Source organism: Streptomyces sp. NPDC039462, assembly GCF_055639375.1.
The window spans coordinates 227,871-341,853 of sequence record NZ_JBVKAO010000008.1 but is presented as its reverse complement, the minus strand read 5'-3'; the positions used below and the strand labels follow the sequence as shown (position 1 = coordinate 341,853).

The 113,983-nt window shown below is 71.8% G+C and carries 93 protein-coding genes and 1 tRNA gene (2 of these 94 only partly in view); 44 read left to right on the top strand and 50 right to left on the bottom strand.

All coding sequences use genetic code 11. The features are described from left to right. Positions 1-634: the 3' portion of a FadD3 family acyl-CoA ligase gene (locus ACZ7LU_RS34710; protein ID WP_471919008.1), read on the top strand. It extends 995 nt beyond the left edge of the window; 634 of the gene's 1,629 nt are visible here — the last part of the coding sequence; its start codon lies beyond the left edge, outside the window; the stop codon is at positions 632-634. Here the strand turns inward: ACZ7LU_RS34710 and ACZ7LU_RS34705 are convergent. Further along, positions 612-1,007, bottom strand: coding sequence for a VOC family protein (locus ACZ7LU_RS34705; protein ID WP_398303190.1), 396 nt, complete (start codon positions 1,005-1,007; stop codon positions 612-614). The genes ACZ7LU_RS34710 and ACZ7LU_RS34705 overlap by 23 nt on opposite strands. 62 nt (positions 1,008-1,069) lie before the next feature. Continuing rightward, positions 1,070-1,705, bottom strand: coding sequence for a hypothetical protein (locus ACZ7LU_RS34700; RefSeq protein ID WP_471919007.1), 636 nt, complete (start codon positions 1,703-1,705; stop codon positions 1,070-1,072). Positions 1,706-1,785: 80 nt separating this feature from the next. On the opposite strand from ACZ7LU_RS34700, the gene ACZ7LU_RS34695 reads away from it, so the two are divergent. Further along, the gene (locus ACZ7LU_RS34695; RefSeq protein WP_471919006.1) at positions 1,786-2,622 is read left to right on the top strand and encodes a hypothetical protein; all 837 of its coding nucleotides are present in this window, start codon (positions 1,786-1,788) and stop codon (positions 2,620-2,622) included. A gap of 297 nt (positions 2,623-2,919) precedes the next feature. Here ACZ7LU_RS34695 and ACZ7LU_RS34690 read toward each other — a convergent pair whose 3' ends face one another. From ACZ7LU_RS34690 to afsR, 3 genes are all read right to left on the bottom strand, one after another. After that, positions 2,920-3,120: a hypothetical protein gene (locus ACZ7LU_RS34690; RefSeq protein WP_398303196.1), complete on the bottom strand. Its 201-nt coding sequence runs from the start codon at positions 3,118-3,120 to the stop codon at positions 2,920-2,922. Positions 3,121-3,306: 186 nt separating this feature from the next. Next, on the bottom strand, positions 3,307-3,486 hold the full coding sequence (locus ACZ7LU_RS34685; RefSeq protein WP_468610462.1) for a sigma-like protein: 180 nt from the start codon (positions 3,484-3,486) through the stop codon (positions 3,307-3,309). Between the two features lie 202 nt (positions 3,487-3,688). Continuing rightward, positions 3,689-6,667, bottom strand: a complete 2,979-nt coding sequence (gene afsR / locus ACZ7LU_RS34680) for an SARP-family global regulator AfsR (RefSeq protein WP_471919005.1) — start codon at positions 6,665-6,667, stop codon at positions 3,689-3,691. A gap of 309 nt (positions 6,668-6,976) precedes the next feature. On the opposite strand from afsR, the gene ACZ7LU_RS34675 reads away from it, so the two are divergent. The 6 genes from ACZ7LU_RS34675 (at position 6,977) to ACZ7LU_RS34650 (ending at position 15,204) form a co-directional block, all read left to right on the top strand. Then, complete coding sequence (locus tag ACZ7LU_RS34675) at positions 6,977-8,227, top strand: amidohydrolase family protein (protein ID WP_468304975.1); 1,251 nt, start codon at positions 6,977-6,979, stop codon at positions 8,225-8,227. Positions 8,228-8,788: 561 nt separating this feature from the next. Further along, positions 8,789-9,751, top strand: a complete 963-nt coding sequence (locus ACZ7LU_RS34670; RefSeq protein WP_471919004.1) for an LLM class F420-dependent oxidoreductase — start codon at positions 8,789-8,791, stop codon at positions 9,749-9,751. A gap of 59 nt (positions 9,752-9,810) precedes the next feature. Next, entirely contained in the window at positions 9,811-10,596 is a 786-nt protein-coding gene (locus ACZ7LU_RS34665) for an SDR family NAD(P)-dependent oxidoreductase (RefSeq protein WP_471919003.1), read from the top strand. A 133-nt stretch (positions 10,597-10,729) separates the two neighbouring features. Then, positions 10,730-11,857, top strand: a complete 1,128-nt coding sequence (locus ACZ7LU_RS34660) for an LLM class flavin-dependent oxidoreductase (RefSeq protein WP_398303206.1) — start codon at positions 10,730-10,732, stop codon at positions 11,855-11,857. Between the two features lie 135 nt (positions 11,858-11,992). Then, complete coding sequence (locus tag ACZ7LU_RS34655) at positions 11,993-13,732, top strand: N-acyl-D-amino-acid deacylase family protein (RefSeq protein ID WP_471919002.1); 1,740 nt, start codon at positions 11,993-11,995, stop codon at positions 13,730-13,732. After that, positions 13,729-15,204 carry an aldehyde dehydrogenase family protein gene (locus ACZ7LU_RS34650; protein ID WP_471919001.1) on the top strand — a complete coding sequence of 492 codons (1,476 nt, stop codon included), beginning with the start codon at positions 13,729-13,731 and terminating at the stop codon, positions 15,202-15,204. Before ACZ7LU_RS34655 ends, ACZ7LU_RS34650 begins: the two co-directional genes overlap by 4 nt. An 8-nt stretch (positions 15,205-15,212) precedes the next feature. Here the strand turns inward: ACZ7LU_RS34650 and ACZ7LU_RS34645 are convergent, their stop codons facing one another. The 3 genes from ACZ7LU_RS34645 to ACZ7LU_RS34635 all read right to left on the bottom strand — a co-directional run bounded on the left by ACZ7LU_RS34645 (position 15,213) and on the right by ACZ7LU_RS34635 (position 17,825). Further along, entirely contained in the window at positions 15,213-16,766 is a 1,554-nt protein-coding gene (locus ACZ7LU_RS34645; protein ID WP_471919000.1) for a CehA/McbA family metallohydrolase, read from the bottom strand. 199 nt (positions 16,767-16,965) lie between these two features. Then, positions 16,966-17,337, bottom strand: coding sequence for an antibiotic biosynthesis monooxygenase family protein (locus ACZ7LU_RS34640; protein WP_471918999.1), 372 nt, complete (start codon positions 17,335-17,337; stop codon positions 16,966-16,968). A gap of 59 nt (positions 17,338-17,396) precedes the next feature. Then, positions 17,397-17,825 carry an ankyrin repeat domain-containing protein gene (locus ACZ7LU_RS34635; protein ID WP_398303216.1) on the bottom strand — a complete coding sequence of 143 codons (429 nt, stop codon included), beginning with the start codon at positions 17,823-17,825 and terminating at the stop codon, positions 17,397-17,399. A gap of 85 nt (positions 17,826-17,910) precedes the next feature. Here ACZ7LU_RS34635 and ACZ7LU_RS34630 point away from each other — a divergent pair, with 85 nt between their 5' ends. Together ACZ7LU_RS34630 and ACZ7LU_RS34625 are read left to right on the top strand one after the other, a co-directional pair. Beyond that, the gene (locus tag ACZ7LU_RS34630; RefSeq protein WP_471918998.1) at positions 17,911-18,774 is read left to right on the top strand and encodes a TIGR03619 family F420-dependent LLM class oxidoreductase; all 864 of its coding nucleotides are present in this window, start codon (positions 17,911-17,913) and stop codon (positions 18,772-18,774) included. A 198-nt stretch (positions 18,775-18,972) separates the two neighbouring features. Beyond that, complete coding sequence (locus tag ACZ7LU_RS34625; protein WP_471918997.1) at positions 18,973-21,570, top strand: bifunctional FO biosynthesis protein CofGH; 2,598 nt, start codon at positions 18,973-18,975, stop codon at positions 21,568-21,570. Between the two features lie 233 nt (positions 21,571-21,803). On the opposite strand, the gene ACZ7LU_RS34620 is transcribed toward ACZ7LU_RS34625, so the two are convergent. The 3 genes from ACZ7LU_RS34620 to ACZ7LU_RS34610 form a co-directional block, all read right to left on the bottom strand. Next, the gene (locus ACZ7LU_RS34620) at positions 21,804-23,222 is read right to left on the bottom strand and encodes an FG-GAP and VCBS repeat-containing protein (RefSeq protein ID WP_471919090.1); all 1,419 of its coding nucleotides are present in this window, start codon (positions 23,220-23,222) and stop codon (positions 21,804-21,806) included. A 14-nt stretch (positions 23,223-23,236) separates the two neighbouring features. Continuing rightward, positions 23,237-24,643, bottom strand: coding sequence for an FG-GAP-like repeat-containing protein (locus ACZ7LU_RS34615; protein WP_471918996.1), 1,407 nt, complete (start codon positions 24,641-24,643; stop codon positions 23,237-23,239). Positions 24,644-24,722: 79 nt separating this feature from the next. Beyond that, positions 24,723-26,153, bottom strand: coding sequence for an FG-GAP-like repeat-containing protein (locus tag ACZ7LU_RS34610; protein ID WP_471918995.1), 1,431 nt, complete (start codon positions 26,151-26,153; stop codon positions 24,723-24,725). A gap of 182 nt (positions 26,154-26,335) precedes the next feature. On the opposite strand from ACZ7LU_RS34610, the gene ACZ7LU_RS34605 reads away from it, so the two are divergent. The 3 genes from ACZ7LU_RS34605 (at position 26,336) to ACZ7LU_RS34595 (ending at position 33,483) form a co-directional block, all read left to right on the top strand. Then, positions 26,336-28,732: a tetratricopeptide repeat protein gene (locus tag ACZ7LU_RS34605; RefSeq protein WP_471918994.1), complete on the top strand. Its 2,397-nt coding sequence runs from the start codon at positions 26,336-26,338 to the stop codon at positions 28,730-28,732. Positions 28,733-28,781: 49 nt separating this feature from the next. Further along, a complete protein-coding gene (locus ACZ7LU_RS34600) occupies positions 28,782-32,177 on the top strand; it encodes a tetratricopeptide repeat protein (protein WP_471918993.1) in 3,396 nt (1,131 codons plus the stop codon). Between the two features lie 187 nt (positions 32,178-32,364). Further along, positions 32,365-33,483, top strand: a complete 1,119-nt coding sequence (locus ACZ7LU_RS34595) for an ADP-ribosylglycohydrolase family protein (protein ID WP_398303230.1) — start codon at positions 32,365-32,367, stop codon at positions 33,481-33,483. A 16-nt stretch (positions 33,484-33,499) separates the two neighbouring features. Here the strand turns inward: ACZ7LU_RS34595 and ACZ7LU_RS34590 are convergent, their stop codons facing one another. Further along, positions 33,500-33,928, bottom strand: a complete 429-nt coding sequence (locus ACZ7LU_RS34590; protein ID WP_398303232.1) for a MarR family winged helix-turn-helix transcriptional regulator — start codon at positions 33,926-33,928, stop codon at positions 33,500-33,502. 150 nt (positions 33,929-34,078) lie between these two features. Between ACZ7LU_RS34590 and ACZ7LU_RS34585 the strand changes: the two genes are divergently transcribed. Beyond that, entirely contained in the window at positions 34,079-35,578 is a 1,500-nt protein-coding gene (locus ACZ7LU_RS34585; RefSeq protein ID WP_471918992.1) for an MFS transporter, read from the top strand. 282 nt (positions 35,579-35,860) lie between these two features. Here the strand turns inward: ACZ7LU_RS34585 and ACZ7LU_RS34580 are convergent, their stop codons facing one another. Next, complete coding sequence (locus ACZ7LU_RS34580) at positions 35,861-37,441, bottom strand: sodium:solute symporter family protein (protein ID WP_471918991.1); 1,581 nt, start codon at positions 37,439-37,441, stop codon at positions 35,861-35,863. 290 nt (positions 37,442-37,731) lie between these two features. After that, a complete protein-coding gene (locus tag ACZ7LU_RS34575) occupies positions 37,732-38,526 on the bottom strand; it encodes an SDR family oxidoreductase (protein WP_471918990.1) in 795 nt (264 codons plus the stop codon). Positions 38,527-38,635: 109 nt separating this feature from the next. Here ACZ7LU_RS34575 and ACZ7LU_RS34570 point away from each other — a divergent pair, with 109 nt between their 5' ends. After that, entirely contained in the window at positions 38,636-39,475 is an 840-nt protein-coding gene (locus ACZ7LU_RS34570; RefSeq protein WP_471918989.1) for a hypothetical protein, read from the top strand. A 194-nt stretch (positions 39,476-39,669) separates the two neighbouring features. Here the strand turns inward: ACZ7LU_RS34570 and ACZ7LU_RS34565 are convergent, their stop codons facing one another. The 3 genes from ACZ7LU_RS34565 to ACZ7LU_RS34555 form a co-directional block, all read right to left on the bottom strand. Next, positions 39,670-39,879, bottom strand: a complete 210-nt coding sequence (locus tag ACZ7LU_RS34565) for a DUF397 domain-containing protein (RefSeq protein ID WP_398303242.1) — start codon at positions 39,877-39,879, stop codon at positions 39,670-39,672. A gap of 232 nt (positions 39,880-40,111) precedes the next feature. Continuing rightward, positions 40,112-40,969: a helix-turn-helix domain-containing protein gene (locus ACZ7LU_RS34560; RefSeq protein WP_468555665.1), complete on the bottom strand. Its 858-nt coding sequence runs from the start codon at positions 40,967-40,969 to the stop codon at positions 40,112-40,114. Positions 40,970-41,319: 350 nt separating this feature from the next. After that, the gene (locus ACZ7LU_RS34555; RefSeq protein WP_362999208.1) at positions 41,320-42,084 is read right to left on the bottom strand and encodes a GOLPH3/VPS74 family protein; all 765 of its coding nucleotides are present in this window, start codon (positions 42,082-42,084) and stop codon (positions 41,320-41,322) included. Positions 42,085-42,303: 219 nt separating this feature from the next. Here ACZ7LU_RS34555 and ACZ7LU_RS34550 point away from each other — a divergent pair, with 219 nt between their 5' ends. After that, positions 42,304-44,670, top strand: a complete 2,367-nt coding sequence (locus ACZ7LU_RS34550; protein ID WP_471918988.1) for a D-alanyl-D-alanine carboxypeptidase — start codon at positions 42,304-42,306, stop codon at positions 44,668-44,670. A gap of 180 nt (positions 44,671-44,850) precedes the next feature. Then, positions 44,851-46,701, top strand: a complete 1,851-nt coding sequence (locus ACZ7LU_RS34545; RefSeq protein WP_398303247.1) for an MFS transporter — start codon at positions 44,851-44,853, stop codon at positions 46,699-46,701. Between the two features lie 9 nt (positions 46,702-46,710). Here the strand turns inward: ACZ7LU_RS34545 and ACZ7LU_RS34540 are convergent, their stop codons facing one another. The 8 genes from ACZ7LU_RS34540 to ACZ7LU_RS34505 form a co-directional block, all read right to left on the bottom strand. Further along, a complete protein-coding gene (locus tag ACZ7LU_RS34540; RefSeq protein WP_471918987.1) occupies positions 46,711-48,039 on the bottom strand; it encodes an extracellular solute-binding protein in 1,329 nt (442 codons plus the stop codon). Continuing rightward, complete coding sequence (locus ACZ7LU_RS34535) at positions 48,036-49,232, bottom strand: hypothetical protein (protein WP_471918986.1); 1,197 nt, start codon at positions 49,230-49,232, stop codon at positions 48,036-48,038. The genes ACZ7LU_RS34540 and ACZ7LU_RS34535 overlap by 4 nt, the downstream gene beginning before the upstream one ends. Continuing rightward, entirely contained in the window at positions 49,229-50,776 is a 1,548-nt protein-coding gene (locus ACZ7LU_RS34530) for a VWA domain-containing protein (protein WP_471918985.1), read from the bottom strand. The genes ACZ7LU_RS34535 and ACZ7LU_RS34530 overlap by 4 nt, the downstream gene beginning before the upstream one ends. Beyond that, positions 50,725-53,202: a tetratricopeptide repeat protein gene (locus ACZ7LU_RS34525; RefSeq protein ID WP_471918984.1), complete on the bottom strand. Its 2,478-nt coding sequence runs from the start codon at positions 53,200-53,202 to the stop codon at positions 50,725-50,727. The genes ACZ7LU_RS34530 and ACZ7LU_RS34525 overlap by 52 nt, the downstream gene beginning before the upstream one ends. Next, on the bottom strand, positions 53,199-54,986 hold the full coding sequence (locus ACZ7LU_RS34520) for a trypsin-like peptidase domain-containing protein (protein WP_471918983.1): 1,788 nt from the start codon (positions 54,984-54,986) through the stop codon (positions 53,199-53,201). Before ACZ7LU_RS34520 ends, ACZ7LU_RS34525 begins: the two co-directional genes overlap by 4 nt. A 116-nt stretch (positions 54,987-55,102) precedes the next feature. Then, positions 55,103-57,046: a transglycosylase domain-containing protein gene (locus tag ACZ7LU_RS34515; RefSeq protein ID WP_471918982.1), complete on the bottom strand. Its 1,944-nt coding sequence runs from the start codon at positions 57,044-57,046 to the stop codon at positions 55,103-55,105. Positions 57,047-57,133: 87 nt separating this feature from the next. Further along, positions 57,134-57,814 (bottom strand): snapalysin, encoded by a 681-nt coding sequence (gene snpA / locus ACZ7LU_RS34510; RefSeq protein ID WP_468087130.1) that lies wholly within the window; start codon positions 57,812-57,814, stop codon positions 57,134-57,136. 167 nt (positions 57,815-57,981) lie between these two features. Next, positions 57,982-59,217, bottom strand: coding sequence for an MFS transporter (locus tag ACZ7LU_RS34505; protein WP_471918981.1), 1,236 nt, complete (start codon positions 59,215-59,217; stop codon positions 57,982-57,984). A gap of 211 nt (positions 59,218-59,428) precedes the next feature. Here ACZ7LU_RS34505 and ACZ7LU_RS34500 point away from each other — a divergent pair, with 211 nt between their 5' ends. Then, positions 59,429-59,905 carry a PPOX class F420-dependent oxidoreductase gene (locus tag ACZ7LU_RS34500; RefSeq protein ID WP_471918980.1) on the top strand — a complete coding sequence of 159 codons (477 nt, stop codon included), beginning with the start codon at positions 59,429-59,431 and terminating at the stop codon, positions 59,903-59,905. Positions 59,906-59,914: 9 nt separating this feature from the next. Here ACZ7LU_RS34500 and ACZ7LU_RS34495 read toward each other — a convergent pair whose 3' ends face one another. Next, positions 59,915-61,312: a cytochrome P450 gene (locus ACZ7LU_RS34495; protein WP_471918979.1), complete on the bottom strand. Its 1,398-nt coding sequence runs from the start codon at positions 61,310-61,312 to the stop codon at positions 59,915-59,917. A 157-nt stretch (positions 61,313-61,469) separates the two neighbouring features. Continuing rightward, positions 61,470-61,649, bottom strand: a complete 180-nt coding sequence (locus ACZ7LU_RS34490; RefSeq protein WP_398303268.1) for a hypothetical protein — start codon at positions 61,647-61,649, stop codon at positions 61,470-61,472. A gap of 240 nt (positions 61,650-61,889) precedes the next feature. Between ACZ7LU_RS34490 and ACZ7LU_RS34485 the strand changes: the two genes are divergently transcribed. From ACZ7LU_RS34485 to ACZ7LU_RS34465, 5 genes are all read left to right on the top strand, one after another. Continuing rightward, on the top strand, positions 61,890-62,396 hold the full coding sequence (locus ACZ7LU_RS34485; RefSeq protein ID WP_468087138.1) for a response regulator: 507 nt from the start codon (positions 61,890-61,892) through the stop codon (positions 62,394-62,396). A 112-nt stretch (positions 62,397-62,508) separates the two neighbouring features. Then, the gene (locus ACZ7LU_RS34480; protein WP_471918978.1) at positions 62,509-63,450 is read left to right on the top strand and encodes a LysR family transcriptional regulator; all 942 of its coding nucleotides are present in this window, start codon (positions 62,509-62,511) and stop codon (positions 63,448-63,450) included. Positions 63,451-63,457: 7 nt separating this feature from the next. Continuing rightward, positions 63,458-64,000, top strand: a complete 543-nt coding sequence (locus tag ACZ7LU_RS34475; RefSeq protein WP_471918977.1) for a sugar O-acetyltransferase — start codon at positions 63,458-63,460, stop codon at positions 63,998-64,000. 657 nt (positions 64,001-64,657) lie between these two features. Beyond that, positions 64,658-65,425 carry a hypothetical protein gene (locus tag ACZ7LU_RS34470; protein WP_471918976.1) on the top strand — a complete coding sequence of 256 codons (768 nt, stop codon included), beginning with the start codon at positions 64,658-64,660 and terminating at the stop codon, positions 65,423-65,425. Further along, the gene (locus tag ACZ7LU_RS34465; protein WP_471918975.1) at positions 65,422-65,604 is read left to right on the top strand and encodes a hypothetical protein; all 183 of its coding nucleotides are present in this window, start codon (positions 65,422-65,424) and stop codon (positions 65,602-65,604) included. Before ACZ7LU_RS34470 ends, ACZ7LU_RS34465 begins: the two co-directional genes overlap by 4 nt. 212 nt (positions 65,605-65,816) lie before the next feature. On the opposite strand, the gene ACZ7LU_RS34460 is transcribed toward ACZ7LU_RS34465, so the two are convergent. Continuing rightward, positions 65,817-65,889, bottom strand: a tRNA-Arg gene (locus ACZ7LU_RS34460). 87 nt (positions 65,890-65,976) lie between these two features. Further along, complete coding sequence (locus ACZ7LU_RS34455; protein WP_362999190.1) at positions 65,977-66,390, bottom strand: organic hydroperoxide resistance protein; 414 nt, start codon at positions 66,388-66,390, stop codon at positions 65,977-65,979. Positions 66,391-66,493: 103 nt separating this feature from the next. Between ACZ7LU_RS34455 and ACZ7LU_RS34450 the strand changes: the two genes are divergently transcribed. Next, the gene (locus ACZ7LU_RS34450) at positions 66,494-66,994 is read left to right on the top strand and encodes a MarR family winged helix-turn-helix transcriptional regulator (RefSeq protein WP_471117195.1); all 501 of its coding nucleotides are present in this window, start codon (positions 66,494-66,496) and stop codon (positions 66,992-66,994) included. A gap of 74 nt (positions 66,995-67,068) precedes the next feature. Here the strand turns inward: ACZ7LU_RS34450 and ACZ7LU_RS34445 are convergent, their stop codons facing one another. From ACZ7LU_RS34445 to ACZ7LU_RS34430, 4 genes are all read right to left on the bottom strand, one after another. Next, entirely contained in the window at positions 67,069-67,698 is a 630-nt protein-coding gene (locus ACZ7LU_RS34445; protein WP_471918974.1) for an isochorismatase family protein, read from the bottom strand. A 129-nt stretch (positions 67,699-67,827) separates the two neighbouring features. Next, positions 67,828-69,465, bottom strand: a complete 1,638-nt coding sequence (locus ACZ7LU_RS34440) for a (2,3-dihydroxybenzoyl)adenylate synthase (protein WP_471918973.1) — start codon at positions 69,463-69,465, stop codon at positions 67,828-67,830. Beyond that, positions 69,462-70,652, bottom strand: coding sequence for an isochorismate synthase DhbC (gene dhbC, locus ACZ7LU_RS34435; protein ID WP_471919089.1), 1,191 nt, complete (start codon positions 70,650-70,652; stop codon positions 69,462-69,464). The genes ACZ7LU_RS34440 and dhbC overlap by 4 nt, the downstream gene beginning before the upstream one ends. 147 nt (positions 70,653-70,799) lie before the next feature. Beyond that, the gene (locus ACZ7LU_RS34430; RefSeq protein WP_468087163.1) at positions 70,800-71,606 is read right to left on the bottom strand and encodes a 2,3-dihydro-2,3-dihydroxybenzoate dehydrogenase; all 807 of its coding nucleotides are present in this window, start codon (positions 71,604-71,606) and stop codon (positions 70,800-70,802) included. Positions 71,607-71,968: 362 nt separating this feature from the next. Between ACZ7LU_RS34430 and rho the strand changes: the two genes are divergently transcribed. Next, the gene (rho, locus tag ACZ7LU_RS34425; protein WP_471918972.1) at positions 71,969-73,123 is read left to right on the top strand and encodes a transcription termination factor Rho; all 1,155 of its coding nucleotides are present in this window, start codon (positions 71,969-71,971) and stop codon (positions 73,121-73,123) included. A 19-nt stretch (positions 73,124-73,142) separates the two neighbouring features. On the opposite strand, the gene ACZ7LU_RS34420 is transcribed toward rho, so the two are convergent. After that, positions 73,143-74,426 carry a M6 family metalloprotease domain-containing protein gene (locus tag ACZ7LU_RS34420; protein WP_468555702.1) on the bottom strand — a complete coding sequence of 428 codons (1,284 nt, stop codon included), beginning with the start codon at positions 74,424-74,426 and terminating at the stop codon, positions 73,143-73,145. 278 nt (positions 74,427-74,704) lie between these two features. On the opposite strand from ACZ7LU_RS34420, the gene ACZ7LU_RS34415 reads away from it, so the two are divergent. Continuing rightward, positions 74,705-75,361 (top strand): TetR/AcrR family transcriptional regulator, encoded by a 657-nt coding sequence (locus tag ACZ7LU_RS34415; protein ID WP_398303308.1) that lies wholly within the window; start codon positions 74,705-74,707, stop codon positions 75,359-75,361. 82 nt (positions 75,362-75,443) lie between these two features. Beyond that, on the top strand, positions 75,444-76,967 hold the full coding sequence (locus ACZ7LU_RS34410) for an MFS transporter (RefSeq protein ID WP_468555704.1): 1,524 nt from the start codon (positions 75,444-75,446) through the stop codon (positions 76,965-76,967). Positions 76,968-76,983: 16 nt separating this feature from the next. Here the strand turns inward: ACZ7LU_RS34410 and ACZ7LU_RS34405 are convergent, their stop codons facing one another. Next, positions 76,984-77,499, bottom strand: coding sequence for a MarR family winged helix-turn-helix transcriptional regulator (locus ACZ7LU_RS34405; RefSeq protein WP_362998740.1), 516 nt, complete (start codon positions 77,497-77,499; stop codon positions 76,984-76,986). A gap of 136 nt (positions 77,500-77,635) precedes the next feature. On the opposite strand from ACZ7LU_RS34405, the gene ACZ7LU_RS34400 reads away from it, so the two are divergent. Further along, positions 77,636-78,406, top strand: coding sequence for a dioxygenase family protein (locus ACZ7LU_RS34400; protein WP_471918971.1), 771 nt, complete (start codon positions 77,636-77,638; stop codon positions 78,404-78,406). 39 nt (positions 78,407-78,445) lie between these two features. Here the strand turns inward: ACZ7LU_RS34400 and ACZ7LU_RS34395 are convergent, their stop codons facing one another. Together ACZ7LU_RS34395 and ACZ7LU_RS34390 are read right to left on the bottom strand one after the other, a co-directional pair. Beyond that, positions 78,446-79,528: a questin oxidase family protein gene (locus ACZ7LU_RS34395; RefSeq protein WP_471918970.1), complete on the bottom strand. Its 1,083-nt coding sequence runs from the start codon at positions 79,526-79,528 to the stop codon at positions 78,446-78,448. Positions 79,529-79,599: 71 nt separating this feature from the next. Further along, positions 79,600-80,175, bottom strand: a complete 576-nt coding sequence (locus ACZ7LU_RS34390; protein ID WP_398303317.1) for a GNAT family N-acetyltransferase — start codon at positions 80,173-80,175, stop codon at positions 79,600-79,602. Positions 80,176-80,355: 180 nt separating this feature from the next. On the opposite strand from ACZ7LU_RS34390, the gene ACZ7LU_RS34385 reads away from it, so the two are divergent. Beyond that, the gene (locus tag ACZ7LU_RS34385) at positions 80,356-81,357 is read left to right on the top strand and encodes an RNA polymerase sigma factor RpoD/SigA (RefSeq protein ID WP_398303318.1); all 1,002 of its coding nucleotides are present in this window, start codon (positions 80,356-80,358) and stop codon (positions 81,355-81,357) included. A gap of 23 nt (positions 81,358-81,380) precedes the next feature. On the opposite strand, the gene ACZ7LU_RS34380 is transcribed toward ACZ7LU_RS34385, so the two are convergent. Further along, a complete protein-coding gene (locus ACZ7LU_RS34380) occupies positions 81,381-82,430 on the bottom strand; it encodes a helix-turn-helix transcriptional regulator (protein WP_471919088.1) in 1,050 nt (349 codons plus the stop codon). Positions 82,431-82,615: 185 nt separating this feature from the next. Here ACZ7LU_RS34380 and ACZ7LU_RS34375 point away from each other — a divergent pair, with 185 nt between their 5' ends. Then, complete coding sequence (locus ACZ7LU_RS34375; protein WP_471918969.1) at positions 82,616-84,151, top strand: MFS transporter; 1,536 nt, start codon at positions 82,616-82,618, stop codon at positions 84,149-84,151. A gap of 141 nt (positions 84,152-84,292) precedes the next feature. On the opposite strand, the gene ACZ7LU_RS34370 is transcribed toward ACZ7LU_RS34375, so the two are convergent. Then, the gene (locus tag ACZ7LU_RS34370; RefSeq protein ID WP_471918968.1) at positions 84,293-85,546 is read right to left on the bottom strand and encodes an extracellular solute-binding protein; all 1,254 of its coding nucleotides are present in this window, start codon (positions 85,544-85,546) and stop codon (positions 84,293-84,295) included. A gap of 151 nt (positions 85,547-85,697) precedes the next feature. Here ACZ7LU_RS34370 and ACZ7LU_RS34365 point away from each other — a divergent pair, with 151 nt between their 5' ends. The 5 genes from ACZ7LU_RS34365 to ACZ7LU_RS34345 all read left to right on the top strand — a co-directional run bounded on the left by ACZ7LU_RS34365 (position 85,698) and on the right by ACZ7LU_RS34345 (position 91,087). Beyond that, positions 85,698-86,504 (top strand): TetR/AcrR family transcriptional regulator, encoded by an 807-nt coding sequence (locus ACZ7LU_RS34365; RefSeq protein WP_471918967.1) that lies wholly within the window; start codon positions 85,698-85,700, stop codon positions 86,502-86,504. Positions 86,505-86,674: 170 nt separating this feature from the next. Next, complete coding sequence (locus ACZ7LU_RS34360) at positions 86,675-87,436, top strand: DeoR/GlpR family DNA-binding transcription regulator (protein WP_471918966.1); 762 nt, start codon at positions 86,675-86,677, stop codon at positions 87,434-87,436. Continuing rightward, complete coding sequence (gene pfkB, locus ACZ7LU_RS34355; protein WP_468715431.1) at positions 87,433-88,380, top strand: 1-phosphofructokinase; 948 nt, start codon at positions 87,433-87,435, stop codon at positions 88,378-88,380. The genes ACZ7LU_RS34360 and pfkB overlap by 4 nt, the downstream gene beginning before the upstream one ends. A gap of 193 nt (positions 88,381-88,573) precedes the next feature. Continuing rightward, positions 88,574-90,748 (top strand): PTS fructose transporter subunit IIABC, encoded by a 2,175-nt coding sequence (locus ACZ7LU_RS34350; RefSeq protein ID WP_471918965.1) that lies wholly within the window; start codon positions 88,574-88,576, stop codon positions 90,746-90,748. Positions 90,749-90,835: 87 nt separating this feature from the next. Continuing rightward, positions 90,836-91,087, top strand: coding sequence for a hypothetical protein (locus tag ACZ7LU_RS34345; protein ID WP_468555724.1), 252 nt, complete (start codon positions 90,836-90,838; stop codon positions 91,085-91,087). Positions 91,088-91,112: 25 nt separating this feature from the next. Here the strand turns inward: ACZ7LU_RS34345 and ACZ7LU_RS34340 are convergent, their stop codons facing one another. From ACZ7LU_RS34340 to ACZ7LU_RS34325, 4 genes are all read right to left on the bottom strand, one after another. Further along, positions 91,113-91,889: a DUF6227 family protein gene (locus ACZ7LU_RS34340; protein WP_470974769.1), complete on the bottom strand. Its 777-nt coding sequence runs from the start codon at positions 91,887-91,889 to the stop codon at positions 91,113-91,115. A gap of 177 nt (positions 91,890-92,066) precedes the next feature. Beyond that, a complete protein-coding gene (locus ACZ7LU_RS34335) occupies positions 92,067-93,296 on the bottom strand; it encodes a L,D-transpeptidase (RefSeq protein ID WP_468304836.1) in 1,230 nt (409 codons plus the stop codon). Between the two features lie 149 nt (positions 93,297-93,445). Next, on the bottom strand, positions 93,446-94,483 hold the full coding sequence (locus tag ACZ7LU_RS34330) for a P1 family peptidase (protein WP_471918964.1): 1,038 nt from the start codon (positions 94,481-94,483) through the stop codon (positions 93,446-93,448). A gap of 99 nt (positions 94,484-94,582) precedes the next feature. Continuing rightward, complete coding sequence (locus ACZ7LU_RS34325) at positions 94,583-95,812, bottom strand: low temperature requirement protein A (RefSeq protein ID WP_468304830.1); 1,230 nt, start codon at positions 95,810-95,812, stop codon at positions 94,583-94,585. Positions 95,813-96,053: 241 nt separating this feature from the next. Between ACZ7LU_RS34325 and ACZ7LU_RS34320 the strand changes: the two genes are divergently transcribed. The 4 genes from ACZ7LU_RS34320 to ACZ7LU_RS34305 all read left to right on the top strand — a co-directional run bounded on the left by ACZ7LU_RS34320 (position 96,054) and on the right by ACZ7LU_RS34305 (position 100,992). Further along, positions 96,054-97,556 (top strand): NarK family nitrate/nitrite MFS transporter, encoded by a 1,503-nt coding sequence (locus tag ACZ7LU_RS34320; protein ID WP_471918963.1) that lies wholly within the window; start codon positions 96,054-96,056, stop codon positions 97,554-97,556. 63 nt (positions 97,557-97,619) lie between these two features. Further along, positions 97,620-99,950: a formate C-acetyltransferase gene (gene pflB, locus ACZ7LU_RS34315; RefSeq protein WP_471918962.1), complete on the top strand. Its 2,331-nt coding sequence runs from the start codon at positions 97,620-97,622 to the stop codon at positions 99,948-99,950. Between the two features lie 30 nt (positions 99,951-99,980). After that, positions 99,981-100,751, top strand: coding sequence for a pyruvate formate-lyase-activating protein (pflA, locus tag ACZ7LU_RS34310; protein WP_471117153.1), 771 nt, complete (start codon positions 99,981-99,983; stop codon positions 100,749-100,751). Positions 100,752-100,788: 37 nt separating this feature from the next. Then, the gene (locus ACZ7LU_RS34305; RefSeq protein ID WP_398303347.1) at positions 100,789-100,992 is read left to right on the top strand and encodes a hypothetical protein; all 204 of its coding nucleotides are present in this window, start codon (positions 100,789-100,791) and stop codon (positions 100,990-100,992) included. A gap of 76 nt (positions 100,993-101,068) precedes the next feature. On the opposite strand, the gene mscL is transcribed toward ACZ7LU_RS34305, so the two are convergent. The 6 genes from mscL to ACZ7LU_RS34275 all read right to left on the bottom strand — a co-directional run bounded on the left by mscL (position 101,069) and on the right by ACZ7LU_RS34275 (position 106,769). Then, entirely contained in the window at positions 101,069-101,545 is a 477-nt protein-coding gene (gene mscL / locus ACZ7LU_RS34300) for a large conductance mechanosensitive channel protein MscL (protein ID WP_471918961.1), read from the bottom strand. A gap of 138 nt (positions 101,546-101,683) precedes the next feature. Then, positions 101,684-102,223 (bottom strand): RcpC/CpaB family pilus assembly protein, encoded by a 540-nt coding sequence (locus ACZ7LU_RS34295; RefSeq protein WP_471918960.1) that lies wholly within the window; start codon positions 102,221-102,223, stop codon positions 101,684-101,686. 187 nt (positions 102,224-102,410) lie between these two features. After that, the gene (locus ACZ7LU_RS34290; protein WP_471918959.1) at positions 102,411-103,271 is read right to left on the bottom strand and encodes an S-methyl-5'-thioadenosine phosphorylase; all 861 of its coding nucleotides are present in this window, start codon (positions 103,269-103,271) and stop codon (positions 102,411-102,413) included. A gap of 86 nt (positions 103,272-103,357) precedes the next feature. Continuing rightward, a complete protein-coding gene (locus ACZ7LU_RS34285) occupies positions 103,358-103,690 on the bottom strand; it encodes an FmdB family zinc ribbon protein (RefSeq protein ID WP_471918958.1) in 333 nt (110 codons plus the stop codon). 67 nt (positions 103,691-103,757) lie between these two features. After that, positions 103,758-105,029, bottom strand: a complete 1,272-nt coding sequence (locus ACZ7LU_RS34280; RefSeq protein WP_468304807.1) for an MFS transporter — start codon at positions 105,027-105,029, stop codon at positions 103,758-103,760. Positions 105,030-105,263: 234 nt separating this feature from the next. Next, a complete protein-coding gene (locus ACZ7LU_RS34275; RefSeq protein ID WP_398303755.1) occupies positions 105,264-106,769 on the bottom strand; it encodes a potassium/proton antiporter in 1,506 nt (501 codons plus the stop codon). Between the two features lie 256 nt (positions 106,770-107,025). Between ACZ7LU_RS34275 and ACZ7LU_RS34270 the strand changes: the two genes are divergently transcribed. After that, the gene (locus ACZ7LU_RS34270) at positions 107,026-109,875 is read left to right on the top strand and encodes a penicillin acylase family protein (protein WP_471918957.1); all 2,850 of its coding nucleotides are present in this window, start codon (positions 107,026-107,028) and stop codon (positions 109,873-109,875) included. 90 nt (positions 109,876-109,965) lie between these two features. Here the strand turns inward: ACZ7LU_RS34270 and ACZ7LU_RS34265 are convergent, their stop codons facing one another. After that, positions 109,966-110,541: a 5-formyltetrahydrofolate cyclo-ligase gene (locus ACZ7LU_RS34265; RefSeq protein ID WP_471918956.1), complete on the bottom strand. Its 576-nt coding sequence runs from the start codon at positions 110,539-110,541 to the stop codon at positions 109,966-109,968. 142 nt (positions 110,542-110,683) lie between these two features. Between ACZ7LU_RS34265 and galU the strand changes: the two genes are divergently transcribed. The 4 genes from galU to ACZ7LU_RS34245 form a co-directional block, all read left to right on the top strand. Continuing rightward, positions 110,684-111,595 (top strand): UTP--glucose-1-phosphate uridylyltransferase GalU, encoded by a 912-nt coding sequence (gene galU, locus ACZ7LU_RS34260; RefSeq protein ID WP_468087215.1) that lies wholly within the window; start codon positions 110,684-110,686, stop codon positions 111,593-111,595. Between the two features lie 4 nt (positions 111,596-111,599). Next, on the top strand, positions 111,600-112,946 hold the full coding sequence (gene glp, locus ACZ7LU_RS34255) for a molybdotransferase-like divisome protein Glp (RefSeq protein WP_471918955.1): 1,347 nt from the start codon (positions 111,600-111,602) through the stop codon (positions 112,944-112,946). 84 nt (positions 112,947-113,030) lie between these two features. After that, entirely contained in the window at positions 113,031-113,555 is a 525-nt protein-coding gene (gene moaC / locus ACZ7LU_RS34250) for a cyclic pyranopterin monophosphate synthase MoaC (RefSeq protein WP_362998686.1), read from the top strand. 110 nt (positions 113,556-113,665) lie between these two features. Beyond that, positions 113,666-113,983, top strand: partial view of a MogA/MoaB family molybdenum cofactor biosynthesis protein gene (locus tag ACZ7LU_RS34245; protein WP_471919087.1) — the 5' portion only. It continues 186 nt past the right edge of the window; only the first 318 of its 504 coding nucleotides appear in the window; its start codon is at positions 113,666-113,668; the stop codon falls past the right edge of the window.

The following is a 113,983-nucleotide window of genomic DNA, read 5'->3' as shown; positions in this document are numbered from 1 at the left end:
GTACGGGCTCTCGGAGGCGAGCGGCATCGTCACGATGTGCCGCCGCGGCGACCCGCCCGACGTCATCGCGGCGACGTCGGGCCGGGCCATCCCCGACACGGAGGTGCGGGTGGTGAGCCCCGCCGGGGAGCCGCTGGGGCCGGGTCACCCGGGCGAGATCCTCGTCCGCGGCCACAACGTCATGCGGGGCTACTTCGAGGACCCCGCCGCCACGGCACAGTGCCTGACGCCCGACGGCTGGCTGCGGACGGGTGACGTGGGCGTCCTCGACAAGGCGGGCAACCTCCGCATCACGGACCGCATCAAGGACATGTTCATCGTCGGCGGCTTCAACGCCTACCCGGCCGAGATAGAGCAACTCCTCGGCCTGCACCCGGAGGTGGCGGACGTCGCCGTGATCGGCGTGCCCGACCCGAGGCTCGGCGAGGTCGGCAAGGCGTACGTGGTGCGGCGGCCCGGGGCCGTCGTGACGGCGGACGACCTGATCGCGTGGGCGCGCCGGGAGATGGCCAACTACAAGGTGCCGAGAGCCGTGGAGTTCGTGCCGGAACTGCCGCGGAACGCGAGCGGGAAGGTGGTCAAGGGGGAGCTGCGGGGTGGCACTGCCGGTGCTATTCGGCGCCGGCCGCGATGAGGGCGGCCCGCTCGGCCTCGCCGCACTCCACGCAGAACTCGTTGCCCTCCGGGTCGGTGAGGGTGACCCAGCCGCGGCCGCTGGGCCGCCGGTGGTCCTCGTACAGCTTCGCGCCGAGCGCGAGCAGCCGCTCGACCTCCTCGTCGCGGGTGCGGTCCTGCGGCTGGAGGTCGACGTGCAGCCGGTTCTTCAGGGTCTTGGTGTCCGGCACGGTCACGAAGAGCAGCGTGACACTTGCCGACTCGACCAGGGCCTCAGGGTCACCGGGGGCATCGTCGTCGGAGACCTTGCCGCCGAGGACCTCGGCCCAGAAGGTGGCCTGGCGGTAGGCGTCGTGGGAGTCGAACGTGAGGTGGCGCACGAGAGAAGTCATGGCCGGCACTCTCCGCTGTGGGGGCGGGAGTTGTCCACGGGAATTCGCCCGGGACGGGGCGGTCAGTGCCCGGACGGCGGCTCGAAACAGCCGGTCTCCATGAAGCGCCCGCTCGTGCTGACCTCGAAGTTCGACTTCTGGACGAAGCCGGTGACGCAGGCGTCGTCGCCTACGTAGAGGCCGATCACGGCGCCTTCGGGCGTGACGTAATCCCCGTCCCCGTAACGGGAGTTCATCGCCTGCACGTCGAGCTGCCCGCCGATCAGCTCACCCTCCTTGGTCGTCTTCCGGACCTCGTACCCGAGCTCGCCGGTGAGGGCGGCGCGCACGCTGTCCGGGTCCCACTTCTTCGCCTTCCACAGCCGCTTCAGGACGGGCCGGACGCGGGCGGCCTCGACGCGTGCGGCCTCCGCGGAGTCCACGGACATATCGCCGGGGCGGCGGTAGGCGTTGTTCTCGCCGTAGTGGGGCGCGCCGTCGACGACTCCGGGCTCTACGTAGGGGGAGGCGCCGGGGGCTTCCGAGGGCGTGGGGGATGTGGATGGCGTGGGGGGTGGGGACGGCGTGCCGGTGGAGGGGGCCGCAGCGTCCGTGGCGGGCCGCTCGTCGCCGCAGGCGGTGAGGGCGAGGGCGGAGCCGAGGAGGAGCGCGCAGGCACCGAGGCGTCTTCGGTGGGTTCGGTACGTCGAGGTGACCATGCCCATGACTGTGCCACGACAGCGTGGACGACTGTGCGTCGGCCGGACAGGCGAGCGAACAACTCTGCCAGGATTGTCCGATGCACACCGCACGACAGCCCCGCATCCTCTTCGTCACGGACCTCGCCTACCAGGCGAAGGGCCGCCGCTACTGCGACGAGGACATCTACCTCTCCTCACGCCTCCGCGAGGACTTCGACGTGGCCCTGTGCCACCCGCTGGACGCGGCCTCCCTGATGGAGACGGGCGCCTTCGACACCGTCGTGGTCCGCAACAGCGGCCCCGTCCTCCACTACGAGGCGCAGTGGGAGGACTTCAAGGAGCGGGCGGGGCGTCGCGGTGCGCGGGTCTACAACCAGCTGAGCGGCAAGGCCGACATGGTCGGCAAGCAGTACCTGCTCGCCCTGACGGCGGGCGGCCACCCCGTGATCCCCACGGTCGACGACCCGCGGGACGTCGGCCGCCTCCCCGAGACGGACAGGTACGTGGTCAAGCCGAAGGCGGGCGCGGACTCCATAGGCCTGGAGTTCGTGAGCCGCGAGGGCCTCGCGGAGCTGCGGGCCGAGTCCGGCATCCTGATCCAGCCGTGCGTCGACTTCACGTACGAGGTCTCGTTCTACTTCGTGGACCACGCTTTCCAGTACGCCCTGTACGCGCCCGACCCTGCCAAGCGCTGGCACCTGGAGCGTTACGTCCCGACCGAGGCCGACCTGGCCTTCGCCCGGGGCTTCGTCGAGTGGAACGCCATCGACCACGGCATCCAGCGGGTCGACGCGTGCAGGACCCGTGCCGGGGAGCTGCTGCTGGTCGAACTGGAAGACCTCAACCCCTACCTCTCCCTGGACCTCCTGGACGAGGAGACGCGGGACGCGTTCGTGGCGGCACTGAAAAGGTCCCTGGCGGAGTGGGCCGATTGACGCAGGCCGTCTGGTGCAGCGTCGCGCCTTCCGCCCCGCCGCAGACGGGCCTAGCCTCACAAAGAAGGAGAGCGCGCGGCAGCATGGCAGCGCAGTCGCCGCTCTTCCCAGTCCCCGGACCCCGGACGCCGGAGCCGTGCCACCGACCTGAACGGCTCCGGTCCGCTGCCCTCGCGGCATGCCCGACCGGGACGTTCTCCCGCACGCCCCGAAGCCGTGAGGCCAGGCGCGCGCCAACCCCGGAGGGGAGCCACGGCGTTGGCGCGCGCGGGGGGCCACCGCAGCTCGTTGCCCGGCTCAGCCCTGCGGGGGAGCCGGGAGGTGGCTGTCGCCCTGGGGGGTGACCGGCAGGTGGCTGTCACCGGGAGGGGCCGGCAGGTGGCTGTCGCTCTGCGGGGAGACCGGCAGGTGGCTGTCGGCGAGCGCGGGGCTCGCGGCGCCGCCCGCGACTGCGGCGGCGACGGCCAGGGTGACGAAGGCCTTCTTGGTGCGGGTCATTCCAACTCCCTTGAAAAGTGCAACTGATGATCGTCGGGGACGCTACTTGTGAAGGGCACGGTTGTTCGGGTTGCTTGCGTGGTTCCCGCCATTGATTGGCCTGAACCGGGCCCGGGCATGCGTCGGCCGCGGCGGCTCCCCCTCCGCGCCGCCGCGGCCGATCGTTCCCCCGTCAGGAATGCAGCTCTAGGCGTCCTTGGGCGGAGCCGGAATGTGGCTGTCGCCCTGCGTGGTGATCTGGCCGTCCTTGGGCGGGGCGGGGATGTGGCTGTCGCCCTGCGTGGTGATCTGGCCGTCCTTGGGCGGGGCGGGAATGTGGCTGTCGCCCATGGTCGTGATCTGCGTGTTCTGCTTGGCGTCGCTCATGCCGGGCTCCTCGGGTTCGACGGTTCGCTGGGGCAGAACGCCCGCTCGGCAACTCCCCCGAGGGTCGCCGAACGGGCGTTCCAGGGCCGCTCACCCTATCTGTGGGGCCCAAGGCGACCCGTCTGCCCCCCGACGCGACGGATCGACAAGTAGAGAGTGGCAGCCACTCATAAACGTTCGATGAACGCCTGGGCCGGGGGTGTCAGGCCGCTGCGACAGGAGAGAGCAGCGCCCGTGCCTCCGCGGCCTCCGGGGCACCCGCTCGCTCGTGGATGGACAGCGCCTCGCGCCAGCAGGCCCGGGCGCGATCGGCCTGCCCGAGATTGTCGAGGGACCTTCCGAGCAGCAGCAATACGTTGGCGCGCATCCAGTCGCCGCCGATGCAGCCGGTCGTGAGGGCTTGCTCGGCGTGCTGCGCCGCAGCGGTGGACCGCCGGGCCGCGAGGTGGACCTGGGCGATACGGAAGTACGTGGTCCCTTCCCACAGGCGCTGGCGGTTCTCCACGAAGACGTGCAGTGCCTCGGTGAGCTGGTCGAGCGCCTCCTCATAGCGGCCCGCGTGACTGAGGGCGATCGCGAGCGCGTACCTGGCGTTGGCGAGACGGAAGGTGAGGCCGAGTTCGTCGTAGATGGCCACCCCCTCACGCGCGAGGTCGATGGCCTTGGAGGTGCGTCCCACGTCCACCAGGACCCGGGAGAGATTGCACAGGGTGCTCGCCTCGCCCGGGCGGTTGCCGTCGGCACGGAATGCCTCGACCGCCTTCAGCAGGTACGCCTCGCTGGCGGTGTGCCGCTTCAAGCAGTACGCGACGATGCCCTGCTCGTTCGGGGCGTTGCCCCGGGTCCAGGGGTCGTCGGTCAGCGGACCGAGCTCGGCGGCCCGGTCGGCCTCGGGAATGGCCTCGTCGAAGCGCCCCGAGTTGCCGAGGACCTGGCTGAGCGTGACCCGCGCCCGAGCCTCCGCGTGGGCGTCCCCCAAAGCCGCTGCCGCGTCCCGCGCAGCCGACGTCGCCGACTCGTACCGCAGCGAACTCGCCCCCGACTCCGCCAGATCCTTGGAAGCCAGCAGCAGGTCCACCGCGCGGCGGAGCGTGTTCGGGCCCAGGGACTGCTGGACGCAGGCCAGGATGCAGGCCGCCTCCGAGTGGAGCCAGTCCAGGGCTTTCGTGTCGTCCGTGAAGTCCTGGCCCGCGTGTTCCGTGGGCTCCAGGTGGTCCACCGTGCGGTCGCCGGGGCGTTCGATCGCGTAGACCCGGGCGGCGGAGGCCAGGTAGAAGTCCAGGAGGCGGGACATCGCCGCGTCCCGTTCGCCGGGGGGCTGCTCGTCCCGCTCGGCGCATGCACGCGCGTAGAGGCGTACGAGATCGTGGTAGCGGTAGCGGCCGGGGGCCGCGGACTCCACCAGGGAGGTGTCGACCAGGGACTCCAGGAGGTCTTCCGTTTCCTCCAGGGGAAGGTCCAGGACCGCGGCGGCCGCCGCGAGGGAGAGGTCCGGGCCGTCGGCCAGGCCGAGGAGGCGGAAGGCACGGGCCTGGGCCGGCTCCAGCTGGCCGTACCCCAGCTCGAAGGTCGCCTTGACCGCGAGGTCGCCCGCCTGGAGCTCGTCCAGGCGGCGCCGCTCGTCCGCCAGCTTCGCCGCGAGCGTGGAGACCGTCCAGGTGCGGCGGGCCGCCAGGCGGGACGCCGCGATCCGGATGGCGAGCGGCAGGAAACCGCACGCGGCCACCACGTCCAGGGCGGCCTCGCGCTCCGACGTCACCCGCTCCTCGCCGACGATGCGGGTGAAGAGGAGCAGCGCCTCCTCGGGGGACATCACGTCCAGGTCCACCAGGTGCGCGCCCGCCAGATCCACCATGCGGACGCGGCTCGTCACCAGCGCCGCGCAGCCCTCCATGCCGGGGAGCAGGGGTCTGACCTGTGCCGCGTCGCGGGCGTTGTCCAGCAGGACGAGGACGCGCCGGCCGTCGAGGACCGAGCGGTAGAGGGCCGCACGCTCCTCCAGGGAGTCCGGGATCGCCGAGTCGGCCGTGCCGAGGGCGCGCAGGAAGGCGCCGAGGACCGCCTCCGGCTCGGCCGCCCGCGCGCCCGCCCCCTGGAGGTCCACGTACAGCTGGCCGTCGGGGAAGTGGGTGCGCGCGACGTGCGCGACGTGCACGGCCAGCGTCGTCTTGCCGACACCGCCGATGCCCGCCAGCGCCGACACCGCCATCACGCGGCCCTCGGCGGTGGAGAGGATGTCGCTCAGCTCGTCCACGAAGGACGCGCGGCCCGTGAAGTCGGGGACCGTCGCCGGGAGCTGCGCCGGGCGTACCGCCGTCGTGATGGGTTCCTGGTCGGGGGCGGTGGGCTCGGCGAGGGTGGGGTCGGCTTGGAGGATGCGCTGCTGGAGCTCCTTGAGGCCCGGCCTCGGGTCCACGCCGAGCTCGTCGGCGAGCAGCCGGCGCGTGTCCGCGTAGACGGCGAGGGCCTCGGCCTGGCGTCCGCTGCGGTAGAGCGCCAGCATCAGCAGTTCGCGCAGCCGCTCCCGGAGCGGATGCGCCGCCGTCAGGGCCGTCAGCTCCGACACCGCCTCCGCGTGGCAGCCCTGCTCCAGATCCATGTCGAGACGGGTCTCGACGAGCTGCAGGCGCCACTCGTCGAGGCGGGTGCGCTGGGTGTCGGCGTACGGCCCCGGGACGTTGGCCAGGGGTTCGCCGTCCCACAGGCCGAGCGCCTTGTTCACCAGCGTGCGCGCCTGGCAGAGGTCGCCGACGCTGCGGGCCTTCTCGGCGGCCGCCCAGAGGTCTTCCGCCATGGCCAGGTCCAGCGCGCCGTCGCCGACCCGGACGGCATAGCCCCCGGCCTCGCTGACGAGGACCCCGGGGGGCAGCACCTTGCGGAGCCGGGACGCGTACGTACGTACCGCTGCCAGTGCCTGCGACGGCGGCTCCTCGCCCCAGAGCGCGTCGATCAGTTCCGACGCCGTGGCCGTGCGGCCGTCCCGCAGCAGGAGGGCCGCGAGCAGCGCCCTCTGCTGGGGGGATCCGGTGTTGAGCTGTTCCGAGCCGTGCCACGCGCGCACCGGTCCGAGCACGCTGAAGCGCGACGTCCGGACCTCGGGGGGGTGCCCCTCGGTCCGCTCCTCGGGGGTGTTCCCCGAGGCCGGACGCCGCTGCTCCGGTACTCGCGGTACATCGACCATCGCTCCCCCTGCCGCCCTGCCGTTCCCAATCATGCCGGTCGCGGGTCTGCCCGCCCGCGGTGGTTCGTATGCAGCCCTGCGGTCCTTCGGTTCTGCCCGGTCCGTCGTGCCCCCGGTTCCTGCTCCCCGCCAGTTTGCCTTGTCCATGGCGGATGCGTCAGCCGTGGGAGACGGCTCTCACAGGGTCCTCGCACGACATTCCGCATCGCTTTCCCGCCACGGGCCGCGGCGGTGCCCGCGCGTTCGCCCGGGCGGTCATCCGCGTACGACTAGCTGACGGACCGTCAGATCAGCGCTACCGTGGCATTCATGGAGACCACGGAGAGCTCGGAGACCGCATCGGGGACCTTCCCGAAGATCATCTCGGTGGACGACCACACGGTCGAACCCCCCGACGTCTGGCGGGACCGGCTCCCGTCCAAGTACCGGGACCGCGGCCCCAGGATCGTCCGCGCACCCCTGCGGGAAATGTCCTTCCTGGGCGGGAAGTTCGCCCCCGTCATGGGGGAGCAGGGGGAGGAAGGACCCATCGGGGACTGGTGGATCTACGAGGACCTGCACCGCCCCCTCACCCGCCTCGACACCGCGGTCGGCTACGCCAGGGACGAGATCCGGCTCGAGGTCATCACCTACGAGCAGATGCGTCCCGGCTCCTTCTCCGTCCCCGACCGGCTCGCCGACATGGACGTCAACCACGTCCAGTCCGCCCTCTGCTTCCCCACCTTCCCGCGCTTCTGCGGCCAGACGTTCACCGAGGCCAAGGACCGGGAGCTCGGGCTCCTCTGCGTCCAGGCGTACAACGACTGGATGGTGGAGGAATGGTGCGGCCCCGAGGCACACGGCCGCCTCATACCCCTCACCCTCATCCCCCTCTGGGACGCGGAGCTCGCCGCCGCGGAGGTGCGCAGGAACGCCGCGCGCGGCGTGCGGGCGGTCGCCTTCTCCGAGATCCCGCCCCACCTCGGGCTCCCCTCCATCCACACCGACGAGTGGGACCCCTTCCTGCGCGCCTGCGACGAGACCGGCACGGTCATCGCCATGCACATCGGCTCGTCCAGCAAGATGCCGTCGACCTCGGCGGACGCGCCGCCCGCCGTCGGCTCCACCATCACCTTCGCCAACTGCTGCTTCTCGATGGTCGACTGGCTGATGAGCGGCAAGTTCGAACGCTTCCCGAACCTCAAGGTCATGTACGCGGAGGGGCAGATCGGCTGGATCCCCTACATCCTGGAGCGGGCGGATGTGGTGTGGGAGGAGAACAGGGGGTGGGGCGGCGTCGCGGACAAGGTGACTCGGCCGCCGTCCGAGCTGTTCTCCTCACACGTCTTCGGGTGCTTCTTCGACGACGCGTTCGGGCTCCGGAACCTCGATTCCATCGGGGTCGGGAACGTGCTGTACGAGACGGACTATCCGCACTCCGATTCGACCTGGCCCAAGTCGCGGGAGGTGGGGGAGGCGCAGATGGGTCACCTTGCTCCCGAGGTCGTCGACCGCATCGTCCGCGGCAATGCGGTCGGCCTCCTCGGCCTGACGGAGTCGGGCCTCTGGCCCGGCCGGTGACCTTGCCCTCCGGGGGCGGGTGGGGGGCCTCCCTGCGACGTCCTGCCGGGGTAGGAGCCCCAAGCCCGCCGCTGCGCGGCGGATGTTCCCCACCCACCCACCCGTTTGCCCCGCGCCGTCCTGCGGGGGTAGGGGCGGGTGGGCGGGTGTTCCCCGCGACGCCCTGGGGGGTGAGGACGGGCGGGGTGGGGGCTGCTCTGCGCCGGGAGTGGGGCGGGTGGGCCGGTGTTCCCCGCGACGCCCGGGGGGGGGTGAGGACGGGCGGGTGGGGCTTGCCCCGCGACGGCCCGCAGGGGAAGGGACAAGGCCCCCCACCGGCCGTTCGCCGCGGTCGAGACGGGAGGGGACGTGGGGGTATGTGCGCACGGAGCACTGAGCGCACTGTGGCGTCTTTGTTCTTGAGGCGTGGCGCGCAGTGATGGCGAGTACGTACATACCCCCGCGGCCCCGCACCCACAGACGGACCCAAGGCGCGACCCGCACAACGCGACGCCGCGCGCAGACAGCCCGCAGGGGTTGTCTGACGGGGCGTCAGGCCGCACCATGACGGCGGCGCCCCACATGACGGGGCGTCAGGTCAAGACGAAGGGTGGGGTGCCCGTGCTCGTCTACGGGATGCAGTTGCCGATCCAGTCCCAGAGCTCGCTCTACGCCGAACCATGGGAAGCCCAAGCCGGCCCCGAAGACCTCGTCGAGATCGCCCGCACCGCGGACCGCACCGGCTTCGCCTACCTCGCGACCTGCGACCACGTCGCCATCCCGCGCCGCCTCGCCGACGCGATGGGCACCGTCTGGTACGACCCCGTAGCCACCCTCGCCCACCTCGCCGCCGTCACCGAGAACGTCCGCCTCCTGAGCCACGTCGCCATCGTCGGCCTGCGTCACCCCCTCCTCTCCGCCAAGCAGTACGCCACCCTCGACCACCTCAGCGGCGGCCGCCTGATCCTCGGGGTCGGCGCCGGCCACGTACAGGAGGAGTTCGAGGCACTCGGCGTCGAATTCGCGCGGCGCGGCCCGGTCCTCGACGAGACGATCGACGCGTTGAGGGCGGCCCTCGGCCCGGACGAGTATCCCGAGCATCACGGTGACCGCTACGACTTCCGGGATCTCGGGCAGCGGCCCCGCCCCACCCAGGCCCGCGTCCCCGTCTGGATCGGCGGCTCCTCGCCCGCCGCCGTGCGCAGGGCGGCCACCCGCGGCGACGGCTGGCTGCCGCAGGGCGACCCGCGCGCTGCGCTGCCCGCGCAGATCGCCAGGCTCAGGCGGCTGCGGGAGGAGGCGGGGATCCAGGAACCGGTCACCGTCGGCGCGATCACCGAGGCGCTGTACGTGGGAGAGCCGGCCCACCCCGTGGGCCGCCGCACGCTCTCCGGAAAGCCGGCCGCCCTCGCCGAGTCCCTGCGCGAGTACGCCGCGATGGGCGTGGACCAGATCCAGGTGCGCTTCCGCAGCCGCAGCCGTACCGAACTCACCGACCAGATGGCGGCGTTCGCGACAGAAGTGGCCCCACATCTCAACCTCTGAAACCGCTGGCACCACTGGAACCACTGATGACCGAATGACGAGCGAATAGGGAGCACGGCATGGGCAAGCTCGACGGCCGCGTCATCATCGTGACCGGCGCCGCGCGCGGACAGGGCGAGCAGGAGGCGCGCCTCTTCGTGGAGGAGGGAGCCCGCGTAGTCGTCGCCGACGTACTCGACGAACAGGGCGAGGCGCTCGCCAAGGAGCTGGGTGCGGACTCCGCGGCCTACGTCCACCTGGACGTAGGAGTGGAGGCGGACTGGCAGGCCGCCACGGCCGCCGCGAAGGACGCCTTCGGGAAGGTCGACGGGCTCGTGAACAACGCCGGCATCCTCCGGTTCAACGAAATCGTCAGCACCCCGCTCGAAGAGTTCCAGCAGCTCATCCAGGTCAACCAGATCGGCTGCTTCCTCGGCATCCGCACCGTCGCGCCCGAGATCGGCGCCGCGGGCGGCGGCACGATCGTGAACACGGCCTCGTACACGGCCCTCACGGGCATGGCGTACGTGGGCGCGTACGCCGCGACGAAGCACGCCATTCTCGGCCTCACCCGGGTCGCCGCCCTGGAGCTGGCCGCCAGGAACATCCGCGTCAACGCCGTGTGCCCGGGGGCGGTCGACACCCCCATGACCAACCCCGCGCAGCTGGATCCCACCGCCGACCCCACGGAGGCGCGGGAGGCCGTCGCGGAGCTGTACAAGAAGCTCGTGCCGCTCGGACGGATCGGGCGCCCGCAGGAGGTCGCGGCGCTCGCGCTCTTCCTGACCGGGGACGACTCGGCGTACATCACGGGACAGCCGTTCGTCGTGGACGGCGGCTGGCTCGCCGGGGTCAGCATCTTCTGACGTCACGTCAGATAACCAGCGCCCGGGCCCGCCCGGCCCTTGACGGCCCTCCCGAGCCGGTGGAACAGTCGACGCATCACAATCTGACGGCTCGTCAGAAACCGTCAGACTCTCACGAGGACGGTGAACCTCCTTGGAATTCGGTCTCTTTGTACAGGGATACGTGCCCGCCCAGCGGGCCAAGGTCGACCCCGAAGCGGAGCACAAGGCGCTCATCGAGGAGACCGAGTACGTCATCCAGGCGGACAAGTCCGGCTTCAAATACGCCTGGGCCTCCGAGCACCACTTCCTGGAGGAGTACTCACACCTCTCCGCCAACGACGTCTTCCTCGGCTACCTCGCCCACGCGACCGACCGCATCCACCTGGGCTCCGGGATCTTCAACCCGCTCGCGCCCGTGAACCACCCGGTGAAGGTCGCCGAGAAGGTCGCCATGCTCGACCACCTCTCCGAAGGGCGCTTCGAGTTCGGGACGGGGCGCGGTGCCGGTTCGCACGAGATCCTCGGCTTCATGCCGGGCATCACGGACATGAACCACACCAAGGAGATATGGGAAGAGACCATCGCCGAATTCCCCAAGATGTGGCTCCAGGACGAGTACGTCGGCTTCCAGGGCAAGCACTGGTCGCTGCCGCCCCGCAAGGTCCTCCCCAAGCCGTACGGGAAGTCGCACCCGGCCATGTGGTACGCCGCCGGGTCCCCCTCCTCGTACGCCATGGCGGGCAAGAAGGGCCTCGGGGTCCTCGGCTTCAGCGTGCAGAAGGTCTCCGACATGGAGTGGGTCGTCGAGTCGTACAAGACGGCCGTGAAGGAGGCCGAGGCGATCGGCGGCTTCGTCAACGACAACGTCATGGTGACGTCCACGGCGATCTGCGCGGAGACGCACGCCAAGGCCGTCGAGATCGCCGTCGGCGGCGGGCTCAACTACCTCCAGTCGCTGCTCTTCCGCTACCACGACACCTTCCCCCGGCCCGAGGGCATCCCGGAGTGGCCAGAGCTGCTCCCCGACTACACCGAGGAGCTCATCGAGCTGCTCATCGCCGAGGAGCTGATGATCTGCGGCGACCCGGACGAGGTGCTCACGCAGTGCAAGCGGTGGGAGCAGGCCGGGGCGGACCAGCTCAGCTTCGGGCTGCCGATCGGGATCTCGCCCGAGGACACGAAGAACACGATCAAGCTGATCGGTGAGCACGTGATTCCGAAGATCGACACGGATCCGGTGCACCGCACGACGCGGTTCCGGCAGGCCGCCGGCGCGTAGCACCCCTCGACCGCCCCGGCTTCCCCTCCCGGACGGAGGCCGGGGCCCTCCTTCTTCCCGTACCACCCTTCCCCTCCCGTACCGCCCCTCCCGTACCGCCCTTCCCGTTCGCCCTTCGAAAGGGGACCTCCCGTCATGCTCGACCACCTCATCAAGGGCGCGACCGTCGTCGACGGGACCGGCGCCCCCGCGCGCGTCGCCGACGTCGGGATACGGGACGGGCGCATAGCCGTCGTCGCCGAGCCGGGGCCCGTCACCGAGGAGGCAAGGACCAGTGAGGACGCCCGGGGCCGCGTCCTCGCGCCCGGGTTCGTCGACCCGCACACGCACTACGACGCCCAGCTGTTCTGGGACCCGTACGCGACACCGTCGCTCAACCACGGCGTCACGACGGTCGCGGGCGGCAACTGCGGGTTCACGCTCGCGCCGCTGCACCCGGACCGGCCCGGCGACGCCGACTACACGCGGCGGATGATGTCGAAGGTCGAGGGCATGTCGCTGGTGGCGCTCGAAGAGGGCGCGCCGTGGTCGTGGAGTTCCTTCGGGGAGTATCTGGACGCCCTCGACGGGCGCATCGCCGTCAACGCCGGGTTCATGGTGGGGCACTGCGCGCTGCGCCGGTACGTGATGGGCGCGGACGCCGTCGGGGGGCAGCCCACGCCCGCCCAGCTGGAGGAGATGCTGCGCCTCTTCCACGACGCGATGGACGCGGGGGCCTGGGGGCTCTCCACCACCCAGTCGTCCACTCACTCGGACGGCGACGGGCAGCCGGTCGCCTCGCGGCACGCGAAGCCCGCGGAGCTCCTCGCGCTCTCCCGTGCCGTCGCCGAGCACGAGGGGACGCAGCTGGAGGCGATCGTCGCGGGCTGTCTCGACCAGTTCAGCGACGACGAGATCGACCTGCTCGTGGAGATGAGCGCGGCGGCGGGCAGGCCGCTCAACTGGAACGTGCTCACCATCGACGCCGCCGTCCCGGAGCGCGTGCCCCGCCAGCTCGTGCCGAGCGAGCGCGCCCGCAAGGCGGGTGGCCGGGTCGTCGCGCTCACCATGCCGATCCTCACGCCCATGAACATGTCGCTCGGCACGTTCTGCGCCCTCAACCTCATCCCGGGCTGGGGCGACATCCTGGGCCTGCCCGTGCCGGAGCGGATCGCGAAGCTGCGCGACCCAGAGGTGCGCGCGGAGATGCTGCGGCGCGCGGGCAGCAAGGAGGCGGGTGTCTTCCGGCGGCTCGCCCGCTTCGACCGGTACGTCATCGGAGACACGTACTCCGAGGAGAACGAAGGCCTCACCGGGCGCGTCGTCGGCGACATCGCGGCCGAGCGCGGGCAGGAGCCGTTCGAGTGCCTGGTCGGGATCTGCGCGGCCGACGACCTGCGCACCGTCCTGTGGCCGATGCCCACCGACAACGACCCCGCCTCGTGGGCCCTGCGCGCCGAGGCCTGGCAGCACGAGGACGTCATGCTGGGCGGCTCCGACGCGGGCGCGCACCTGGACCGCATGTGCGGGGCCCCGTACACGACGCGTTTCCTCGGCGACTGCCTGCGCGGACGCCGGCTGGCGAGCCTCGAACAGGCCGTGAAGATGCTCACCGACGATCCGGCCCGGCTCTTCGGGCTGCGCGAGCGCGGCCGGATCGCCGAGGGCTACCACGCCGACCTCGTCCTCTTCGACCCCGAGCGGATCGACGCGGGCAAGGCGACCCTCGTCCACGACCTGCCCGGCGACAGCCCGCGCCTGGACTCCAAGGCGATCGGCGTCAACGCGGTCTGGGTCAACGGGGTCGAGACGATCCGTGAGGACGTGGTGACCGGCGCGGTGCCGGGCAAGGTGCTGCGCTCGGGGCGGGACACCCGGACGGTGAGCACGAAATGAACGCGCCCAGGCGGCTGTTCATCGGCGGAGAGTGGGTCGAGCCGGACCACGGGCACCACGAAGTGACGAACCCCGCGACCGAGCAGGTCGTCGGCCTCGCCCCCGAGGCGAGCACCGAGCAGGTCCTGGCCGCCGCGGCGGCGGCCCGCGAGGCCTTCGCGAGCTGGTCGCGCACGACGCCCGAGGAGCGCGCGGCGATACTGTCCCGCACCGCCGAGATCCTGCGGCGCGACTCGGCCGCGTACGCCGAACTCGCGCGGGCCGAGAGCGGTGCCACGACCGCGACGGCACACGGCATGCAGGTGGCGGTGGCGGTGGCGCGCTTCGAGCGGTACGCGAAGGGGGCGCTGGAGCCGGTCGAGACGGCGCTCCCACCGCAGATCAACGAGGCGGGGCTGATGGGGAAAGCAGCCGTCATGGGGGCGCTCGCGGTCCGCCGCCCGGTCGGCGTCATCACCTGCGTCACCTCCTACAACAACCCGTGGGCCAATCCCGCGGGCAAGGTGGCGCCCGCCCTCGCGATGGGCAACACGGCCGTCGTGAAGCCCGCGCCGCAGGACCCGCTGTCGGTGTACGCAATGGCGGCGGCCCTGGAGGAGGCGGGTGTCCCGCCCGGCGTGGTGAACGTCGTCTCCGGCACGGACGTGGCCGTCGGCGAGACGGCCGTCGCGTCCCCGGACGTCGACATGGTGAGCTTCACCGGCTCGACCGCCGTCGGGCAGCGCATCGGCGAGGTGTGCGGCCGCGCCATGAAACGCCAGCTGATGGAACTCGGCGGCAAGGGCGCGGCGATCGTCCTCGACGACGCGGACCTGGACGCGGCGGTGGCCGGCATAGGCACGACGTTCTCTTTCTACAGCGGCCAGATCTGCACGGCACCGACACGCGTACTGGCCCAAAGGGCAATATATAAGCCCCTATTGGAAAAGCTGACGACCTACGCCACCCACCTGAAGGTCGGCGACCCGGCCGAACGGGGAACGGCGGTCGGCCCGGTGATCTCCGCCGCACACCGCGACCGCATCGAGTCATACGTCGAGGACGCCCGAAAGGAGGGCGCACGCCTCGTCACAGGCGGCGAACGCCCCCCACTCCCGACCGGCTTCTACGTGGCCCCGACCCTCCTCGCCGACTGCACCCCCGACATGCGGGCGGTCCGCGAGGAGATCTTCGGCCCGGTGATCACCGTGGTCCCCTTCGACGCCACCACCCCCGAGGAGGCCGAAGAAACGGCGATCACCCTGGCCAACGACAGCGACTACGGCCTCATCGACTACGTCTGGTCCGGCGACGTGGCCCGCGCCTTCCGCATCGCCCACCGCCTACGCACGGGCGGCGTCGGCATAAACACGATCGGCCGCAACATGGAGGCCCCCTTCGGCGGCTTCAAGAAGAGCGGCGTGGGCCGCGACGTCGGCTCGTACGCCCTCCACGCATACAGCGAACTCCAGTCACTCGTCTGGCCGGGCTGAGGCCACGGTCAGTCGCCCAGGAAGATCGGGTTTGTGAAGGCGCACAGGGGGCCCGGGAGGGGCGGGGTCGTCGGGGGGTGGCGGACTTCTGCTCTGACGTAGGCCGCGTATGACGGTGTCGTGCGCCATTCCAGGGTGCCTGTGCCGGAGGCGGGGAGTGCGGAGCCCGTGTGCAGGACGCCCTGGTCGGTGACGAAGCGGGGTGTGCAGCCGGGGGCGCCCTTGATGTCCAGGCGGATCGTGACCGGGGTGTCGGGGGCGACGGGGAGGCGGCCGCCGATGCCTGCGTGGCTGCCTCTGCCGCCTGCCGCGGTGAAGGTGAGTTCCACGGATTTTGATTCGGCGATGTAGGAGCGGCCGCGGCGGATGCCGTCCTGGATGGCCTCGCGGGTCAGGTCGTCGGCGAGGACGACGGTCTGCGGGCCGCCGATGCGGTCGGGGTCGCGGTGCGCGTCGCTGTTGCCCATGGCGGGGATCCACGGCCTGCGCCCGCCGCGTACGGACGTGACGAGCATGCTGTCCCAGTCGGCGAGGGAGACCTCGTCGTCGGGCGTGTAGGCGCCGTTCCACACCTCGACCGCGTCCGCCTCGCCGAAGCCGAACTTCCAGTTGCAGCCGACGCAGGTGGCGTGCGGGTGGGCCGGGACGACGAGGCCGCCAGCGTCGCGGATCCTGCGGGCGTACCTGCCGAAGCGGTTGTCGCGGGCACGGTAGCGCCAGTCGACGAACGTGCCGGGGTCCGTGCCGAGGGCGACGAGGTGGCCGTTCCGCGTCGTCACCTCCTCGCCGAGCATGATCAGGAGGTCGTCGCCCGCGTGCTCCGCCCAGTGGGCGTGCGCCGAGTGCGTGTTGTGCTCGGAGCTGTTGATGAAGTCGAGGCCCGCCGCCCGCGCCAGGGCGGCGATCTCGGCGAGGGTGCGCCTGCCGTCGGAGTACACGGAGTGCAGGTGGCAGTCGCCGCGGTACCAGGCGCGGCCGCGGCCCTTCGCGCGCTCCGGCGGGTAGGAGGGTTTCGGGGTGTGGCCCGGTTTCCCGTAGGTGAGGGTGATCGTCACCTCGTAGGGGAGGCCCTCGGGCGCGACCGTGTACGGGCCGAGCGCGATGTGCCAGGTGCCCGCGCGGATCCGGCCCGGGATGTAACCGGGCGTCGCGTCGTCGGCGCGGATGAAGAATTCCGTGCGGGCGCCGCCGGACCAGCCGCGGAAGCCCTTGCCGCCGAGCTCCGTGCCGCGCTCGTCGAACACGCCGATGTCGAGGGCGTTGCCCTGGGTGCCGGGCGGCACGGCCGGCTTCTGGTAGGTGTACGAGGCGTGGAACTCGGCCACCCCGTCCGGGACTTCGACCGGCAGGTACACGAAGTCGGGCGAGCCGGGCGGCAGCGTGCCGCGCACCGTTCTCGTCTCCTTGCTCCCCGGCGCCCTGTCCCGCCCGGGAGCGCGCCGCTCGGCGCCACTGGCGAAGCTCACGCTGCCCAACGTAATCGCGGCGGCGGCTCCCGTCACGAACAGTCCGCGCCGGTTCGGTCCCTTGTGCGCCGGGTGTTCGGCGTCGTTCTCGCACATGCTGCGGCTCCCCAGGGTGTCGGTGGTGACGTGGGTGGTGCGTGCAACCCTGGTATTGAGCCGTGAACTGCGCCGCAAGGGAAGGCGAGTGACGGTTTTCCACCCGGTGGCCGACGGACGTGGCCCGGAGGGCGGACCTGTGGGGGCGCTCAGGTCCGGGGGCGCTCAGGTCCGGGGGGCGCTCAGGTCCGGGGTGCGCTCAGGTCCGGGGTGCGCTGAGGTCCACCACGACGTCGTACACCCCCGCGTTCGGCGTGACCGGACGGCTGGTCCGCCGGGGCGCGGCATCGGTGCGGGCCGTGAAGTCGGGGTCGGCGGTGGCCGCCTCCCACGCCTCCTGGCTCTCCCAGTGGGAGACGTTGACGAGCTGGAACCGGGTCTCCGTCGCGCGGGACCGGTGCATGCGGGAGTCGATGAAGCCGGGCTTGTCCCGCATGAGGCGGGCCCGCTCCTCCCACTTCCCGACGAACGCGTCGACGTCCTCCGCCTCGATCTCGAAGACGTTGATGAACGTGACGGAGGAGGCGGGAGTACGGTCGGTGCCGTCGCCCGGACGCGTGTCTGTGATCATTCGAGCAGCCTAGCCAGGTGCCTCAACCAGCCTGCGGCCAGGCCTTGTTGGCGCTGCGGTCAGGCCTCCACCGCTCCTGCCGCGAGCAGCACCGCCTCCGTCTCCGGATGTGGACCCGACGCGCCCTGGCGGGCCCAGCGCAGGGGCGTGCTCCCCGTGCCGTCGTCCTCGCGGAGGTTCGGGTCGGCGCCGTGCGCGAGGAGTTCGCGGACCGTGTCGACGTGACCCCAGGCGGCGGCCCCGCACAGCGGCGTGCCGTCGGTGAGGCCGCGGCTCTCGGTGTCGGGCCGGGCGCCCGCCCGCAGCAGGACCCGCACCGTGTCGGCCGCGCCGTGCACCGAGGCGGCGTACAGGGGCGTCGTGCCGTCGGTGTCGGGGAGTTCCGGGTCGGCGCCGGCCCGCAGCAGGGCCCGGACCGTGCCCGTCACGCCGAGCGCCGCGGCGAACACGAGCTCCCTGGTCAGCTTCTTCTGCCGGCGTCTCTTCACGCGGGCCAGGTTAATGAGCGCACAGGCATGGACCAACCGACTTTCCCGGGGTAGGAAGAGTGCCCCGACACTCCCGGAGGGCTCCGTGCGCATCTCCGCGACGCTCCACATGACCGACAGGACGATCACGCCGGTACGCCTGGCCCGGGAACTGGAGCGGCGCGGCTTCGCCGGGCTCTACCTCCCCGAACACACCCACATCCCGGTCCCGCGCGAGACGCCCTACCCGGGCGGTGAACTGCCGCCCGAGTGCGCCCGCATGCTCAGCCCCTTCATCGCCCTCGCCCAGGCCGCCGCCGTCACCACACGCATCGCCCTCGGCACGAACATCGCCCTGGTAGCCCAGCACGACCCCATCGACCTCGCCAAGCAGATCGCGACCCTCGACCACCTCTCCGGCGGCCGCGTCACCCTCGGCATCGGCTACGGCTGGAACCGGGAGGAGGCCGAGGACCACGGTGTCCCGTGGCCGCGGCGCCGGGAGTTCGTGCGGGACCGGATGGCGGTCATGCGGGCGCTGTGGGCGGACCGCCCGAAGGCGTACGAGAGCGAGTTCGGCGCCGTACGGGCGAGCGAGGTCCATCCGAAGCCGCGGCGGGTGCCCAGGAAGCGGCTCGCGAAGGGGCCGCTGTTCGGGCCGCGCACGCTCATCGGCGGGGCCGCGGGGCCGGGCCTGTTCGCGCACGTCGCGGAGTACGCGGACGGCTGGATGCCCGTCGGCGGCAGCGGCCTGCGCGAGGCGCTGCCCGTGCTCAGGTCGGCGTGGGCGGACGCGGGCCGCGAGGCCGACGACCTGTACGTGGCGGTGACGGCGGTCGAGCCGGACCCGGGCAAGCTCGCCCACTACGAGGGCCTCGGCGTGGACGAGGTGATCGTGCAGCTGCCGCCGGCCGGGGAGGCGGAGGTGTGCGAGGCGCTCGACCGCCTCGGGCGGTACGTGACCCCCTGAGCCGTCGAGCCGTCGAGCCGTCGAGCCGTCGGGCCGTCGGGCCGTCGGGCCTTCGGGCTTCTCGGGCGCGCGAGCCGGAGTGCGCAGGCGCGAGCACGGGGACGGAAGTACGGGGGCAAGCACGGCAGTACCGGGCGGGGGTACGCGGGACGGAAGTATCCGGAGGAGGCAGGTGTTCTCGCTCGTATGCTCAGAGACATGACCAACAGCGCGCAGCCCCCCGGCCCCGGACGACCCACCGCGAACGCCATGCGGCGCGCGCTCAGGAGGGCCAGGGACGGCGTCGCGCTCGACGTGACGGAAGCCGCGGTCCTGCTGCAGGCGCGGGGCGCGGATCTCGACGACCTCACGGCGTCCGCGGCCCGGGTGCGGGACGCGGGGCTCGAAGCGGCGGGGCGGCCGGGCGTCATCACGTACTCGAAGAGCGTGTTCATCCCGCTCACCCGGCTCTGCCGCGACAAGTGCCACTACTGCACCTTCGCGACCGTGCCCGGCAAGCTGCGCCGGGACGGCCACGGCATGTTCATGTCCCCGGACGAAGTGCTCGACATCGCGCGGCGCGGGGCCGAACTCGGCTGCAAGGAAGCCCTCATCACCCTCGGCGACAAGCCCGAGGACCGCTGGCCCGAGGCCCGCGAGTGGCTGGAGGCGGAGGGGTACGACGACACCATCGCGTACGTCCGCGCCATCTCGATCCGCATCCTGGAGGAGACGGGCCTGCTCCCGCACCTCAACCCGGGCGTCATGACGTGGACGGACTTCCAGCGGCTCAAGCCCGTCGCGCCCAGCATGGGCATGATGCTGGAGACGACCGCCACCCGCCTCTGGTCCGAGCCGGGCATGCCGCATTACGGCTCCCCGGACAAGGAACCCGCCGTGCGGCTGCGGGTCCTGGAGGACGCGGGCCGCTCGTCCGTCCCCTTCACCAGCGGGCTGCTCATCGGGATCGGCGAGACGTACGAGGAGCGCGCCGACTCGCTGTTCGCGCTGCGCCGCGTCGCCCGCTCGTACCACGGCGTCCAAGAGCTGATCATCCAGAACTTCCGCGCCAAGCCGGACACGGCGATGCGCGGCATGCCCGACGCGGAGATCGACGACCTGGTCGCCACGATCGCCGTCGCCCGGCACATCATGGGCCCGGCGGGCAACATCCAGGCACCGCCCAACCTCATCGCAGGCGAGTACGAGCGGCTGATCGGCGCCGGCATCGACGACTGGGGCGGCGTGTCGCCGGTCACGATCGACCACGTCAACCCCGAGAAGCCCTGGCCGAAGCTGGACGAGCTGGCCGCGCGGTCCGCGGCGGCGGGCTTCACGCTCGCCGAACGTCTCTGCGTCTACCCCGAGTTCGTGCAGCGCGGCGAGCCCTGGCTCGACCCGCGGCTCCTCCCGCACCTGCGGGCGCTCGCCGACCCCGAGACCGGCCTCGCCCGGCCCGACGCGGTCGTCGAGGGCCACCCCTGGCAGGAGCCCGACGAGGGGTACGTCGCCTCCTCCGGCCGCACCGACCTGCACCGCACCATCGACACGGAAGGCCGCACCGCCGACCGGCGCGACGACTTCGACGAGGTGTACGGCGACTGGGAGGCCCTGCGCGAGCAGGCCGCGCCCGGCATGGTGCCGTCCCGCATCGACGGCGACGTACGCGCCGCCCTCGCCACGGCCGCCGACGACCCCACGAAGCTCACCGACGACGAGGCGCTGGCGCTGCTGCACGCCGACGGGCCCGCGCTCGACGCGCTCTGCTCGGTCGCGGACGACATCCGCAAGACGGTCAACGGCGACGACGTCACGTACATCGTCACCCGCAACATCAACTTCACCAACGTCTGTTACACCGGCTGCCGCTTCTGTGCCTTCGCCCAGCGCAGGACCGACGCGGACGCCTACACGCTCTCCCTGGACCAGGTCGCCGACCGGGCCGCGCAGGCCTGGGACGTCGGCGCCGTCGAGGTGTGCATGCAGGGCGGCATCCACCCGGACCTGCCGGGCACCGCCTACTTCGACATCGCACGGGCGGTGAAGGAGCGCGTGCCGGGCATGCACGTGCACGCCTTCTCGCCGATGGAGGTCGTCAACGGCGCGACCAGGACCGGGCTCTCGATCCGGGAATGGCTGACCGCCGCCAAGGAGGCGGGCCTGGACTCGATCCCGGGGACGGCCGCCGAGATCCTCGACGACGAGGTGCGCTGGATCCTCACCAAGGGCAAACTGCCCACGGCCACCTGGATCGAGGTCATCAAGACCGCGCACGAGCTGGGCATCCGCTCCTCGTCCACGATGATGTACGGCCATGTGGACCAGCCGCGCCACTGGCTCGGCCACTTCCGGACGCTGGCCGCGATCCAGCAGGAGACCGGCGGCTTCACGGAGTTCGTGACGCTGCCCTTCATCCACACGAACGCGCCCGTCTATCTGGCGGGCATCGCCCGGCCGGGGCCGACCACCCGCGACAACCGCGCGGTGACGGCGATGGCGCGGATCCTGCTGCACCCGCACATCCCCAACATCCAGACCAGCTGGGTGAAGCTGGGCCAGGAGGGCGCCGCCGAGATGCTCAGGTCCGGTGCGAACGACCTCGGCGGAACGCTGATGGAGGAGACCATCTCCCGCATGGCGGGCTCCAGTTACGGCTCCTACCGGTCCATCGAGGACCTGGTGGCCATCGCGGAGGCGGCAGGCCGCCCCGCGAAGCCGCGCACGACGCTGTACGGCGAGGTCCCGGAGGAGCGGCAGCGCGCGGCACTGGCCTCGGACGGCCACCTGCCGGAGCTGCTGCCGCTGGTGGAGGGCTGAGGAGGGCGGGGCTGTCACAAAGGGGCTGTCGCCTCTGGGGCCGCGCCGCGGAGGGCGCGGCCCGTAAGGGGCGCGGGGAACTGCGCGCTCAGCCCAAGAGGCGCCGCAGACGAAGACCCAGCCCGAGCGAATCCGCAAACGAGTCCTCGACCCGAGCGACTCCGCAGACGAACACTTGACCCGAGCGACTCCGCAGACGAACACTTGGCCCGAGCGACCCCGCAGACGCCTCCTCAGCCAGGAAAGTCCTCGCCGAAGAACGTCCCCCTCCAGTTGAGATCCTCGTCGTCCGAGCCCCGCTCGGGCGCCCCGAGCGCCGCGGGGCCGAAGGAGGCCACCCCCCGCACCGCGGGGCCGGCCGGCGTGCCGGGCAGCACCCACACCGCCCCCGAATCAGGGTGGGCGCCGTCCTCGCCGGGCGCGCCCACCACCAGCTCGGGGCGCCGGTCGCCCGTCAGGTCGGCGATGCGCACCGCACCGCCGAAGCGGTCGTCGCGCTCGCCGGTGCCGGGGACGCCGGGCGTGTCCTGGGCGTAGGAGCGCGCGCCCGCACCGGTGAGGCCGGTGCGGGAGCCGTACAGGAGCACCACGCGGCCCGCCGCGCCGTCCTCGCCGGGGACACCGACCGCCACGTCCGCCCGGCCGTCGCCGTCGACGTCGCCCGCGGCGAGCGCGGCGACGAACTGGTCGCCGCTCAGGCCGGTGCCGGGGATGCCCGCGGTCTCCTGGTCGATGACGGTCGCCTTGCGCCCGGGGCCCGACGGGGAGCCGTGCAGCACGCGGATCTCGCCCAGGTGGCTCACCGCGTCCTCCGAGACGGAGCCGACTTCGCGGACGACGAGGTCGCCGAACCCGTCGCCGTTCACGTCGCCCACGGTGCCGACGCCGTTGTAGGTGTTCACGTTCTTCGGTTCGAGGGCGAGGCCCGCCGGGCGGCCCTGGAAGAAGTGGCCCGGGTACTGCATCTCCTCGAAGCCCTGGCCGGTGACGACGTCGTCGCGGCCGTCGCCGGTGAGGTCGCCGACCGTGATGGTGCGGGGCACCTCGCTGTCGCCCCAGTCGCCGTGCGCCTTCCCGCCCGTCCTGCGCGGCCTGCCCTCGCGGTCGAACGGTCCGTACCGGACGGTGAGGTCCGCCGCGAGCAGATCGGCGTGGCCGTCCCCGTCGAAGTCGCCGCCCCGGACACCGGCCGCGGGCAGCCTGCCCGCGGTCCGCAGCCCGTCCCGCGAGCCCCACAGCACGGTGCGGCCGAGCGCGAGATCCGTGAAGCCGTCGCTGTCGAGGTCCCGCGCCACGGCGTCCATGCCGAAGTGCTCCTCCCGCGCCGCCAGTTCGCCGACCGGGCCCTTCGCCGAGCGGTCGAAGACCTGCGGGCGGCGGACGTCGGGGCCCGTCGCCGAGCCGTACACGACGGAGACGGACCCCGCGCGCCGCACGCCCCCGACCGTGGAGAGCGGGGCGGGGACGGCCAGGTCGGCGTACCCGTCCGCGTCGAAGTCGGTGACGATCCGCTTGCCGCGCGCCTTCGCGGGCGCCTCGTCCTCGTCCTCGCCCCCGCTGCCGGAGCCGAACACGATCGCGCCCGCGATCAGCGCCACGCACAGCGCCGCCGTCCACCAGGGCCACCAGCGACGGCGGCGCAGCGTACGCATCGTCACCGGCCTCCTCAGCGGGCCAGGTGGTCGCCGAACCGGACGCCCTTGTCGTTGGCGCCGATCGCCGCCGGGCCGAAGGACGTGACGCCCGTGACGGTCAGACCGCCCGCGGCGCCGCGCAGGTGCCAGGCGGCGCCCGAGTCGGCGTACGCGCCGTCCTCCAGCGGAGCGGTCACGGTCAGGTCGGCCTTGCCGTCCTTGTTCGTGTCGGACAGCAGGACCTGGCTGCCGAACTTGTCGCCCTTCTCGGCGGCGCCGGGCACTCCCTCGGTGGACTGCTGGAAGGCCTGGGAGCCGGTGCCGGTCAGGCCGGCGCGCGAGCCCTTGAGCAGCACGGAGCTGCCGGCGTCCGCGATCGCGTCGATGTCCTCGCCGGGGATGCCGACGGCGACGTCCGCGAAGCCGTCGCCGTTCACGTCGCCCGCGCTGATGGAGGAGCCGAACTCGTCGCCGTCCTCACCGACGCCGGGGACGCCCGCGGTGTCCTGGGTGATCTTGGCGGTACGCGTCGAGGGTCCGTCCGCCGAGCCGTACCGGACGAGGATCGTGCCCTTCTGGTACGGCATGTCCTCGAAGTTGTCGCCGATGTCGCGGACGACGAGGTCGCCGTAGCCGTCCCCGTCGACGTCGGCGATCGCGCCGCCGAGCGAGGGCGCGAGCTTCTGCGAGGTGGTGGCCACCCCGTCCTTGCCGCCCTGCCAGAACTGGCTCTTGTACGCCATCTCCTCGAAGCCGTGGCTGGTGACGATGTCGTCGGCGCCGTCGCCCGTGAGGTCGCCCACGACGAAGTCGCCGGGGCCGAAGGTCTGGCTGGTGACGACCTGCTGGCTGCTCGCGGGCTTCCCGTCGCGCTTGAACGGGCCGTACGAGATGGTCATGCCCTGATCGTCGTTGTCCATCGGGTCCTCGGGCTCCGGGTACTCGGCGGTGACGAGGTCCCGCTTGCCGTCGCCGTTGAAGTCCCCCGCGGTGACGCGCGCGCCGTTCGAGGCCAGCTCGGTGGCGCCCTCGCCGGTGAGGCCCTGGGCGGAGCCCCACAGGACGACGGACTTGTCGCCGCCGTTGACGACGAGGTCGGTGTAGCCGTCGCCGTCGAGGTCGGCGGCGGCCGTGTGGTTGCCGAACCGGTCGCCGTTCTCCGGGGTGCCGGGCACGCCGGGCGTGCCGCGGGTGATGGTCTTGGCGTGCGCGGTGTCGGGGCCCGTGGCCGAGCCGTAGACGACCGAGACCTGGCCGGGCGTGGCGCCGGCGGTGCCGCCCGGCGCGGATATGGCGAGGTCGGCGTATCCGTCGTGGTTGAAGTCGGTGACCGGGGCCTTGGGCGGTACGGGCGCGGCCGCCGCGGAACCCGCGGTGGCGAGGGCGATCGGGGCCGCGAGCGAGGCGACGGCCACGGCGGCGATGAGAGAGCGGCGCACTGGTCCTCCAGAGAGCGTGTGAATGGTCCGTGTTCGTTGTGCGATGTGCGATGTGCGGTGTTCGGTTGTGCGGTGCGGGTCAGCTGCCGAGCAGCAGACCGAACTTGGCGTCCTTCTCGGGGGCGCCGAGCTTCACCGGGCTGAGGGTGCTCGCCCCGGTGGTGGTCAGGCCGCTCGCGGAACCGAAGAGGTTCCACAGCGCGCCCGAGTCGGGGGAGGTGCCGTCCTCGCCGGGGGCCGTGGCGGTCAGGTCGGCCTTGCCGTCCTTGTTCAGGTCGGTGAGGGCCACCTGGCGGCCGAAGTCGTCGCCCGACTCGGAGACACCGGGAACTCCTGCAGTGGTCTGGTTGTAGGCGACGGCGCCCTTGCCGGTCATGCCGCCGTCCGCCTTGGAGGCGCCCTTGAGCAGGACCACCGCGCCGGTGCCGGTGCTCGCGTCGAGGCTCTCGCCGGGGACGCCGACGGCGACCTCGGCCCTGCCGTCGCCGTTCACGTCGCCCGCGCTGAGGGAGGCGCCGAACGCGTCGTTCTCCTCACTGGCGCCGGGGACGCCCGCGGTGGCCTGGGTGATGACCTTCTTGCGCGCGTCGGTCGGCCCGGTGGAGCTGCCGTACTGGATGGTGATGCTGCCCGGGTGGCTGTCGATGACCTCGGTGACGTCGCCGATGTCGCGGGTGATCAGGTCGCCGTACCCGTCGCCGTCGACGTCCCCGACGGTGCCGCTGTACGCGGTGCCGAGCGACTTGGCGGTGTGGCCGACACCGCTCCTGCCGCCCTTCCAGAAGCGGGCGTCGTGCGTCATCTCCTCGAAGCCGTGCGTGGTGACGATGTCGTCGACGCCGTCGCCCGTCAGGTCGCCGGTGATGAAGTCGGCGAGGCCGGAGGAGCCGTCGTCCGTGGTGATGCTGTCCTTCTTGGCGGGCTTGCCGTCACGGGTGAACGGGCCGTACTGGACGGTCATCCCGGAGACGTCGGGGTCGGTGCTCGGGGTGTCGTTGACGACCAGGTCGCGCTTGCCGTCGCCGTTGAAGTCACCCGTCGCGAACTCGGAGTTCCGGTACGGCAGGAGGGTGTCCTTGCCGGTCAGGCCGTCCTTGGAGCCCCACAGGACGGTCGCCTTGTTGCCGTCGTCGTCGCCGCCGGTCACGAGCAGGTCGGTGTACGCGTCGCCGTCCAGGTCGGCGGGGATCAGCTGGTAGCCGAAGGCGAACGTACCGGCGAGCTCGCCGGGGACGCCCGGCGTGGCCCGGCTGATGAGCTGGTGCTTCGCCGTGCCGGGGCCGGAGGCCGTGCCGTAGACAACGGAGACATAGCCCGTCTTCTCGACGCCGTCGACGGTGCCGTGGGGCGCGGCGACCGCGAGGTCGGCGTACCCGTCGTGGTTGAAGTCGGTCACCGGAGTGCGGGGCGGCTGCGGGGCCGCGGCGGCGGTGCCGGAGGTGGCGGAGATCGCGAGCGGGGCGGTCAGCGCGGCGACGGCGATGGCGCTGATGAGTGTGCGGCGGGGCACGGGTCCTCCTGGGGCGAACGTCTGTGACACAACGGGAGACGGGCGTTCGGGAGAAGAGGTTGTACACCACAGGAACTCCGTTACGTGATCCGGACGTTCGGCGGACGACGGCCGCTGTTCACCTCGCGCGGCGCGGGTGTGCGGGAGACTGGCCGCGGGCCGTGGAGCACGGGAGGGACCGGATGGCGCGGACGAGAGTGTCGATGCAGGAACTCATCCGGCGCAGACGGCGGGCGGGCTTCGTCGGGCGGCGCGAGGAGCTCCGGCTCTTCCGGGAGAACTTCGAGCTGCCGCCGGAGGACGAGCGGCACCGCTTCCTCTTCCATGTGCACGGCCCGGCGGGCGTCGGCAAGACGTCACTCGTGCGGGAGCTGGGGCAACTGGCGACGGACCGCGGCGCGTTCGTCGCGTACATGGACGACGCGGCACCGGACATACCCGGCGCCCTCGCCGAGATCGCCGCTCAATTCGCCCAGCAGGGGCGGCGGTTGAAGTCCCTGGAGCGCGCCCTCGCCCACCACCGGCAGCGGACCCACGAAGCCGTCCTGGCCGCCTCCCGCGAACCGTCCGAGCCCGACGTGCCGTCGGCGGGCGGCGCGGCGCTGGCGCGGGCGGGCGCCGTCGGGCTCGGCATGGTGCCGGTCGTGGGCGCCTTCGCCGGACTCGTCGACACGGACCGCGTCGGGCTCGGCGCGGACCGGCTGTGGGCCCGCTTCCGCAGCCAGGAGGACGCGCACCTGGTCCTGGAGCCGGAGCGCGCGCTGACCCCGGTGCTCCTGGAGGAACTGGCGGCCGCCGCCGACGTCGCGCCGTGGCTCGTGCTGCTCTTCGACACGTACGAGCGGACGGCACCCTTCCTCGACCGCTGGCTGTACGACGTGATGACGACCGACCGGTACGGCGAACTCCCCGCCGACGTCGTCGTGGTGACCGCCGGGCAGCGCCCCCTGGACCCGGACCGCTGGGACGACGCGGCGGACTTCGCCGCCGAACTCCCGCTGCGGCCCTTCACGGAGACCGAGGCGCGCGGCCTGCTCGCCGCCAAGGGCGTCACCGACGAGCCCGTCGTCGCCGAGGTCCTGCGGCTCTCCGGGCGGCTCCCCGTGCTCGTCTCCACGCTCGCCGAGAGCGGCCCCGCGGCGCCCGCCGACGTCGGCGACCCGAGCGCCACCGCCGTGGAGCGCTTCCTGAGGTGGGAGCCGGACCCGGTGCGGCGGGCGGCGGCCCTGGACTGCGCGCTGCCCCGGCGCCTCGACGAGGAGATCGTGCGGGCCGCGGCGCACCGCGGCGACGACGACCCCGCCGAGCTGTACGGCTGGCTGCGCACCCTGCCGTTCGTGCGCGCCGACCGCAGGGGCACCGCCCGCTACCACGACGTCGTACGCGCCCCGATGCTGCGCCTGCGCCGCAACACCGCGCCCGAGCTGTGGAGTGCGGGCCACACCCGGCTCGCCGAGCTGTACGCGCGACGGCGCGCCGTACTGGAGGAGGAGCTGCGAGGTGCGCCGGGCCGCCCGTGGATGCGCCCGGAGTGGCGTGCGCTGCGCGTCGAGGAGCTGTACCACTCGCTGTGCGCGGGACCGCGCGCCGCGCTGCCCGGCGCGCTGCGCGAGGGGATCGACGCCTGCCGCGTGGACACGGCGGTGGCCCGCGAGTGGGCGCGGGCGGTGGCGGACGCCGCCGAGGACACGGACGCCGAGCAGCTGCGGTCCTGGTCCGACGACTGCCGGACGGCCCTCGCCGACGAACGGCTCGGCGCCCTGCGCGTGCTTGAGCTCTTCCTCTCGCGCGCCGGGCTCGACGACGCGGGCCGCGTCGCCGCGTACAACGCGCACGGTCTGCGGCTCTTCCTCCTCGGCCGGCTGCGCGAGGCCATCGTCGACCACGAGCGTGCCGTCGCCCTCGACCCCGCAGACCCGTGGGGCCACCACGGTCTCGCGGTCACCTACCGCGCCCTCGGCGAGTACGAGACGGCGCTCCACCACCTGGCCGCGGCCGACGAGGTGGTGCCGGGCGCGGAGTGGGTGGCACGGGACCGCGGGGAGACGTACCGCCGCATGGGCCGCCCCGAGGAGGCCCTGCCGTGGCTGGACCGCGCGCACGCCCTCGACCCCCGCGAGCCGCTGACGCTGGGCAGCCGCGGCCAGGTCAAGTTCGTGCTCGGCCGCCCCCGCGAGGCCCTCGACGACCTGGACCGGGCGATCGACCTGTGGCCCGACTACCCCTGGGCGCTGGCCCGCAGGGCCCGCGTCAGGCAGTCCGTCGGCGACCTGGCGGGCGCCTTCGCCGACCTCGACCGCGTCCACGAACTGGCCCCGGACGCGCCCGGCAGCCACGCCGACCGGGGCGACATACTGCGCTTCGCGGACCGCCACGAGGAAGCCGTCGCCGCCTACGACACCGCGATCGCCCTCGACCCCGGCTACGCGTGGGCGTGGGGCAGCAGGGCCCTGTCCCTGGAGGCCCTCGGCCGCACGGACGCGGCACTCGCCTCCCTCGACGAGGCGCTGCGGATCAACCCCGAGTACGGGTGGGCGCGGGAACAGAAGGCGCGGATCCTGGGGACGGACGCGGGCTGACGGGGGAGACTGGCAGGGGTACACGACCGTGCGGAACGGGGGGATTCCGATGGCGTCGGCCGACGCGGACGAGCCGTCCATGCAGGAGCTGATACGCCGCAGGGGGCGGGCCGGGTTCATCGGACGCCGCGGTGAACTGGCCGCGTTCCGGGAGAACTTCGATGTGCCGCCCGCCGACCTGCGCCACCGCTTCCTCTTCCACGTCCACGGCAACGCCGGCGTCGGCAAGACGTCCCTGGTCCACGAGCTGGCGCAGCTCTCCCGCGAGCGCGGCGCCCTGACCGCGTACGTCGACGAGCGGGTGAGCAGCGTCCCCGAGGCGATGGCCGCGATCAGCGCCGAGTTCGCCCGCCAGGGCCGCCGGTCGAAGGACCTCGACCAGCTGCTCACCACCCACCGCGAGCGCCGCCACGAAGCGGACTCGATGCCGGTCGCGCCCCCGCCCGGTGAGGCCCCGGCGCCGCCCGCCCCGTCCGCGGCGGGCCTGACGGCGGCCCGCGCGAGCCTCGTCGGGCTCGGCATGGTGCCCGGCGTCGGCGCCCTCGCGGGGGCGGTCGACCCGGCGCAGCTCGCGCAGGGCGCTGACCGGCTGCGGGCCGGCCTCAGCGCGCGCTTCCGCAACCAGGAGGACGTCCAGCTGGTCCTCTCCCCGGAGCGCGTCCTCACCCCGGTCCTCCTGAAGGAGCTGGCGCAGGCCGCGAAGTCGGTGCCGTGGATCGTCCTGTTCTTCGACACGTACGAACGGACGGCGCCGTTCCTCGACGGCTGGCTGCACGAGGTGATGACGACGGAGCGGCACGGCGCGCTGCCCGCCAAGGTCGTCGTGGTCACCGCGGGCCAGCAGCCCTTCGACACCGCACGCTGGGGCGGCTACGCGGACTACATGACGGACGTCCCGCTCGGCCCCTTCACCGAAGAGGAGTCCCGCGGGCTCCTCGCGGGCAAGGGCGTGGTCGCGGAACCGGTCGTCGAAGAGGTCCTGCGGCTCTCGGGCGGCCTCCCCGTCCTCGTCTCCACCCTCGCCGAGAACCGTCCCGCAGACCCGGACGACGTGGGCGACCCGAGCGCGACGGCCGTGGAGCGCTTCCTGAAGTGGGAGCAGGACCCGGTGCGCCGCGCCGCCGCCCTGGCGTGCGCGCTGCCGAGGCGGCTCGACGCGGACGTGGTCGCGGCGGCGGTCGACGGCGTGTGCCCGGCGGCGGACGTGCCGGGCGTCTTCGCCTGGCTGCGGAGCCTGCCGTTCGTGAGCGACCGGGGCGACCGGCTGCAGTACCACGACGTGGTGCGCGCGCCGATGCTGCGCCTGCAGCGGCACCGGTCGCCGCGCGGCTGGGCCGAACTGCACGGCCTGCTCGCACAGACGTACGCGGGCTGGCGCGCGGAGGCCGAGCCCGGCCCCACGCCGCACGAGTGCTGGGGCGACGAGCAGTGGCGTGAGCTGCGGCTCGCGGAGTCGTACCACCTGCTGTGCGGGGCGCCCCGCAGCGCGCTCCCGGTCGTCCTGCGGGACGTCGTCGACGCGTGCGACGCGGACGCGGCGGTGGCCAGGCGGTGGGCGCAGCTGCTCGTGGACGCGGGCGAGGACACGGAGTCCGCGCCGGTCGGGGCGTGGGGCCGCGACCTGCTGCGGGCGCTGGCGGACGGCGGCGGCCCCGCCGCCCTGCAACTCCTCGTCGAGCGTGCGGGGTTCGACGCCCGGGACGAGGCGTTCGCGCGGCTGGTCCGGGGCCGTGACCTGCGGGAGAGCGGCGCGCACGCCGAGGCGCTCGCCGAGTACGACCGGGCCATCGCCCTGGATCCCGAGCAGGAGCGGGCGTACTACGGAAAGGGTGTCACCTACTGGTACATGGACGAGGAGGAGGCCGCTCTCGCCGCCCTCGACCGTGCGGTGGAGCTCGCGCCGCAGGACGCCAGGAACTACGCGATGCGGGGCGAGGTCCGCCGTGTCCTGAGCCGCTTCGAAGAGGCCGTCCAGGACCTGGACCGCGCGCTGGAGCTCGACCCGTCGGACGGGGAGGCGCTGGGCAGCAGGGGCACCGCTCACTACGCGCTGGGGCGGCACGAGGAGGCCCTGGCCGACCTCGACCGCGCCCTGCGGCTCATGCCGGACTACGCGTGGGCGCTGGTCTTCCGGGCCGCCGTGCGGGCCCACCGCGACGAGTACGACCAGGCCGTCGCGGACTGCGACCGCGCCGTCGAACTGAGCCCCGAATCGAGCTGGGTCGTCTGGAGCCGGGCCGACGTCCTCCGCTCGGCGGGCCGTCAGCGGGACTCCCTGGCGGACTACGACAGGGCGATCGAACTCGACGCCGAGAACTGGTCGGCGTACGCGGGCCGCGGCGTGTCCCGGCACCATGTGGGCCGGCTCCCCGAGGCGCTCGCCGACCTCGACACGGTCGTGGAGCACGACCCGGACCACGCCTGGGTGCGGGCCCGCCGCGGCATGCTGCTGCACGACATGGGGGAGTACGAGCGGGCCCTCGCGGACGAGGACCGGGCGCTCGAACTGTCCCCCGACTCCGACTGGATGCACTACCGCCGCGCCGAGACGCTCTTCGCCCTCAAGCGGTACGAACAGGCCCTCGTCGACCTGGACCGGGCGCTCGAACTGGACCCCGTGTACGGGGCGGCGCTCTGCCGCCGGGGCGTCACCCTGCACCGCCTGCGGCGCTACGATGAGGCGTTCGCCGCCCTGGACCGTGCCGTCGAGCTGGACCCGGGCTTCACCTGGGCCCTGTTCTCCCGGATCAGACTCGCGCTGGCCACCGGCAGGACCGACCGGGCCCTGGCCGACCTCGCCACCTACGCCGAGAAGGGCGAGGACGCGACGTGGGCCCGCCTGCGGACCGCCGAACTGCACCTGTGGCTGGGCGACGTGACCGGGGCGCTCGCCGCGCTGCCGCCCGAGGCGGTGAGCGGGGAGACGAGCGGGGACACGGGTGAAGACGACGGCGCGGAGGAGCGGGCGCAGGTGTACTGCCGGGCGGGCCTGTGGGCGCCCGCCCGCGCGGCCGCGCGGCGCCTGCGCGCGGTCGACGACGAGGTCGGCACGGTGCTGCTCGCCGTCGTGGAGACCTGTGCCGGGGACACGGCCGCCGCCGGGCCCCTGTGGCACAGGTTCACCGAACTGGTCGAGACCCCGGCCGCGGACCCGGCCTGGCGGGACTACGGCCACGCCCTGGCCGCGATGGCCAGGGGCGACTGGGCCACGGCGGACACCCGCCTCGCCCGCGTCCTCGGCCCGGTCCTGCCGGAGCTGGAGTGGGACGACCTGGCCGAGATGGTCTCCCACCTGCTGAATCTCTCCCTGTCCCCGGCCGTCGACCCCACCCGCCTGGCACCCCGCCTCGCCCGCCTCACCGCAGCGCGGGACGCCTTCCAGGCTCGGCACGCGGAAACCGCCCGCACCGCGGCCGTCGGCGCCGGGAACACCGGGGTTCCGTAGCGGCTGCGAAGCTCGCGTGAACGTCGCTCAAAAGCGACCTCAAGGGTGACTCCTCGCATACCACTTGGTGCCTGAAGCGACCGTTCCTGTTCGATTACAGTGCTGCGCAGTCGCAACCGGTCGAGGCGCGACGCTCGAGGCGCGACGAGGGACGTCACCGCACGTCACCGCAGGGAGGGAGACCCGCGTGGGTACCGCAGCAGCCACCGGTGTCTGGGGCCGCGCCGAGCAGCAGGACTTCCGCAGCCGGGTGCGCGGCACGCTCCTCGGGGCCGCCGTCGGCGACGCCCTGGGCGCGCCCGTCGACGGGCTCTCCCTCGACGCGATCCGCGAGGCGCACGGCGCCGACGGGCTCACCGAGCCGGCCCCCGCGCACGGCCGCCGCGGTGCCGTCACCGCGGTCACCCAGCTCACCCTCTTCACCGTCGACGGGCTCATACGCGCCCAGGTGCGGCGCGACACCGGCGCCTGGCACCCGCCGACCGACCTGCACCGCGCCTACCGCCGCTGGGCCGCCACCCAGAGCGACTGGGGCCCGGACGAACGGCGCAAGGAGGACGGCTGGCTGGCCCGCGAGGAGTGGCTGTACTCGCGGCGCGACCCGTCCCGCGCCTGCCTCGTCGGACTCGGCGACGCGACCATGGGCACCCTCGACGCCCCCAAGAACCCCGAGGAGCGCGGCGCCGAGGCCGCCGTCAGATCCGCGCCCATCGGCCTCCTCGTCGGCTGGGACCCACAGCTCGTGCTGCAGCTCGCCGTCGAGGGCGCCGCCCAGACGCACGGCCACCCCACCGCCTACCTCGCGGCGGGCGCCCACACCGTCATCGTGCACGGGCTCGCCCGCGGGGAGTCCCTCGACGGAGCGATCCAGCGGTGCCTCGCGCTCCTCGCCACCCGCCCGGGACACCTGCCCGTCACGGACGCGCTCCGGCACGCGCTGGGCGCCGTGCGGCAGGGCATGCCGACGCCCGCGCGCGTGACGGAGCTGCTGGCGGACGGCACGGCCGAGGGGGTGCTGGCCGGCGCCGTGTACTGCGCCCTGGTCGGCGAGGACATCCGGCACGGGCTGCGGCTCGCCGTCAACCACGGCGGTCCTTCGGCGGCCTGCGGCGCACTGTGCGGGGCGCTGCTCGGCGCGCTGCACGGGGAGACCGCGCTGCCGCCGGGGTGGCTCACGGAGCTGGAGGGCCGGCCCACGATCCTGGAGCTGGCGGACGACTTCGCGATGGAGATGACCCAGGGCCCCGCGCTGCACGGGCCCGCGCTCTCGTCGCCGGGCTGGCTGGCGCGCTACCCGCGGGCGTGACCCGGGGGCCGCAGGACTACTGACCGGCCTCGAAGGTGCGGCTCAGCAGGTCGTGGAGGGTGGCGCGCTCGGTGTCGTCCAGCGCGGCGAGGCCGGCCTGCGTGGTGTGCATGTTGGCGCGGATCGCGTCGACGGCACGCTCGCCCTCGGGGGTCAGGACCACGTTCTTCACGCGGCGGTCCGTGGGGCTCGGCTCCCGGTGCACCAGGCCGCGCTTCTCCAGGCGGTCGATGATCCCCGTCACGTTCGAGGCGTCGCAGGACAGCGTCCGGGCCAGCTCCCGCATCGCGGCGGGCCGCCGGCGCAGCACGCTCAGCGTCTTGCCCTGGCTCGCGGTGAGGTTCTCACGCGCCGCCGCCTCCGTGAAGTCTCCGTAATAGGTGCCGAGGGAGACCGCAAGCAGCTCCATGAGCTGAGCCGTGTCGACGCGGGGAGTTCCAGACATGTGAGCCACCTTACGCCATGAAACTTGACGATCTCAAATATTGAGGCTTACCTTCTTATACGTTACTTGACGTACTCAAGTATCGAGATTCTTAAGTAGTTGAGCAGCCGGCCGGGCCCCTGGCCGAGCAGTCGGAGAGAAGAAGTCACCGTGTCCCACGCACACCACGCGGCCCCGCCGAAACCCACCGGGCAGACCGCCCTCGTCCTGGTGCTCGGCCTCGCCGCCATGGTCGTCTCGATGATGCAGACGCTGGTCGTCCCGATCCTGTCGATCATCCAGCACGACCTGGACGCCACCACGTCAGGCGTCAGCTGGGTGACCACCGCCACCCTGCTCTCCGCCGCCGTCTTCACCCCGCTGCTCGGCCGCTTCGGTGACCAGCACGGCAAGAAGCCGACTCTCGTCGGCGTGCTCCTCGTGATGATCGCGGGCTCCGTGCTCGCCGCCACCACGACCTCCCTGACCTGGCTCATCGTCGGCCGGGTCATGCAGGGCGCCGCCACCGCGATCTTCCCGCTCGCGCTCTCCGTGCTCCGCGAGGAGATCAGGCCGGCCAAGCTGCCCGGCGCCATGGCGCTGGTCAGCGGCACCCTCGCGTTCGGCAGCGGCCTCGCCCTGGTGGGCGCCGGCCTGCTGACCCAGGGGTCCGACCCCGACTACCACCGCGTGTTCTGGCTCGCGGTCGTACTCGCCGTGGTGGCCCTCATCGGCGTGGTGACCGTGGTCCCCGCCTCACGCTCGAAGACCGGCGGCCGCACCGACTGGCTGGGCGCGGGCACGCTGGCACTGCTGCTCGTCCTGCTCCTCCTGCCGATCTCGCAGGGCCACGAGTGGGGCTGGACCTCCGGCCGCACCCTCGGCGCCTTCGCGGGCGCGGTCGTCATGGCCGTCGTGTGGGTCCTTGCCGAGCTGAAGGTCAAGGAGCCGATGGTCGACATGAAGATGTTCGCCCACCGCCCGGTCCTCTTCACCAACCTGGCCGGACTGCTGCTCGGCTTCGCGATGTTCGCCCAGTTCATCGGCGTCTCGTACCTCGTCCAGATGCCGGAGGAGCTGGCCGGGTACGGGTTCGGCGCCTCGGTGCTCGACGCCTCCGTCGTCTACCTCCTGCCGACCACGGTCGTCTCGCTCGTCGCCGCGCAGTTCGGCGGCATCCTGGTCCGCCGCATCGGGGCCCGCGTCACGCTCGCCGTCGGCGCCGCGTTCGGCGTCGCCGGCTTCGCCTGGCTGACCCTGGCGCACGGCACCAGTGCCTCCGTCATCGGGGCGGGCATGGTCATCGGCCTGGCCATCAGCTTCGGTTACGCCTCGATGCCCGCGCTCATCGTCGCCAGCGTCCCGGCCCACCAGACGGGCATCGCCAACGGCATCAACTCCATCTCCCGCTCCGTCGGCAGCGCCGTCGCCAGCGCGATGATCACGTCGCTGCTCGCGTCGAAGACGATCGCGTTGCCGGCCGGGATGCCCGCGCTCCCGCAGGAAAGCCAGTTCACCCTGAGCTTCGCCATCGCCGGCGCGGCGTTCGTCCTGGTCGTCGCGGTGGCCCTGGCCGGCCTCACCCGCCACCACGCCCCGCGCACCCAGCCCCTGCGAAAGCTCGCAGAGTCCACCTCTCCGGCGGCGGCCCCGGAACGCGCCGGGGTCTGATCGCCCCTCAAGGGGCGCGGGGAACGGCGCGAGCAACCACAACAAAGCCGCAGCCGCAACTGCCGGGTTCCCCGCGCCCCTTTGGGGGCGCCCCTGCGCGGGCGGCGCTGGAACGTGCCCGGGGGCGGAGGGTCCTTCAGGGGCGCGGGGAACTGCGCGAGCAACCCAGGACGGGCCGCAGTCGCGTCTGCCGGGATCCCCGCAGCGGCGGCTGCGGCTTTTTGCGTGGCTGAGCGCGCAGTTCCCCGCGCCCCTACGGGGCGCCCCCCCCTGACGCGGGCGTCAGTCCGTGGACGGCGCCGCCACCGCGCCGTCCCGCGGCTCCGCAGGAGTGGGCACGGCGGCCGCCCCCGGCGATCCGCCGTCGTCGTCCGTGTTGATGCGCTCGATGAGCGCACCCCGCTCAGGCGTGTCCTCCGGCTTGAGGTAGCCGATGAGGATGTAGAGGACCAGGGACACCGCCAAGGGGATGGACACCTGGTACTGGAGCGGCACACCACCGTCGATGTTCCAGCTGATCGGGTAGTTGACCAGCCAGAAGGCGAGCAGGCCGAGAGACCAGCTCGTGAGCGCCGCCGTCGGACCGGAGCGGCGGAACGGCCGCAGAAGGCCCAGCATCATCGGGATCGCCATCGGACCCATCAGCCCGGCGACCCACTTGATCACGACAGTGATGATGTCCCCGAACGCGGGCGAATTGACCTGCGTCGCCGCCGCCATGGACAGCCCGAGGAACACCACCGTCGTGACCCGCGCCGCGATCAGCCCGGAACGCTCGTTCCAGGCGCGCGCCCTCGCCGAAACCACCGGCGCGCAGTCCCGCGTGAACACGGCCGCGATGGCGTTCGCGTCGGAGGAGCACATGGCCATGGTGTGCGAGAAGAAGCCGACGATGACCAGCCCCAACAGCCCGTGCGGCAGCAGCTGTTCGGTCATCAGGCCATACGAGTCCGAGCCGTCGGCCTTCTCCGACTCCACCAGGAGCGGCGACATCCACATGGGGAAGAACAGCACCACGGGCCAGACCAGCCAGAGAATCGCCGAGAGCTTGGCCGAGCGAGCGGCCTCCTTCGCGTTGGCGGTCGCCATGTAGCGCTGCGCCTGGTTGAGCATGCCGCCGTTGTACTCGAAGAGCTTGATGAAGAGGAACGCGAGCAGGAACACCGTGCCGTACGGGCCGACGAGCGGCTTCTCGTGGCCCTGCAGCGCCGGCTCGTCCCAGGCGCCGAAGAAACCGATGCCCATGTCGTTCAGTTCCATCACCACGGCGACGAACATCGCGATGCCGGCCAGGAGCTGGATCACGAACTGCCCCAGCTCGGTGAGTGCGTCGGCCCACAGCCCGCCGATGGTGCAGTAGATCGCCGTGATCACGCCGGTGATGAGGATGCCCTGGTTGAGGGAGACGCCGGTGAAGACGGAGAGCAGCGTCGCGATGGCGGCCCACTTCGCGCCCACGTCCACGATCTTCAGCAGCATGCCGGACCAGGCAAGCGCCTGCTGGGTCTTGAGGTCGTAGCGGTTCTTCAGATACTCCAGCGGGGAGGCGACGTGCAGCCGCGAGCGCAGCCGGTTGATACGGGGAGCGAAGAGCCGCGCGCCGATGGCGATGCCGAGCGCGATCGGGAAGGACCAGGTGACGAAGGACGTCACGCCGTAGGTGTACGCGATGCCCGCGTACCCGGTGAACATCACCGCGCTGTAGCCCGACATGTGGTGCGAGATGCCGGACAGCCACCAGGGCATCTTGCCGCCGGCGGTGAAGAAGTCGCTGACGTTGTCGACCCGCTTGTGGGACCAGACGCCGATCGCGACCATCACGCCGAAGTAGCCGATGAGCACGGCCCAGTCGAGACTGTTCATATGGCCCTCCAGGGGTCCGCCTGGTGAACGGGCCGATGACGACGAGAGCGGCCCAGAAGTGCCCGCTCATCGTGGGTTCGGGGGCCCGGCGGCGACAACGGTACGGAAGGTCAAGGGCAAGTAAAATCGTTCGGTTAGCTGATCCTCGTTCACGTATGTGGAGAGGTAAGGCGCCCGGGCATGCAAAAGGGGCCCCCTTAAGGGGCCCTTTTAAGGGGCGCGAGGCTGTTACATGTGCGGTTCCACCGCGTGGGCGCGACCAGCCCAAGCGGACCCGCAGGCAAAGAGCCCTACCGCATGATCTCCCCCGCATTGACCAACAGCGACTGCCCCGTGATGGCCCGAGCCCGATCGGACGCAAGGAAGACCACCGCGTCCGCGACATCCCCGTCCGTCGCCAGATCCGGAAGCGCCATCCGGGAGACGAGCCGCCCCCGGACCTCCGCCTCGGAGACCCCCTCGCTCTGCGAGGCGAACCGCACGTACGCCTCCACCGGCGGCCCCCACATCCATCCCGGCAGCACCGTGTTGACCCGGATCCGGTCCGGGCCCACTTCCCGCGCCAGCGAGTACATCGCCGAGGTCAGCGCCCCCTTCGACGCCGCGTACGCGGCCTGCCGAACCTGTGAGGGCGCCGCGATCGCCGACTGCGTGCCGATGATGACCACCGAACCGCCCCGCCGCTCCCGGAGCGCGCCCAGGCAGGCACGCGTCATGCGCAGGGTGCCCAGCAGATTGACGTCGAGGACCTGCTGCCAGGTGACGAAGTCCGCGTCCTCCAGTCCGCCGAAGTGGCTGTCCCAGGCGGCGACATGGACCACCGCGTCGATCCCGCCGAACCGGTCGCGGGCCAGCGCCGCGAGAGCCTCGCACTGCCGCTCGTCGGTGATGTCCGTCGCCCGGTACGCGGTGTGCGCGCCCTCCGGGTCGACCTCCGCGGCGCACTTGGCGAGGTTCGCCTCCGTGCGCGCCCCGAGCACGGCGTTTCCGCCGTCGCGCACGACGGCCGCCGCGACCTGGTGGCCGAGCCCGGCGCCGACGCCCGAGACGACGACGGTCTTCCCTTCGAGGAGCGACGACGGCATGGGGCGCCTCCCGGCTCTGGCGGTTTTACTGACGGGGCGTCAGAGTATGGGCGCACGCCGGAGGACGGAAGAGAACGGAAGAGGTCCGAAGAGGAAGGCAGGGAGAGGCATGAGCGAGGAGACCCGGAGCGACGTCTACGCCGAGCTGGCCGCCGTCGGACCCTACGGCGTGCACCCGGGGCACGCCCTGATCACCATGGTCGAACCGCACCCGGGGCACGAGTTCGCGTACAACCGCTGGTACGAGGACGACCACTACTACGCCGGCGCGATGGCCATGCCCTGGATGTACGCGGGGCGCCGCTGGGTGGCCACGCGCGAGCTCCAGCTCCTGCGCTACCCCGCCAAGTCAGCGGTGGCCGAGCCGGTCACCGCGGGGTGCTACCTCTCCACGTACTGGGTGACGGACGGCCGCTACGACGACCACATGAAGTGGACCGTCGGCATCAACAAGCGGCTCAACCGCGACGGCCGGGTCTACCAGGACCGCACGCACGTCTTCACCGCCTTCCAGGACCACGAGGCGACCGTCTACCGGGACGGCGCGGCGGGACCGCGCGACTTCCACGCGCTCGACCATCCGTACCGCGGCCTCGTCCTCGAAGTCATCGACGCCGAAGGGCCGCAGGAGCGGGCCGAACTGCTGGAGTGGCTGCGGTCCCGGCACCTGCCGCGCGCCCTCGCCGGCTCGCCCGCCGCGATGGTCACGCTGTTCCGGCCGACGCCGCTGCCGGGGGACCGCATGACGTACGTGAAACAGGTCGAGGGCGTGGACACCCGGCTGACGCTGCTGTGGTTCCTGGCGGAGGACCCGCGGGAGTGCTGGGAGGCGCGCTTCACCGGGCGCGACGAGGCGGTGGCGGAGTCGGGGCTCGGGCGGGTGGAGCTGGTCGCGCCGTTCATTCCGACGGTGCCGGGCACGGACACCTACGTCGACGCGCTGCGCTGACGGGGTCCCGCACCGGAGCCCCGCGCCGGACCGGACGCGGACCGGACGCCGGCCGGGGGCAGAGCCGAGCCCCCTCGGCCGGGACGGCGGGCCAGTCGAGAGGGCTCACTGCGGAACTGCTGGTGCGGTACTGCTTGTGCGGTACTGCCTATGCGGTTGTTCCTTCTGGTGCTTCGCTGGTGTGCGCAGTCGTCTCACGCGAGCCCGGCAGCCCCCCGGCTCACCTCGCTGACGAACGCGTTCCACGACTCGGCGGGGAAGGCGAGGACCGGGCCCTCGACGACCTTGGAGTCGCGCACGGAGATGCCGTGCCGCACGGGGGACTTGACCTCGACGCACGCGCCGTTTCCGGTGGAGTAGGAGGACTTGACCCACGTGTGCGAAGTACCTTGCTGAATCGCCATGTTCGCTCCGGTTTTTCCAGTCGATGAGTAGCTGCCGCCGCAAACTCTGCGGTGGCGGCGCCAACGCTCTTGCTCGATGGCGTGAATGACGCTACTCGCCAACATCGTGGCGTGAAGGGATCGTTCACTCAACCGGATGGCATATTCCAGTGGGGTCTTACGCACCGGCCGGGCCAGGGTGTACCGTGCGGCGCTTCCCTCGAAAAAGCCCGGAAAACAGTGACCGCAGCCCTCAGCGGGCGTAGTCCTTCGCGATGTCCGCGATGAGCTGTCTGGACTGCTCCACGTTGAGCGCCTGGGCCCGCAGATGCTCGTACATGACGCTGTACTGCTGGACGTCGTTCGCCTTCTCCAGGTACAGGTCGCTGGTGACGCCCTCGATGTAGACGACGCTGGAGTCGGCGGCGTCCGGGAACTCCAGGATCGCGTACTGGCCGTTGAGCCCCGGGTGCGCGCCCATCTCGAAGGGGATCACCTGCACCGTCACGTGCGGCAGCTGGGACTGCTCGACGAGATGCTCCAGCTGGTCGCGCATCAGATGCCGGGAGCCGACGACGCGGCGCAGCGCCGACTCGTCGAGGACGGTCCACAGGCGCAGCGGATTGTCCGGCGCCGCGATGCGCTCCTGACGGCGCATGCGCACCTGGACGCGCTTCTCGATGTCGGTCGGCGTGGTCTCCGGGAGCGCGCCGGTGATCAGCGCCTCCGCGTACGCGCGGGTCTGGAGCAGACCGGGGACGACCTGCGGGTCGTACACGCGCAGGGACGCGGCGTCCGTCTCCAGGCCGATGTACACGCTGTAGGGGATGTCGCCGAAGGAGTGCCACCAGCCCTGCTGGCGCGAGTCCTTGGCCATCTGCATGAGCGAGTCGACGACCCGGTGGTCCTCCACCTCATAGACACCGCACAGGTCGCGGACGTCGCGCTGGCTGATCGAGCGGCGGCCGTTCTCCAGGCGGCTGATCTTCGACTGCGAGACGAGCAGGCGCTCGGCCACCTCCTCGGCCGTCATGCCCTTGAGCTCGCGGAGCCGACGGAGCTCCTGGCCCAACCGGCGTCGCCTGACAGTGGGATTGACATTGGACGCCACGGGACGTGCACCTCCGGCTTGCCTGCCTCTACTTTGCGTATCTACTGCTCAGCAGAGTGCCACCAACGAGGCCGGCACCGCTGGGAAACAGCGGATGATGCGAACGTGCGGGCGGATGTGCGAAGGGTGCGGCCCTGCGGCGCCGAAGACGTGCGGCCGCGCGGGGCGGTGGCACCGGGGTGTCGTCGTCCGGACGGTCCGGTGCCACTCCCCGCGCGGCTCAGCGGCTCCCGAACCGGGTCTGGGGGACTGCGGTGCGGCGCTGATACGGGTGGTGCTGAGCGGTTGCGCGATGGTGGTGCGTGGTGTCGTACTCGTGGTGCGCGTGACGGGACGGTGCCGAGCCGTGCTCAGTGAGCGACGGCGCGTGCCATGGATCCGCGGCGCGGCTGCATCGGCACCCCGCCGGGGTCCGCTGTCGCCCTGGCCGGTTGCCGGCCACCGCCCGGTCCCTGGGGACCCGCCGGTGCGGCGCTGCGGCGCGGCTGAGCCGCCACACCGTTCTGGACGTCCATCACGGCGTGCGCCACGAGGCCGCCCATGGGGTCGTGCCTGATGAGGTCCCGGAGCCGGGAGCGCGATGAACGCCCCTCGTTCCCCGGGTACAGATGCTTGCCGAGACCGACCGCGTGGGCCAGTGCGGCGAGCGCGGCGGTCCGCGGGTCCGGCGGTACACCGGTGCGGATCGCCGAATCGAGCCGGGACCTGATTTCCCGGCTGATGGCCGTCTCCGTCGCTTGGTAGCGCGTCGTCGGCAGCACCCCGCACATCTGGCCCGCCACGGCATGAACCATGCCGCACCGCTCCAGGTGCGAGAGGTACGTCTGGCGGAGCCCCAGTCGGGGCCCGCCGATCCAGTGGACCGCCCGGACCGGGCTGCCGCGCCTGCGCAGCAGTTCCAGTGCGGAGTCCAATGTCGGATCTCCGGTCGGCCGTGGCATCACCACGGCGATACGATCCCCGTCTGGGGCTATCCGTCCGGCCAGCGCCAGCTCCACTAGCTGTGCTCCGGCCAGACCGAGGTCGAGCGACTGCGGCTGCGCTGTGGTGCCCGTGGCCGGGTCCAAAGCGAGCAGCAGAAGCTCCTCCGGAATTGTTCTGCGGCTCCTGCCCATCCATGCCTCCCCGCGTGGATGAATGACAGGGTGACCCCTCTCACATTGGTCTGTCGAGAGCGCGTGGGCGGGATGTACGGGAACCAGTAGGTATGTCGTTCTCGTCTACCACGGGGGTTAAGCCCTCACACAGGACACTGGTACACGGTTCGGACACTGGCGTCCGGCCGGATTTGGCGCACGGTCAGCACACGGCAAGCATCAGTATCGGCAAACGGCATGGCGTACGAGGAGGCATCGGTGGCGGGCGAGACCCCCGACAGATCGAAGCAGCGGAAGTCGTCGGGGAACCCGACCGGGGCGGAGTCTTCCGAGCCGGCGCCGGAGGAACGCGACCCGCGTCTCGCGATCACCCGCGAGACGCCGCAGGTGCGGGAGGACCGGGCGACCGCCGTCTTCTCGACGAAGGACGTCGCCGAGGCGGCGGCCGGTTCCGACGGCTCCGACGACCCGGAGGAGAGCGACGGCCCCAAGGAAGCCCCGAAGGGCGAGGCGGAGGGCAAGGCGAACGGCGACGCGCGGCTGCGCAACGCGGTGGCGGCGTGGGTCGCGACCTCGGACGAGCCGGAGGGCGACGCGGAGTCGCGCCCCGAGCCGGCGGAGGAAGGTTCCGGCGAGACCGAAGCGGAAGCGGAAGCCGAAGCCGAACCGGAAGCCGCCGACGAGGCCGAGAAGGCCGACGAGCCCGACAAGGCCGACGTCTCGGAGCCCAAGACCGAGGCCGAGGCCGAAACCGCGGACGCCTCGGACGACGACGCCCCGGCCGGCGACACCCCGGACAAGGGCGACGACGCCCCCAAGTCCACCGGCGTCGACCAGGCGACGGCCGTCTTCAAGGCCCCCGGCAAGCCCGTCGACCAGCCCACCACCATGCTCAAGCTGGGCGACCACAAGGTACCCGAGAGCAAGGCCCCCGAGGGCAAGAGCAAGACCTCCGAGAGCGACAGCAAGACCCCCGAGGACAAGGCTGCAAAGGGAACTGCAAAGCCCGAGGCCGACGCCGAGCGGACCAGCAAGTTCGTCGCGCTGAAGCCGCTCGACGAGCCGTCCTCCCGCACCGCGCCCAAGGCGACCCCCAAGGCAGCCCCCAAGCCGGAGCCCGCCGCGAAGCCCGAGCCCAAGACGGGCAAGCCCGAACCCAAGGCGGGCAAGGGCGGCCCGAAGGACGCCCCGAAGTGGGCGTCCACCCCGGCGGCCGCCTCGGCGTCCGCCCCGGCATCGGCCTCCGCCCCGGCCGGCCCCTCGTCGCCCCCGTCGGCGGAGCGCACCACCCAGCAGCCCCTGCCCCCCAAGCCGCCCATCGACCTGCTCGCGGAGCTGACCAACACCCCGCCGCCGCCGGAGACGCCCGTCCGCACCGCCGTGCGCCGGGTCAAGATCTGGACGCCGCTGGTGCTGCTCCTCGTGGTCGTCTTTGCAGTCGTACAGGCCGTACGCCCGCTGCCGACGCCCACCCTGAAGCTCACCGCGCAGCAGTCCGTCTCCTTCGACGGCGGCAAGCCGAGCCTGCCGTGGCCGGCCGACGGCCAGGCCGCGATGGACGTCAACGGCATCGGCACGTTCGGCACCTCGGGCGACCAGAAGCCCGTGCCGATCGCGAGCATCGCCAAGGTCATGACGGTCTACCTCGTCCTGCGCGACCACCCGCTGAAGAAGGGTGAGGACGGCCCGAAGATCCCGGTCGACGCCGCCGCGCAGAAGCACTACGAGACCGGCAAGGCGGAGAACGAGTCCGTCGTCAAGGTCACCGAGGGCCAGAAGATCACCGAGTACGAGGCGCTGCAGGCGGTCATGCTGCCGTCCGCGAACAACATCGCCAAGCTGCTCGCCCGCTGGGACTCCAAGAGCGGCTCCGAGGACGCGTTCGTCGCGAAGATGAACAAGACCGCCAAGGAGCTGGGGATGAAGAACACCCACTACACGGACCCCAGCGGCCTCGACAAGACGACCGTCTCGACCGCCGAGGACCTGGTGAAGCTGGGCCGGGCCGCGATGGAGAACCCGGTCTTCAACGAGATCTCCCGCCAGCCCAGTTACAAGGACCTCAACGGCGACAAGCAGAACAACTTCTTCGGCCTCGTGCCGACCGTCGCCATCGGCATCAAGACCGGCACCACCACCGCGGCCGGCGGCAACATCCTCTTCGCCGCGGAGAAGAAGGTCGGCGGGGAGACGCAGACGATCATCGGCGCCGCCCTCGGCCAGTACGGGAAGAACGGCGTCGCCAACATCGACCAGGTCACCGGCGTCACCCGCAAGCTCATCGAGGCCGGTCAGGACGCCCTCACGGCCAAGACCATCGTGAAGAAGGGCGCCGTCGTCGGGCAGGTGGACGACGGTCTGGGCGGCACGACACCGCTCGTCGCCACCAAGGACGTCTCCGCGGTGGGCTGGTCCGGACTGACCGTGAAGCTGCGGCTCGACGACAACAAGGGCAAGTCCGTCCCGCACACGGCGAAGGCGGGCACCAAGGTCGGCGTGCTGAGCGTCGGCGACGGCAAGGGCGACGCCGTCGAGGTGCCGGTCGCGCTGCAGAAGGACCTCAGCGAACCGGGCTTCGGCGCGAAGCTGACCCGCGTCGGCTGAGACCGGCGCCGAGCACCGCGAGGGGAGGCCCGCCCCCGGGCCTCCCCTCGCGCGCGCGTGCTAGCGTCACAAGCTCGGGGGTGGTACGCCGGGGCGGAGGACGAGTGTTCCGGGACGAACTCTCGTCGGCACGAAACCCCGGGTACTCCGGATACAAGGACGACACGGGGAGAGCCTCCAGTGGCCACAGCGGAGCCGACGCGCGCCGACGACGCCGCCGCCGCGCCTGAGCAGGGCGGCGGCCGCCGCACCGGTGCGCGAATAAAGCTGCCGGCCCAGCGCCGGTCGCCCGAGAGCGGGCCCGACGCTCCGTGGCAGAAGCGTTTCCTGCGCCACCCGGTGACGATCACGACGATCGTCGCCGGTGTGCTGCACATCGTCTGGTTCTTCGTCTTCGCCAACAGCGGCGGCGACCTCGCGGCGCAGGACGCCTGGGCCGAGTTCGTCGGCAGGCACCCCGACTCGGCGTACAACCTCGCCTGGTACGGCGGCATGCACCCGGTGTCGTACAGCGTCGTCTCGCCGTACCTGATGTCGGTGCTCGGCGTACGGACGACGATGATGATCGCCGGCACCGTCTCCGCGGCGCTGCTCACGATGATCCTCATGCGCAGCCGGGCCGTGAAGCAGCTGTGGTGGCCCGTCGTCGCGGGTCTCTTCGCGCTGCTGTGCAACGCCGTGTCGGGCCGGGTGACCTACGGCCTCGGCCAGATGTTCGCGCTCATGGCGGTCGCCGCCGTCTTCTGCTGGCCGCACCGCTGGCGGTACAAGCGGTGGGCGAAGGCGCTGGTCGCCGCCCCGTTCGCGGCGCTCGCGACGATGGGCAGCCCGGTGGCCGGGCTCTTCGTCGGCCTCGTCGCCGTCGCGCTGTTCCTCAGCAAGCGCTACCCGGGCGCGTACGCGCTGGGCATCGCGCCGGCCGTCGTGGTGGGTCTCTCCGCGTGGCTCTTCCCGTTCTCCGGCACACAGCCCATGTCGTTCGGCTCGGCGTCGCTGCCGCTGATCAGCGCCGCCCTCGTCTACTTCCTCGTGCCGAAGCAGTGGAAGACCGTGCGGATCACCACCGCCGTGTACGCGGCGTTCGTGCTCGGCGTCTGGCTGATCAGCTCGCAGATCGGCTCCAACATCTCGCGCCTCGCGATGTGCTTCACGGGCGTCGCGCTGCTCGCCGCGCTGCCGTACACCGTGCCGAAGTCCCGCAAGTGGTACGTGATCATCGTGGCGTTCGTCGGCTTCACCGGCTGGATCGGTTTCAAGGCCGTCGACGACATCGTGCACACGCGCTCCGACGCCTCCTGGACGCGTGAGGTAGCCCCGCTGGTGAACGAGCTGAAGGAGCGGGGCGCGGCCAAGGGCCGCGTCGAGGTGGTGCCGGCCCGCAGCCACCGCGAGGCGTCCGCGCTCCCCGCGTACGTCCAGCTCGCGCGCGGCTGGAACCGGCAGGCCGACATGGAGCGCAACCCGCTCTTCTACGACGACACCCTCAACTCCGCGAACTACCACGAGTGGCTGCAGCGCTGGTCCGTGCATTACGTGGCGCTCCCCAAGGGCGAGCCCGACGGCGACGGCGGCAAGCGCGAGGCGCAGCTCATCACGGACGGGCTGCCGTATCTGAAGAAGGTGTGGGTCGACACCAACTGGCAGCTGTACGAGGTGATCGACCCGCGGCCGCTCGTCGAGCCGAACGCCGTCGTGGAGCGCGCCGAGCAGGGCGAGATGACGCTCCGCGTGGACAAGCCGGGCCGCATCCTGATCCGCATCCCGTACTCGCCGTGGCTGAGCGTCGTCGACGCCAAGGGCAAGGGCGTCGAGCGGCCCCAGGAGACCGAGGCGTCCAAGCGGCAGCGGGAGCTGAACGAGAAGCGCCCGAAGAAGTACGAGAACATCCACGGCTGTCTGGTGGAGGCCCGCGAGGACCAGGCCGGCGACAAGTGGGTCGAGCTGCTCGCCCCGAAGGCCGGCACCTACCGCCTCGGCTCGCCCTACCAGCTGCCCCGCGGCACGCCCTGCCCGGAGGAGCTGGCGCGCTGAGGCAGGCCCTCAGCCGCCCGGCGGCGCGCAGATCCCGGACTCGGGCAGCCGTCCCGGGCCCGCGTCCGCCGCGGCCTCCGTGCGCACGGTGTCCAGCTGGCCGAGGAGCTCGTCGAGACGGTCGCCCGACGGCTGTCTGAAGTACTGCAGGACGGCCCGGTGGAACGCGTCGCGGACGCCCGGCGGCATCACGTCGGAGGCGTCGAAGCAGAGCGTGCGGGCCTTGTCGGTGAGGATTTCCGCGATGCGCCGCCCGGTCGGGTCGGTCGGCTGGGGGTCGGTCGCGTCGGGGAAGAACGGCCGCAGCTCGGCCGCCGCCCCGGACCGCCACAGCGCGCGGGCCCGCTTGCTCGACAGGCGGTCGACGAGGGCGCGGGCCGCCGGTTCCCGGGTGAACACGGCGGCCATGTCGCCCGCCACCTCATAGGCGCCGTCGTACGCGGGACTGCCGCCGAGGAAGCCCGCCGCCGGGTCGACGCGGACCCGTTCGTCCGCGTACACGTAGCGGATGAAGGCGCTCTGGTGCTCGTGCGTGCAGCGGGGCCGGAAGGAGTCGAGGAGCCCGCGCGGGCCGCCCGCGCCCTTGCCGTCGCCCTCCGCCGGGTCGGCCGTCCCCTCGTACGACGTGGTCAGCGACCGGTCGATCGACGTCTTGGAGCGGTCGCCGAGGAGCTTCGCCCACGTCGTCCACGCCCTGCGGACCCGCGGATCGCGCCAGCTGAGGCGCCCGACGGCCCACTCCGTGTACGTCGCGGGGCCCGCCTGGTGCAGCAGGATGTCCTCGACCCAGTCGGTGCCCGGCCAGCCCGAGGTGGCCTGCGAGGCGAGGCCCACGCACCATTCGGGGGCCTCGGCCGGCCGGCCCTCCTTGCTCCACACCAGGCTCTTGAGGTCGACCTTCAGCGGCACCCAGTAGGTGCGGCGCATGCCGTTCACGTCGAGGCGCGGGGCCCAGGGCGGGTAGGCGCGGGCGGTGGCGGCGCGGTCGAGGGGGGTGAGGCGGTTGGCGCGGGCGTACTCGGTGAGTTCCCCGATGCTGTTGAGGATCGCGACGTCCGGCGGGTCGCCCGCCTCCAGCTGGGCGACGAGCGTCTCCCGCAGGGAACGGGTGCCTTGGTAGGTGTACGTGCGGCCCGTGCCGTCGTCGAGCCGGTGCAGCATCGACTCGAACGCGTCGCCCTCGGGACCGGTCCAGGGACCGAGCACGACGAGCGTCTCGGGCCGCGTGCCGCCGCAGGCCCCGGCGGTGACGGCCGTGACGGCGAGCAGGCAGGCCGCGACGCAGGCGCGGAGCACGGGGTGCGGGCGGCTCGTGCGGCGGCTCATGCGGCGGCTCATGCGGTGGCTCCTGAGCGGGAGATGAGGACGTACTCGCGGCGGTAGGCGTAGAGCGTGCCGCCCATGAGGGCCGCGCAGAGCAGGCCGGTGGGCGTCACCCACGGCGCGGCCCCGTCCAGCGAGGAGAGGCGGCCCTCGGCCAGGTCGTGCCGGACGCGCTCCTCCAGGACCTGGATCAGCAGGGGGTGGCGCTCGCCGAAGGGCTTCTCGTCGATGGTCGACTCGACCGCGGGCGACGTACGGGCGGACAGCTCGTCCGCCGTGGACACCACGCGCTGCTGCGCCCGGTGGGCGAGCACGGCGTCGGCCGTCAGGAACGGCAGCGCGAGCAGCGGCACGGCCGCGGCAAGGAGCGGGACGCTGACGTGCAGGCGCAGCCGGTGGCGCAGGAACAGCTGGGTGCGCCACAGGCCGACGGCGAGCAGGGCGAGGGCGAGCGCGGCGACGGCGGCCGCGGCGAGCACGCCGCCGCCGAGCGCCGCCCGGTCCGCGAGCCTGCCGCGCAGCCGGTCCTCCAGGGTCGAGATGCGGTCCACGACCGCCGTCGCGTCGGAGTCCGAGCCGGTGTCGGGGCGGCAGGGCGGATAGCCGTCCGCCGCCGTCTCCTTGGCGGGCCCGGGGGTGGAGCAGAGCATGCTGCGGGCGTACGAGAGTCCGGCGTCGCGCAGCGCGGGGTCGCCGACGTTGTTCTGGGCGAAGGTGATCCAGTTGCCGTAGTCGACGACGAGCCCGGAGACGACGTCGAGCTCCTGGCGTTCCGCGGTGGTCAGGGCGCCGCTGCGGGCCACCAGGTTGAGGCGCTGCACGGCCCGGGTGGTGCGCGTGCTGTACCGCTTGCTGAGCCCGCCGAGCCGCACCGCCTCCCCGGCGCGCAGGCTCTCCTCGGCCTCGCGGTCGGCGATCCGCAGCGACGTCTCGGCCTCGGCGAGCCCGACGAGCGCGGGCGCGAAACTGTCCCTCAGCTCCGCCGACCCCGCCCGCACGTCCCCGTACGCCCACCCGAACGCGACGGCCACGACGACGGTGAGCACCGGCAGCGCGACGAGCCGCTCCCGCAAGTAGGCCCGGTTACGCGGCCGTTCGGTGAGCGGCGCGGGCCACAGGTGGCGGCGCAGCGCGCGCAGCAGCTCGCCGACGAGCGGCGGGGCGGTGCGTGCGGTGCGTGCGGTGGTGGCGTGTGCGGGGGTGGTCATCGGGGGCCGCCGGGGAGGACCGTCGTGCTCGACTGGATGCGGGCCGCCTCCACGTCGAACTTGGTGATGCGGTCACGGAGTTCGACCGCGCCCCGGGCCGGGTCGCGGACGCGGACGAGGCGGCGCAGGTGGTCCTGCATGGCGGTGTCGCCCGTCTCGACGGCGAGCCGCCAGGCCGTGCCGAGCAGGGTCTCGGCCGCCGCGCGCCTGCCGTGCTTCAGCTCGGCGCAGGCCTCCTCAAAGGTGCGGTGCAGCTCCTCCTCGTGCCGGTAGTGGGCGACCTGCGGGTCGAGGCGGCTGTAGAGGTCGGCGTCGTCGGTCCAGCACATCAGCACCGGCTGGGGTGCGGGGAGCCGCAGGCCGGCGGGCGGTGCGGTGTCCGTGTCCACTTCCACCTCCGTCAGCAGGAGCTCCTTGCCGGTCCTGGCGGGGTCGTAGGGCACGCCGACGCAGAGCAGATAGGCGCGGGTCTCCTCGCCGCACGGGCCGATGTCGTACTCCTCGACGGGCCCGCCCGCGCCCGTCCCGACGCCGGACAGGTCGACGTGGTCGGGGCTGAGCGCGACCCGCGTCGGGTGGACCTGCTCGAAGGAGTGCGGGCGCACCCCGGCGCGGTGGTAGAGGCGCAGCCGGAGGCCGGTGATGTCGCGGTCGGCGGCCCGCCCGGTGAGCGAGGCCAGCTCGTCCGGCAGCCGCGTCAGGTCCGCCACGGCCCGGGTCCGGCCGCCCAGCGCCCGCGCGATGAGGAGGAGTTCCTCGGTCTCCCAGGCGTCCCCGATGCCCACGACGTCGCACGCGAAGGCCCGCGCGCACCGCTCGACGCGCTCGTGCAGCTCCGCGCGCGTCTCGTAGCCGGGTTCGTTCTTGCCGTCGGTGAGCAGCAGCGCGTGGCGTACGTACCCGCCGGCGTCCGGGGCGGGCAGCTCGCGGAAGAGCTGGCGGGCGCGCTCCAGCCAGGTGCCCATCGCGGTGCCGCCGCCCGGGGTGCAGTCGTGCAGGGCGGCTTCGGCGGCGGCCCGCGACTCGGCGTGCGCGACGGCGAGGCCGGGCCGTCGAGGGTAGATCATCGCGGTCCTGTCGCCGCCCGCGACCAGGGCGAACAGCGAGCCGTCGGGGATGCGGGCCAGCGCGCTGACGGCGGCGGCGCGGGCGGCGGCGAGACGGCTCGGCGGCATCACCATCGAGGAGGAGTGGTCGATGAGCAGCACCTCGGCGAGCCGTGGCCCGCCCGCGCCGACGGCACCGGCCGCACCGGCCCCCAAGCCTGCACCCGCCCCCGCGCCTGCACCCGCCCCCTCGACCGCACCCGCCCCCTCCGCCGCGTCAGCCGTACCGGCCGCCGGATGCCGCACCGTCGCGGCCCCCGGTGCCTTCGCGGCGCCCGGCGTCTTCGCCGCCCCCGGCCTGCGCACCGTCACCGTGAGGACGGCGTACATCCGCGCCGCCTCCTCCGCGTCCGGGGTGCGGGGCCGGGGCAGCTCGACGACCTGGCTCACCTCCAGGCCGACCGAGGCGGCCACTTCCTGATCTTCTTGCCCAGCCATGGGGTGTCCTTGCCGAATCGTGAGTGCCGGAAGCCGAAGGGACGTACCGCGTAGGCGCGGTCGAGGAGGATCTCGGCGAGCGGTATGCCGGTGCCGTCGTCCGCGGCCGGCGCGTCCCGGGCGGCCTGGTGGGCGAGGCCGCGGTAGAAGCGGGACAGGTCGGTGCGCAGGTCCCGTTCCTCCGCCGGGAATTCGAGCAGCGGGTCGGCGTGCGCGGCGACGGCGCGCAGCTCGGCGGCGGTCATGCGGGGCCCGCCCCGCTCCGTCCCGCCGCCGCTGCCGGTGCCCGCGCCGAGGAGGCGGTGCGCCGCGCCCCACACCTCCGCCTTCATCCGCAGGCGGGACTGTTCGTCGGTCAGGCCGTGCGCGGAGAAGAGCTGGGCGAGGGCCCGCACCGCCGAGGCCAGGCCGTCGGCGTCCCGCGCGTGGTCGACGCGGATGCGCACGGCGGCCGTCCGGGCCGCGGTGCGGTGCCGGGAGTGCTGGGGCACCGCGTCCAGCGCGGCGATGGCGTCCCTGAGGGCGTCGGGCCCGCCGAGGGCGAGCCGCGCCCGGACCGCGCCGAACGCCGCGCTGCCCAGCGACGGGTTGCGCAGCCGCACGGCCTCGTAGAAGGACAGGGCCTCGTGCAGCCGCCCGAGGCGTTCGGCGCAGTAGCCGAGGGCCAGTTTCGGCGCGTACTCGCCGGGGATCGCGGCGTAGACGCGGTCGAAGTGGCCGCGGGCCTCCGGCACCCGGGAGCGGGCCAGCGCGAGGAGCCCCCGGTGCCAGTCGAGCCGCCAGTCGTGCGGGGCGTGCGCGGACCCTATGGCGTCCTCGGCAAGCGCGAGGGCGGTCTCGGCACCGGTGAGCGCCCCGCCGTCCGTGCGGGGCGCCAGCCGCAGCCGCAGCCTGCACCGCAGCAGGTGCACCTCGGGGGAGTCCCGCCAGTCGCCGGTGTGCTGGAGCAGCGCCTCGGGGTCGTCGTCGCTGAGCCTGCTGAGCTCGCCGTGGTGGTCGTCGTCCGGGTCGGGGCGCGGCACCGGAAGGCGCCGGGCGACCTCGGGCGGGGCGGGCGCGGGGTGCCGGGGCGCCGACGGCGGGGCCGCCCAGTGCGACACGTCGGGGGCGGCGCCGAGCCCGCCGTCGAGCGCGTACGGGGACTGGAGGAAGAGCGGCGACGGCTCGAAGGTCTCGGCGCCGGTCCGCAGGGACCGCAGCTCGCGGAACACGCCGCGCAGTTGCTCGTCCATCTCGCGGGCCGTGGCGAAGCGTCCGGCGCGTGCGGTGCGGGTGGCGCGGTGCAGGGCCCTGGCGAGGGAGACCAGGCCGAGGCCGCGGTGGTTCCCGGTGGCGTGGTGTCCGGCCGCGTCGGCGCCGGGGGCCTCGTTCAGCGGGTCGAGTGCCGCCAGGTCTGCCAGGTCGTGGCGGGTGGCGCCGAGGCCGCACAGAGTGCGCAGCGTCTCACCGAGGCTGAACAGGTCGTCCTGCGGCTGCGATTCGCCGTGCGGGCCGACGCTGGGGGCGCGGTAGAGGGCGGTGGTGAGGCCGGGCGCGCCCGCGCGGCGCACGCTGCCGACGTCGACGAGTTTGGTGGTGGAGCCGTCGTGCATGACGTTCGGCGGCTTCAGGTCGCCGTACACCTTGCCGCGCTCGGGGGCGTGCAGATGGGCGAGCGCGGCCAGGATCCGTACGCCGTACGCGAGCACGAACTCCAGGAAGCGCTCGTCCCCGAACTCCTCGGGGTGCTCGTGCGCGCGGGCCCGCACCTCTTCGAGGTTGAGCCCGTCGACGTACTGGAGGACGAGGAAGTCGCCCACCCCGGCGTGGTGCCCGTAGTTGAACACGCGGATGAACCCGTCGTGGTTGAGCTCGACCAGTTCCTTGCGCTCGCCCCTGAGGAGGCTGTACGAGTCCGCGGCGAGCTCGGCGTGCAGCATCTTCACGGCGACGGCGCGGTCGTCGACCTTGGTGTCGTGGGCCAGGCAGACCTCGCCCATCCCGCCGTAGCCGAGCGGCCGTACGAGGCGGTACTGCCCGGCGAGCAGCGTGCCGGGCGGCAGCGGCAGCCCACTCAGGGCGGGCGTGTCCGTGCTGTCCGTGCCGTCCGCGCTGTCCGCCCGGTCCAGGAGGGTGATCTCCGGCAGGACCGTGGGGTCGGGATGCTCCGGCGGCAGGACGACACGGGCGGGGCGCGGCGGGGGTGCGGCGACGCCCGGGTCGACGATCCACTCCTGGGAGGACTCACCGGCACCGGACGGCTCCCGCTCCGCGGCCGGATGCGGCGCCGGGCGTGAGGGCCGGAGCGACGCCGGGCGTGGCCGCGGCAGGGGAGACGAGTGCAGGCCGGTCTCCGGGTCGACGCGCTCGCCGCTGGCCAGGCAGTAGCCGGTCGGCGTGACGGTGCCCGCGCAGCCGGGGTGCGGGCAGGACTTGACCGGCGTCACGCGTCACCGTCCGCCTCGGCGAGGCGCCGTACCACCCGTGCGAACGCCGTCACCGCCCGTTCGGCGTCGGCCAGCGGGCAGGGCCCCGCCATCAGGAGCTGCTGCGCCTCGCGGTAGGGCCCGACGGCGTCGGGGTGCTCGGCGAGGCCGCGCCGGGCGAGCCGCGCCAGGTGGTCCTTGAGCAGCCCGCGCAGCCGCAGATGCTCGTCCAGTACGCCGCGCAGCTCGCTCTCGGCCCGCTCGGCCCGCAACAGGTAGGTGTCCACGGCCTGTTCGGCGTACGACAGCTTCTCCAGGAGGCGCGGGCCGCCCCGCCCGGTCAGCGGCCGCAGTTCGTTGCTGAGCTGCACCGTCCACAGCGCGGCCCGCGCGGCGTACCCGGTGGCGACCGGCGGGTCGACGACGTGCGGCTCGACGCGGTGGAAGAGGCGCCGGGCGCTGCGCTCGGTGTCGGCGAGGGCGTCGACGCGGGTGCCGAGCCGCTGCAGCCACTGCGCGGCGCGCTCGGCGGGCAGCAGCTTCTCCGCGAGGGCGTAGGTGAAGCCGTGCGTGCTGGAGCGCACCACGAGCAGCAGCCGGGCGCCGGAGTCGGCAAGATCACCGAGTACGCGGGCCGCGGTGGCGGGTTCGGTGGCGGACCGGTCGGCGTAGAGGACGGCGACGGCGGGGCGCCGCCGCGGGGCCGTGTGCCGGCGTGCCGCGTGCCGCAGCTCGTGCCGCAGTACGGCGAGGGCCTCGCGCAGCTCCGGCTGGCCGGGGTCCTCCAGGGCGGCGCCCTCCAGGTCGAGGACGAGCCCGATGCTGCCGACCCGGGGGGCGATACCGGCACGCGACAGGAGCGAGTCGCCGTCCGCGCCCACCTCGACGGGCTGGACGGCCAGTTGGGGGGACTGTTCGCGGTCGGCCATGTTCAGGACGACGTACAGGGCCTGGCGTGCCCGGTCGTCGTCCTCGGCGATGAAGAGGACCTCGGTGTCCCAGGCGTCCGCGTCGCCGTTCAGCCAGCGGGTGACGGTGCGCTGCAGGCCGTGCGGGCGGGCCGTGCGGGCCGCGTCCGCCGAGACGACGCGGTGGCCGGGGATGGCGTGCGGCCCGGTCACGTACCGCTCGGCGAACCGCCGGAAGTACTTGGCGACCGTCGCCGCCGGGATCATGTACCCGTGCTCGCCGCGCTCGTCGGCCTGCGCCAGGATGCCGAGCAGCCGGTCGGTGCCCTCCTCCCGCACGCCCGCCCCGCTGAACCCGCCCCGCAGCCGCTGCCCGGACCCGGCCTCCGCCCCGGCTCCCGTGAGGTCGATCTGCACCCGCTCGTCGCCCTGCCCGCCGGGCCCCCGGCAGGCGCCGGTGAGCCACTGGCCGCCCGACTGGTACTCGGGGAACCCGTCGATGAGGACCGTGGCGCCCCGGTAGTCGAGCGTGCGGTGCAGGGTGACCGGCGAGGGCACGGGCGCGGGCTGGTCAAGGACGAGCACCGCGAGGTCGCCCTGCGCCTTGCCGAAGGAGGGCACCCAGTGCCCGGCCTCCACGGTCGCGGTGCGGTGCGGGGTCCTGGCCAGGCCCTGGAGCAGCGGGAACTCGACTCGCACGCGGTCGGGCCGCAGCCCCGTCGCCGGGTCGCGGATCACATGGGCGCAGGTGAGCACCCGGTCGGTGCCGAACAGCACCCCGGCGCCCAGCACGTCACCGCTGCCCGAGGCCGCCCACTGTCTCAGCCGGACCCGCCAACTCGAATGATCGAGCGGAGAGTTGACCCCGTCGGCGGCGGATACCGCATCCCCCTCCATGCTTCCTCAGAATAGGCGCGGTGCACGCCGATGACTCCTGCGCTGCATGGGGAGGTAGTGGGAGGGCCGCGCACACGCGGAGCGCGAACGGAGCGCGCGCGGCCGCCACCCGCCGGCTATCCCCGGTACTCCCGCCAGATCCGCGGCGGAAGAACGCTGCCGCGCTGCGACTTCGCCCCGCCGACGCCCGACATCGGCAGCAGCCGCGGCTCGCCGGGCCGCACCCGGAACATCGTCACCGCCGTCGACAGGTCATCGGTGAAGCCCGTGAACCAGGCCGACCTGAGGCGGTCCTGGTCGCCGGTGCGGCCCGCCGCGACGTTCAGCCCCAGCTTCTTGCCGCCCGTCCGCAGCGCGTCGGTGACCTCCTGTGCCACCTGCGGGTCCAGCGCGCGCCGGGACGACGGCGGGGCGAGCCCGGGCAGCGCCTCGCCGTCCTTCACGACCTTCGTCACGGAGTAGGGGTCGCGCTGCACGCCGTCGTTCGCGAACGTCCCGTAAGCGGACGCCATCCGGATCGCGCTGGGCGTCGACGTGCCGATGGAGAACGTCGGCTCCAGGCGGGCCATGCTGTGGCGCAGCAGCCCGGCGGCGACGGCCGTCCGCCGGACCGTGTCCCGGCCCACGTCGCCGCCGAGGCGTACGTACGTCGCGTTGCCGCCCGACACCAGGGCCTCGCGGAGGGTGGGACGGTCGGGATCGGGGAGCCCGGCGGCCGGGTGCAGGGTGCCGTCGGCGGCGTAGCGGCTGTCGGCCAGGACGTTCTGCCGTACGCCGGGCGCGCGGCCCTTCAGGTGGGCCTCGGCGACCGGCCGCTCGTCCCGCACCGACACCCCGTGCTGCAACGCGGCGGCCAGCACGAACGGCTTGAACGCCGAGCCCACCGGCACCCCCGACGTGTCGGCGTTGTTGGTGAAGTGCTCGGTCGCGTCGGGCCCGCCGTACAGCGCGACGACCGCCCCGTCCGAGGGCCGCACGGACGCGGCGCCGACCTGCACGTGCCGTTCGGCCGGGCGCCTCTTCGGGTCGAGGTCGCGGTCGAGGACGCGCCCCACGGCCCGCTCCAGGCGGCGCACCTCGTCCTTGTCGAAGGTGGTGTGGATCTCGTGGCCGCCGCGGGCCAGCTCCTCGTCGGTGAGGCCGGTGTGCTGTTTGACGTACCGGTTCGCGATGTCGACGAGGTAACCGGTCTGGCCGCCGAGACTGGTGGAGCGCGACTGGCGGCGCGGCTCGGGGAAGGTGCGGTACTTCGCCCGCTCCTTCTTGCTCATCAGCCCCACCTCGACCTGCCGGTCGAGGATCCACGCCCAGCGCTGCCGCGCCCGCTCGTGGTTGGCGGCGCCGACCGAGGGGTCGTACAGCTCGGCGCCCTTCAGCAGGGCGGCGAGGAGAGCACCCTGGCTGGGATTCAGCTTCTTGGCGGGGATGCCGTAGTAGGCGTGGGCGGCGGCCTCGATCCCGTTGGCCCCCCGCCCGAACCAGCTGGTGTTGAGATACCCCTTGAGGATCTCCTCCTTCTCCTTCACGCGGTCCACCTTCAGCGCGATCACGAACTCCTTGACCTTCCGCGTGACCGTCTGGTCCTGCGAGAGGTAGGTGTTCTTCACGTACTGCTGGGTGATGGTGGAGCCGCCCTGCGTCTCCTTGCCGCGCACCATGTTGACGACGGCGCGGGCCAGGCCCTTGGGGGAGACGCCGGAGTCCTCGTAGAAGGTCTCGTTCTCGGCGGCGATCACCGCCTCGACGGCGGACGGCGCGATCTGGTCCAGCTCCACGTTCTGCCGGTTGACCTCGCCGGTGCTGACCATCTGGGTGCCGTCGGACCAGTAGTAGACGTTGGCCTCGCGGCGGGCCGCCGCGTTCTCGTCGGGGATGTCCACGCTGACGTACACGCAGATGAAGAGCACGGCGACCGAGGTGACGAAGAGCGCGAAAAGGGCGAGGAGTTGCCGCCAGGAAGGGAGCCAGCGGCGGACGCCGCTCCGGCCGGCGCGCGGGTAGTCCACGAGCCGCCGCCGGCCGCGGCGGCGCGACTTCTTCCCCTGAGCATGTGTACCCATGCCGGGGGAGAGTGCGCCGCACGCGGTCGGGTTGGCCCGGAGCCTGTTTGCGGTACGTAACAGTCCGCCGCGGGGAGGCGGGCGGGGTCAGCGGACCTTCGTCAGGTTCCCCTTGTCCTGGAGGGTCGCGATCCCGCGCGCCCACAGGGAGTTGACCCGCTGGCGCTCCGTGGCGTTCGGAGTCGCGTTGGTGCAGGACGGGCCGGGTCCGCCGCCGGACATCAGCTCGCTGCACGGGCCCCGGTAGTTGTCCGGCAGACCGAGCACGTGACCCGTCTCGTGGGACGTCACGCGCGTGGAGTTGTACTGCTGGTTCTGCCGGTAGTCCAGGAAGATGTAGCCGTGCCCGCGCCCGTCGGTGTAGGCGTACGAGCCGCGCGAGTCATTGCCCTCGCGGTACTCGAAGTCGGCGCCCGACGTGGTCTCCTGCAACTGCACGTTGCTGACCGAGGAGTTCCATATCCGGGTGCTCTGGGCTATCTGGCTGCGGAAGCTCGGCGCCCGGCTCGTGCTGTACCGGACGGTGACGGCCTGGATGCCCGGCTCCGCCGCCTGCCTCTTCAGCGCCGACTTCATGACGGCCTCGAAGAACTGGCGGTTGGCGGCCTGGTCCTCGGCCGAACCGGCGTACGTGGAGAGGGAGTACGCGGAGGTGGGCTTGACGGTCTCGGGGGCCGGGGCCGCGAGAGCCGTGGGGGCGGCGGCGAGGGAGGCCACGAGGGCGGCGGCGCCGAGGGTGGCGAGGAGACCGGTTCTGGATCTGTTCATGGGGGTGTGTCCCTTCCGGGATGGAGGCCTGCGGGTGCGGCCTCCGGTCGGGACGAGTATCGGGAGCGCGGGCGCGTTCGGACCGATGCCATTCGGTGATAGCGCGAAAGCATCAACCGACCGGACCGGCGGTTTGTATCGCGCGCTTGTCGCTTGTACGGGCTCCGCTACCTCACGCGCCTGATGCGGTGGACGTCCCGTACGCACAGGTTGAGGAGCGTGGCGGCGACGATGATCCCCGTACAGACCAGGAGCACGGACCGCCCGGCGAACACGGGCGAGACGAGCGCGACGACGAGATAGCCGAGCGGGATCGCGAGCCGCTCGCCGACCTGGTTGAAGGAGCTCATCCGGCCCAACTCCGCGTCCGGCACGTGCTGCTGGAACGCCGTCACCCAGGCGACGCCCGCGACATCCAGGGCGATGCCCGCGAGCACGGCGGAGAGCAGCAGCCAGGGCAGCGGCAGCCCGAACGCGAGCCCCGCCAGCGGCAGCGCGAGCCCCGCGCTGGCCCCGACGGCCACGGTGAGCAGGCGGTCCGGCCTCCACCGCAGACACACCACGGCTCCCGCGAGCAGCCCCAGCGAGAACGCGCCCTGGATGAACCCCCAGGTGCGCGCCCCCTCGTACTCCTGCTCGACGACGACGGGCCCGAGCAGCTGATAGCCCGCCAGCCAGGCGGCGACGAGCACCGTCCCCGCGGCCGTGTACGTCCACAGCCAGGTCCGCGACCAGAAGCCCGACCAGCCCTCCCGCAGATCGGCGAGCGCGCCGGTCTGCGTGACCGGGGCGCCGAGCCGCAGCCCGAGCAACAGCAGCGCGGCGACGGCGAACGTGACCGCGTCGAAGCCGAGCGCCCAGGCCGGCCCGCTCACCGCGACGACGAGCCCGCCGGCCACGGGACCGACCACCTTGACGGCGTTGGTGGGCAGCCGCAGCAGGGCGTTGGCCCGCTGCAGCTGGTCCGGCGCGACGAGCTGCGTCACCACGCCCTGCGCGGCGGGCGTGGTGAACGCCACCGCGACCCCCGAGACGAAGCCACAGGCGGCGATCGCCCCGGTGCTCGCGTGCCCGGAGCCCACGACGAGGGCGAGGACGCCCTGCGCGGCCGCGGCGAGGAGATTGCCGAGGAACAGCAGCCGACTGCGCGAAAGACGGTCGGCGAGGACACCGCCGACGAGCAGGAAGACCACGGTCGGCACGGTGTTGGTGGCCAGCACGAGACCGAGCGCCCCGGCCCCGCCGCCCGCGCCGATCACCGCGTACGCGAGGGCGAGCGGGGCCATCGCGGAGCCGGCGGCGGAGACGAGCTGCGCGAGGACGAAGCGGCGGAAGGCGGGGAGGCGGAGGGGAGAGGGCGTGGGTCTGGGTGTGGGGGTGGGGGTGGTCTGGGTGGTGGTCATGGTTCCCCCGGTCCCGTGGTGGTGCGGCTGGCCCGGCGGGCAGCTTAGGCGGTGGGGGTGCCGCCGCGGCCTGGCGGGAGCCGGTGGCGGCTGATCAAAGGGCGGGGTGTGTACGGGAATTAGCGGCGGGGGCGATGAATTGCTGTTGATGCGGCACTTCGGTGCCGTGCGTGCGCCCTGTCACGTCACCACGCTCTCCTGGGAGGCCACCATGCCCGAGACCCCCGCACCCGCCACCGCCACCGCACCTGCGTCCGCCACTGTCCCCGCCTTCGACCCGCGTGAGCTGCTCGCCGAGTCGCGGCTCGGCGTACTCGCCACGATCAAGGCGGACGGCCGCCCGCAGCTCTCGCCCGTCATGCCCTTCTACGACAGGGAGGCGGGGGTCCTCCACGTATCGATGACAGAGGGCCGGGCGAAGACGGCGAACCTGCGCAGGGACCCGCGGGCCACGCTGGAGGTCACCGGACCCGACGGCCGCTCCTGGGCCACCGCCGAGGGCACGGCGACCCTCACGGGCCCGGGCACCGACCCCGATGGGCCCGAGGTGGAGGCGCTGGTGCGCTACTACCGCGTCGCGGCAGGGGAGCACCCCGACTGGGACGAGTACCGCGCGACGATGGTGGCCGACCGCCGGGTGCTCATGACGATGACGGTCGACCACGTGTACGGTGAGCGGCTCGGCTGAGCCGGCTCGTCAGTGGCCTCGCGGGGTCACGGTCATGCGGATGTCGTCGGCGGCCCACAGCACGAACCGCTCGACGGGCGTCACCTCGTGCCCCGGAGCGAGCCGGAAGCGGAACCGCTTGAGCAGGACGGCGAGGATCAGCTCGGCCTCGACCATGGCGAGCCCGGCGCCCTCGCAGCTGCGCGGCCCGATCCCGAACGGGATGTAGGCCAGCCGGGCCCGCTTCGCCACCGCATCCGGGGCGAACCGCTCGGGGTCGAACTTCTCGGGCTCGGGCCAGTGGTCCGGGTTCATGTGCACGGCCCAGAAGGGGTAGAAGAGGGTGGTCCCGGCCGGGATCTCGTACGCGCCCAGACGCAGCGCTTCCGTCGTCTCCCGGGCCCCGTACGGCCCGGGCGGATAGAGCCGCATCGCCTCCTTCAGCACCATGTCCAGATACGTGAGCCGCCGCAGGTCGGTGTAGTCGGGCGCGGACCGGTCACCGAGAACACGGTCCAGCTCCCCGGCGACGCGCTCGGCGACCTCCGGGTGGCGCCCCAGCAGGTACAGCGTCCAGGAGACGGCGACTCCGGTGGTGTGGTGGGCGGCCAGCAGGGTCACCATGACGGTGTCGCGGATGCGGGCGGGGGCTGTGCCGGAGTCGATGAGGGCGCGGATCAGGTCGCTGCGGTCGCTTTTGTCATCCGGGGTGCTCGGGGTCGGCCCGCGGCCGGCCTGATGCGTGGCGACGACGCGGTCGACGGTGTCACGCAGGTACGCCAGTGCGCGGTCGGCCCGCGCCGCGCTCTCCTCCTGCTCGTCCCCGGCGACGCGGTAGATCCGCCCGAGGTGCTCGGTGAGCACGTCCTCGAACGCGCCCATGACCTTCTCCGGGTCGACGACCAGCCCTCCACCGGCACCTTCACCGGTGCCGCCCACCCCCAGCGCGTACGCACAGATCATCCGCAACGACAGCCCGGTCAGATCCTTCTGCAACGCAACGGTCGACGCGCCGCGCGTCACCCCCGCCGCCCCCACCGTCCCTGCCGCCCACTGGTCGGCGAGCCCCTCCACCAGCGAGACGAACTCCCCGAAGTGCCGCTCGTGGGAGGGCCGCCCGGCGAACACCTCCAACAGCACGCGCCGCCAGGGCCCGTGCTCCTCCGCCCCGATGACCTGAAGGTTCCCGGCCTCGCACAGGGGCGCCAGAAACTCGAACAACGGTGCGGGCCGCTCGTCGATCCGGGCGGTGGCCTCCAGCAGCACCGGATCGGCGACGGACACGGCGGCCCCCACGCCCGGCAGTTGAAACCGCACCACGGGCCCGTACTCGGCGTGCAGCCACAGCTGATAGAGGTGCAGCCCTCCGGCGGCCGTGATGGCCCCGGCCCCACCGTCATCGGACCACTCGGGCCCAGGAATGCGCATGGCGGTACCTCCTCGACGCTGCTGCCCTCAGGGCAACGAACGGCGGAGGCACGACGCCCGCACGTTTCCGGCCAGGTCCGGGCGGGACGGGGACGCGACAGGGCCCCCACCCGGCTCTCACGCCGGAGGGGGCCCTGGGTCATGACTGGGGCAAGCCCTAGTCCATCACCAGGTCGCCGAACTCGGTCTCGGCGTTCTCGACGACGCTGGTGACCAGGTTGTGGTCGTTGCCGATGCCGTAGTCGCCGTCGTCCTCGTTGGCGGCGGCGGCTCCCGCGCCACCCAGGACGGCGAAGGCGGCAAGAGCAGTGGCAGCGACAGCAGTGCGGATACGCATGTGTTGCCTCTCTGAGAGGTGTGAAAGGGGACATTACGGGCTTCCCCGCAATGTGGCGGGAAGCAATCCCCTCAAGCCCCAAATCATCCGAACGGCCGCTGCGACCGAAGGGGGCGCTTTTTCCTCTGTTGCTGCTGATACTGCGGGCTATGAACTTAGGTATTGCCCGTGTGCAGACACACGGGATACACAACTCGGGGTCGGCATAGCGTGGTTACTGACATAGGGGGGCCTCAGTCCATGCTGACCAACTCCGTGATCCTGGTCGTCGACGACCACAAGGACACCCTGTTCGCGCTGGAGAGCGCGTTGGGCCCTCTCGGCTATCCGCTGGTGAGCGTCTCGAACGGCGACGACGCGCTCCGGGTGATCCTGCGGGGCAACGTAGGGCTCATCCTGCTCGACGTGCGCATGCCGGGCGTGAGCGGCCTCGACGTCGCGCGCTACGTACGCCGTCTGGAGCAGACGCGTTCCATCCCCATCATCCTGCTGACCGGCTTCGACGTGAGCCGCGAGACGGCCGCCGCGGCGTTCCACCTGGGCGTGGCCGACGTGGCCCTCAAGCCCATCGATCCCCTGACCCTGCGTACCAAGGTCCGCTACCTCTTCGAGACGTACGGGCAGCTGAAGTCGATGCAGCGGGAAATAGACGAACTCCGGGCCCAGCTGAAGGCCGGCACCACCAAGCCGTCGACCGACGGCCACTCCGAACGCCGCCGTTCCCGGACCCGCGGACCGGAAGCCTGAACGACACCGCCCGCCTCCGTACCGAAAAGCACCCCCGGGGGGAACCGGCGCTCGGCCCAACCGGCGCCCGGCGAGCCACAACGACGGGTTGTACGTGCCTAGGGTGAACCACGTGGACACCGAGGCACTGCGAACCTTCGTCCGGGCGGCCGAGCTCGGACGGCTGCAGCACGCGGCCGACGAGCTGGGCGTGACGCAGCAGGCCGTCTCCAAGCGGATCGCGGCGTTGGAGCGCGAACTCGCGGTCCGTCTCTTCACCCGTACCGCCAGAGGAGTGGAGCCGACGCCCGAAGGCCAGGCGTTCCTGCCCCATGCCCGGAGCATCGTCGCGGCCGTGGAACGCGCCCTCACCTCCATCAGGCCGGGCTCCCGGGCCCTTCGGGTGGACGTGCTCGGCCTGCGCAGCGCACAGGCCGTGATCCTGCACGACTACTGGCGCTCGCACCCCGGGACCAACCTCGACGTGGTGACCCTCCGCACGGACGACCCGCGCACGGCGGCCGCCGCCGTCGCGGCGGGCGACATCGACGCCTCGTTCCGTACGGTCATCGACCCGGACGCCCTGCCGCCCGACGTACGGATGATCCACGCGTTCGACTCCCCGCTGGAACTGCTCGTCGGCCCGCGACATCCGCTCGCCGCCGCACGGAGCCTGACGCCTCGACAGCTGCGCGGGCACCGGATCTGGGTGCCGGGCATCGCGCGGGGAAGCGAATGGGCGGACTTCTACGACCAGCTCGCCACGGAGTTCGACCTGCGCGTCGACGCGGCGGGCCCGCACTTCGGAGACGAAGTCCTCCTGGACACGCTGGCGGACTCCGCCGACCTGGCCACGCTGGTCGGCGCCCGCGACCGCTACACCTGGCCGCCGACCCACGACCTGTGCCGCATCCCGATCAAGAACCCGACGCTCGCGTACCCGCTCTCCTTGCTCCTCCCCACCACGAACCCCCACCCGGGCGTCCGAGGTCTCATGACACACCTCGGCACCCTCCCGGCCCTCCCCGCCCCGACCTGGCGCCCGTCCTGGGCCCTGCCCCTCCCAGAAGGCTGATCACGCCATGCCCGCCAACCACCTGATGCGCATTCACAGCCCCGAGTTCCGGGCCATGGCCGACCGGGTCCTACGGGCCACCGAACTGACGTCCCGCCTGAACGTCCTCCCCTTCGAGGACGAGGCGGGCAAGGCGACCCTGTTCCGCCAGATCCTGGGCAAACCCCTGCCACCAAGAACGACGATCTACCCACCCTTCTACACGGACCACGGCCTCAACCTGCACCTCGCGGAACGCGTCTTCATCAACCAGAACTGCACGTTCCTGGACTACGCCGGCATCCGCATCGCCGAACGCGTGATGATCGGCCCCAAGGCCACCTTCATCACGGTCGGCCACCCGGTCGACCCCGACGCCCGCCGCACCTGGCTGACCGGCGCCCCCATCGACATCGCAGAAAACGCCTGGATCGGCGCCGGCGCGACAATCCTCCCCGGCGTCACGATTGGCCACGACGCAGTAATCGCCGCGGGAGCGGTCGTAACGGAGGACGTCCCCCCGGCCACCCTGATAACAGGCGAAAAGGCGACACCGCGCCGCCAGTGGTGAGGAACCGCGACACACGGCCCCGGCCGGTCATGAGAAGACGCACAAGCGCCGCGCCAAGCAACTGCCAAGGCGAAAGCCAAGTCGGAGAGTGGCCTCTCCGGAGCGAGCGCCATGAGGCCCTCACAAGGCTGACGACCCTGTAACCAGGGTGAGTTGCGGCACGCGAGCGTTTGCGGCACCATCGCTGGCCAGGCCGGATAGGCGGCCTGTCCCGGCACTGCGCTGCCCCGTCTGCAGTGCCAACCGAGGGACGAAGAAGCCGGCGCTGCACCTGTCGTGGTCGACATCTGCTCTCGCGCGCCCAGAGGCGGGCGTACTGATCAGTTTTCGAGTGCTCAGGGGTGGCAGCGCTCGAGGACGGATCGCGCTATGGCCGCTGGTGGTCGTCTCACGCACCTTGCTCGCACCCGAAGCAGCTACTCGGGGGAGCCGTTCCAATATGCCTCAGAGGCACTTCGGTCTCATCGCCAGACCCCACTCCTCCCGGTTGCGCACGGTGAACAAGTACTCCTCGAAGCTCAGGTGATGAAGGAGCTCGGTCGCGGAGGGGAGTGGTGGGCGCACCCGGTGGGAATCGCCGGCGTGCGTCTCATGCCCGGGCGATCCGTCGTGGTCCTGGATAGTCACAGCGGGTCCCGCCCTGGCCGGAAGTTTCCGATGGCCGACTACGCGCTGGCGCATCTGCTTCCGTCCGCAGAGCCCGGCGTCCAGGTCGGCGGTGTGATGCGGCTGCGTGTCATCGGTGTCCGCAACGTGGATCTTCACCTCAAACTGGTCGGAACCGACAGCCGATTGGTGCTGAGGGGAGCCCCGGGCACCCGCTGGCGCCCCCTTCTCGCACAGCGAAAGCGTGACCTGGAAGAGGGCGGCTTTGTGCCCTTGTGGGATGAGGCCGAGCCATCACCCTACGAGCTGCAGGACGAGCGTGAATTCGCCTCACTCGTGCAGACGGATCGGGAACTGGCGTGGCTCGGCTCAGGGCTCCTTCGCCGCATCGCGATCTTCCAGAACTTCAGCACTGCTTACTCGACTCGATCCTGGATCACCGGGGATGAGTGGATTTTCGAGCTGGACACGCATCGCGACGTGCCTCTCGCGCATGACGCATTTCTCGACCGCCTTATGGACGATGTCTGGGGCTTGCCACTGAGAATCACGCGCCGCCACTGTGACTGCAGCCTGCAGGGGGCATGGCGGGGCTATCAGTGCACGTTCTACCTGGAGCACCAGCGTCCCGATGTGCCAGGAGTGATGCAGATCCGCTTTCGGTGGGGGGACCCTGCTTATGGCAACGATGTGCGACAGAGGCTGGAAGACCTCGACGCCGATCGAGATTGGCTCGACAGAGTACTGCCACGCCGAGTACTGCCACGCCGAATCGGTCGGTCCACGGGCCGGGCCGCACGTGAGGGCGAATCCCGATGAATTGGGACAGCCTTGCCCTGTTGATCCTGGCTTTGTCAGGCGCGCTGAGTCTGCTGCTGTCGCAGGTGCGCGATGTCCTGACGAAGATCGCAGAGGTCATTCATGCGTGGCGTGCAGTTCGGCAGAGCCTGGAGGCAGAAGGAAGGGGTCAGAGCCAGCAGGATCCGTCACGCGATTGAGGCCGCTGATCGCCGCTGGAGTCAGCGTACTGTCCGCCGTCCGGCACGGGAGGCGACCGGAAGACGACCACGCCCCGCTCCCGGGTCGTCGGCTAAGGCGCCGCCGCCACCCTGGATGCCGGGACCTGCGACCAGATGGTCAGAGCGCACAAGACGAAGGCCCAGGGCCGGATTTACCATCCGTGACCTGGGCCTTTGCCGTTCTGATCTTGTGCCCCCGGCAGGATTCGAACCTGCGACACCCGCTTTAGGAGAGCGGTGCTCTATCCCCTGAGCTACGAAGGCGGGGTGGTGGCAGTCGCGTGTACTGCTGCACCGCCGTCAGTGTAGCGGGTGGTCAATTTGGGGGTGGGGGGTTGGGGCGGCCGGTCGTTACTCGATGACCAGTTCCACCGGGATGTTGCCCCGGGTCGCCTTCGAGTAGGGGCAGTACGCGTGGGTCTTCTTGAGGAGGTCCTCGCCCGCGGGGCCCTGCAGGTGGTCGGGGAGTTCGGCTCGCATGACCACCGCCAGGCCGAAGCCGCCGTCCGTGTCCTTGCCGATGCTGACCTCGGCGGTCACCGAGACGTCCGAGACGTCGATCTTCTCCTGGCGCGCGATGCTGCCCATCGCGCTCGCGAAGCACGCCGCGTAGCCCGCGGCGAAGAGCTGCTCCGGGTTCGTGCCCTTGTCGTTGCCTCCCAGTGCCTTCGGGAAGCCGAGCGGCAGGTCGATCTGGCCGTCGGAGCTGACGGCGCGGCCCTCGCGGCCGTTGGCGGTGGCTACTGCCGTGTACAGCGCGTCCATGGGTGTCCCGTTCTCGTCGTGGTTCTTGTGCTCTTACGGCGTAAGCATTGCATCCTATTTAGTTGTGCGCAACTTAATTGGGTGTCGTTGTAGAGTGAGGGGCATGGAACGTGAGGATTTCCTTCGGCTCGATGATCAGATCTGCTTCTCGTTGCACGCCGCCGCGCGCGCCTTCAACAGCGTCTACCGCGCCGCGCTGAAGGATCTGGGGCTCACCTATCCCCAGTACCTCGTGATGCTCGTCCTCTGGGAGCACGACGAGCAGCCCGTCAAGAAGATCGGCGAGCGGCTGCGGCTCGACTCCGGCACCCTTTCGCCGCTGCTCAAGCGGCTGGAGGCCGCCGGGCACGTGGAGCGGCGGCGCAGTGTCGAGGACGAGCGGTCCGTCGCCGTGCGGCTCACCGAGGAGGGGCGCGCGCTGCGAGAGCGCGCCCGCGCCGTGCCCCGCGCCATCGCCGAGTCCACCGGGCTCTCCCTCGACGAGGTGCGGGACCTGCGCCTCCGGCTCAATCAGCTCACCGATGCCCTTGATGGCCGCAGCGGCGGTAGCGGTAGCGGTGGCGGTGGTGAGACTGGGCGGGTGTCTCGTGAGTGTGTTCGGTGAGGGTACGGGGGCGTAGTTCCCAGCCCGTAGTGGCGTAGTGGAGTAGTGGCGCTGTCGTGTAGTGGCGTAGCGGCTTAGTGGGCGAACACCGCCTCCGTCGTCGTTACCACCGCGCACTTCCCCGCCGCCCAGCCCAGCGCCATCGCGTGGTCCTCCGCCGAGAAGTCCGCCACCGCGTCGGCCACCACGAACGCCTGGATGTCCTGCATCCATGCGTCGCACGCCGTCATCAGGACGCCGATGTGGGCGTAGACGCCGGTGATGACCAGCTGGTCGCGGCCCTGTTCGCGCATGCGTTCCAGGAGGTCCGTGCGGACGAAGCCGCTGTACTTCCACTTGGTGAGGATCGTCTCGGCGGGGGCCGGGCCGATCTCGGGGGCGATCGCCGCCGCGTGCGCGTCGTCGGGCAGGCCCGGGCCCCAGAAGTCCTGCTGCAGGCCGCGTTCGGCGGGGCTCTGGCCGCCGGGCTGCGCGGTGTGGATGACCGGGATGTTGAGGTGGGCCGCTGTCTTCTTCAGCTCCGCCACGTGGGAGAGGAGTTCCGGTACGGGGGAAGCCGTGCGGTCGTACGCCGAGAGGAAGTAGTTCTGCAGGTCGTGTACGAGGAGGACGGCGCGGGACGGGTCGACCTGCCAGTCGACGCGGTTCGCCGGCAGCTCGTCCGCCGACGGCATCGGATACGAGGGGATGGCGGGGAGGGCCATGGTGGTGGGCGGTCCGTTCAGGAGGGAAGGGGAGGGGGCCTTCAGGAGCAGGGGCTTTTGCTTGAGTGACGCTGGTCGCGGCTACTTGAGTGACGCTGATCTCGGCTACTTCAGTGACGCTGTTCTCGGTTACTTGAGTGACGTTTCCCTTAGCGCCTTCTTCGAGATCTTGCCGACTCCCGTCTGCGGGAAGACCTCCACGAACTCGACACGGTCCGGCACCTTGTACGCCGCCAGGCCCCTCTCGCGTACGAACTTCCTGATGGCCGCCGGCTTCACGGGGTCGGCGTCCGCGCGCAGGATGACGTAGGCGCACGTCCGTTCGCCCAGGTACGCGTCCGGCTCCGCGACCACGTTCGCGTCGTGCACGGACGGGTGGGCGAGGAGGTGGTTCTCGACCTCCTCGGCCGCGATCTTCTCGCCGCCCCGGTTGATCTGGTCCTTCGCGCGGCCCTCGACGACGATGTGGCCGGTCTCGGTGAGGCGTACGACGTCACCCGTGCGGTAGAAGCCGTCCGCCGTGAAGGAGCGGGCGTTGTGCTCGGGGGCCTTCCAGTAGCCGCGGATCGTGTACGGGCCGCGGGTCAGGAGGTGGCCCGTCTCGCCCGTCGGCAGGTCGTTGTCCTCGTCGTCGACCACGCGCATCTCGTCGTCCGGCGAGATCGGCCGGCCCTGTGTCGTGACGATCGTCTCCGGGTCGTCGTCCAGGCGCGTGTAGTTGACCAGGCCCTCCGCCATGCCGAAGACCTGCTGCAGCGTGCAGTTCAGGGCCGGCTTCACCCGGCGCGCCACCTCCTCGCTGAACTTCGCGCCGCCCACCAGGAGTACGTCCAGGCTGCTCAGGTCGTACGCGGTGGCCGGCGCCGCCTCCGTCCAGAGCAGGGCGAGCGGCGGGACGAGGCCCGTGATCGTGACGCCCTCGGCCTCGATCAGGGGGAAGGCGGTCTCGGGGCTGGGCTGCGGGCAGAGGACGACGCGGGCGCCCGCGTACAGCGCGCCGAGCGAACCCGGCGAGGAGAGCGGGAAGTTGTGCGCCGCGGGGAGCGCCACCAGGTAGACGCTGTCCTCGTCGATCCCGCAGATCTCGTTCGAGCCGCGCAGCGAGTAGATGTAGTCGTCGTGCGTGCGCGGGATCAGCTTCGGGACGCCCGTACTGCCGCCGGAGAGCTGGAGGAACGCCAGGTCGGAGGGGGCCGGTGGGGTCGGGATCCCGGTCGGGTCGGCGGCGACGTCCGACAGCGCCTCGAACGGGCCCGGGTCGCCCTCCGCCACGAACACGTGCCGCAGCGTGGGGACTTCGTCGACCAGCTTGGCCGCCAGGCCGCGGTAGTCGAAGCCGCCGAGCTGCTGCGGGATGACGTACGCGACCGCCTCGGTGAACTCGCAGAAGTAGCGGATCTCCGTCTCGCGGTGCGCGGGCAGCGCGAAGACCGGGAGCGCGCCGATGCGGAACAGCGCGAAAATCGTCTCGAAGAACTCGGCGATGTTGGGGAGTTGGACGACCACCTTGTCGCCCGGCGCGATGCCCCGGGCGAGCAGGCCCGCGGCCAGGCGGTCGGCGCGGTGGTCCAGTTCGCCGTACGTCCAGCGGCGCGCGGGCCGTCGGCTCGGGCCTTGGCCCGGGTCCACGATCGCCACCCGGTCCGGGTGCGCCGTGGCGCGGTCGCGCAGCATCCCGCCGAAGGTCTCGCCGCGCCACCAGCCCGCCTCGCGGTAGCGGTCCGCGAACTCCTCCGGCCACGTGGGCGCGTCCTGGGCGGCGCTCACAGCTCCGCCCCCACCGCGTTCAGGAACGTACGGAACTTCGCGCCCGTCTCCGCGGTCTCCGCCGCCGGGTCCGACGCGGCGACCACGCCCGCTCCCGCGTACAGCCGGAGACTGCGTTCCTCGGCCTCCGCGCAGCGGATGGTGACGACCCACTCGCCGTCGCCGTTCGCGTCTCCCCAGCCGACCACGCCGGTGAAGAAGCCGCGGTCGAACGGTTCCGTCTCGCGGATCACCTCGCGCGCCGTCGCCGTCGGCGTGCCGCACACCGCCGGAGTGGGGTGCAGGGCGCAGGCCAGTTCGAGGGCGGACGCGTCGGGGTCGGTGAGGGTGCCGGTCACCGTCGTGGACAGGTGCCACATGGTCGCCGTGCGGACGAGGGTGGGGCGGGGCGGGACGGTCAGGTCCGTGCAGAACGAGGCGAGCGCCTGGTGCACTCCGTCCACAACGACGGAGTGTTCGTGCAGGTCCTTCGCCGACTCCAGGAGCGCGGCCGCGCGGCGCACGTCCTCGGCGAGGTCGTCGCTGCGGGGCGTCGAGCCCGCGAGGGGGTTCGCGACGACGTGGTCGCCGTGGCGCGAGACCAGCAGCTCGGGGCTGGCGCCGATGAGGGTACGGCCGGGTGCCGTCGGCAGCGCGAAGGTGTAGCCGGACGGGTCGCGGCGGGCCAGGCGCTGGAGCATCGCGGGGAGGTCCAGCGGGGCGGGCGCGGTGAGTTCGAGGGTGCGGGCGAGGACGACCTTGCTGAAGTCGCCGCGCCACATGCGCTCCACGGCGGCGGCCACGCCGGCGCCGTACTCCTCGGGGGCCGGCACCGGGCGGATCCGCCAGCCGGTGGCGTCCGCGGTCTCCGTGGGCAGGGCGATCAGCGGGTCCGCCGCGAGCGGGGGTGCGGTGCGGAGGGTTCCGGGGACCGCCAAGGCGGCGGGCGCGGTGTGGTCGAAGGGGACCGCGCCGATGACGTACGGCTCGGTGATCCCGGCGCGGCGCGCTTCGGCGAGGGTGGCGGCGACGCGGTGCGGCAACGGTCTTTCGTCGTGCGGGACTTCCGCGTGGACGCCGGTGGCGAGCAGGGTGCGGGTCGGGGTCGCAAGGAACCGGTCGGTCGGGGTGTAGGCGGACAGGAGTGACGTCGCCGCTCCCACGACAGGGTTGGACTGTTCGGCAGTCGTGATGTGCGGGCTGTGCAGGGTCTCTGGGGTGTGCGGGGTGTGCGTGACGTGCGTGGCGACCTCGGGTGCCGGCGACACAGTGGCTCCAATTCTCGGGGTGCGGTGCGGTGCAGTGCGGAGTGGTGGAGAGGAGTGGGGGGGGGAGAGGAGTGGGCAGCGGTGCGGTCAGCGCAACGTCGCGCCGCCGTCCACGTACAGCTCCTGGAGAGTGATGTGGCGGGCGCGGTCCGAGGCGAGGAAGACGACCGCGTCCGCGATGTCCTCGGGCGTGGCGATGCGGCCGAGGGGGATGCCCGTGCGGTACGTCTCCAGGTTGCCGTCGAGGACGGCGGAGGGGACCTCGGTGGCGGCGGCGGGCCAGAGGGCGCGCTGCATGGCGGTGTCCGTGGTGCCGGGGGCCACGACGTTGCAGCGGACGCCGCTGCGGGCGATCTCCAGGCCCAGGCACTTGGTGAACATGGCGGCGGCCGCCTTGGACGCGGCGTACGCGGCCATGCCGGTCCGGGGGATTCCGGCGGCGTTGGAGCCGACGGTGACGATGCAGCCGGAGCCGCGCGCCGTCATGTGGGAGGCGGCGGCGCGCGAGGTGTGGAAGACGCCCGTGGCGTTCACGGCGAACGTGTCGGCCCAGTCGGCGTCGGTGACCTCGGTGGCGGGGCAACTGCGCAGGACGCCCGCCACGTTGACGAGGACGTCGAGGCCGCCGTGGTCGCGGACGGTGTCGGCGATCACCGACGTCACGGCGGTGGCGTCGGCGACGTCCATGACGCGGGGTGTGATCGCCCCGCGCCACGCGGCGGCCAGTTCGTCGATGCCGTGCGCGTCGCGGTCGGTGGCGACGACGTGCGCGCCGCGGGCGGCGAGCGCGGCGGCCACCGCGGCGCCGATGCCCTGGCCCGCGCCGGTCACCAGAGCCGTCCGCCCGGCGAACTCGCCTTCGGCGTCCGGCTCGTTCCGTATGTGCTCAGGCATGCGTGAGCTACCTCCCCGAAGTTCAGTTAGGGAAGCCTAACCTAACTCATCCGGGAAAGGATCTTGGGAGGGTCTGGGGAGGGTACGGGGGGGGCGGCGGACCCGTGCCGCGCGGTCGGCGCGTGTGTTACCTTGCAAGCAGTACGTGTGTACGCCCCCTCTTCGGGGCGCCCGTGCTGTCACCCCTTCTCCCGGTCCGCCGGGATCTGTCAGGCCGGCCTCCGGCCTTCAGCGCACTGCCCGCCTTACGGCAGTTCTCTTTCTCCGCCCGCTGTGCGGGGGCGTGTCATCGCCGCCCCGCCGGGCCCTTCCCCTGCGTATGCCCATGAAGTTCGCGCATGTCCGTGAAAGGACACCCCACCATGACTCTCACAGCAACTGAATCCTTGTCGGCGACATCGGAAACGTCGGCGGCAACTGACCACGCGTGCAGCGGAGTTCTCGACGTCCAGCGTGACGGGCGCGGCTTCCTTCGGGGCGCCGCCTGCCTGCCCGGGAAGAACGACGTACAGGTTCCCGCCGCCGTGATCCGCCAACTCGCGCTGCGCACGGGCGACTTCGTCGAAGGCGTCGTCGGCAGGCCCGGTGTGCTCGCCGGGGCTGAGCGGGTCAACGGACGTGCCCCCGAAGCCCTGCGCGGCCGGCCGCGGTTCGGCGAGCTGACGCCGCTGCACCCCCGTGAACGCCTCCGGCTGGAGACCGAGGGCGGGCCCGTCGCCGGTCGCCTCGTCGACCTCGTCGCGCCCGTCGGCAAGGGGCAGCGCGGCCTGATCGTCGCCCCGCCGAAGACCGGCAAGACCGTGCTGCTCCAGCAGATCGCCGCCGCCGTCGCCCGGAACCACCCCGAGTGCCACCTCATGGTCGTCCTCCTCGACGAGCGGCCCGAGGAGGTCACCGACATGCGGCGCTCGGTCCGCGGCGAGGTGCTTGCCTCGACCTTCGACCGGCCCGCCAAGGAACACATCGCCCTCGCCGAACTCGCCGTCGAGCGCGCCAAGCGCATGGTCGAGGAGGGGCGGGACGTCGTCATGCTCTTCGACTCGCTGACGCGGCTGTGCCGGGCGTACAACAACGCGGCCACCGGCAGCGGCCGCACCCTCAGCGGTGGTGTCGACGCCGCCGCGGTGCAAGGGCCGAAGCGGCTCTTCGGGGCCGCGCGCCTCGCCGAGGAAGGCGGCTCCCTGACCATGCTCGCGACCGCGCTCGTGGAGACCGGATCGCGCGCCGACGACTACTACTTCGAAGAGCTGAAGGGCACCGGCAACATGGAGCTGCGGCTCGACCGCGGCATCGCCGACCAGCGCGTCTTCCCGGCCGTCGACGTCATCCCGTCCGGCACCCGGCGCGAGGAACTGCTGGTCTCGGCAGAGGAGTTGAGCGCTGTACGCGGCTTGCGGCGCGCCCTGCACGGGAGGGACCAGCACGGCGTCCTCGAGGTGCTGCTCGACCGGGTCAAGAAAACTCCGGACAACGCCGCGTTCCTGCGGCAGGTGCGGCAGACCGTACCCGGCGTGTAGCCGCGATGTACTGGATGTACTACGGACGCGTCACGCGCACCCGGTAGTCGCCGTCGTCGGTCACTCCCGTCACCGTGACCCGCACCCCTGTCTTGCGGTCCGTGAACGTCTCGCCGATGCCGTGGGTCGCGTCGGAGAGCTCCGCGTGGACGTTGGGGCGGCGGGTGCAGCCGCCGCTGTCGGGTGCCGCGTCGGAGACCGTGACCGGGCCGTGGCCGGTGTCGACCTCCGCGTCCACGCGGTAGACGAGGACGCCCGGCTTGCAGACCGCCTCGTCGTTGCCGCCGGGGGTGCGGGCCTCGATCGCGTACCCCGTCTTCTCGTTCAGCGGGGCGAAGGCCAGCTTCGTGCCGCCGGAGCGGGCCAGCGGGGACAGGACGTGCTCGGTCGTGCCGGAGCTCGCGGCGCAGCCGATCTGGTCGTCGTCGAGCCAGCCCAGCTTCCACTTGTGCCAGGCGAGCAGGTCGTTGTTGGCCCCCCAGTCCTCGCTCATGATGTCCCAGTGGCCGACCGCGCCGCCGCCGTCCTGCGTGTACAGGTCGGGCAGGCCGAAGACGTGGCCGTTCTCGTGCGGCAGGACGCGGTAGCCCGTCTCGTGGTAGCTGCCGGAGCCGTCGTCCTGGCGGCTGTAGACGAAGGACGCGTTGGAGACCGGGACGCCGTCCGCGACCGGCGCCTCGTGGTTGCCCGCGAAGGTCACCGACAGGACGGTGTCGAGGGCGGAGGGGCCCGCGTTCGGGGTGATGAGGATGTTCACGAGGTCGTACGCCCGGAAGTCCACGTCCGGGTCGGCGGCCGCCACGATGTCCTCGACGAGCCGCCGGTAGCCGGGGTCGAAGGGGGCGCCGCGCTCTATCCCGTACTCCTTGAACGTCTTCGGCATCCGCAGCCACTCGGGTACGGGGGATTCGGGGCGGTAGTCGAGGCGCCCGTACGAACTGGTGCGGAACCACTGGGAAGTCTGCGGGAAGAACTCCGCGAGGCGGTCCATCGCACTGCCCTGACCCGGCGCGTCGGAGAAGTCGACCATGAGGTTCAGGGCCCGGACCGTGCCGGTGGAGCGCGAGTAGCCGGGCGGTGTGGGCATGCCCTCCGACATCTGCACGCCCATCGTGCCGCTGATCATGCACGGGCCGAGGGCGGTGCTCCGGGAGAGGGAGACCGGTCCCGCCGCGCTCGGCGCGTCCGCCATCAGGCGGCCGGTGCTCGCCGACGTGGTGACCGCGAGGGCCAGCGCGGCGACGGAGGCCAGGGCGACGGCGCGGCGGGCGGGGCGTATCCGGCGCCGAGTCGGCTGCTGCATGCGTGGGCCCTCCACTCCGCGGCAGCCGCCGGTCCTGGCTGCACCCTGTCCGGTCAGCCTGTGACGGGGGGTGCGCGGGCGCTCGTTGGGTGCGACCGATCGAGGGTTTCCCGGCGAAAGTGGTGTGACTCAGGTCACATGGATTATTGCGGCGGGGCGGAAATATCCGGGGACTCTCTCCCCGTTTAGACGTGTGTCCGCACGAAGCGGGGACTTACTCCCCACATCGCGGGCCCTTGGAACCGTAAGCCGAGCACCCCGACCAACGAGGAGCAGCCGTGGACACCGCCACCGCCCCGCAGCGCCGAGTCACCCGCCCGCGGGCCGACGCCCTGCGCAACCGGGAGCGGATCGTCGCCGCCGCACGCGAGATGTTCGTGGAGCACGGAGCCGACGTGCCCCTCGACGAGGTCGCGCGCCGGGCCGGCGTCGGCAACGCCACGGTCTACCGCAACTTCGCCGACCGCGCCGAGCTGGTGCGCGAGGTCGTCCGCACGGTGACGGACCGCGTCGCGGCCCTCGCCGAGCAGGGCATCGCCACGGCGGACGCCGACGAGGGCGCCGCCTTCGGGGCGCTGCGCACCTTCGTGCACGCCGCGGTCGACGAGCGGATCGGTGCCATGTGCCCGATGCTCGCGCCGGACTTCGACCCCTTCCACCCCGATCTGCTGGACTCCCGCGAGCGGCTCGAGCGGTCCATCGAGGGCCTCATGGAGCGGGCCCGCGCGGCGGGGCAGCTGCGCACCGACATCGCCGTCGGTGACCTGATGGTCGCCCTCTCCCAGCTCACCCGGCCGCTGCCCGGCACGGCCTGCGTGAGCATGGACAGCTTCATCCACCGTCACCTCCAGCTGTTCCTGGACGGCCTGATGACGCCCGCCCGGTCCGAGCTTCCGGGGGAGGCGGCGACGCTGAAGGACCTCCGCCGGCACTGACCCCCGCCGAACCGCACCCGCCCCCTTTTTCCATTTCGTTTTCCTGTTTCAGTTCACTCCGTACCGCTAGGTGGCCACCCCTATGTCCGAAACAGTCCTCAAGCCCGACTCAGGGCCAGACGCCAACCGCTGGAAGGCGCTCGTCTTCATCGCCCTCGCGCAGCTGATGGTCGTGCTCGACGCGACCATCGTGAACATCGCGCTGCCCTCCGCCCAGGAGGACCTCGGCATATCCGACGGCAACCGCCAGTGGGTCATCACGGCCTACGCGCTCGCCTTCGGCGGCCTGCTGCTCTTCGGCGGCCGCATCTCCGACCTGTGGGGCCGCAAGCGCACCTTCGTGACCGGTCTCATCGGCTTCGCCGCGGCCTCCGCGCTCGGCGGCGCCGCGACCGGCGAGGCCATGATGCTGGGCGCCCGCGCCCTCCAGGGTGTGTTCGGCGCGCTGCTCGCGCCCGCCGCCCTCTCGCTGCTCGCGGTGATGTTCACCGACGCCAAGGAGCGCGCCAAGGCCTTCGGCATCTACGGCGCGATCGCCGGTGGCGGCGGCGCCGTCGGCCTGATCCTCGGCGGCTTCCTCACCGAGTACCTGAACTGGCGCTGGACCTTCTTCGTCAACATCCCGTTCGCGGTGATCGCCGCCCTCGGCGCGTACTTCGTCATCCGTGAGCCGGCCGGCGGCCGCAACCGCTCGCCGCTCGACATCCCCGGCGTGGTCCTGTCCACCCTGGGCCTGGTCGCGCTGGTCTACGGCTTCACGCGCGCCGAGTCCGACGGCTGGTCGGACTCCGTGACCATCGGCATGTTCGTCGCGTCGGTCGTGCTGCTCGCCGCGTTCGTCCTCACCGAGGCCAAGGTCAAGTCGCCGCTGCTCCCGCTGCGCGTCCTGACCGAGCGCAACCGCGGTGGCGTCTACCTCTCGCTCGGCCTCGCCGTCATCGCGATGTTCGGCCTGTTCCTGTTCCTCACGTACTACCTGCAGATCGTCGAGGGCTACTCGCCGGTCAAGACCGGCTTCGCCTTCCTGCCGATGATCGCGGGCATGATCGTGGGCTCCACGCAGATCGGCGCCCGGCTGATGACGCGCGTCCCGCCGCGGCTGCTGATGGGCCCGGGCTTCCTGCTCGCCGCCGTCGGCATGCTGCTCCTGACGCAGCTGGAGGTCGGCTCCTCGTACACCGGGCTGATCATGCCGGCGCAGCTGATGCTCGGCCTCGGCATGGGTACGGCGTTCATGCCCGCCATGTCGCTCGCCACGCACGGCGTCGAGGCCCGTGACGCCGGTGTCGCCTCCGCGATGGTCAACACCTCGCAGCAGGTCGGCGGCGCCATCGGCACGGCGCTCCTGAACACCATCGCCGCCTCCGCGACCTCCGCGTACATCGCGGACCACGCGGCCGGCGCCGCCAACCCCAAGCTCGTCCAGGCGCAGGCCATGGTCGAGGGCTACACCAGCGCCATCTGGTGGGCGGTCGGCATCCTGGTCGTCTCCGCGCTGATCGCGGCGACGTTCATCAACACCGGTCACCAGGGCGGCGCCGCGGCCTCGGGCGACTCGGCGGACGGCGCCGAGGACGAGGTGAAGATCCCGGTGATGGCCCACTGACCTCCTCGGTGAGCACCTAGCGGAGCCAGGGGAGGTCCGCACCGGCCTCCTTGGGCTGAAGTCCCTCGGCGACGATCGTCATGATCTCGCCGAGGGACTTCTGCTGTTCCGGGGTGAGCCGGTCGAAGAGGGCCTGGCGGACGGCGGTCACATGGCCGGGGGCGGTCCTGCGCAGCACCTCGAAGCCCTCGTCGGTGAGGATCGCCAGCTGCCCGCGCTTGTCGGAGGGGCAGTCCTCGCGGCGCACCCAGCCGCTCTTCTCCAGGCGGGCGATCGCGTGCGAGAGGCGGGACCGGGTGATCTTCATGGTCTTGGCCAGCTCGGTCATCCGCAGCCGCCGCCGGGGGGCGTCGGACAGCTGGACCAGGAGGCCGTAGTACATGTGCGGCATGCCCGCGTCGCGCTGGAGCTGACGGTCGAGGAAGTCGTCGAGAAGGGTGGTCGCCTGGAGATAGACCCGCCAGACGCGCTGCTCGTCGCCGTCCAGCCAGTGCGGCTCACCGGCCGGGGGAGGGGTCGCTGCCATATCCATGTACCCCACTGTACGAGGCCCTTCCTTGAACTTTGAACAAAGCGGGCATACGGTGGAGGCATAGAGCTTGATGTTTCAAGTACTTTCGTTCCTTCACCCGTTGTTCCACCCGGTTCCACCCGCCCGGAGGTGCGCGATGACCCGCATGCCCGCCCTGTACCTCAGCCATGGCGCCCCGCCGCTCGCCGACGATCCCGTCTGGCCCGGCGAGCTGGCCGCCTGGTCCGCGGAGCTGCCCCGCCCCAAGGCGATCCTGATGGTCTCCGCCCACTGGGAGGAGGCGCCGCTCGCCCTGTCCGCCACCGAGACGCTGCCCCTCGTGTACGACTTCTGGGGCTTCCCCGAGCACTACTACCAAGTGACGTACGCCGCGCCGGGCGCGCCCGGACTCGCCGCCTCCGTACGCAAGTTGCTGCACGCGCCCGGCACGCCCGTGCAGGACGTGCCGGACCGCGGGCTCGACCACGGCGCGTACGTCCCGCTCGTGGAGATGTACCCGGACGCGGACGTCCCCGTGCTCCAGATCTCCCTGCCGACCCTCGACCCGCGCCGCCTCATGGACATCGGCCGCAGGCTGGCGCCGCTGCGCGACGAGGGCGTGCTGATCGTCGGCAGCGGCTTCTTCACGCACAACCTGGCCGCGCTGCGTCACGGCGGCGTGCCCGGCTGGTCGGCCGAGTTCGACGCCTGGGGGTACGAGGCCCTGGAGGCGGGCGACGTGGACGCGCTGCTCGACTTCGGGCACAAGTCCCCGGCCGGGCGGCTCGCCCACCCGCGCACCGAGCACTTCGCACCGCTCTTCGTCACGCTCGGCGCGGCCGAGGCCACGGGGGACCTCGACGGGCAGCGCAGCGTGATCGACGGGTTCTGGATGGGGCTCGCGAAGAGGTCGGTGCAGTTCGGGTGAGGGCGGGTGTGGGGGCGGGCGGGCCCCACGACGGCCCCTCTACACGAGCGGCTCGCTGAGCTCGACGGCGCGCAGGGCCGCCGCCAGAGCCCGCTCGTCGCCGACGTCGAGCGCCGTGTCCGCGAACTTGATCACATGCTCGTCGCCGTGCGCCATGGCCCGCTCGAAGACCTCCTCGGCGGAGAAGGTGCCCGGCGCGGCGTACTCCACCGGCTCGTCCGGCGCGTACATGGCGGTGATCGCCGCCGACGCCGTCCACGCGGCGTGCAGGCTCGGGACCCACAGGGCGCGGGGGAGGGCGGGCAGGGCGCGCAGCACGGCGTTGGGCGCGGTCGCCGCGTGTACCAGCATCGTCTCGTCGCCGTGGCCGTGCGTGGCGTACCGGTGGGTGGCCGCCCGCACCAGCTCCGTCAGCCGGCGCCGGGCCTCCTCCGGGTCGTCCACCGAAGCGGCCCACACCGGCAGCCCCTCGACCCGGTCGAGCCGCGTCGGGTAGCCGCCGTCGGCCCGGTTCGCGATGGGCGGCACCGCGTCCAGCGCTCCGGCGGCGCTCTCTGCGCCTGGCAGGGTGGCGACACCGGGGAGCGGGTAGTGGCGGGCGGCCCAGTAGCCGAGGCCGTGCGCGAGCTCGGCGAGACGGGGTTCGGTCACGCCGCCCGGCTGCCCGCTGCTCCCCGCCTGCCCGCTGCTCCCCGCCTGCCCGCTCCCCGCCTCCGCTTCGCTCTCCTCCAGGGTGCGCACGGCGTGGCCCACCCGGATCACCGGGTGCGCGGCGCTGCCGTACAGGCCGGGCAGCAGGCGCGGCCACCACTCGGCGAGCACGTCGCGCCAGGGCCGGGCCTCGATCTCCCGGCCGAAGTACGCGATCCAGTCGGCGGCGCGGCGCGGGTCACCCAGGGCGGCCTGCCAGTTCGCGTCGGTGACCGGCTCGAACGGGGCGGGAAACTCCTCCAGCTTGGGGGCGTAAAGATCCAGCCACCGGTGGACGGCCAGGGACTGCCCGTGCGCGGCGAGCGCCTCGACGGCCATCGGGGCGTGGTTGGTGAGCCGTCCGAGACGCTCGGGGCCCGAGGTGTGCAGGCGCTGCAGGGCTTCGTCGAGAATTCCTGTGGTGTCGGTCATGCGGGGACGGTAGGCCGCTGACCTGCCGGTGCGTAACGGCCTTGCGATCTAGGTCCTCGGGCCCAGAAGGTCTAGGCCATCCCCAGCCGCAGCTCGTACCAGGCGACGTCCCAGTACCGCCCGAACTTCCTGCCGACTTCCTCGTACGTCCCCACATGCCGGAAGCCGAAGCGCTCGTGCAGACGGACCGAGGCCTCGTTCGGCTGGGCGATCCCGGCGTAGACGCGGTGCACGTCCTCGCCTTCCAGGGCTTCCAGGAGGGCCTTGTAGAGGAGCGTGCCGATGCCCCGGCCCGCGGCGTCCGGGGCGCAGTACACGCTGACTTCCACGGAAGTGGAGTAAGCGGGCTTCGGGCGGAAAGGACTACTGGTCACGTATCCGAGCACACGGGAGGCGTGGGTGCGGGAGCCGGGGCCGGGGTCGGAGCAGGGGCCCGGGCCGGGATCGCGCTCCTGAGCAACCAAGAGGCGGTGCGGGCCGTCTTCAGGGTGGGAGAGCAGCCAAGGGCGGCGCTCTTCCGGCAGGAAGGCGACGGTGTCGAAGGTGACGGCCGTCTCACGCACGTAGTGGTTGTAGAGGTCCGTCAGGGCTTCGAGATCAGCCTCGACGGCCGGTCTCACCTGCACCTCTGTACGTTCCGTCGGCATCCGGACCCCCTCCGTGGCGCGACAGGGTACTGCACCACCGGGAAAAAAGATGCGCGGCTTGGGAATTCTGTCCGGATTCCAGTCGTTGTTTCCATCGGATGCAGGGCACCCGAGGGTGTGCCATCCACCACAGAGGCCCCAGAAAGGGCCGACCAGGACCACCATCGCAAGGGAGCACGCATGGCAACCCGTGCCGTCGCCCGTCGCAAGTCCGCCGCCTCCGGTGGGACCGACGCGGCACGCAGTGTTCGCGCCGTAGGCGGGGAGATCGCCGACCGCGACCTGGTCGGCATGTATCTGGACGAGATCGCGCGCACGCCGCTGCTCGACGCCGCCAAGGAAGTGGAGCTCTCCCAGGTCATCGAGGCGGGGGTGTATGCCCAGAAGATCCTGGACGGCGAGGTCGAGGACAGCAAGGTCACCGCGGACCGCGAGGAGCTCGAAGCCCTCGTGGCCGACGGCGAGCGCGCCAAGGACGTCTTCATCCGGTCGAACCTCCGCCTGGTCGTCGCGGTCGCCCGCCGCTACCCGCGCAGCGGCCTCCCCCTCCTCGACCTGATCCAGGAGGGTAACGCCGGACTGGTGCGAGCCGTCGAGAAGTTCGACTACGCCAAGGGCTTCAAGTTCTCCACGTACGCCACGTGGTGGATCCGCCAGGCCATCACCCGCTCCATAGCCGACCAGTCGCGCACCATCCGCCTCCCCGTCCACCTGGTGGAGGAGCTGGGCCGCATCCGCCGCGTCCAGCGCGAGTTCAACCGGGAGAACGGCCGGGATCCGGAGCCCGCGGAGATCGCCGCGGAGCTCGCCTCGACGCCCGAGCGCGTCGTCGATGTCCTTGACTGGGCCCGCGACCCCGTCTCGCTGAACATGGGCGTGGACGACGAGGGCGACACCCAGTTCGGCGACCTCCTGGAGGACACCTCGGCGGTCTCGCCCGAGCAGTCCGTCCTCTCGCTGCTCCGCAGCGAGGAGCTCGACGACCTGATCGGCCGCCTCGACCAGCGCACGGCCTCCATCATCAAGATGCGGTACGGCATAGACGACGGCCGCGAGCGCACGCTCACGGAGGTCGGCAAGGAGCACGGGCTGACCCGTGAGCGGATCCGCCAGATCGAGAAGCACGCGCTCTTGGAGCTGAAGAAGCTGGCGCGCGACACGGGGTTCGACGCGGTGGCCTAGGCGGCCGGCCTTGGGCGGTTTCCTTATCCTCCTGCGCCGTCTTCCTGGGGCGTCGTGCTTCGCGCGTTTTCCCCACCCGCCCGCCCTTTTTCCGGGAGCGAGCGGGTCAGGCGGCCGCTCATGGCCCTGATGCAGTCCACCAGCTCCCCGGGGCCATGGACCGTGAAGTCGCAGTCCAGGACCGCCAGTCGGACCGCCAGCCATTCCAGCGAGTCCGAGACCGGGCAGCGCAGACGGCAGCTGTGGTCGTCCAGGGGCTCCACCGGGCTCAGGGGCGCGGGCAGGCGCGCGGTGACGAAGTGCGCCGGCGCGGCGAAGGTCACGTCCAGGTCGTGCGTCGGCCGCCCGCTCCACATCGACTGACGGATGTACTCCGCGGCGTCCCCCGTCGGCAGCTCCCGCGGCACGAACCGCGCCCCCGTGGCGAACGGGTCGGCCACCCGGTCCACCCGGAAGGTCCGCCAGTCCTCGCGGTCGATGTCGTACGCCACGAGATACCAGCGCCGCCCCGTCGACACCAGCTGGTACGGCTCGGTGAGCCGGCGCGACTCCGTGCCGTCGCCCGCCCGGTAGGCGAACCGCAGCCGCTCGTGGCCGGCCGCCGCCGACGCCATCACCGTCAGCGTCTCCGGCGCGATGCTCGCCCCGTCCCCGCTGGTCAGCGCCGTCGTCGCGGTCTGCAGCGCGGAGACGCGGTGGCGCAGGCGCCCCGGCAGCACCTGCTCCAGCTTGGCGAGCGCCCGCACCGACGCCTCCTCCACGCCCTCCACCGCGTGCCCCGCCCCGGCCCGCAGGCCGACCGCGATGGCCACCGCCTCCTCGTCGTCCAGGACGAGCGGCGGCATGGCCTTGCCCGCGACGAGCCGGTAGCCGCCGGCCGCACCCTGACTGGCCCGCACCGGGTAGCCGAGGTCCCGCAGCCGGTCGATGTCCCGCCGCACCGTCCGCCTGCTGACCCCGAGCCGCTCGGACAGCTCGGCGCCGGGCCACTCGCGGGGCGTCTGGAGGAGGGAGAGGAGCTGGAAGAGGCGCGCCGGTGTATCGGCACCGGCCACCGCACCGCCCGTAGTCATGGTCATGCCACCCATCCCGTCGTCGTCTTGCTGTCGTCGTGGCGTCCGTCGTGCCGTCGTCAAGTCATCTGTCGCGTCGTCGGCATGGCGTACTTACGCGTCGTCTCCGTCATGCCGTAGTCATGCCCTCAGCATGCCGGATAATTAGGTCATGTCCTGGCCTATATGGCCTCTAGCCTTGCGGCATGACTTCACCCAGCACCGTTTCCGCCCCCGGGACACCGGCGGCCGCCGGCGACCGTCGGCGGTGGTTCGCCCTGGCCATCGTGATGACCGCCGCCTTCATGGACCTCGTCGACGTCACGATCGTCAACATCGCCATCCCTGCCATCCAGCGGGACGAGGGCGCCACGTACAGCCAGATCCAGTGGATCACCGCGGGTTACGCACTCGCCTTCGCCGCCGGTCTCATCACCGGCGGTCGGCTCGGCGACATCCATGGCCGCAAGCGGCTCTTCTTGATAGGGATCACCGGCTTCACCGTCGCCTCCGCGCTCTGCGGCTTCGCGGTGAACCCGGAGATGCTGGTCGCGTCGCGCATCCTGCAGGGCGGCATGGCCGCGCTGATGGTGCCGCAGGTGCTGTCGATCGTGCACGCGACCTTCCCGGCCCACGAGCGCGGCAAGGTCTTCGGCCTCTTCGGCATGATCGTCGGTCTCGGCGCGGTCTCCGGGCCGCTGCTCGGCGCGCTGCTCACCGAGTGGAACATCTTCGGCCTCGAATGGCGCCCGATCTTCCTCATCAACCTGCCGGTCGGCATCGTGGGGGTCATCCTCGGACGGAAGTTCATCACCGAGTCGAAGGCACCGCGCGCCCTCAAGCTGGACCTCGTCGGCGTCGTCCTGGTCACCGTCGGCCTGCTGATGCTGCTCTACCCGCTCACCCGCGGGCGCGAGCTGGGCTGGCCGGTGTGGGGTCACGTCATAATGGCGGGCTCGCTCGTCGTCTTCGCCGCCCTCGTCGCGTACGAGAAGAGGAAGGCCGCCAAGGACGGCTCGCCGCTCGTCGAACTGTCGCTGTTCAAGGTGAAGAGCTTCGCCGCGGGCATCGCCGTGCAGACCGTCTTCGGCGTCACCATGGGCATCTTCTTCCTGGTCTGGACGCTCTACATGCAGGTCGGCCTCGGCTGGACCGCGCTGCGCGCCGGACTGACCGGGGTACCGTTCTCGATCGCCGTCTCGGCGGCGGCCGGCATCTCCGTGCAGAAGCTCGTGCCCCGCTTCGGCCGCAAGGTGCTTCAGGCCGGTGCCCTGGCGATGGCCGCCGGCGTGCTCATCTACATCTGGGAGGCCGGCCGGTACGGCGCGGACATCGCCCCCTGGCAGATGGCGCTCCCGCTGGTCGTGATGGGCATCGGCATGGGCCTGATCGTGGCCCCGCTGACGGACGCGGTCCTCTCGGAGGTCCCGCGGGAGCACGCGGGCTCGGCCTCCGGGCTCATCAACACCGTGCAGCAGATGGGCACCGCGCTCGGCCTCGGCCTGGTGTCGGTCGTCTTCTTCGGGGTGATCGACGAGCGGGTCCGGAGGGAGCGGATCCCCGCGGAGTTCGCGGACGGTTTCCAGAACGCGCTGTGGTGGGTGACGGGCGTGCTCGCCGTCATCTTCCTGGTGATGTTCGCCCTGCCGGCGAAGCCGCGGGTGCACATCGAGGGCGGCGGGGACGAGGACGTGACGGAGGACGACGAACAGCTGGCGAAGGAGCCGGTGCTGACGCACTGAGGACGGTTCCGACGACGGTTCCCCGTGCCCCGAAAAGGGGCGCGGGGAACGGCGCAAGGGGCGCGGGGAACTGCGCGACCAGCCACGGCGCGCCCGCAGCAGTCCACCCGCCCAACCCCCATCCGCCCAACCAGCGGAGCGCTACAGCTCTGCTTGGGTGGCCGCCTCGTCCAAGGACTCCAGTACGGCCTTGGGGCTGCCGCCCTTCACGACCGCCTCGCCGATACGGCGGCGCACCGCGCTCCGGACCTCCGGCCAGGAGCGGAGGTTCGTCGGCTGGAACTGAGCCTGCGGCATCTGGTCGATGAAGTCCCGGAGCGGCCGCTGCTCCGGGTCCTTGCGCAGGGCGTCCGACGCGGAGCTCGTCACCGGCAGGGCGGACTGACTCCCGCCGTACGCCAACGCGGACTTCCGGCCGTACAGGTAGCTCAGGAACGTGCCGCACTGCTCGCGCCGCCCGTTCTGCCTGAACGCCATCAGCCAGTCGTTGAGCCCGACGGGCGGCGCCGCGCCGCCGAGCTTCTTGGGGAACGGGGCGTGCGCGTAAGGAAACTTGGCCTGGTCGGCGGCGCCCATCAGGACCGGGTGGGCGATCATCATGCCGATCTTGCCGCGCAGGAACTGGGCGTACGCCTCCGTCCTCGTCAGCGACTTGGGGTCGGCGCCCGCCAGGCCGCGCGCCACGAGGTTGTCGCGCAGCCAGGTGAGGGTGTCGATGTTGCTGGGGGTGGCGAAGTCGTAGCCGGTGAGGCCGGCGTAGCCGCCGCCGTCCGCGAGGAGCCAGGCGAGCGCCTCGTCCTCGGCGGCCTCGGGCCCGAGCTGGAGACCGTACGGGGTGGGGACGCCGATCGCCTTCAACGCCTCGGCCGCCTCCCGCAGTTCGGCCCAGGAGCGGGGGGCCCTGATGCGTGCCTGCCTGAAGAGGGCCTTGTTGTAGAAGAGGCGCGGGGTGCTGGCCAGGAAGGGCAGGCCGTACTGCACGCGGTCGACCATGCCCGCCTCCGCGTAGGAGCGGATGAAGTCGCCCTCGGTACGGACGTCGAAGAGGTCGTCGGCGCCGTACAGCTTGCCGTCCTCGGCGTAGGGCGCGAAGAAGTTGGACTGCGCGATGTCGGGGGCGTCGCCGTCCTTCACGCGCCGGGCCAGGGTCTGGTCGAGCTTGGTGAACGGGACGCGTTCGAGGTGGACCTCGATGCCCGGGTGGGCCTTCTTGAAGGCGCCGATGAGGCCGTCCCACTGGTCGCCGATCGAGGAGCCCACGCTCTTGTCGTAGCTGGCGACGAGGAGCTCGAGCGGGGAGTCGGTCTCGGCGGAACAGGCGGTCAGGCCTGCGGCGCCGAGCGCGGTGGCGCCGGTGAGACCGGCTGTGTGGAGAAGGAACTTCCGACGACGCACCGCTGTTCGCCACCTTTTGCCTCTGCGGTTCCACGGGGGCGGGGGCCCGGGCCTGGCGGCCGCTTCCGTAGCTTTCGGGTGGCAGATTCTGCCACAGGGGCAGTTAGTGACGGCGAGGTGGTCCGTGGTGGGCTGGCATAACCTGCCTGTCATGTCCAGTGGTCCGCAGTCGCCGCAGTCGCCGCAGTCGCCGCAGTCGTCTCAGTCCTCTCAGTCGTCACGGCTGGCCCAGTCGGCCCAGTCGGCGCCGCCATCGCAACCGTCGCAACCGTCGCAGCCGTCGCTGACGGAGCGTCGTAAGACTGAGACCCGCCTCGACATCGCCCGCACCGCGGCGGCACTCTTCGTCGCGGACGGGTTGCGCGCCACCCGCGCCGAGGACATCGCCCGGGCGGCGGGTGTCGCGCCGCGCACCTTCTACCGCTACTTCGCGACCAAGGAGGAGTCGGTCGCGCCGCTCTTCGCCGCGGGGGCGCAGCAGTGGGCGGAGGCGGTGCGCCGGGCACCGGCAGAACTGTCCGTTCCGGACGCGTTGCGGCACGCGGTCGCGGACGCGCTCGGCGCCCACGACGCGGGCGCGGCGGAGTCCCTGGACTGGGTGCGCGCGCTGCTGCGCATGTCGGCGGAGAGCCCGGCGCTGCGCTCGGTGTGGGCGGACGCGTGCCATGCGTCGGAGCAGACGCTGCTGGCGGTGCTGGCGGAGCGCGCCGGTGCGCGGGGTCCGGCAGACGCCGACTCGGCGGGTCCGGACCCCGCAGGGCCCGGCCTGGACCTGCGCCTCGCGGCGGCCGTCGCGAGTGCGGCGGTACGGGTGGCCGTCGAGGCCTGGGCTGAGAACTGGTCCGAGACCCGGGCCGAGACCCGGGCCCCGGGCGGCGAATCGGCGGACGCCTCCGACGGTCCGGCGGCGCTCGCGGCGCGCTGCCTGACGGCTCTGGACGCCTTTCCCTGGCCGTAGGGCTCGAAGCGCCCACATCGCCGGACCCTGACCTTCGGCGCTGATCTTCAGCGAGGGACACAAAGTCCGTTTGTGTCCGAGTCGCGCCCGAAACTGTTTACTTCCCGGAAATCCAGCCGTACTCTGCGAATGAAACCACAAGCTCGGGCATTCGGCGGAGGCGAACGGACATGTACGCACCGGAGCGGCAGCAGGAGATCCTGCGGCTCGCGCGGGACGGCGGGCGGGTCGACGTCCTGTCGCTGGCCGAGGAGTTCCAGGTCACCGCGGAGACCATCCGGCGCGACCTGAAGGCGCTCGACCGGGCCGGTCTCGTCCGCCGCGTGCACGGGGGCGCCATCCCCGCCGGGCGTCTCGACTTCGAGCCGGACCTCGCCGAGCGCGAGGGCACCGCCGCCGACGAGAAGGACCGCATCGCCCGCGCCGCCCTCGCCGAGCTGCCCGCAGAGGGCAGCGTCATCCTCGACGCCGGGTCGACCGTCGCGCGCCTGGCGGCAGGGCTCCCGCTGGAGTCGACGCTCACCGTCGTCACGCACAGCCTGCCGACGGCCGCCCGCCTCGCCGACCACCCCGGCATCCAGCTCCACCTCATCGGCGGCCGGGTCCGGCAGCGTACGCGCGCGGCGGTCGACGCATGGGCCCTGCGGGCGTACGGCGAGATCCGCGCCGACGTCGTCTTCCTCGCCGCCAACGGATTCTCCGCGAAGAGCGGCCTCACCACCCCCGACCTCGCCGAGGCCGCCGTGAAGCGGGCAGCCGTCGCCGCGGCCCGCCGCGTCGTGCTGCTCGCCGACTCGGCCAAGCACGGCCAGGAGCACTTCGCCCGCTTCGGCGACCTCGCCGACGTGGACCTGCTGATCACCGACACCGGCCTGACCGATGACGACGCGGCCGCCATCGAGCGCGGCGGCACGGAAGTAGTACGCGCATGATCCTCACCGTCACCCCCAACCCGTCCCTCGACCGCACCTACGAAGTGCCGTCCCTCGACCGGGGCGAGGTCGTCCGCGCCACCGGCGAGCGCATGGACCCGGGCGGCAAGGGCGTCAACGTCTCGCGGGCCGTCGCGGCCGCGGGCGTGCGGACGGTCGCCGTGCTGCCGCTCGGCGGAGCGCCCGGCGCACTCGTCGCCCAACTCCTCCGCGAGCAGGGCATCGAGGCGGCCCCGGTGCCGGTGGCCGGGCAGACCCGTTCCAACATCGCGGTGGCCGAACCGGACGGCACCCTCACGAAGATCAACGCGCCGGGCCCCGAACTGTCGGAGGCCGAGCGCGAGTTGCTGCTCGCCACCATCGGCGAGCGGTCGGCCGGCGCCGACTGGATCGCCTGCTGCGGCAGCCTGCCGCGGGGCCTGAAGCCCTCCTGGTACGCGGAGTTGGTGGCCCGCGCGCACGAGGCGGGCGCCCGTATCGCTCTGGACACCTCGGGCCCCGCCCTGCTCGCCGCGCTCGCCGAACGACCCGACGTCGTCAAGCCCAACGTCGAGGAGCTCGCCGAGGCCGTGGCCCGCCCCCTGACGACGGTCGGCGACGCGGTCGAGGCGGCGCAGGAGCTGCGGAAGTCGGGCGCCCGCGCCGTCCTCGCCAGCCTCGGCGCCGACGGCCAGCTCCTGGTCGACGCGACGGGCACGTACTTCGCGAGCGCTCCCGTCGCCACCGTGCGCAGCAACGTCGGCGCCGGCGACTCCTCCCTCGCCGGCTTCCTGATCGCCGGCGGCACCGGGCCCCGCGCGCTCGCCTCCGCCGTGGCGCACGGCGCGGCCGCGGTCCAGCTGCCGGGCAGCGCGATGCCGACCCCGTCGGACCTCGCCCCGGACGCGGTCACGGTGACGGACGAGGTCCCCCTGACCCGCCCCCTGACGGAACCCGCCACATGAACCCCGGCCCGTGCCCCGCACCCCCCGCTCCTCCAGCGGCCAGTGTCCCCTCACCTACCGCCGCCTCCCCGGCCGTCCCCCACACCTCAGGCACCCCCAGCTCCCTCCCCTCAGCTGCCCCCGTCCCCCCAGCACCCCCCGCCCACCCAGCGACACCGGCGGCCCGGGTGATACGCGTGCGAAGGAGCCCGCGATGACTCAGATGATCACCGCGGACCTGGTCGACCTCGAACTCGACCTGTCCGCCGAAACCAAGGAAGCCGCGGCCCGCTCCCTCGCCGAACGCATGGTGGCCCTCGGGCGGGTGACCGACCTGGACGGGTTCCTCGCCGATGTCGCGGCCCGTGAGGCACAGATGCCGACCGGCCTGGACGGTGGCATCGGCATCCCGCACTGCCGCAGTGCGCACGTCACCGAGCCGACCCTCGCCTTCGGCCGCTCGGCACGCGGCATCGACTTCGGCGCGCCGGACGGCCCCGCCGACCTGATCTTCCTGATCGCGGCCCCGGCCGGCGCGGACGACGCCCACCTGACGATCCTGTCGTCCCTGGCACGGCAGCTGATGGACGCGGAGTTCACGACCGCGCTGCGATCGGCGGAGTCTGCCACGGAGGCGGCGGCCCTGATCAGCGGCGAGAAAGCCGCAGCCGAATCCGCAGCCGCTCCCGAAGCTCCAGCCGCAGCCGCTCCCGCAGCCGGAACCCCTCCCGAATCCGCAGCCGGAACCGCTCCGGAAGCTGCAACCGGAACCGCTCCCGAAGCCCCAGCCGGAACTGCTCCCGAAGCCGTCCCCGCTACGGCCGACGCTCCCGACGCCGACCCCAGCCCGACCCCCGACTCCACCCCCACCCCCACGCCCACCCCCGGGCAACCCTTCCGCATCGTCGCCGTCACCTCCTGTCCCACAGGCATCGCCCACACCTACATGGCCGCGGAGTCCCTCGAAAACGCCGCCCGCGGCGCCGGCGTGGAGATCGCGGTCGAGACGCAGGGGTCGGCCGGGTTCACCCGCCTCGACCCCGAGGCCATCGCCGCCGCGGACGGCGTCGTCTTCGCGCACGACGTCCCGGTACGGGACAAGGACCGCTTCGCCGGAAAGCCCACCGTCGACGTAGGGGTGAAGGCCGGCATCAACCGTCCCGCCGAACTCATCGCGGAGGTGAGGGAGAAGGCCGCACGCGGCGAAACGACCGCCCCCACCACCGGAGGACCCACCCCCGTCGACAACGCGGGGGAAAGCGGCGACGGTTACGGCACCAAGCTCCGCAAGTGGCTGATGTCCGGCGTCAGTTACATGGTCCCCTTCGTCGCCGCGGGCGGCCTCCTGATCGCCCTCGGCTTCGCCATCGGCGGCTGGAAGATCGACAAGGCGCCGTCGGTCGCCGAGCACTTCATCTGGACGGACCACACCAGCTGGGCCGCGCTGCTCTTCCAGGTCGGCGGACTCGCCTTCGCCTTCCTCGTACCGGTCCTCGCGGGCTACATCGCGTACGGCATGGCCGACCGGCCCGGCCTGGTCCCCGGCTTCGTCGGCGGTTCGGTGGCCGTCACCATCGACGCCGGTTTCCTCGGCGGTCTCGCCGCGGGCCTGCTCGCGGGCGCCGTCGTCATGGGCATCCAGCGGGTCCGCATCCCCGCCGTGCTGCGCGGCATCATGCCGGTCGTGGTGATCCCGCTGATCTCATCGGCGGTGGTCGGCTTCCTGATGTTCCTCGTGGTCGGCAAGCCGATCGCCTCGCTGCAGAGCGCGCTGACCGACTGGCTGGAAGGCCTCTCCGGGGCCAACGCGGTCATCCTCGGCGTCATCCTCGGCCTGATGATGTGCTTCGACCTCGGCGGCCCGCTGAACAAGGTGGCCTACGCCTTCGCGATCGGCGGCCTCACCCACCCGACCGACGGCAGCCTCAAGGTCATGGCCGCGGTGATGGCGGCCGGCATGGTCCCGCCGCTCGCCATGGCGCTCGCCACGACGGTCCGCGGACGCCTCTTCACCAGGACCGAACGGGAGAACGGCAAGGCGGCCTGGTTCCTCGGCGCCTCCTTCATCACGGAGGGCGCGATTCCGTTCGCGGCGGCCGATCCGTTGCGCGTCATCCCCGCGTCCATGGCGGGCGGCGCCGTCACCGGAGCACTGTCGATGGCCTTCGGCTGCACACTGCGCGCGCCGCACGGCGGTGTGTTCGTGGTCCCGCTGATCGGCAGTCCCCTGCTCTACCTGGTGGCGATCGCCGCCGGTGTCTGCGTCTCGACGGTCGTGGTCGTCCTGCTCAAGGGAGCCAGGAAGACGGCGCCCGGGGAGGCGTCGGTGGCGGAGGAGAAGGCAGGGGCGGGCGTGACCGATGCCAAGGAGTCCGCTGCGGCGGTCTGAACCGGAGTGTGCGACTTGCGTCACTTCGGGACCTAAGTCCTATTACCCCCTGTCGAAAGCCCCGGGCGCTGTTGTCTACTGGGCCGCATGCTCCAGGATGTCTCGATCGTTCAGCAGATAGGCGTGGCCGTGCTCGCCGTGGCGACCGTCGTCTGGGCCGTCGGCCTGGTGCGGATGATGCGCAAGGGCCGCTTCGACGTGGAGGCGCCGCGCCACAGCCCGTCGCTCCGCGCGCTGCCGGCCCAGCAGGGCCCGCCGCGCGCGGAGACCGTGGAGCTGACGCCGGACGAGCGGGATGCCTTCGCCGGTCTCGTACGGCAGTTCGGCGACGGACGCTGACTCAGGAACGCAAGAACTCGGCAGCTCAGGAGCGATTGCGGCTCCGCGCCGTCCAGTCGCGGGCCCTGCGCTCCATCGCGGCGCGGGCCGCCTCCTCGCTGTCGTACACCTCGCACATGTGCCGCCCGTCGGGCGTGAGCGTGTGCTCGACCTCCCACAGGCTGATCTCGCCGCCGTCGAAGAGCAGGAACGCGTGCTCGTAGAGCGAGAAGGACGTGCGTATCTCACCGGTCAGGCAGGGGCGGCCGAAGGCCTGGGTGATCTGGTGCGCGAACGCCGCGCGCAGCAGCCGCGCCACGCTCTCGTCGGGCCGGTCGCCGTCCGGGTTCTCCGCGCGGCGCAGGAGCCGGCGCGCGTGGTCCGCGGAGTCGTCCGGAACATACGCGTGCCGGGGCTCGGAGTCGGCCGGGAACTCGAGCACGACGGGCCGGCCGCACGCCGGCGGGTCGGGCGGCAGCGGTAGCCGTGAGGTGGCGACGCCCGCCTCCTCCTCGTCGGCGTAGACCTCGTGGGTCGGGTCGCTGCCCGGCGCGGTGTTGTGGACGAGCTCCCAGAGGGTCAGCACGGAGGCGTCGGCGAGCAGCCACGTATGTCTGTACGTCTCGCGGTGCAGCCCCGAGCTGTGGTGCGCGGAGTGCAGGGAGCTGTCATGGGCGAGGGCTGTGCTCAGGCGGGCCAGGACCTCGTCCGGCAGATCGAAGGAGTTCAGGGCACGGCCGAGGAGTCGCTCGAGGTGCTCCTCCGGAGAGTGTGGCTCGGGCGACTCGGGTGGCTCGTACGCAGTGTCGTACGGAACGCTCAAGGCTTGCTCCCGGCGTTGCTACATGTCACCTGGTGAGTGCATACCGTAGCCCCTGGGTCCGACATCATGCCCGGGAACGGGAAAACGCGCGAGCAAGATGCCCGGGATCAGGAAAACGGGCGGGCCACCCCGGGAAGTTCCCGCGTGACCCGCCCAGTTGCCGGTGCCGTGAGCGCGTCAGCTCGCGCTGCCGGCCGTCCACTCGCTCCAGGACATGTTCCAGCCGTTGAGGCCGTTGTCCGGGGCGATCGTCTTGTCGGGGGAGCCCGTGACCGAGACGACGTCACCGATCAGGGAGTTGTTGTAGAACCAGGCGCCCATGGTGTTCGGGTCGCCCGCGCCGCGCGCGTCCTGGAGGCCGACACAGCCGTGGCTGGTGTTGGCGCTGCCGAAGATCGACGGCGAGCCCCAGTAGTTGCCGTGGATGAAGGTGCCCGACGTGGACAGCCGCATGGCGTGCGGCACGTCCTTGATGTCGTACTCCCCGCCGAAGCCGACCGTGTCACCGTTCATCCGGGTCTGGGTGAACTTCTCGGAGATCACCATCTTGCCGTTGTACGTCGGGTTCGACGGGCTGCCCGCGGAGATCGGGATGGTCTTGATGACCTTGCCGTCCCGCTCGACCGTCATCTTCTTGGCCTTGACGTCGACGGTGGAGACCTGCGCGCGGCCGACGGTGAAGGTCACCGTCTTGTGCTGCACGCCGGTGATGCCGTTCCCGCCCTTCACGCCGTCCAGGTTGATCTTCATGGTGACCTTGGAGCCGGCCTTCCAGTACTCCTCGGGCCGGAAGTCGAGGCGCTGGTTGCCGAACCAGTGGCCGACGACCTTCTGGCCGCTGCTCGATGTCACCGTGATGTTGGACTGGACGTCCTTCTTCTCCGTGATCGGCTTGTCGAAGTTGAAGGAGACCGGCATGCCGACGCCGACCGTGGTGCCGCCGTCGGGCGTGTAGCTGCCGATGAAGCTGTTGGCCGTGGAGACGGTGGTGAACGTCGCGTTCTCGGTCGCCGCGTTGCCCTTGGGGTCCTTGGCGTTGGCGGTCACCTTGTACTTCGTGCCGCGCTCCAGCTGCGCCTTGGGCTTCCAGGTGGTGCCGTCGCCCGAGATGGTGCCCTCGACCGCGGCGCCGGACGTCACCGACGTCATCTTCACGCTTGTCAGCTTGCCGCCCTTGACCTTGACGCCGGTGGCGTTGATCGAGGCGTCGGTGGCGCCGTCCTTCGAGGAGATGGTGATCTCCGCGCCCTTGGCGGCGGAGTTGGCGCCCTTCTTGTCGTTCTTGGCGTCGGCGTCGCCGCCGCAGGCCGTCAGGGTCAGCGCGCCCACGGCGGCGAGCGCGGTGGCTGCCAGCAGGGCACGGCGCCGGGGGTTGACTATGACCGACCTTGTCACGGGCTGCTCCAAGTACGTGTTCTGATCCAGTTAGGTGTTCTGTTCCAGTACGAGTTAAGAGCGTTCCTGTGCGCGGATAGGTTCCGCCCGGAGGGTGTGAGTGTGAGCACACTCGGTGAGCCCAACAGGCGGCGCTGTGGGGCTGTTTGGGCGTCTTTGGGCTAGTTCCCTGAGGGCTCGTAGAGGTCGAGGTACGCGGGGAAGGTGCCGCCCGGCGTCTTCACTGAATGGGCCGCGAGCAGCGCCCGGGTGATCGCCGCCGTCACCACGTCCGCGCCCGCGGCGAGGATTTCGTTGAGGGCGAGAGGCTTCTCGGCGGCCAGGGCGCGCTCTCCTGTGGCGAGGGCGAAGACCGTGTCACCGTCGTTGAGGAGATGGACGGGCCGCACCGCGCGCGCCATTCCGTCGTGCGAGGTGCCGGCCAGCTTCTGTGCCTGCGCCTTGGTGAGTTCGGCGTCGGTGGCGACCACGGCGAGCGTGGTGTTCAGCGGTGGCGGCCCGTTTTCCGCGGCGGCCTCGGCGAGCCGCCGCCGCGCCTCCTCGTGCACCTCGGGAGCGGGGTAAGCCACCGGCCGTCCCTCGAAGTACCGCCCGTACAGTACCCCCGTCCCCGGATCGACCCCCGAACCCGCGGCGTTCGCCACGACCAGCGCGGCGACCGTGATGCCCGAGTCGAGGCGGATGCTCGCGCTGCCGACACCGCCCTTGAGACTCCCGACCACCGCGCCGGTGCCCGCCCCCACGTTCCCCTCGACGACGGGCGTGAACGGCTCGGTGCGCGCGGCGTCCGCGACGGCGGCCCGCCCGGTCGCCGCGTCGGGGCGGGCCCCGAAGTCGCCGCCGCGGCCCAGGTCGAAGACGCAGGCGGCCGGGACGACGGGGACGACGTGGGCGGGATCGGGGCCCACCCGCACGCCCCGGCCGCGCTTCTCCAGCCACGCCACCACCCCGGCCGCGGAGTCCAGGCCGTACGCACTGCCGCCGGTGAGGACGACCGCCTCGACGCGCTGCACCACATTGCGCGGATCGAGAGCGTCCGTCTCCCGGGTGCCGGGCCCGCCACCGCGCACGTCCACGGCGGCGACCGCCCCGCCCTCGGGGGCGAGGACCACGGTGGTGCCGGTCAGCCACCCGTCGCCGACCCGTGTGGCGTGGCCGACGCGGAGCCCCGCGACATCGGTCAGGGAGTCAGTAGTCATGCCCCGATCCGTACCACGCACCGCCTGTCATGAGCGCCGCCCCGTACGCGTGGCGAGCGTCACCCGCGCGGTGCCACGCGTCCGTGCGCGCCGTGGGCGTCACCCGCGCGGAGCCGTGCGTGCCGTGCTTGCCATGCGTGCCGTGAGCGTCACCCCCGTCGCGACCGTCGCCGCCGTCACGAGCCCGGCCACGAGCACCGCCCAGCGCCCCGCGAACGTACTCGCCAGCACCGCCAACGTGGCGACCGGCAGCACCAGTTGCTGCGCCGTCCCCACCTTGTAGTAACGGGAGTGCAGCGCCCACACGGTGAACAGGTAGAGCGCCGTCGGCACGGTCACCGCGGCGGACGCCGCCAGCGTCGAGATGTGCGCCTTGCCGACGGCCTGCTCGACCGCCACCTCGATCCCGGCGCCGATCGCAGCGGCCGAGCCGAGGATCACGTAATGGCCGTAACCCCACAGGAACGCCTGCCGGTTGCCTGCCAGCCGCCCGTGGATGGGCACCACGAAGTAGATCCACCACGCGGCGAAGACGATGAGGAGGCCACCAGCGGCGATGGGCAGCAGCTCGTCGAGCGCGTCGTTCTCCTCGATCCCCGACTTCACGGCGACGGTTGCCGCCGCGATGGTCTCGCCGAGCACGATGATGGTGAACAGGCCGTACCGCTCGGAGATGTGGTGCGGGTGCCAGGCCGTCGTGTACGCGCGCTCCGCGATCACCGGCACGCACAGCTCCGCGACCGCCATCACGAGGAACAGCCAGGGCCGGGCCCCCTCCGGCAGGAACAACAGCCCCGACCAGCCGACCTGGCAGAGCAGCACACCGCACGCGTACCGCAGGGCCGTGCCGCGCTCGGCACCCGTCGCCGCCCTGGCCACGCGCAGCCACTGGGAGGTGAGCGCGATGCGCATGATCAGGTAGCCGAGCCAGACCAGGAGGAAGTCGTGCTCCTCGAAGGCCTTGGAGACCCCGGCGGCGAAGACGAGCACACCGGCGATCTGGACCAGCGTGACCACGCGGTACAGCACGTCGTCGTTGTCGTACGCCGAGGCGAACCACGAGAAGTTGACCCACGCCCAGAACAGCGCGAAGAAGACCATCGCGTAGTTGAGGACACCCTCGCCCGCGTGCCCCTCGGCGACGGCGTGCACCAGCTCCGCACCGGCCTGCGCGACCGCCACGACGAAGCACAGGTCGAAGAAGAGCTCGAGCGGGGTCGCGGCGCGGTGCTCCTCGTCGCGCCCGCGGGAGAGGAGCGGCCGCAGCGGCTTCGGGGCGGCGGATGGCGGGCCGGTGTGCGGTGGGGGAGAGGCAGAAGCAGAGGTCATTCCTCCACAACAGCAGAACGCGTACGCCGGACCGGGCTGCGGCGCCGGGCGGCACGGCTGCGCCACCCGGGCGCCGCAGCGCCCGGGGTACGAAGTCCTGCCGCGCTCCCTGACCTTGGCCCCGGTCTTTCGCCCGGCCGTCAGGTGCCCTATGCCTCTGCCCGCGCGGGCCGGCGCGACGGACCGTGGAGATGTCAGGCCCCGTAGCAAGGTCGGGACCCTGAGCGAACCGGGAACCAACATGAGACCGCCTGTCGCCCACCCCACGCGGACCGAGCCCACGCGGACCGAGCCCCCGCGGACCGAGCCCACGGGCACGTCGTACGACCCCGCCAGAGCGTACGACCCCACCCGGACGACGTACGATCCCGCGCAGTACCGGCCCGGCAGGACCATCACCGACTGGGAACCGGAGAACGAACTCTTCTGGCGGTCCACAGGCCGGAAGGTCGCCGTCCGCAACCTGTGGATCGCGGTCCCCGCCCTGCTCGTCGCCTTCGTCGTCTGGCAGGTGTGGTCGGTCACCGCGACCAACCTCAAGGACGTCGGCTTCGGCTTCTCCACCTCTCAGCTGTTCTGGCTGACGGCGGTCCCCGGCCTGACGGGCGGCACGGCCCGGATCCTCTACACCTTCCTCGGCCCGATGATCGGCCAGCGCCGCTTCACCGCGCTCTCCACCGTCGTCCTGGTCGTCCCGCTGATCTGGCTGGGCATCGCGGTCCAGAACCCCGACACCTCGTACGGCGTGATGATCGCCATCGCGGCGCTCTGCGGCATCGGCGGCGCCAACTTCGCCTCGTCCCTCGCCAACATCGGCTTCTTCTTCCCCAAGAAGGACAAGGGGAACGCGACCGGCATCAACGGCGGCCTCGGCAACCTCGGCGTCTCCGTCGTCCAGCTGCTCACCCCCATCGTCATCACCAGCTCGGTCGTCGCAGTCGGCTCCGCCCAGCACAAGGCCGACGGCACACCGGTCTGGCTGCAGAACGCCGCGTTCCTGTGGGTGCCGGTCCTGGTGGTCCTGGCCGCCGTCGCATGGTTCGGCCAGAACGACCTCAAGGTCGCCTCCACCCCCTTCAGCCAGCAGAAGATCATCTTCAGGCGCAAGCACAACTGGCTGATGACCTGGCTCTACGTCGGTACGTTCGGCTCCTTCATCGGCTTCGCCGCCGCCCTGCCGATGCTCATCAACACCACGTTCACCCCGATCGACGCGGCCTACTCCGCGGCCACCTACGCCTGGATGGGGCCGGCCGTGGGCGCGCTCGCCCGATGGGCCGGCGGCTGGATCGCCGACAAGATGGGCGGCGCGAGGGTCACCATCATCTCGTTCGTCGGCATGGCCCTGTCGATCATCGGCGTCATCGGCTTCCTGCCCTCCGGCGGCGACAACGGCAACTTCTGGGGCTTCTTCGCCTGCTTCCTGCTCGCGTTCCTCTTCTCGGGCATCGGCAACGGCTCGACGTTCCGCCAGATCCCGGTGATCTTCCGCAACCAGCACCTGAAGGGCCTGACCGAAGGCACGCCCGAGTACACGAAGGCGCTGAAGCAGTCGGAGATGGAGGCCGGCGCCGTCACCGGCTTCACCTCCGCCATCGCGGCGTACGGCTTCTTCTTCATCCCGGCGATGTTCGCCAACTTCTCGGTCACCAGCGCGATGTGGGGCTTCGTGGCCTTCTACGTCAGCTGCATCGCGGTGGCCTGGTGGTTCTACGCCCGCAAAGGAGCGGAGTCGCCGAGCTGACGCATGAGGGGAGCCCGCGGTGAAGAAGCGGTACGGAAGCAGAAGGTGCGAAAGGTACGGATCATGACTGCCACCCCCACGGAAACGACAGTGAACGGCGAGGCTCGGGACGCCGAGGCTCAGGACGCCGTGGCTCGGCACGGCGAGGCCCGGGAAGGCGAGGCCTGGGACGGCTTCGAAGGCGGCCCGTGGCGGGACGCCATCGACGTCCGTGACTTCGTGCAGCGGAACTACACCCCGTACGAAGGAGACGGCTCCTTCCTGACAGGACCGACCGAACGCACCACCCAGGTCTGGCAGAAGCTCCTCTCGATGTTCCCCACCGAGATCGAGCGCGGCATTCATGACGTGGACGTGAAGACGCCCTCCCGCATCGACGCCTTCAAGCCCGGCTACGTCGACGGCTCGGCCGCCGACCACAAGGACCTCATCGTCGGCCTGCAGACCGACGCCCCGCTCAAGCGCGCCATCATGCCCAACGGCGGCTGGCGCATGGTCGAGAGCGCGCTCAACGCCTACGGCCACCAGGCCGACCCCGACGTCCGGGACATCTACACCCACCTGCGCAAGACCCACAACGAAGGCGTCTTCGACGCCTACACCCCCGAGATCCGCGCCTGCCGCTCCTCCGGCATCATCACCGGCCTGCCCGACGCCTACGGCCGCGGCCGCATCATCGGCGACTACCGCCGCGTCGCCCTTTACGGCGTCGACCGGCTCATCGCCGCGAAGGAGACCGACAAGGCCGCCCTCGGCGAACAGTGGGCGACCGAGGACGTCATCCGCGGACGCGAAGAGATCTCCGAGCAGATCAAGGCCCTCGAGGAACTGAAGGCCATGGCCATGTCGTACGGCTACGACATCGCGCGGCCCGCCGCCACCGGCCGCGAGGCCGTCCAGTGGCTCTACTTCGCCTACCTCGCCGCTGTGAAGGAGCAGAACGGCGCGGCCATGTCGGTCGGCCGCATCGACTCCTTCCTCGACATCTACCTCCAGCGCGACATCGAGGCCGGCCGCATCACCGAGTCCGAGGCCCAAGAGCTCATCGACGACTTCGTCATCAAGCTCCGCATCGTCCGCTTCCTGCGCACCCCCGAGTACAACGAGCTGTACTCCGGCGACCCGACCTGGGTCACCTGGTCGATGGCCGGCATCGGCGAGGACGGCCGCCCCCTGGTCTCGCGCACCACCTTCCGCGCCCTGCAGACCCTCTACAACCTCGGCCCCGCCCCCGAGCCGAACCTCACCGTCTTCTGGTCGCGGCGGCTGCCCCGGGGCTTCAAGGACTTCGCCGTCCAGGTCGCCATCGACACCTCGGCCATCCAGTTCGAGTCCGACGAGTTGATGCGCCCCAAGTACGGCGACGACACCGCGATCGCCTGCTGCGTCTCCGCGATGGCCGTCGGCAAGCAGATGCAATTCTTCGGAGCCCGCGTCAACGTCGCCAAGGCCCTCCTCTACGCGATCAACGGCGGCCGGGACGAGAGGACCGGCAAGACCGTCGTCCAGGGCTTCACACCCATCGACGGCGACTACCTGGACTACCCGACGGTCGTGCGGCAGTACGACGCGATGCTCGACTGGCTCGCCAAGACCTACGTCCACGCGCTCAACGTCATCCACTACATGCACGACAAATACGCCTACGAACGCATCGAGATGGCGCTGCACGACCAGAACGTCCTGCGCACCATGGCGTGCGGCATCGCCGGGCTCTCGGTCGCCGCCGACTCGCTCTCGGCGATCAAGCACGCCAGGGTCAGGGTGATCCGCGACGAGACCGGTCTCGCCGTCGACTACGAGATCGAGGGCGACTACCCCGCCTACGGGAACAACGACGACCGTGCCGACGACATCGCCCGGCGCATCGTGCACGACTTCATGGAGAAGGTCCGCAAGCACCCCACCTACCGCGACGCGGTGCACACCCAGTCGGTGCTGACCATCACCTCGAACGTCGTCTACGGCAAGAAGACCGGCAACACCCCCGACGGCCGCCGCGCCGGCACGCCCTTCGCCCCGGGCGCCAACCCGATGAACGGCCGCGACGAACACGGCTACATCGCCTCGGCGATGTCGGTCGCCAAGCTGCCCTACGACGACGCCGAGGACGGCATCTCGCTGACCAACACCATCACCCCCGACGCACTCGGCCGCACCCCCGAGGAGCGCGTCGCGAACCTCGCCGGAGTCCTGGACGGCTTCATGGCGAGCGACGGCTTCCACATGAACGTGAACGTGCTCGACAAGGCCACCCTGGAGGACGCCATGCGGCACCCGGAGAACTACCCACAGCTGACCATCCGGGTCTCGGGATACGCGGTGAACTTCATCAGGCTCACCCGGGACCAGCAGCTCGACGTCATCAACCGCACCTTCCACGGCTCCCTCTGAGCCCTCCGCGAGCAGTTCGGGAGTACCGCCATGGCTGTCCTCACCCCCGCGGCTACCGTCACCCGCCGCCCCGTCACCGGCTCGGTCCACTCCTGGGACCTGTCCACCGGCGTCGACGGGCCCGGGGCGCGCTTCGTCACGTTCCTCGCGGGGTGTCCCCTGGCCTGTCTGTACTGCCACAACCCCGACACGTGGCGGATGCGCGACGGCAAGCGGACCACGGCCGACGACGTCATCGGGGAAGCCGCCAAATACACCCGGTTCATCTCGGCGGCCGGGGGCGGAGCCACCGTCAGCGGCGGCGAACCCCTCCTGCAGCCCGTCTTCACCGGCGAGCTCCTGCACCGCCTCAAGCACGAGCTGGGGCTGCACACCGCACTCGACACGTCCGGCCACCTCGGCAGCCGGGCCACCGACGCCCTGCTCCGCGATGTCGACCTCGTCCTGCTCGACATCAAGTCCTGGGACCCCGAGACCTACCGGCATCTCACCGGCCGCCCCCTGCGGCCCACCCTGGACTTCGCCCGCCGCCTGGCCGGCCTCGACCAGGAGACGTGGGTGCGCTTCGTCCTCGTCCCCGGAGTGACCGACGACCCGGCGAACATCGAGGGCGTCGCCCGCTTCGCCGCCTCGCTCGGCAACGTCTCGCGCGTCGACGTCCTGCCCTTCCACAAGCTGGGCGAGGCGAAGTGGGACGCGCTCGGCAAGGACTTCGCGCTCCGCGGCACCCCCTCGCCCACGCCGGACCAGGTGGCCGCCGCGAAGGGGATCTTCGCAGCTCAGGGCCTCAAGGCCGTCTGAACCCAGCGGCCGCGCCCGGCCGACGTACTCTGGAGGCATGAGTACCGCCCCCGCCCCCGAACCGCGCGATCCGGACAAGCCGAAGCCCAAGGCGAAGAACAAGCTGGTCTTCGACGACCCGCTGTCGCAGCAGTCTTCGGACGATACGGACCGAGGGTGGGGCGAGCGGGCCGAGACGGGCGGCGACAGCGCCGCCGACCTGGCGCGCTTCCTCGACGAGAAGCCGCCCCACCACCTCTGAGCCCGCCCCCTGAGAGCCCGCCACTTCCGGGCCCACCGCCCCTGAGCCCGCGCGCCCCCCGGCGCCGGTCCGCGCGCTACTCCTCGCGGTGTCCCGAGCCGCGCTGCGCCACCAGGGCGTCGCGGATCTCCTTGAGCACCTCCAGCTCGGTGAGCTCCATGACCTCCTTCGTGCCCTCCTTCTCGGCCCGCCGCGCCGCGACCCTCGCGAGGTACTTGGCCATCGGCAGCACCATCAGGAAGTACACGACGGCCGCGGTGATCACGAAGCTGAGGACCGCGCTGAGCACGGAACCCCACATGATCGGGATTCCCTTGGTGACCTCGCCCGCGCCGTTCATCTTGCACGGCGATTTCAGGCACGAGCTGTAGTGATCGAGGTCCTTCGTCCCGAAGGCGCCGACCAGCGGGTTGATGACACCCTTGACCACCGAGTTCACGATGTTCGTGAAGGCGGCTCCGATGACCACCGCGACCGCCAGGTCGACGACATTGCCGCGCATCAGGAAGGCCTTGAAGCCCTCCCAGACGCCCGGTTCCTTCTTCTCGCTCACCACGAGGCCTTTCGTTGCATGTGCGGGTTGCTGGACAAACAACTTCGCAACCTACGTGAGGCCATGGCGGACCTGTCCAATCGTCCCGCACGAACGAGCTACTTGACAGGCTGTCAGTGCGATCGTGAACGTTCCGCTTCATCGCAGGGTCACCGCGAGACGTGTGCTCGCGTCGGCTCCGGCCAGCCGTGCCGCCGTGTCTCGCGGGACGGAGAACACCACCAACGCACCGCTCTCGGCAGCCCCTTCCCCTGCCCCTTCCCCCGGCTCGGGCACCTCGGACACGCGCGCCCCGGCCGCCACCACGCGCGGCTTCGCACCACCCGCGGGCGGCCCGTCGGCGGCGATCACGTCGACCCGGTCGCCGGGGCGCAGCAGGCGCGCCGCCTCCGCGTCCGCGATCCGCACGGGCGCCGCCACGGCTGCCCCCGCCGATGACGCCCCTGACGCCGCTTCCACCGGTTCCGCGGCGGACGCGATCTCCTGCGGGCGGGCCGCGTCGCGCGGTGCCGTGGCCGCGAGGGCGGCGGCGGTCATCGCGAGCCCCACGGCCATCGCCCGGCGTCTGTGCCGCAGCAGCCGGCGCAGCCGCGGATGGTCGCCGCGCACCCGCACGGGCGGGAAGTGGGGGACCGGGCGGCCGTCCGCCGGTCGGGTCTGAGGGGGTACGTGCGTCACGACAACCACCGCCTGCGGTGCGAGGAGCTGGGCTTCCGCTCCCACGATGCAGGCCCGCGCCGATTCCCGCCGAGCCCCGTGGACTACTCGCCGGTTGTGGACAACTCCCTCACCCGAAGGGGGACTTCCAGCCCTTCACAGGCAGTCCGCCCTAGGCCCCAGACCCCATCCCCAGACCCAAGCCCCCTTACGGCAACCGGATCCCCGGATCCATCCCGCCCAACGCCCCCGCGCACCCGCACTCCCGCCCCCGGTCGCCCTGCGGCAGCCCCGCGACCGTGTCGAACAGCACGCCCCGCAGCCGATCCACATTGGCCGCGAACACCCGCAGGACCTCCTCGTGCGAGACGCCCTCGCCGCTCTCCGCGCCCGCGTCCAGATCCGTGACCAGCGTCAGCGACGTGTAGCAGAGCTCCAGCTCGCGGGCGAGCGCCGCCTCGGGGTGGCCGGTCATGCCCACGACCGACCAGCCCTGCTCCGCGTACCAGCGTGATTCCGCCCGGGTCGAGAAGCGCGGCCCCTCGACCACGACCAGCGTCCCGCCGTCCACCGGCTCCCAGTCGCGGCCGCGGGCGGCCTTCAGCGCGGCCCCGCGGCCCGCGCGGCAGTACGGGTCGGCGAGCGAGACGTGCACGACGTTCGGCACGCTTCCGTCGGGCAGCGGCACGCCGTCGAAGTACGTCTGCGCTCGCGTCAGGGTGCGGTCCACGAGCTGGTCGGGCACCAGCAGGGTGCCCGGCCCGTACTCGGGGCGCAGCCCGCCGACCGCGCACGGCCCGAGCACCTGCCGTACGCCGACGGAGCGCAGCGCCCAGAGGTTCGCGCGGTAGTTGATGCGGTGCGGCGGCAGGTGGTGGCCGCGGCCGTGCCGGGGCAGGAAGGCGACCCGCCGCCCGGCGATCTCACCGAGGAAGAGGGAGTCGCTCGGGGCTCCGTAGGGGGTGTCGACCTGCGTCTCGGTCACGTCGTCGAGGAAGGAGTAGAAGCCGGAGCCGCCGATCACGCCGATCTCGGCCCGCGGGACGCTCGCCTTCGCCGTGTTCACCATGGCCCGCACAGTAGCCGGGGCGGCACATGCCGACGACCCCGCCGTCGCAGGACGGCGGGGTCACACGGAAGAACCTGCGGGAAGTCCTACGCGGCCGAGCTCGACGTGGACGTCGAGGAGGAGCCGGACGACTTGGAGTCCGAGGACGAGGAGGACGACGTAGACGATGCCGCCTTCGATGCCGAGGAGTCGGACGAGGCCGACTTCGACGACGCGTTCGCCGGGGTGCTGCTCGACGACGAACCGCGGCTGTCGTTGCGGTAGAAGCCGGAGCCCTTGAAGACGATGCCGACCGCCGAGAACACCTTCTTGAGGCGTCCGTCGCAGTTGGGGCAAACAGTCAGGGCGTCATCGGTGAACTTCTGCACCGCCTCGAGGCCCTCGCCGCACTCGGTGCACTGGTACTGGTACGTCGGCACTTGCTTCCTCCTGGCACTCTCACTCGATGAGTGCTAACGACGGTCCATAGTGACGTATTCCGCGGGATCAGTCCACTGACACCGGCACGCGGTGACCGACGCCACGTGCCACGGTGCGGCCCGGGGACTTCGGGGCGAGCCGCGAGCGCAGCGTCACGAGGACCACGAGGGCCAGTGCCGTGCCGCCCAGCGGGACCAGGAATCCGGCCCCGTCCCAGAAGCGGTCCTCCAGCTGTCCGGCGACCGTGACGGCCGCCGCCTGCCCGAGCGCGACCGCGCCGGTCAGCCAGGTGAAGGCCTCCGTGCGGGCGGTCGGCGCGACCAGCTTGTCGACCAGGGTGTAGCCGGTGATCAGCGCGGGCGCGATGCAGACGCCGACCAGCAGGCCGAGACCGGCGAGCAGCGGCACGGAGTGCGCGGCCCACAGTCCGGAGGCCATCAGAGTGAGTGCCGCGTACCCGACGAGGAGCCGGCGCTGCGGCGAGATCTTCCAGGCGATGGCGCCGCAGGCGACACCGGAGAGCATGTTGCCCGCCGCGAACGTGCCGTACAGGACGCCGTTCAGGCCGGGCTCGCCGATCGACTCGGTGAAGGCGGCCAGCGAGACCTGCATGCCGCCGAAGACGGCGCCGATCCCGAGGAAGGTGACGATCAGGACCCGCACTCCGGGGATGCGGAGCGCCGAGACGTGCTTCACGCGCGCGTGGCTGTCGTCGTGTGCGGACGGCTGCGGCTGGGTGCTCTTCTGCGCGGCGAAGAGCAGACCGCCCACCAGGGTGAGCCCGGCCTCGGTGAGGAGTCCCGCGGAGGGCGAGATGCCGGTGCACAGGGCGGTGGCGAGGAGCGGGCCGAGGACGAAGGTCAGCTCGTCGGTGACCGACTCGAAGGCGGCCGCGGTGGTGGCGAGGGGGGAGCCCTGCAGCTTGACGCCCCAGCGGGCCCGCACCATGGGGCCGATCTGCGGCGTCGACGCGCCCGCGGGCACGGCGGCCACGAAGAGCGCCCACAGGGGGGCGTCGGAGAGCGCGAGCACCGTCAGAGTGACGACGGACGCGGAGTGGACGAGCACACCCGGCAGCAGGACGGCGCGCTGCCCGAACCGGTCGGCGAGCTTGCCGGTGAAGGGGGCGAAGAGCGCCATGGAGACGCCGGTGACGGCCGAGACGGCGCCCGCGGCACCGTACGAGCCGGTGGTGTGCTGCACCAGCAGGACGATGGAAATGGTCAGCATCGCGAACGGCTGTCGCGCCGCGAAGCCGGGGAGCAGGAACGTCCATGCGCGAGGGGTGCGCAGGAGCTGTCCGTAACCCGGGCGGGATTCGGTGACCGTGGATGCCACGGCCCGTGCCTTTCTGCCGCCTGGTAGCGGTCGCCCTGGTGGGGCGACGACGCCGAGAGCTGTCCTCTTGCGCGGAACTGCGGTAGATGCCGGGCTCCACTGCGGAGGGTGCCTCGGCCGCCATACGGTCGCGCCAGCTCTGCTTCAGGCAGAGTTGGTTCGATCTGGTGCCTTTATCGTACAGGGGAATGTCCCATCGGCCCCTGTATTCGCAGCCGATGAGACCCGTGCCACCTACGATTGGTGCTTTTCTCCGTCGGTTCCCAGCCAGCCGGCCAGCTTTCCGCCGTGTCCGACCGCGCGCAGCCGCCGCTCGGCCGCGTCCCGCACCGGGTCCGTCGCCACCACCAGGAGCTCGTCGCCGCGCCGCAGCACCGTCGTCGGCAGCGGCACGAACGATTCTCCGTCGCGGACGATCAGCGTGACCGCCGAGCCCGGGGGCAGCCGCAGCTCGCCCACCTCGACGCCGTGCATGCGTGAGCCCTTGGGGATGTCCACCGACAGGAGGTGTCCCTGGAGTCGCTCCAGGGGCGCGGACTCGATGCCGAGGTCGGCGGCCTCCGAGCCGTCGCCGAGCCGCAGCTTCCTGGCCAGCCAGGGCAGCGTGGGGCCTTGCACGAGGGTGTAGACGACGACCAGGACGAAGACGATGTTGAAGATCCGCTGGCTGTCCTCGACGCCGCTCACCATCGGGATGGTGGCCAGGATGATGGGCACGGCGCCGCGCAGGCCCGCCCAGGACAGCAGCGCCTTCTCCTGCCAGGGCGTGCGGAACGGCAACAGGCTGAGCACGACCTCCAGGGGGCGTGCCACCACGGTCAGGACCAGGCCGATGAGGATCGCGTGCCAGGTGTCGTCGAGCAGGTCGTGCGGCGTGACGAGGAGGCCGAGCAGGACGAACATGCCGATCTGGGCGATCCAGCCGAGCCCCTCGGCGAAGCCGCGGGTGGCGGGCCAGTGCGGCAGCCTGGCGTTGCCGAGCACCATCGAGGCGAGGTAGACGGCCAGGAAGCCGCTGCCGTGCGCCATGGCGCCCGCGGCGTACGCGGTGACCGCGATCGCCATGACGGCGATGGGGTAGAGGCCGGAGGCGGGCAGCGCCACGTGCCGCAGGCCGTAGGCGCCGAGCCAGCCGACCGCGATGCCGATCGCGGCGCCGATCGCCAGCTCCAGGGCGATCTTGCCGATCAGTACGTACCAGTCGTCCACCGGTCCCGCCGTGGAGAACGCCACGACGAGGATCACCACAGGGGCGTCGTTGAACCCCGACTCCGCTTCCAGGATTCCCGTCACACGGGAAGGGAGCGGCACCTTCCGCAGCACCGAGAAGACCGCTGCCGCGTCCGTGGACGAGACCACCGCACCGATGATCAGCGCCTGCCGCCACTCGAGGCCGACGAGATAGTGGGCTCCCGCGGCCGTGATGCCGACGCTCACCGCGACGCCGACGGTCGAGAGCACGGCCGCCGCCGGCAGCGCAGGCCGGATCTCTTTCCACTTCGTCCCGAGGCCGCCCTCGGCGAGGATCACGACCAGGGCGGCATAGCCGATGACCTGCGTCAGTTCGGCATTGTTGAAGTGGACGTCGCCGACGCCGTCCTGGCCCATGGCGACGCCGATGCCCAGGTACAGCAGCAGGCTGGGGAGCCCGCTGCGCGACGAGATGCGGACCGCCGCCACGGCGACGAGCAGGACGAGCGAGCAGACGAGCAGGAGCTGGTTGAGGTGGTGGACAGTCAGGGGCCGTTCCTTCCGCGCTGAGCCGAGTGCTCCGACGGGAAGCCGAGCACTACGTAGGAGTACTTCGTTACCTTACCTAATTGTTAACGCTTCCTTGACGCCTTCGAATGGTTATTCGATCTTTTGGGGCGCGGGTTCCTGACTCCGCGTCCGGAGCCGGAACGCCCTGCGCCTATGGTTGCTCCTGCGCTCCCAGAGCCGCCCAGTCGACAGCACAGCCCGCCCTGCCGCTCGCGTAAGGACAGCAAGGACAGCGATGCCCTCCAACACCACCGCCTCTTCCGGTCATAAGTCCGGCAAGAAGAAGGGGCGCCGAGCCCGACTCGTCGTGATCGTCCTGGTCCTGGCCATCGTCGGAGGCATCGGCTTCGGCGCGTACTGGAGCGTCAGCACCGTGCGCGCCTCCTTCCCGCAGACCAAGGGAACGATCAAGCTCGACGGCCTCTCGGGCAACGTCGAGGTGAAGCGTGACGGGAACGGAATCCCGCAGATCTACGCCGACTCCGACGCCGACCTCTTCATGGCCCAGGGTTTCGTCCAGGCGCAGGACCGCTTCTACGAGATGGACGTCCGTCGTCACATGACCTCCGGGCGGCTCTCCGAGATGTTCGGGAAGAGTCAGGTCAAGACCGATGAATTCCTGCGCACGCTCGGCTGGCACCGGGTGGCGAAGAAGGAGTACGACTCCAAGCTCTCGCCGGAGACGAAGAAGTACCTCCAGGCGTACGCCAAGGGAGTCAACGCCTACCTCGCCGGCAAGGACGGCAAGGACATCTCCGTCGAGTACGCGGCGCTCGGCTTCAAGAACGACTACAAGCCGCAGGAGTGGACCCCCGTCGACTCCGTGGCCTGGCTGAAGGCCATGGCCTGGGACCTGCGCGGCAACATGCAGGAAGAGATCGACCGCTCCCTGATGACGAGCCGCCTCGGCCCGTCGCAGATCAAGGACCTGTACCCGAAGTACCCGTACAAGCGGAACAAGCCGATCGTCCGCGAGGGCGCCTACAACAGCGTCACCGAGGAGTACGACCCCGACGCCACGGCCACCGACACGCAGACCGGCACCGGCACTGGCACGGGTACGGGTACGGGCACAGGAACCGGTACCGGCGCAGGCACCGGAACGGGCACAGGCACGGGTACGGGCACCGGCACGGGCGGGACCGGCGGCGCGGCCGGGACCGGCCTCGCGGGCGGCGCCCAGGCCCCCGACGGGCTCCAGTCGCAGCTCAACGGCCTCTCCGGAGCCCTCGACGAGGTCCCGGCCATCCTCGGCCCGAACGGCAACGGCATCGGCTCGAACTCCTGGGTCGTCTCCGGTGAGCACACCATCACCGGCAAGCCCCTCCTCGCCAACGACCCGCACCTGGCACCGCAGCTGCCCTCCGTCTGGTACCAGATGGGCCTGCACTGCCGGTCGGTCTCCGAGAAGTGTGGGTACGACGTCTCGGGCTACACCTTCTCCGGCATGCCGGGCGTGGTCATCGGCCACAACAAGGACATCGCCTGGGGCATGACGAACCTCGGCGCCGACGTCACGGACCTGTACCTGGAGAAGTTCACCGGGGACGGCTACCAGTACGACGGCAAGGTGCTGCCGTTCACCTCGCGCGAGGAGACCATCAAGGTCGCGGGCGGCAAGTCGAAGAAGATCACGGTCCGCGAGACCAACAACGGCCCGCTGATCTCCGACCGCGACGACGAGCTGGTCAAGGTCGGCAAGAAGGCCCACGTCGACACCGCGGCCCCCGACCGGGGCGACGGCTACGGAGTGGCGCTGCGCTGGACCGCGCTGACCCCCGGCAAGTCGATGGACGCCGTCTTCGAGCTCAACAAGGCGAAGAACTTCACGGAGTTCCGCAAGGCGGCCGCTTCTTTTGAAGTGCCGTCCCAGAACCTGATCTACGCCGACACCGACGGCAACATCGGCTACCAGGCGCCCGGCAAGATCCCCACCCGCGGCAAGGGCGACGGCTCGCTCCCGGCGCCCGGCTGGGACCGCGACTACCGCTGGACCGGCTACATCCCGCAGGACGCGCTGCCCTACGAGTACAACCCCAAGCGCGGCTACATCGTCACCGCCAACCAGGCCGTGATCAGCGACAAGTACCCGTACAAGCTCACCTCGGACTGGGGCTACGGAGCGCGCAGCCAGCGGATCGACGACCTCATCCAGTCGAAGATCAAGAACGGCGGCAAGATCTCCACCGAGGACATGCGCCTCATGCAGATGGACAACAGCAGCGAGATCGCCAAGCTGCTCGTGCCCAAGCTGCTGAAGATCGACGTCAAGGACAAGTACGTCCGCGAGGCGCAGAAGCTGCTCGAAGGCTGGGACTACACCCAGGACGCCGACTCGGCGGCCGCCGCGTACTTCAACTCGGTCTGGCGCAACATCCTCAAGCTGGCCTTCGGCAACAAGCTCCCCAAGGAGCTGCGCGTCAAGGGGCAGTGCCTGAGCGTCGAGCCGGCCGGCAACACCGGCCCCGCCGACGAGGGCAAGAAGGTGCGCGAGTGCGGTGAGCGCGACGCCGACTCGGCCCAGCCGGACGGCGGCGACCGCTACTACGAAGTGATCCGCAGGATCATCGACGACGAGACCAACGCCTGGTGGAAGTCGCCCGGGACCCGCACCGACAAGGAGACCAAGACCCGCGACCAGCTGTTCGCGCGGGCCCTGGAGGACGCGCGCTGGGACCTGACGGCCAAGCTCGGCAAGGACATCGACACCTGGAGCTGGGGCCGCCTGCACCGGCTCACGCTGAAGAACCAGACGCTCGGCACCGAAGGCCCCGGCTGGCTGCAGTACGTCCTCAACCGCGGCCCGTGGAAGCTCGGCGGCGGCGAGGCCGCGGTCAACGCGACCGGCTGGAACGCGGCGGGCGGCTACGGAGTGCTCTGGGTGCCGTCGATGCGGATGGTGGTGAACCTCAAGGACCTCGACAAGTCCAAGTGGATCAACCTCACCGGCGCTTCGGGGCACGCGTACAACGCCCACTACACCGACCAGACCGACAAGTGGGCCAAGGGCGAGCTCCTGCCGTGGGCCTACACGGACAAGGCGGTCGAGGGCAGCACGAGCGACAAGCTGGTGCTGCGCCCCTGACGGTCGCGCACGGCACATCCTGAAAGGGCCCTCCACGCACGCGTGGAGGGCCCTTTCAGCGTTCCCGAGGCCTCGGTGACCGTCCGGGTCTCAGCGGAAGCGGTGCGCCCCCGACGGCGTCACGACGGCGTGCACCGGCCGGTCGTGTGCCTCTTCGGGGAGGTGGGCGACGACTTCGGAGTCGTACAGGAGCACCACGAGAGCGGGGTCGGCGGCCGCGCGCTCCAGGCGGGCGAGGACCCGGTCGTACGATCCGCCGCCCCGCCCGAGCCGCATCCCGCGCGCGTCCACGGCGAGCCCCGGCAGCAGCACGGCGTCCGCCTCCAGGACGGCGTCGGGCCCGAGCCGCGCCCCGGAGGGCTCCAACAGCTCGATCTTCCCCAGATGTTGTACGCGGACGAGCGAGCCCTCCCCGTCGTACACGCCCCAGTCCAGGTCGTTGTCCGGGAGCAGCGCCGGGAGCAGGACACGGGTCCCGCGCGCGTGCAGGGCGTCGAGCAGTGCGCGGGTGCCGGGCTCGCTCCCCACGGAGACGTACGCCGCGACGGTCCGCGCGGCGGCGAGCTCCGGCAGTTCCAGCGCTCGCTCGGCGAGAGCCGCGGCCGCCTTCCGCACGTCATCCGCAGTCAACCCGCTTCTCACCGCGAGGAAGTCTCGCCGCAACATCCGCTTGGTTGGCTGGCCGTCTGCTCCGGTTCCGCCGGTTCGGCTCACAGGGATCTCCCAAATCGTTCCTGGTCGGCGCATATGCCGAGAAATTATCTGGACCCACAGATTCCGCACATACACACCGGATATGGTGGGCGCCATGACTGAGTCTCACCCCCCCCACAGCAGGATCACCAAGGCGGTCATCCCCGCGGCGGGCCTCGGCACTCGCTTCCTGCCGGCCACCAAGGCGACCCCCAAGGAGATGCTGCCGGTCGTCGACAAGCCGGCGATCCAGTACGTGGTCGAGGAGGCCGCGTCCGCGGGTCTCGACGACGTCCTCATGATCACGGGACGCAACAAGCGCCCCCTGGAGGACCACTTCGACCGCAACTACGAACTGGAGTCCGCCCTCCTGAAGAAGGGCGACGAGGCCCGCCTCGCCAAGGTCCAGGAGTCCAGCGACCTCGCGACGATGCACTATGTCCGCCAGGGCGACCCCAAGGGGCTCGGTCACGCCGTCCTGTGCGCCGCACCGCACGTCGGCCGGGAGCCGTTCGCCGTACTCCTCGGCGACGACCTCATCGACCCGCGCGACCCGCTCCTCGCCCGCATGGTCGAGACGCAGGAGCGGCACGGCGGCAGCGTCATCGCCCTCATGGAGGTGGCCCCCGAGCAGATCCACCTCTACGGCTGCGCGGCGGTCGAGGCCACCGAGGACGGCGACGTCGTCAAGGTCACCGGCCTGGTCGAGAAGCCCGACGTCGCGGACGCGCCCAGCAACTACGCGGTCATCGGCCGCTACGTCCTGGACCCCGCCGTCTTCGACGTCCTGCGCAAGACCGAGCCGGGCCGCGGCGGCGAGATCCAGCTCACCGACGCCCTCCAGCAGCTCGCCGCGGACGAGAAGATCGGCGGCCCGGTGCACGGCGTGGTCTTCAAGGGCCGCCGCTATGACACCGGTGACCGGGGCGACTATCTGCGTGCCATTGTCAGACTCGCGTGCGAACGTGAAGATCTGGGCCCGGACTTCCAGGCCTGGCTTCGCAGTTACGTCACCGAGGAGATGTAGCACTTTGAGCAGCAGCACGACGACACCGACCACCGGCCGGCCCGAATTCTGGTCGGTGGAAGAGCATCTGGACGACATCCTCGCGACCGTCCGCCCGCTCGAACCGATCGAGCTCCAACTCCTCGACGCCCAGGGCTGCGTCCTGGTCGAGGACGTCACGGTGCCCGTCTCGCTGCCGCCCTTCGACAACAGCTCCATGGACGGTTACGCGGTGCGGGTCGCCGATCTCGCGGGCGCGAGCGAGGAGTTCCCCGCCGTCCTGACGGTCATCGGCGACGTGGCCGCCGGCGCGGGCGCGCAGCCCACCGTCGGCGCGGGCCAGGCCGCCCGCATCATGACCGGCGCCCCGCTGCCGCCCGGCGCCGAGGCCGTCGTCCCCGTGGAGTGGACCGACGGCGGTCTGGGCGAGGGCCCCGTCTCCGGGATGCGCGCCCACAGCGCCGCCCCCGAGGGCGCCTCCGGAGAGGTCCGCGTGCACCGCCCCGCCGAGGCACGCGCGCATGTGCGCGAGCGCGGCAGCGACGTCCGGGCGGGCGACCGGGCCCTGTCCGCGGGCACCGTCCTCGGCCCCCCGCAGATCGCCCTGCTCGCCGCGATCGGCCGCGGCACGGTGAAGGTACGCCCGCGCCCGCGCGTGGTCGTCATGTCCACCGGCAGCGAACTGATCCAGCCCGGCGAGGAGTTGGCGGCCGGCCAGATCTACGACTCCAACAGCTTCGCCCTCACCTCCGCCGCCCGCGACGCAGGAGCCATCGCCTACCGCGTGGGCGCGGTCGCCGACGACGCCGAGACGCTGCGCTCGACCATCGAGGACCAGCTGATCCGCGCCGACCTCGTCGTCACCACCGGCGGCGTCAGCGTGGGCGCCTACGACGTCGTGAAGGAGGCCCTGACCTCCATCGGCGACCCGGACGCCGAGGACGGCATCGCGGCGGGCAGCGGCGTGGAGTTCCGCAAGATCGCCATGCAGCCCGGCAAGCCGCAGGGCTTCGGCTCCATCGGCCCCGACCACACCCCGCTCCTCGCGCTGCCGGGCAACCCCGTCTCCTCGTACGTCTCCTTCGAGCTGTTCGTGCGCCCCGCGATCCGCACCCTCATGGGCCTTCCGGAGGTCTGCCGGCCCACCACGCGCGCGAAGCTGGTGTCGGACAAGGCGCTGCACTCGCCCGAGGGACGCCGCCAGTTCCTCCGGGGGAGGTACGACGCCGCAGCGGGCGAGGTCACGCCCGTCGGCGGGTCCGGCTCGCATCTGATCGCCGCCCTCGCCCACGCGGACGCACTGATCGTCGTCCCCGAGGACACCACATCGGTGGAGCCCGGCACGGACGTCGAAGTGGTCCTGCTCGGCTGAGGAGCCAGCCCGCGCGGTACCGTGTCGCGCACAACAGGCCCGCGCGCCGCACCGCGCGGAGCCCGGACCGGGAGCGCCAAGCACATGACCGCGATTTCCCGGGGGGATACCCCCGGAGCCCCTGACCAGCAGCGACTGACCCACATCGACGAGGCGGGCGCGGCCCGCATGGTCGATGTGTCCGCCAAGGACGTGACCGCGCGCACCGCCCGCGCCAGCGGCCGCGTCCTGGTCTCGCCGCGCGTGATCGAGCTGCTGCGCGGCGAGGGCGTGCCGAAGGGCGACGCCCTGGCCACCGCGCGGATCGCCGGGATCATGGGCGCCAAACGCACGCCGGACCTGATTCCGCTCTGCCATCCGCTGGCCGTCTCCGGAGTGAAGCTCGACCTCTCCGTGGCGGACGACGCCGTCGAGATCCTCGCCACGGTGAAGACGACCGACCGCACGGGCGTCGAGATGGAGGCCCTCACCGCGGTGAGCGTCGCCGCCCTCACCGTCGTCGACATGGTGAAGGCCGTCGACAAGGGCGCCGTCATCACGGACGTACGGGTGGAGGAGAAGACCGGCGGCAAGTCGGGGACGTGGAGCCGGGAAGGAGCCGGGGCGTGAGCGCGGGTGACGGGCACGCACGCGTGGAGCACGACGCGGCGCCCCAGGCGGGTCGGGAGCCGGGCGGGACGCCGCGGCAGACAGGACCGGACGCGTCGGCGGGCGGCGCCCTGCTCGCGCCGTACAGCGCGCTCGTCGTGACCGCGTCGAACCGTGCCGCCGCGGGCGTCTACGCCGACCGGGGCGGGCCGATCCTCGCCGAAGGGCTCACCGCCCTCGGATTCGCCGTCGACGGACCGCAGGTCGTCCCCGACGGCGACCCCGTCGAACAGGCCCTGCGCGCGGGCGCCGAGGCCGGTTACGACGTCATCCTCACCACCGGCGGCACCGGCATCTCGCCCACCGACCGCACCCCCGAGGCCACCCGCCGCGTCATCGACCACGAGGTGCCGGGCATCGGCGAGGCGATCCGCGCGTACGGCAGGGAC

Excerpts from the sequence above, each read along its gene's own strand:
- ACZ7LU_RS34705 (WP_398303190.1), bottom strand. The coding sequence starts at position 1,007 with ATGACTTCTCTCGTGCGCCACCTCACGTTCGACTCCCACGACGCCTAC.
- ACZ7LU_RS34700 (WP_471919007.1), bottom strand. The coding sequence starts at position 1,705 with ATGGTCACCTCGACGTACCGAACCCACCGAAGACGCCTCGGTGCCTGC.
- ACZ7LU_RS34695 (WP_471919006.1), top strand. The coding sequence starts at position 1,786 with ATGCACACCGCACGACAGCCCCGCATCCTCTTCGTCACGGACCTCGCC.
- ACZ7LU_RS34690 (WP_398303196.1), bottom strand. The coding sequence starts at position 3,120 with ATGACCCGCACCAAGAAGGCCTTCGTCACCCTGGCCGTCGCCGCCGCA.
- ACZ7LU_RS34685 (WP_468610462.1), bottom strand. The coding sequence starts at position 3,486 with ATGAGCGACGCCAAGCAGAACACGCAGATCACGACCATGGGCGACAGC.
- afsR (WP_471919005.1), bottom strand. The coding sequence starts at position 6,667 with ATGGTCGATGTACCGCGAGTACCGGAGCAGCGGCGTCCGGCCTCGGGG.
- ACZ7LU_RS34675 (WP_468304975.1), top strand. The coding sequence starts at position 6,977 with ATGGAGACCACGGAGAGCTCGGAGACCGCATCGGGGACCTTCCCGAAG.
- ACZ7LU_RS34670 (WP_471919004.1), top strand. The coding sequence starts at position 8,789 with ATGACGGGGCGTCAGGTCAAGACGAAGGGTGGGGTGCCCGTGCTCGTC.
- ACZ7LU_RS34665 (WP_471919003.1), top strand. The coding sequence starts at position 9,811 with ATGGGCAAGCTCGACGGCCGCGTCATCATCGTGACCGGCGCCGCGCGC.
- ACZ7LU_RS34655 (WP_471919002.1), top strand. The coding sequence starts at position 11,993 with ATGCTCGACCACCTCATCAAGGGCGCGACCGTCGTCGACGGGACCGGC.
- ACZ7LU_RS34650 (WP_471919001.1), top strand. The coding sequence starts at position 13,729 with ATGAACGCGCCCAGGCGGCTGTTCATCGGCGGAGAGTGGGTCGAGCCG.
- ACZ7LU_RS34645 (WP_471919000.1), bottom strand. The coding sequence starts at position 16,766 with ATGTGCGAGAACGACGCCGAACACCCGGCGCACAAGGGACCGAACCGG.
- ACZ7LU_RS34640 (WP_471918999.1), bottom strand. The coding sequence starts at position 17,337 with ATGATCACAGACACGCGTCCGGGCGACGGCACCGACCGTACTCCCGCC.
- ACZ7LU_RS34625 (WP_471918997.1), top strand. The coding sequence starts at position 18,973 with ATGACCAACAGCGCGCAGCCCCCCGGCCCCGGACGACCCACCGCGAAC.
- ACZ7LU_RS34620 (WP_471919090.1), bottom strand. The coding sequence starts at position 23,222 with ATGCGTACGCTGCGCCGCCGTCGCTGGTGGCCCTGGTGGACGGCGGCG.
- ACZ7LU_RS34605 (WP_471918994.1), top strand. The coding sequence starts at position 26,336 with ATGGCGCGGACGAGAGTGTCGATGCAGGAACTCATCCGGCGCAGACGG.
- ACZ7LU_RS34600 (WP_471918993.1), top strand. The coding sequence starts at position 28,782 with ATGGCGTCGGCCGACGCGGACGAGCCGTCCATGCAGGAGCTGATACGC.
- ACZ7LU_RS34590 (WP_398303232.1), bottom strand. The coding sequence starts at position 33,928 with ATGTCTGGAACTCCCCGCGTCGACACGGCTCAGCTCATGGAGCTGCTT.
- ACZ7LU_RS34580 (WP_471918991.1), bottom strand. The coding sequence starts at position 37,441 with ATGAACAGTCTCGACTGGGCCGTGCTCATCGGCTACTTCGGCGTGATG.
- ACZ7LU_RS34575 (WP_471918990.1), bottom strand. The coding sequence starts at position 38,526 with ATGCCGTCGTCGCTCCTCGAAGGGAAGACCGTCGTCGTCTCGGGCGTC.
- ACZ7LU_RS34570 (WP_471918989.1), top strand. The coding sequence starts at position 38,636 with ATGAGCGAGGAGACCCGGAGCGACGTCTACGCCGAGCTGGCCGCCGTC.
- ACZ7LU_RS34565 (WP_398303242.1), bottom strand. The coding sequence starts at position 39,879 with ATGGCGATTCAGCAAGGTACTTCGCACACGTGGGTCAAGTCCTCCTAC.
- ACZ7LU_RS34555 (WP_362999208.1), bottom strand. The coding sequence starts at position 42,084 with ATGGGCAGGAGCCGCAGAACAATTCCGGAGGAGCTTCTGCTGCTCGCT.
- ACZ7LU_RS34550 (WP_471918988.1), top strand. The coding sequence starts at position 42,304 with ATGGCGTACGAGGAGGCATCGGTGGCGGGCGAGACCCCCGACAGATCG.
- ACZ7LU_RS34540 (WP_471918987.1), bottom strand. The coding sequence starts at position 48,039 with ATGAGCCGCCGCATGAGCCGCCGCACGAGCCGCCCGCACCCCGTGCTC.
- ACZ7LU_RS34535 (WP_471918986.1), bottom strand. The coding sequence starts at position 49,232 with ATGACCACCCCCGCACACGCCACCACCGCACGCACCGCACGCACCGCC.
- ACZ7LU_RS34530 (WP_471918985.1), bottom strand. The coding sequence starts at position 50,776 with ATGGCTGGGCAAGAAGATCAGGAAGTGGCCGCCTCGGTCGGCCTGGAG.
- ACZ7LU_RS34520 (WP_471918983.1), bottom strand. The coding sequence starts at position 54,986 with ATGGAGGGGGATGCGGTATCCGCCGCCGACGGGGTCAACTCTCCGCTC.
- ACZ7LU_RS34515 (WP_471918982.1), bottom strand. The coding sequence starts at position 57,046 with ATGGGTACACATGCTCAGGGGAAGAAGTCGCGCCGCCGCGGCCGGCGG.
- snpA (WP_468087130.1), bottom strand. The coding sequence starts at position 57,814 with ATGAACAGATCCAGAACCGGTCTCCTCGCCACCCTCGGCGCCGCCGCC.
- ACZ7LU_RS34505 (WP_471918981.1), bottom strand. The coding sequence starts at position 59,217 with ATGACCACCACCCAGACCACCCCCACCCCCACACCCAGACCCACGCCC.
- ACZ7LU_RS34500 (WP_471918980.1), top strand. The coding sequence starts at position 59,429 with ATGCCCGAGACCCCCGCACCCGCCACCGCCACCGCACCTGCGTCCGCC.
- ACZ7LU_RS34495 (WP_471918979.1), bottom strand. The coding sequence starts at position 61,312 with ATGCGCATTCCTGGGCCCGAGTGGTCCGATGACGGTGGGGCCGGGGCC.
- ACZ7LU_RS34490 (WP_398303268.1), bottom strand. The coding sequence starts at position 61,649 with ATGCGTATCCGCACTGCTGTCGCTGCCACTGCTCTTGCCGCCTTCGCC.
- ACZ7LU_RS34485 (WP_468087138.1), top strand. The coding sequence starts at position 61,890 with ATGCTGACCAACTCCGTGATCCTGGTCGTCGACGACCACAAGGACACC.
- ACZ7LU_RS34475 (WP_471918977.1), top strand. The coding sequence starts at position 63,458 with ATGCCCGCCAACCACCTGATGCGCATTCACAGCCCCGAGTTCCGGGCC.
- ACZ7LU_RS34470 (WP_471918976.1), top strand. The coding sequence starts at position 64,658 with ATGGCCGACTACGCGCTGGCGCATCTGCTTCCGTCCGCAGAGCCCGGC.
- ACZ7LU_RS34465 (WP_471918975.1), top strand. The coding sequence starts at position 65,422 with ATGAATTGGGACAGCCTTGCCCTGTTGATCCTGGCTTTGTCAGGCGCG.
- ACZ7LU_RS34455 (WP_362999190.1), bottom strand. The coding sequence starts at position 66,390 with ATGGACGCGCTGTACACGGCAGTAGCCACCGCCAACGGCCGCGAGGGC.
- ACZ7LU_RS34450 (WP_471117195.1), top strand. The coding sequence starts at position 66,494 with ATGGAACGTGAGGATTTCCTTCGGCTCGATGATCAGATCTGCTTCTCG.
- ACZ7LU_RS34445 (WP_471918974.1), bottom strand. The coding sequence starts at position 67,698 with ATGGCCCTCCCCGCCATCCCCTCGTATCCGATGCCGTCGGCGGACGAG.
- ACZ7LU_RS34430 (WP_468087163.1), bottom strand. The coding sequence starts at position 71,606 with ATGCCTGAGCACATACGGAACGAGCCGGACGCCGAAGGCGAGTTCGCC.
- rho (WP_471918972.1), top strand. The coding sequence starts at position 71,969 with ATGACTCTCACAGCAACTGAATCCTTGTCGGCGACATCGGAAACGTCG.
- ACZ7LU_RS34420 (WP_468555702.1), bottom strand. The coding sequence starts at position 74,426 with ATGCAGCAGCCGACTCGGCGCCGGATACGCCCCGCCCGCCGCGCCGTC.
- ACZ7LU_RS34410 (WP_468555704.1), top strand. The coding sequence starts at position 75,444 with ATGTCCGAAACAGTCCTCAAGCCCGACTCAGGGCCAGACGCCAACCGC.
- ACZ7LU_RS34405 (WP_362998740.1), bottom strand. The coding sequence starts at position 77,499 with ATGGATATGGCAGCGACCCCTCCCCCGGCCGGTGAGCCGCACTGGCTG.
- ACZ7LU_RS34400 (WP_471918971.1), top strand. The coding sequence starts at position 77,636 with ATGACCCGCATGCCCGCCCTGTACCTCAGCCATGGCGCCCCGCCGCTC.
- ACZ7LU_RS34395 (WP_471918970.1), bottom strand. The coding sequence starts at position 79,528 with ATGACCGACACCACAGGAATTCTCGACGAAGCCCTGCAGCGCCTGCAC.
- ACZ7LU_RS34390 (WP_398303317.1), bottom strand. The coding sequence starts at position 80,175 with ATGCCGACGGAACGTACAGAGGTGCAGGTGAGACCGGCCGTCGAGGCT.
- ACZ7LU_RS34385 (WP_398303318.1), top strand. The coding sequence starts at position 80,356 with ATGGCAACCCGTGCCGTCGCCCGTCGCAAGTCCGCCGCCTCCGGTGGG.
- ACZ7LU_RS34380 (WP_471919088.1), bottom strand. The coding sequence starts at position 82,430 with ATGACTACGGGCGGTGCGGTGGCCGGTGCCGATACACCGGCGCGCCTC.
- ACZ7LU_RS34375 (WP_471918969.1), top strand. The coding sequence starts at position 82,616 with ATGACTTCACCCAGCACCGTTTCCGCCCCCGGGACACCGGCGGCCGCC.
- ACZ7LU_RS34365 (WP_471918967.1), top strand. The coding sequence starts at position 85,698 with ATGTCCAGTGGTCCGCAGTCGCCGCAGTCGCCGCAGTCGCCGCAGTCG.
- ACZ7LU_RS34360 (WP_471918966.1), top strand. The coding sequence starts at position 86,675 with ATGTACGCACCGGAGCGGCAGCAGGAGATCCTGCGGCTCGCGCGGGAC.
- pfkB (WP_468715431.1), top strand. The coding sequence starts at position 87,433 with ATGATCCTCACCGTCACCCCCAACCCGTCCCTCGACCGCACCTACGAA.
- ACZ7LU_RS34350 (WP_471918965.1), top strand. The coding sequence starts at position 88,574 with ATGACTCAGATGATCACCGCGGACCTGGTCGACCTCGAACTCGACCTG.
- ACZ7LU_RS34345 (WP_468555724.1), top strand. The coding sequence starts at position 90,836 with ATGCTCCAGGATGTCTCGATCGTTCAGCAGATAGGCGTGGCCGTGCTC.
- ACZ7LU_RS34330 (WP_471918964.1), bottom strand. The coding sequence starts at position 94,483 with ATGACTACTGACTCCCTGACCGATGTCGCGGGGCTCCGCGTCGGCCAC.
- ACZ7LU_RS34325 (WP_468304830.1), bottom strand. The coding sequence starts at position 95,812 with ATGACCTCTGCTTCTGCCTCTCCCCCACCGCACACCGGCCCGCCATCC.
- ACZ7LU_RS34320 (WP_471918963.1), top strand. The coding sequence starts at position 96,054 with ATGAGACCGCCTGTCGCCCACCCCACGCGGACCGAGCCCACGCGGACC.
- pflB (WP_471918962.1), top strand. The coding sequence starts at position 97,620 with ATGACTGCCACCCCCACGGAAACGACAGTGAACGGCGAGGCTCGGGAC.
- pflA (WP_471117153.1), top strand. The coding sequence starts at position 99,981 with ATGGCTGTCCTCACCCCCGCGGCTACCGTCACCCGCCGCCCCGTCACC.
- ACZ7LU_RS34305 (WP_398303347.1), top strand. The coding sequence starts at position 100,789 with ATGAGTACCGCCCCCGCCCCCGAACCGCGCGATCCGGACAAGCCGAAG.
- ACZ7LU_RS34290 (WP_471918959.1), bottom strand. The coding sequence starts at position 103,271 with ATGGTGAACACGGCGAAGGCGAGCGTCCCGCGGGCCGAGATCGGCGTG.
- ACZ7LU_RS34270 (WP_471918957.1), top strand. The coding sequence starts at position 107,026 with ATGCCCTCCAACACCACCGCCTCTTCCGGTCATAAGTCCGGCAAGAAG.
- ACZ7LU_RS34265 (WP_471918956.1), bottom strand. The coding sequence starts at position 110,541 with ATGTTGCGGCGAGACTTCCTCGCGGTGAGAAGCGGGTTGACTGCGGAT.
- galU (WP_468087215.1), top strand. The coding sequence starts at position 110,684 with ATGACTGAGTCTCACCCCCCCCACAGCAGGATCACCAAGGCGGTCATC.
- moaC (WP_362998686.1), top strand. The coding sequence starts at position 113,031 with ATGACCGCGATTTCCCGGGGGGATACCCCCGGAGCCCCTGACCAGCAG.